Origin of the sequence: Clostridium sp. KLE 1755 (assembly GCF_000466465.2) — a bacterium.
In the GTDB taxonomy this organism is placed as follows: domain Bacteria; phylum Bacillota; class Clostridia; order Lachnospirales; family Lachnospiraceae; genus Eisenbergiella; species Eisenbergiella porci.
Genome location: NZ_KE992736.1, coordinates 1 through 94,110, shown reverse-complemented (window position 1 = coordinate 94,110; position 94,110 = coordinate 1). Strand labels below are relative to the sequence as shown.

Here is a 94,110-nt window from a genome sequence, read left to right as displayed (position 1 = left end):
CAGGGCGTCCCTGTATTCCGCCACAACCGTGGTACATGCCGCCATCTGGTCATAAACCGGGGCGCTGTCAAATACAAAGCCCATAGCTTCAGAGAACTTTGCATGGTCCGGGGCATCCAGCATATCAGAATAATAGGTTGTCATTTCTGTTTCCAGCGGAATGCTCAGGCACTGGTTCGGGTAAAACCAGGGACAATCCTGGTTCCATGTGCTGTTGTTCTGGGTAACGCCTTCAGGACGGCGGGCAATGCCCTTTTCATCCACGGTATAGTGCACGCCTTCAATTCCCAGAATAAAGTAGCGGGCCACATTTTCATCGGTTGCCATCAGATACAACATCTTCATGGCTGCATCCGGTTCCTTGCAGACGGTGGAGATCATCCAGCCGCCCAGTACGGAAGCGCTTGTGCCAACCATGTCCGTCAGCTGGAATTCAATGGGCTCGTAAGGGCTGTAAGCGATCAGAGCCTTGATGTAATCCGGGCTATACCCGCCCAGGTAACAGCCTGCGGAAACGCCGTTATTATATTGAGTAATTGTCATCTCGTTATTTAACGGATCATCCATCATCACTCCGGCATCCTTCCACTCCTTCATACGGATGCAGAAATTACGCCATTCTTCCGTTTCATAGAGATTTACAATTTCCTTCGTGCCCACGCCCCGGTTCATCAGAACACCCAGCCAGTTGCTGTTTCCCAGGCTGTCGATGCCGATAACCGCTTCGTTGTTGGTATTCACCATATAGGCAAATTCCGGATGGATTTCCTTGGCATCCTTCATGATCTGCGTCATCTCATCCAGAGTGATCCGTTCTCCGTCTCTGCCGGCAATGCCAAGATCCTCAGCCACATCTTTTCTCAAAGCATAGACATCATAGGTTGCGTAGCTGTCCACAGAAGGAACCGCATACTGTACGCCGCTGATCTGCTGCGTTTTCAGCACATTTTCAGGATACATTTCCCATAAATCGGGATAGACATCAAGATACTGGTCCAATGGGATGCACTGCTCATTTTTCACGCATCCGTCCAGTGTAGAATAGAATCTCCAGCAAAACAGGTCCAAAGGCTGCTGGTTGTCAGACAGCATCAGAGTCAGCTGGGTAGACAGATCTCCTAAAGTCATCTGTACCATATCAGCCTTTACGCCGGCGTTAATGGATACCAGATACTCGTTTAAGGCATCCTCAACCATCTGCTCATCCGCCATTTCGCTCAGTACAGGCACCTGTACCGTAATTGTGGGCCATTCCTCCGGATTTCCCGCTGCCGCAAAGCCTTTTGCACCTTCTGCCGTGTCCGCAGCCCCTGCGGCCGGTGCTTCTGCGCTCCCGGCTTCCGAAGACGCAGCTGCAGCCGGCGCTTTTGAACCGCAGCCAACCAGAGAGCCTGCCATTACAGCGGCCAGAATCAGTGACAACAGCTTCTTTTTCATTACATTACCTCCCTTATCCTATTGATTAAGTCATTCAACTGATAAGCCTATTCTAGTCAAATCAGGGAGGGAAAAATATGCAAAATCAGAGAAGGTTTATTGCATTTTCTGATTCGCGGCCGACTTCCGGTATTCCATGGGGGTGCAGCCTGTCAGCTGCTTAAAGCTTCTGGTAAAATTGGAATAATTCCCATATCCCACATGGCTGGATATGAGGGTTACAGGTAATGTTGTTGTGGTCAGCAGCATTTTGGCCGACTCCATTTTTTCATTCACGATATATTCCTTTAAGGTATAACCCGTATTCTTTTTAAACAGCTTTGTTAAATATTCAGGATTCATTCCGGCAAATTCCGCAATTTCCGATACCGACACATCGCTGTCCAGATGCTGCCTGATATACTTGATGGTTTCCTGCACCACATCCCTGGTATCCTTGCTGCCGATAAGCTTCTGCAGCTTTTCAGTGATATGGGTCATCGCCTTTTCAAACAGGTCATACCTCTGCCAGGCGTTCATATAGGTCAGATAAGGCAGCTCCTCATCAAAAATCACATCGCTTCCAATCTGATGGTTTACCAGATATGCCAGTAAAATCTGCGTTATACTCTGGTGCAGGTTCATCATGCCAGACGCATTCATACGACCGCGGTAGTCATTGCTTATATAAGAAAGGATGCTGTCCCTGAAGTCCTGGAACTGCTCCTGCTCCAACAGCTTTTTCCAGATATTCAGCTGAAGCTTGTAGGAATTGCTGCCTGCCTCTTTCTCATTTTCCCGCGGCAGAAATACCCGGCTTTCCTGACGCACATTATCTCTTTGGGCCTGGAATAAAGGCAGCGAATATTTGGGCAGTTCAGCCGGCCCGCAGACATTGCCGCAGTATATTGCCATTGTGGTCAGAAGGACGCGGAAGGACAGAATGCGGAAGCTCTCCAGCTTATCTGAAATTACCTCCCTTTCATAAGCCAGCTCCCGTTTCCAATATAAAAGCATGGCGAAATCCGTACTGTTTTCCTCCAGCATGACAATGCTGTACACTCCCAGCTCCTGGAATACCTCGTCCAGGATATTCTGATAAATCAGCCGCAGGATAGGCTTTTCAATTTTTTCCAGATGCTTCTGCGTCTTCAGCACCTGTACCAATACCGGCAAATAAACCGATTCTCCTGCATTGTTAATATTATGGTAAGAAATCAATCTGCGGATATAGGAATCATCCGTATTCCTGCCTTCCAGATATTGCAGCGCTCCCACTTCAAGAATATTCTCTTCATAGGTCTGAAAAAAGGCGCCTTTATTCATCAGCTCCAGATTTTTTCTCTCAATCTTAATCTGGGATACCGCCCGCTCCACAACACTTTTTAACTCCTCCGTACTGACAGGCTGAAGTACATAATCGAAGCTCTGCATGGAAATTGCTTCCTTCATATATTTCACATCCGCATATGCCGTCAGGAAAATAATTTTTACATCTGAATGCTCCTCAAGCACCCATTTTGCAAAAGTAATGCCGTCCATTTCAGGCATGACAATATCACAAAGGAAAATATCATAATGGTATTTTTTCATACATTCCTTCGCTTCTCCGGCGCTGTCTGCCGTATCAATTCTTTCCATCCCCAGCTCCATTTCCATAAGCTGGGAATATACTGTTTTTAATATTGTTTTTTCATCATCGATTATCAGTATGTTCATTTTCTTCCCGGGGCAGCAGTATCTCCGTAACAGCCCCTCCTGTGGGACTATTATAGAAATAGAGCCTCGCCCTTTCTCCATATAGCAAATATATCCGGTACTTTATATTATCAACCCCAACCTGCCTGGAATGATACTGGAACTGCGTTACAGGCCTGTTCAGCTCCTCCAGCCGCTGCGGCTGGTATCCCTCTCCATTATCCGATATCCGGATTCTGATATACCTTTGTTCTTCATCCTCTATTCTGTCTGCCATAATGGAAATGGAAAGCACCCTGTTTTTACTCACCGCATGTTTTATGGAGTTCTCTACAAAAGTCTGAATACATAAAATAGGCACCTGATAGGACTCGTCCTCTTCGTCCAGCTGTATCTGAAGAAGAATCGGCATTGCGTTTCTGATAATATAAATATTACAGTAGGCTTTCACCTCTTCTATCTCCTCTGCCAGCGTAACCAGACTGTCCGAATCCTGAAATACATATCGGAAATGCCTGGAAACGGCATAAATCATTGTTTTTACCGTGTCCACATCATTTTCATTCAGCAATGAGGCCACAATATTCAAACAGTTCAGGAAAAAGTGAGGCCTGACCTGTAGCTGATAATACTGTAATAAAGCCGCGTTGGCCTCTTTCTCCTTTTCGTATCTTTCCTGCTCCAGTTTGCCCATTTCCGTGATCAGCTCATCCAGCTTTTCATTGATCAGCCGGATTTCCTCCAGCTGGTTTTCCTTTCCCGCTTCCCCGAAATTTTCAGGAAGCTCTCCTTTTTTCATTTCTGTAAGGCGGTGCACAAAGTGATCGATTGGCTGATAAATAATCCGCTTTACAAACCGGTATACATTCCAAAGGACAGCAAAAGCTGTCAGCGGGATTAAAATAAATAACAGCCAGAACTCCATCTGGTTCCAGAAAGCAAGTTTTTCATCCTTATGTACCAGCAGGATACGGAGATTCTCTCCCTCCAGATCCTTCCTGGAAATCATATACGTTAAACCTGCTCTCTCCGTATTGTTCCTGAGCTTCTGTGCAATGGCCTCTTCCTCCAGAAGCATATCTCCCTGATTTACCAGGATATTCCCCTCCCTGTCAGAAATCACAAGCTGCATATTTTCTCTCAACACAAAATATTGGGACAGGTTAACCGCATACCCCAGAAGCTTCCCCCGATCTCCCAGGATATACAGCAGATAAGCTTCTCCCTCATAGGTCATTATTTCTTTATAAGGCATCTTTTCATCCATATGGGCGCGTGCTTCCCGCTTAATTGCCTGGTTCAAACGATAGCTGTCTCCTGTAAAAGTAAATCCGCTGAATTCGCTGTGCAGGGAATCCCAGGCCTTATCATAATAAAAAATGCCGCCAAAATAGTCCAGATTGTCTGCCCTGCTGCTGAAATTATTGTTCAGGTAATAAGAAGCAAGCATCCACTGGCTTTCCGTGATCTGGGAACGTTTCAATATCTGATAGTGCACATTATTTCCATACAGGTTCTTAATATAGGCTTCCATAGAGCTGATATCCTGCGCAAGCTGCTGTGCATAATCCGAAGTCATAATCTCATGGTCCCTCTTATACACATGGCGGTACTGCAATATGATATATCCACCAAAGCACAGTAAAAGCAAAAGCAGCAAAACGGAACCGCCGATACCTCCTATCAGAAGATATCTTTTTATGGATCTTTTTTTACTCCGCAACTACTATCCCCCCTGTTAATGCAATTCACTTCTGCGGATTTATGCTTTCCGCTTTTATTTCTGCAGTCTCCGGTCCATCCTCTCTGTAAATCCTTTTCCCCGAAAACAGATTTGAAATTCACCATTCAGATTTTATCACATAATCAATCCTGAAACAAATCCCGCTGCTCTTTTCCCAGTATATTCCACATAAACTGCTCCGCCAGTAGCTCCCACATTTCAAAATTAGGATACTTTACATATCCGTCCAGCAGCTTCCGCCCGGCCTGACCATGGGGCACACCGGAAAAGGTATGGATTTCAACCGTCACGCCATGGCTGACCAGATCCGGATACAGTTTATTTATATTATCCATGTTAAAATCTTCGAGACCCACCGCATGGAATACCGGGGGATATACCACTCTGCTATAATCAAAGGTTTCATGATTCATCCTCGGTCCGTAAATACAGAGAAAAGCATCCATTGATGCGCTGACCTGATCCAGCGCATCCTCCTCATAATCAGGAAACACCTCCGACATTCTCTGTTCCCCGGAATAATAACGGATGCAGGCCTCTCCTGTCAGTCCGCCGTTGGAAAAGCCTGCAAATACGATCTGGTTTTTCTTCACACGATATTTTTCCGCATTTGCCCTGACTATGCGTATGGCTCTTGCCGCATCCGCTCCCGCCTCTTTGCCGCTCCAGGGATTTAAGTTGGTACGGTTCAAAAGAAGGAAGCATTGATAGCCCATTTGGTTGAAGTCCCTGGCCACCTGATAACCCTCGCACAAAACTGTAAAGCCGTGATCCCCGCCGGCGCACAGAATGATCGCTCCCATCGGCGTCACCTCCTCCGGCACAAGCATTTCATACATAAAAGGGGCAAAATCAGGATTGTGGTTATACCTGTATGCAGAATTATCCGTGTATTCCGTCAGCGAGGGCACCCTGTTTTCCGGCCACAGCATGAGCCTGGGACGTTCCTGCTTCCTGTTTTCAATTTTCAGCCTCAGTTCCCGGAAGGCTTCCAGCCGGGAACTGATCTCTTCCGGGGAATCCAGTTCTTCAATTTCACATGCCATACCTGCAAGCTCTGTAAGCAGATCCATGGGATAGCACAGACAATTCTCAAACAGCGGAACCGCCGCCAGATTTTCCTCTCCGAAAACACTTCTGACCATATCCATTTTAGCGCGCATTTTTTCAAATAAAGCTTTCATATCATCCATTATATTTTCTCTCCTTGTTATTCCGGAACAGCAGCGTCCATTGCCTCCATAATAATTTCCGAAGCATCCTCCGGGAGGAGAAATCCGTTTTGGATCATCTCCATAACCGATTTTACAACCTTCCGCAGATATACATCGTGGGTTGGATAAAGCGACTTCAGTTTTTCCGGAGAAAAGGGCGTGATTATATTGCGGACGGCACCCGGTTCATCCTTCCAGGTATAGGTACAAACGGGAACATCCACGTAGGGAGAACGGACGCCGCCTTTGGGATTGCCATGCTCATCCAGCACGAATTCCGCATCCGGATATTCCCCTTCCATTTCGATATAGGCTGATTTCGGTGCGGGAATCCCATACCGGATCCATTTTTTCAGATGATCCAGCACTGCCCTGATTACATAATGGAACGGAATTTCCCCAAAATACCGTTCCAGGGGAAATTCCTTCCCCTCCCCATTATACTTCTGCAGATCCTCTGCACAGGGACAGACCGCCATATCCCAGTCCATACCCAAAGCGGCGCCCGCTATTTCGTACTGCCTGTGCTGCCGCCCGGGAAGATCGCTGTCCGGCCAGCGGTACATATAAGAATAACTGGGATGTATACCGCCGCCCCGCATGTCTCCCATGGTCTGTGTCCAGACAAGCGGCACATTGGTCATAATTTTGCATCTGTCATCATTGGCTTCAAAACGCGTCTCTCCGTTGCTGATGCAGCCGGGATAACCGGTCATATGGATGTGGAAGCCGTCAAAACAGGGGTTTTTGCCGTCAATCGTAGCAAACGGCTGAAGCGCGGCTGCATAAAGGGACAGATCACAGCCTGATGCCCCCATGCCGATCACATATCTGGCGGCTTTTCCTGAAATGCTGCTGCCGTACAAAGGATTCTGCAGAGTTTTTGATTTTAGAAGCGCCGCCGCCTGACTCATGGCATCGTAAGCCAGCCCGCTTTCAAACTCTCCGCTCTCCTTCGTCTCCATTTCCCCTGTCAGCGTCCTGCCCTGTTTTCTTTTGTCCGGAGGAACAGGATTGGGGAAACCAAGAGCGGTGTACCTTACTGCGTCAAATTTTTTTAAATTATCAACAGCGTTCTGCCGTATGGTAATGCCTACCCATACATCTCCCCTGGAAAGCATATATTCTGCGCAGTATCCCCAGCCTGCAAAGGCGCGTTCCGCCCCGGCGTAATTAAAAATCTCCAGTATGGCGAAATCACTTTGTTTATGAGGATCCCTGGGACGGCGTACCAGAATTCGCGTACAATAGCTTCCATCCTGACAACGGATTTTCGGATACAGCCCCACGTCATGATATTCATATACATTGGCATATCCGCTGATAAGATATTCCTCTTCCACATAACCGTATTTTTCCAGATCAAACGGCTTCTGCTGACGGTTTGCGGCATTAAAGGGATAGGATTCATCTGTATTGGGAAGCGGACCGGTCACCTTTGGGAGAGCAACCGGAAGCTTTTCTATTTCTTTCAGTTCTTCATAATAAACAGGCTGTCTCATGAGCTTTCCTTTCTTTCTGCGGTTACGGCACCAGCTTCTTTTTAAAGAAATTCAGTACGATATCATAATACCCTTCTCCTTTAAAGAAACCATGCCCCTGTCTGGGAACCAGGACAAAGGTGGCATCATGGCCGTATTTGAGCAGGGCGTCATAATAATTATAGGAAAATTCCGGCGTTACCGCCTGGTCAGAGTCTCCATGCATCAAAAGGTATGCCGGCTGTTTCTGATCCACATAAAAAATCGGGCTGATATCCATGGAAAGCTCAGGGGCCTGGCTGCCGGGCACTCCAAACATCTGCTCAAAAATTTCCCTCTGGGCTGAACTCTTTGGATCCTCCTGCTTCTCCAGCTGCCCGGGCATGAGAGTCAGCCGGATGCCCAGTTCCTCCGCCCGCGCCTGTACTTCCGGACAGACATACGCTCCCATGTGCGTCATATCCCCGCCGCAGTACCAGTCACAGACTGCTTTGACCTCGCTGCTGTATTCCTGCCACCCGCCGTTTCCTTCCAGGCGGGGATTCCCATAGGAAGCGCCCACCAGCGCCGCCAGCTGTCCGCCGGCCGATTCTCCCCAGATGCCGATACAGTCCGGATCAATTCCCAGTTCCCCTGCATGTGCTTTCAGGAAACGCACGGCGCACTTGCAGTCTTCTATCGGCGCGGGAAAGGGTTTCTCCGTTACCAGCCGGTACTCAATGCTGGCGCAGACAAAGCCCATGCGGCATGCCTGTACCAGGGCGTTCACAGGACGGTATTTTTTCGTCAGCTCAGGAATGCTCCATCCGCCGCCATGCACCCAGATGATAATGGGACGTTTTTTCTCCGTCTTTTCCTGAGGTATCATAAGATCCAGATACATGGGATGCTCCCCGCCCATTCCATAAGCCACATCCTCATAAAAATCAATTTTCTCCGCTTCCCAGTCCGCCTTGAATTCATCTGACACTCCGGTTTCCTCTCCGGATAATTTTTTCAATTCCAGCATTTTTTCTCCTCCAGTCATTTAACAAACTTCCTCATAATGAATATACTGAATTCATTTTAATGAAATAAGAAAATCAAAAATATACAAAAACAGATTTCCCATATCATATTTTCTGATATCATTTCTTTTCTTCTCTTGCTTTTTATATGCTGCCTTTTTCTATCTCCGATTTAATCTTTTTGAGAAATCAAACCGAAGTGTGGTGGTGATCGGATTCTTTTATCTGAGCTCCATTAATCAGCTGTTAATTTTCACAAGTTTCGACAAAAAAAAGAAACAGACCTTTTCTTAAGAATCTGTTTCAAATAAAACCTTCTTTATGCATTGATATACCATTCACAATTATCTTTTACAATAACATTTTTCCAATGAAAACGTCTCTCCTCAATCTTGGTGAAAATCCATTTTCTTCTTTCATCGTTTATGTAGGTTCCCGTGCTATCTATATCTCCGTGCTATCTATACCTCCGCCCTGATCACATCCATACTGCCGGATTTCAACAGCTTTTTAAGGAAACTCTTTGCATCTAAAGGAGAACGGTATTGAGGCAGCTGAGTGAAAACACCGGACAGTCTGTCCATCTCTTCCATCGCTTCTGTAAATTTTGCAGTATCATAATGGTCCAGCTTTTCCTGGGAGCTGTATTCAAGATTCCCGGGATTAAGTCTGTGCGTCAGGATTGCATATCCCACACGTTTCCGACAGTTACACTTTCCTGTACCGGAAAGCCCACAGTATTCCCCTAAAAATGAAGCTACCTTTTTACGGATGCGTGAAAGCCGCTGACGGTAGGCTTCGGCAGTTAACCCTAAGATTTCGCCGCACACCCTGCTGTCTGCCTTAAACATCAGCCCCAGCACATAGATACAGCGGCTTTCAGGATCCAGGCACTGAAGCATGACATTGGTGCAGGAAGCCTTTAATTCATCTGCCAGTATTTCCTCCTCCACCCCTTGCAGTAAATCCTCTGTATTTGGGACAAACCCCATATTGATGTCCTCGCCATAAAATTCAAAACTCAATGGCCGCTGTGCAAACATTGACTTTTTACAGTTGATAAGATAATTTGCAGCTACACGGTAAGCCCATGTGGAAAAGGCACTCTCCTTGCGGAACGTCGATAACTGTGTAATGATTTTAATCATGATTTCCTGCACGGCATCTTCTGCATCCTGAGGGCTTCCCAGCATTCGCAGTGAAAGATTATAAAGCATATCCTGAACACTTAGAAGAAGAGTTTCCAATGCTTTTTTATCGCCGTTTACCGCCTGGTCAATCAATTCCGGCTCTTTATTTTGCATGCTAATACCTCCATTTTTTTATATTATACCTTATTAGACAATGTTTCTGACCAGTTGTGACAAACAAAGTTATTATTTGCAAAAATTATATCATCCAAATTTGTCTCTCACTTTCATACAATTATCCTCCTCTCATTCTCACTCCGCCAGTACGGCGCCGCCGGCGGTATCGATTCCGGGGCAACGGCTCAACAGTTCTTCCTGGAGCGCCCTAGCTGATTCCAACACCTCCTGTTCACTCAGGCCGCCTGTCTTTGCAACGATGCGGATCCAGTCATCCACACTTTTTCCCATACCTTTTATCATTACAAAAATAAGCGTCCCGAATCCAAGAATCAGCAAAAGGAAAAAGACACAAATCCCGATTCCAACTCCCAGCATATCCTCCTGTTCATCCCGGATGAATTCCAGCACCCTGTTTATGGACCATACAAGCCCTGCCACGCTGCCTGCCAGGAAAACGCCTATAAATAAACAGGTTCAGGCCCGCATTGACCCCTTTCTGCGCCTTCTTATGGGCCATAAACACGGAGCCTTCCGGATAATGCTTTCTCCTGTACTCATCATTCATATGCTGTAAATACAATTCTCTGTTTTGAACTTCCATTTTTTATTTTCTCCCCGTATACCTTCCTGCGGTATCCTTTTTCTTATTAATTTACTTTCCCAAAGATATGGCAAAATTCAACTGTACACTGCTGTTTCAGTTATAATTCATCCGTACATGGCGAGTATCTTTTTTGCCTTTTCTTTTAAAATATCCCTTGCTTCAACAGGCTCAATTACTTCAACATACTCGCCAAATGAAAGCAGGTAAAGGAACGTCCAGTCACTGAGCTGGTATCTGAAAGATACTTCCAGCGTGCCGTCCTCTAATTTTTTAATATACTTTTCCTGAAATTCATCATAGACCTTATATGCTATCTTCTCAGAAAAATGCAATTTAAACATCGGAATATTATAATCCTCTTTATAAGCAGGAGTAATGGTAAAATCCTGCGGCAGTTCGCGTTCAAACAATTGATTTGTTATTTGAAGCTCCCTGATGCGGGACATTTTATAAGTACGGATGGCATTTTTATTCCGGGAATAAGCGACAAGATACCAGGCGTGTGATTTGAAAACCATTTTTAATAGCTCAACAGCCTGACTGGTTATCGTCAGCTCGGAATTAAAATACGTGAAGGTAATCACATACTTATTGATGATTGCACGCTCCAATGCCGTAATATTGAGCCGCTCCTTTTCCGGGCTTCCCCAATATGAGAAATCAATCTCCAGCCATTCTGATTGCATATTATGGCTGAACAGCCCGGCAACCTTGTTCAGGGCTTTATCAGCATCCGGATAATTGGAGGATTTCAGGATTTGCAATGCATGAATAATATTGTTTTGCTCCGCCTGCGTGAAATAGGACTTGTCCAATGAAAAGCCCTGCAGTAAGGACAGTCCTCCGTTATATCCCTTTTGTGATGTAATTGGTATGCCCGCGAGCGAAAGTATATTGATGTCCCTGTATATCGTGCGTGTGGAAACATTAAGTTCCTCCGCCAGCTGTCTGGCCGTTATATACTCATGGCTCAACAGCAGGAACACAATCTGAAGCAGTCTGTCTATCTGCATATCATCCCTCTTTTTACCTGTTTTCGCGGCACGAAAACAGCTCCTCCCCTAAATATTTATCATGCGGCGCTATCAGGCATTTTTCCATCGGCTTCCAATAGCTGCCGTAAAGATTTTTCTGCGCTGCCCCGTAGCTTTCCTTCGTATCAAACTCCCAATAAAGCATATACTTTACACTTTTTACAATGCGCGTGATTTTGAGAGGCGGCAGTCCTTCTTTAATCTGCTCCATGTCTATATGGTACTCTCTCTTCACAAACCGAAGCAAAAGCAGCCCCGGCTGCTTTTCCAAAAAAGCTTTGGCTTCAGACATAAGCGCCTCAAATTCATCGACCTTCTGCGGTTTGACCTGATAAATGCATATTTCAGCAAATGGCATATATAACTCCTCCTTTATTTTCAGGTTTATCTTATCATGAGGAATATGACATCAGTGTGTCATATTTTAAATAAATATTGTTATAAGTAATAATTCTATTTCTTCCAGGCATACCAGTTATGCTTACTTTAAATATATTTTGCAGGAAAAACATGGATATGATTGATAGAACCTGTTGCCGTTCTGCTTTTTGCAGCCGTAGTCACTGTTCAGGTAAATTTGAAAATTTCAAAGCGATATATGGAAGAATTGTTTTCTTCAAAAGATGATGAATGTGAGGGAGACAAAGATAATGAAAAATAAAAGAGCAATTTGTATTACAATCATCTGTGTATTGGGTGTAGTTATACTTCTGTTGTTGCTTTTTTCTCATTTGAACCACGGCAATCTATACAATGACAATCAAGCTATCGCAAACACAGAAGAGCAACGAAGGCTCCACAGGCAATCAGAATAATGAACCCGAACTTTCCCAAGGTGAATATGCGGTTATTCCTCATTGAGGTGAAGTAATTATTTGTTCCAGCAATTCTCCTACCTGAGCGGCTATTTCTTCAACCCCTCCATGAAATTGATCGAGTACAAAGGATTCCACTACCCCCAAAACAGCCATTCCCATAAATTTTAGAAGAACCTCCGTATTTCTTTTTCCTGAACTCTCTTCTAATTTATTATTCAGTTGGTTCATAATAAAATCCAGCAGACGATTACGGAAGGCTACCGTACTCTCTGTTGCAAACAACGCCGCGAAAAATGCCTTCCTCTCTTCAAAATAACGGAACCATATTACCGTGCCTTCAACAAACCCCTTATCTTTTTTCTTTTCACAAATGATCCCCAGTTCTTCCAGATGTTTATTTACAACCGCATTTAATAAATCATATTTATCAACATAATGAAGATAGAAGGTTTTTCGGCTGATATCCGCTTTTTCTGTAAGCTCTTTAATTGTAATCATGTCAAACCCGTCCTTCAGAAGCATTTCCAAGAAAGCATTCTGAATTGCCTTTTGTGATTTTAAAATCCTTCGATCTATATTTGTTTCCATATTTTCCTCCGAAATAATACACATATTTGACGGATATGAGTATTACTACATTATTTTAATAATCTGGTAATTGAATTCCATTACCCTATCCATTAATATACACATGTGTAATTATATTCGCAAGAGAACTTTTAAGCCTCAATTATTCCATTTCGACAAATCAGTGGCTTATTAATCCCAAAAGGAGCCATTTATTAACCGGAATTTTATCAGTAAACATTTTTAGGGCAATACTATGATAATTCAAAGTACATGAATACAGGAGGAAGAAAATGTCCAGAACTGCAGAAGAATTGATGACCCACCATATCGAATCTATGATGAAAATGAAGGAAAATTCAAATTTAGATGAGGCCTTAGCAGATTATTCAGAAGATCTCGTGGCAATAACCCGCCTGGATGGCCGTACAAGAACTATGGGATATGATACGCTTACCGATACCATGAGAAATGCTTTTACTTTTGCAACAAAGCTGGGAATGGATGTGGAGTCGGCTGTTGAAAAACTGGATATCCTTTTTCGTCAGAGTGAAGGCGGCTACATCACTCTTTTAGCCTCTTTAAAACCCTTTTCTTCATTTGCCTCCTTTACCTATATGATAGAAAATGATAAAGCCATTTATGTAACTGGTTATGCGAAAACTGCATTGTCTATGCCCTCTCTTGGCGTTAAGGCACACCCTTTTCCCGAAAATCCAGAAACTCTGGCCACTGTAGAAAAACATTTATCTAACCTCAGGAAACATGATGCTCATGCATTGCCGCAAGACTATGCCGATGACGCCATTATTTTAACCAATCTGAGTGAACGGCCTTACCATGGTACAGCAGCCATTGAATATTATTGTTCCAATCTGCTGGAAAAAGCCAGTGTGGAAATTGATGCTCTGACAGATCCCGATACGAAAATAATCGTAAAAGAAGCTGTTGCGGAAATTGCCTGCATTGTGTTCCAAAACAGGGCAAAAAAGAAATCCGGCGTAATGACCTATCGGGTTCAGCAAGGGAAAATTGTATTTGAATCAGCTATATTTCAAAATGGATGACCGATTTCATTTACTCATTCCGGATTGCCGCCAGCGGATTCATGTTCATCGCTTTCAATGCAGGGAAAATCCCTGCTGTTATTCCAACCAACGCTGCAAATATAAGCGCCGCTAAAGATAGCCAGGAGGGGATCCGTGAGATGTTGCTGCCCATATCACATCCAAGAACCTTCAGCACGCCTATTTCCTTTGTACGCTCATAAATTGACATTACCATTGTATTGGCAATTCCTATTGCTGCTACAAACAAGGATACAGCTCCGATACCGCCCAATACAGTCTGAATCATCTTTGATTGCTTTTCCGACTGTTCCAGCCATTCGATCTTGCCGACAGCCTGATACCCCGATTTATTCAGCAGTGTAAGCACCTCTTTCACATGCTTTACATTGTCCACATTTACTTCTATGCTATCATAAACAAAATAGGGCAGAGGCTTTCCATTTTTCATGGTTGGCCGCCCTGGGATTATCTTTTTCTTAAATATCTGCTTTAACCGTACCTTCAGAAGTTCCAGATCCGTATATACTGTGTATGCATAATCTGAATTCTTGCTCATCGTTTCATCAATAATCCCGGCTGAATTCAATGAATATTTTTTGGGCGGCTTAACAATGCTGTCCGTCCGGGAATTAAAATAAGCATCCACGTCAAAGACAACAAACATGGGCGTTTTCTCTAAATCCACTTTGGGAAATTCACCAAGTGCTCTGCTGTTGGGGAGGCAATGGCTAAAATATATTTATTCATTAGCTTCCATCAGGTACTCTGCAGTAAACCGTTTCCGAAAGCTTTTTGCATTTCATATCAGCATGCTTTTTTCCATCCTGCTTCATGGCAATCCGTCTGCAAGTCTAATCCATTCATTGTCCGGGCCAGGTTTCATACCACAGGCTTGATTGAAATAAGCAGCCACTAATTAATTCCGACTTTTGACACTCAAACCAGTTACTTATAAGGTGATTGATTTCTGAACGCAGTATGGATATAATCAAAATAGCTACAATTCATGAATAACGGAAGCGATGGAAATAATGGCGATAACTCAGAAAACGATTAACTATGAAACCACCGATTTTGAGAATTCGTTCCAATTGGTTCATAAGATAACAACCAAACGGTTTCAGTATGGAACTCATATTCATACCCGTTTTTATGAAATCCATTTTCTAATCAGGGGGGAAGTCGAGTTCGCTATTGATGAGATGAGGAAGAAATTGGAACATGGAGATGTTACGGTTATTGCGCCTGGTGAGATCCACAGGCCGTATATAAATGATAATAAAGAATATGAGAGAATAGTATTTCATATTTCAGATAATTTATTGACAGAACTGTCTACACCGCGTACCAATCTGCAGAGTATGTTCAGACGGGTAAAAACACACTTTATTCATTTTACGGATGAGGAACTTGAAGAATTTTTTATTCGTGCAAAAGAAATAAACAAATATGTAAGTAATCCGGAACAGCCAGGGGCGGATATCTTAATGCAGTCCTATCTGAATATCATTCTGATGCAGATACTTAATAAGCTTCAGATATCAGATGAAAATACAGGAGAAAATTATGTTGAGCTGTCTCCACTTATCGGAGAAGCAGTAGAATATATAAAAGGTCACCTGACAGAAGATATTTCGGTGCAGTCGGTCGCGGATCAACTGAATATAAGCCGTTCTTATTTAAGCCGTATTTTTAAGGAAAGAACCGGATATAGCCTGTGGAACTACGTGCTGTCCAAGAGGCTGATTCTGTCTCAGAAGCTTATTATGGAAGGTCGTTCTGTTACAGAAGCCTGCTTTGACTCGGGCTTCCGGGATTATGCACATTTTATCAAATCATTTTCCAGAACCTTTGGGATTCCACCAAAAAAATACAGGGAACAGACGATTAATCAAATAACAATAAATATTATAGTATAGGAAATCGAAGAGCGGTTCAAATCGAATCGCTCTTTTTTTGTACAGCTGAAATAAGGATTGCATCTTAAAAAGTACCATAGGGAGTTGTGTACAATATGACATAAAAAGGATGCAAAAAGCAATATGATCATAAAGTAATATGACTAAAATGTGTATTAACAAAACGTTTTGTAAATTTTAAAAAAGGCTTAAAATTGACATTTCTAAGAAGGTTTTAAATAATACACAATAATAATTTTGTATAAGACGAGGCGTATTGGAGGAAAATATGAAAAGAAAATTATGTAGTATTATACTCACTTTAGCCATGACAGCATCACTTTTGGCTGGTTGTGCAAGCGAAAAAACATCAGTGGATACAGAGGATAATGCACAGTCATCTGCCGGTCAGGTACAGCAGGAAATTGGTTCTGAAGAGGCTGCTTCCGAAGTGACCACATATCCCATCGACACAGATACCACATTTACATACTGGGGTGTTTTGAATGGAAATGTCTCAGCAAACTTTAACAGTCTGGGAGACACAGAAATTGCGAAGATGTGGCAAGAAAATACAGGTGTTACAATCGAATTTCAGCATCCCACGGCAGGGCAGGATAAGGAGCAGTTCAATTTGATCATTGCTGATGGAAACTATCCAGATTTCTGGCATTATACATGGTCTAATTCCAGCACCTATCCCGGTGGACCTGAGAAGGCAATTGCAGACGGAGTTATCCTGGATCTTACTGATTTGATTAACAATTACTGTCCTAACCTGAAAGCATATTTGGAAGCAAATCCGGATGTGGACAAGCAGGTAAAGACAGATTCCGGAAAATATTACTGCTTTCCCAGCATAAAGGAAATTGATGAAGGCTGTACCTGTATGGGGCCAATGATCAGAAAGGATATTTTGGATGATCTGAGACTGGAACTGCCGGAAACCATTGAAGAATGGCATGATGTACTAACTGCATTCAAAGAAAACGGTGTTGAAATTCCTCTGTCCTGGTATTACCCGGATAAAGGCAGGACCTTTGGATATGCTTGGGGAACGCCGGAAACCTTCGTTGTGGATGATGGGAAATGTGTATATGGTCCTTCCAAGGCAGCATATAAAGATTATCTTACAACAATGAAGCAATGGTATCAGGAAGGACTTCTGAATCCTGATATGTTTTCGGGAGGGGAGGATTTGACCAATACCATGTTGGCTTCCGGAAAAATCGGAGCGACCATGGCATGGACAGGTGGAACGCTCCAGACGGTAACTCTTTTACAGAGACCGGAAAATCCTGATTATGAATTGTCGGCATGCAAATGGCCCGTACTCAATAAGGGAGACAAACCTATGTACGGTTTCCGTAATACCAAGTTTTTTGATGGCGGCATTGCTATCGGCGGAACCTGCAAAGATCCTGTTCTTGCGGCAAAAGTGCTGGATTATGGGTACAGCGAAGATGGATATATGATGTTTAACTTCGGAAAAGAAGGCATTTCCTATACAATGGAAGACGGTAAACCGGTATACACGGATATTATTAAGAATAATGAAGATGGTTGGCCGGTGGGACAGGCAATGGCCAAATATATCATGGCCTGCTACAATGGACCGTTTGTACAGTCAGGAGACTATCAGCTTCAGTATTTTAACATCGATGAAGCAAGAGATGCCATGTATACATGGAACGACTGCGGATCTGATGAGACAACTCTTCCCACCATCTCTCCTACCGAAGAAGAAAGTGTGGAATATGCAACGATTATCAACGAAATGAATACTTATGTGGAAGAAATGACATCAAAGTTTATTTTAGGCACTGAGGATATTGAAACGGGCTTTGATAAATATATCGAAACCCTGAACCAACTGGGACTGGAACGGGCTACAGAAATCATGAACAATGCATTGGAACGCTTTAATAATAGATAATCCGGCGAATCAAACGGGAAGAGGAGATGCTTCTTCCCGTTTTCTATCGGGAATACCGATGAAAAACACTTCCAACGACGTATGGTGAGAGGTAATTGGAATGAAAAAAAAGAATGAAAGTAATTTTGGAATAAGGGTAAAAAAGGATTGGCGGAAAAATAAGAGCTTGTATCTAATGATCATTCCGGTATTCATTTTTTATTTCCTTTTCATGTATAAGCCTATGTATGGAGTAATTATTTCCTTTATGAATTATTCACCTGCCAGAGGGATTTCAGACAGTCCGTGGGTAGGATTCGACAATTTTATCCGTTTTTTCAACAGTCCCTATTTTTACAGATTAATCCGTAATACCCTTTTACTGAGTCTGTACAGTCTGATATTTTGTTTTACCGCACCTATTGTACTGGCACTTTTGTTAAATGAAGTTACCTGCAAGCCATTTAAATCCGTCGCACAGACCTTAAGTTATCTTCCTCATTTTATTTCTATGGTAGTGGCAATCGGGATTGTGAAGGAATTCTGTCTTTCAGATGGGCTGATTAATGATATTATTGTATTTTTTGGAGGAGAACGTTCCGCACTTCTGCAGAATCCATCTTTATACAGAACTATCTACATCATATCCGATATCTGGCAGGAAGTGGGATGGGGGTCAATTATATATCTGGCCGCATTATCAGGAATCGATTCACAGCTGTATGAAGCTGCTTCCATTGATGGAGCCGGAAAACTGAAGCAGATGCTTCATGTTACAGTGCCGGGTATTATGCCTACAGTAATTATTATGTTCATTCTGCGTATTGGTGCACTGATGAATATGGGTTATGAAAAAACCATACTTCTTTATAATTCCTCCACCTATGAAACGGCAGATATTATTTCTTCCTATATATATCGTTCTGGTTTACTGGAACAGAACTGGAGTTATTCGACGGCCGTAGGACTTTTTAATTCCGTTATCAACTGTATTCTTCTTGTGGTTGCCAATAAGCTGAGCAAGAAGGTCACAGAAACAAGTTTATGGTAATGGAGGGGAAAGGAAATGAATATGAAAAAAAATAAAGTAAAAAAATCGGCTCCAGTTTATATATTCCAGACATTTAACTATATTTTCTTGGCTGCGTTGGTACTGCTTTGCCTTTATCCAATGTGGTACTGCCTTATGGCATCCATCAGTAATCCGGGAGCCATGATGCGGCATATGGGCCCTTTGCTACTGCCTAAAGGTTTTTCACTGGCATCTTATGGGAAGGTGTTTGCTAATCCCAATATAATCAGCGGTTACAAAAATACTATCTTTATTTTGGTGGTTGGCGTAATCCTCTGCCTTCTGATGACCTCTTTGGGGGCTTATGTGTTATCACGTAAAGATTTATTATTCAGGAAACCGCTAATGATGATTATTATGTTCACCATGTTTTTTACAGGAGGCCTGATTCCTACATATCTGAATTTAAAGGAACTGCATTTAACTAACAGCCTGTGGGGACTAATCATTCCTTTTCTTGTAAATACATTTAATCTGATTATTCTGAGGACTTCTTTCGAATCCATTCCTGACAGCCTCATAGAGGCAGCGCAGATTGACGGAGCGAGCCATTGGAAAATTCTTATTAGTATTGTTCTTCCTCTGTCGAAGGCAACGCTGGCAGTTATGGTACTTTATTACGGTGTGGAAAAATGGAATGGCTGGTTCTGGGCTTCTGCCCTTATCAGAAACAGGGAATTACTTCCCCTGCAGGTAATACTTCGGGAAATACTGCTTTCTTCCACACAGAGTATGCAGACCGGCGCAGGAGCAGGTGACACGGAGGCTATAGGGGCCACTATCCGGTATGCAACAACGATAGTAGCCACAGTTCCTATTTTATGCGTATATCCTTTTGTACAAAAGCATTTTACAAAAGGCGTTATGGTAGGGGCTGTTAAAGAATAAGAAATAAGTCAAAACAGGAATAGAGTATAAAAAGGCAGGTTAGTTTATGAGAAACGAAGAACAGGTTTGGCTGGAAAATCTTTATGACAGACTTTGCTTGAAAATAAAGGCGGAATGCGAAAGAACAGGATCTGGAATACCCTATATTCCGGAGGGCGGCGCTTATTATGATATGGGAAAAGAGAATATCGCATGGTGGACGAATGGATTCTGGCCCGGAATATTGTGGCAGATGTATACAGCAACCGGAGAAGAACTATACAAAAAAAATGCGGAAGCAGTTGAACAGCGGATGGAACAGATGCTGGAAGAGTTTGTCGGTTTAGATCATGATGCCGGGTTCTTGTGGCTGCTTTCAGCAGTTGCAGATTATCGGATTACAGGGAATAAACGCTCCTGTATAAACGCACTTCATGCTGCCAACATACTTGCAGGAAGATTTAATCCGGCAGGAGGATTTATCCGTGCATGGGGATGTGAAGGAAGCAGTGAAAAAAGCGGCTGGATGATAATTGATTGTCTGATGAATCTGCCTCTTTTGTATTGGGCATCGGAACATACAAAAGATCCAAGATATAAAAATATAGCTATAATGCATACAGATACAGCTATGAAGTACCTGCTTAGGAGCGATGGTTCCGTTTATCATATAGCCAACCTGGATCCGGAAACGGGTGAATTGGTAGGATACCCCGACTGTCAAGGGTATTCCTCTTCGGCTTCCTGGTCAAGGGGACAGGCATGGGCGTTATATGGGATGACATTGGCGCATCTGCATACAGGCAATACGAAATATCTGGAAGCAGCTAAGTGCTGTGCCCACTATTTCATTGCCAATACGGTGGCAACCGGATATGTACCATTATGTGACTTCAGAGCTCCTTTAGAACCGGTAATATATGATACCAGTGCGGGTGCGATTGCAGCCAGCGGTCTGCTTGCGTTAAGCAGGCAGGTTGCTGCAGAAGAAAAAGAGATGTACACAGATGCGGCAATCAAAATATTGAAAGCACTGGATGAGAAACATTGCAACTGGGATATCCGGACGGATTCACTTTTGGCGCAGGGATGTGTGGCTTATCACAGCAGGCAGACGGACGTTCCATTGATTTATGGCGATTATTTTTTTATAGAGGCGGTTACAGGTTTATTGGAAAACGGAATTTTTATGTGGTAAAAACATATTTGTAATGCAGGACCCCCTGAATAAAATATAAAATTTTTCCATAGACTGTTTCAAAGTTTGTGTAAATTCAAAAAACTGAAGTAAAATAAGTTGATAGTTCCGAAAGGGCAAAGCCATTTTCCCGGGCTTTGCCCTTTGCTTGTATTATAATACTGATTCTCCCCAAAAACACTTTTCCCTCAAGAAACTCCGACTTCATTATTTCTAGTCTTAAATGTTCCAGCTGTTTTCTTAAGTTTTTCATGCCAACCTTCTTTATCGTCAAACTGTCATCCAATAAAAAAGCAGTTAAAGCTTCGTTTCATTACTACTACAGATCACATTCCATAAAATGGGTTGCTGTCATACCGGATTCAGACAAATCCATCCCTAAAAATACAGTGCTGCAGGAAATCTCCCTCAGCGCCATAAAAAACAAGCCAGCTTATGTTATCTATGTACTGGTTGTGGCCTATTCATCTGAAAATATCATGCTCCCGGATTGAGCGGATTGCCTGCCAGAGTGTATTACTCTGGCCATGCAGATGATAAGGATGGGTGACTTTATGTTAATGGAACGTAACACACGTCCCTGATGTCGGCTATTCTGAATTATGGATATACCACACATGACCGATATTCCTGGAGATTACTGTCACATCATACTTATCCGCTCGGATAATGGTAAAATACGCCAGTTCAATGCTACTTAGATTCTTCTCTGTAAACAGCTTCAAACCGCCTTCCTGAAATATAGGTCCAGAGCTTTTTCCATAATCTCTTACAATTCTTCTTCAACAGCTTCTTAACTTCGGTTCCCTATACTATTTTCATTGACAGTAAGGCGTTATCCCTGCTCTTCATTCTCCCTGATCCGGCGGTACTCCTCCATATCAATCCAGATCTTTACCGTAGTATCAGGTTTTCGTTTGCTCAAGAGGCACACAGTCTCAATCCCCTCTGAATGTATAAAGATGATGTTAATTTCTCATATTGTTATTAATTTGCCAAACCTATTTTTATCAAATATATCTATAAACACCAGGAAACTCATCCCGCTATTTTCAGTATTCTATCCAAATATCTCGCAGTCTGAGAGTCTTACATTCTAAAAAACATAACGTAGTATCATTATTACTATTTATTCCCCCTGTTTATATTATAAGTTTCGGTATTTAAATTCGTACCATTGCTTCTTTTCCACAAATTATATATAGGCGTTTGCGAAAGCGTATTTCTTTCTGTTTCTTTCATACGAGCATAATATATTTCTTCCTCTTTATAATTTTCCATTAAAATGCAACATCCCCATTGAATTCAATCTGCCCTTCCCCGCCAATCTGGTGGAAAAGAAGGCGCTGAAAAAAAGGAACGGCACCGTTGTGGAAAACCTGCTTGCGCGCTATCACCTGATCTGAGAAAAAATGCAACACCTTCTGTTAAAAACTATTGTATGATAATGTTATATGGAACCTGATACCTCTCTTCCCCTATTTTCATAGTAAAAAGGATTCGGTAGGTGCCGGGGGCCAAAGCTGACGGCATTGTAACCTCAGCGCTTCTTTCCGATCCGCTCTCCGTGATTTGATAAGCTATGGCTCCCCCTTTCCACAATTCATAGTCCTGCCCCTTTTTGGAATATAGCTGTATCTCAAATTCTGGATTCTGTATCCCGGCCGCTGCCTGTAAATGAAAGCTAAGTTTGGCTCCCTGACTCACAATACGGCTGCTGTTCTCAGGCGTCTGTGCTATCTTAAATCCGTAACTCTCGTCTTTATCCTTCACGACTGTTAATGAAAACGCCTTCTCAGTCTCCGGATCGCCGGGTGCAATGCTCCCCTCCAGAGGCGAACAGTAAACCTGGGCTTTTATTGAATAAGTACCCTCTTTTATCCCCCATTTGTCCATTGACAGGGTGGCCGCGATCTCTTTCTCGATTGTATTTACCTGCGCTACCGGAATCAGACCTTTGTTCTCCACCGTATCATATCTCTTTCCATCGTATTGAAAAGAGGCACCTGCCGGATAGTTTAATGTCTTTCCCTCAGCATCATAAAGCATAAAAGCAATGGTGATAAAATCATTTTTATGAAAAGTATCGTTTCCGGTAAGCGACTCACTTTTTATGGTTACCGGAAGCTGAAGCGTCCCTTTGCTTTCCATTTGTATCTCATTGGATGAAGAGGATATCATAAACGTTCTTCTGCTCGAGGTACGCCACATAACTTCCTCACTCATAAAAGCACCCGATGCGGAGGAATTCTCTGCCTTTACAGGATATACAAGTTTTAGCTTACAGTCACTCGAGGGCGTGCTCTCGGTCTGCGCATAATCTATTACAAACACAAGTTTACTATCCATCCCAAGTGAACCCAGTTCAAACGGACTGCTCCCATCGCTCAAATTTAAGAAGGAGCTCAGCTCTATTTTTGTTGTCGTCTCATTTCCGACTTTATAAAAGTAATAGTCCGGCTTCGTGCTTTCCGTAATATTGGCCATAATGATATTCAAGTCCTTCGAAAATGTTCCTTCTATATAAGGCATTTCATAATACTGCTGCAAATAGTTAAAGATATCGAATTCAACACTTATGGCACTGTCAGAGGTGATCAGCGAGTCGGATTGGCCCACATCTACACCTGCAAATTTTTTCCCCCATCCGGTTTTGGCGCTGATATCTCCGTCAGCCATGGTTTTCCCAACCGTTCGGATGTTTATAACCACAGTAATTTCGACCTTTTTTCCTTCTGCCTCATCCGTTTCAAACACCGCGGTCACCTTCCCCACATTTGAGTTAGTAGATAATGCTATGGTACAGGATAAGGCAATCGACAGAGGCGTTCCTTCGCTTGCATCGTGTGGTATGTTTCCAAGGCTTACCAGGCTTCCCTGTTCTGCAGCCGGCTCCAATATATCCTGTGCCGTACCACTCCCCAGCTGAGCGTTCAGGCAGAAGTGTTGATCTCCCCAGCCGCTGGAATCCTTCATATGATTCCCGAGTTCTTCCGTACTTACTAGCTCAAACTTATTTCCTTCTACGCCTTCTACAGTCACCCGCGCCAGCTTTAAGTCCATATCTGTGCTGTAGCTGGGAACCATAAGCTTCATTTCCTTTACGGCACCCTCCGGCGTTTTCCCTTCAACAACTCCCGTTAATGTAACCGTTTTTTCGATTTTGTAAGGGTGTATGGAAAATGTCACCCCATTCGCCTGGGTATAGCCTTCCGAAGATCTTTCTCCAAGCACATATCTCTGCATACCGTAAGACATCCACTCAAAGCTTCCGTCATCCGCTGCGTTTTCCGCATTCCAATCCAGTTTTAACGTTAGCGCACATTTTTCTCCCGGTAAAATTTTACGCTCTCCTTCCATTTCCCTGACTATAACTTTAATGCAGCGCACCTTACTCCAATCATTGACCTCACTCTCGTTTATAAATTCAGCGTAACCACCCTCAGTTGAAAAATCCGCACGTCCATTATTATACTTGCTGCTGTCTGCATCCGTGCTGTATCTTACCTCATATTTGTCTGAAGAACTTTTCAGCGTTACCTGCCCTTTCAACGAAAATGAAAAGTCAGCCATCTTGCCCCCGCTCTTTTCTGACAGTGCAGCCCCCTTTTGGGGTAATTCTATAATGTAAAAAAACTTCTCTGCATCAACATAGCCTGAGTCCTGATTGGCAAATGAAATCCGATAATCCAGCGTCCCTTTATCACCGATAAATGTATACTCTTTGCTGAACTCGCTGTCCTGCTCTCCTTTTATCTCTGCCCCAAATTTTATCATCGGCGCCGCTGCGGCAACAGTGAATGCTGTTTGAATCTCAGGACTTGAGGAGTACGACATATATGTCTTTGATTTGCTAAATGAATCATTTTCAAGCGTAGTATTACAATTATATATGCTCCATCCTCCTGACTGTGTTTTCAGCATCGCATCCTTGGCAGAAACCAAAACTAAATCCCGCAGATTATAGCGTCTGATCGATGACAAATTAGACGCCGCCTTAAGCGTAAAAGATAGTTTTATGGTTCCCTTACCGTCAATTCCATTCTTACTAAGCTGTTCATCATAATAGCCGATCAGTACCTGAGCCCCGGAAAGAGTAATTGGAATAATCTGATACCCGCTTTCTTCATGGGAACTCTGTATAACAGGCGAAATCCCGGAAATATTCACTGAAACAGAGCTCTCAATCAGTGACAATTCACCTTTGGGAAGACGCAGATAATAAACAGGTTCTTGAATCGCTGTTGTACTAGAGTAAGGATAGCTGCTCATGCCTAACTCAGCCTCAACTTTTATGGTTCCGCCTGCCGATATGGAATTTCCTTCCGGGAGAGGCGTTTTATCCACCAGTCCCATGGTAACATAGTTGTCACCTCCCTTTGCAAAAACAGAATAGGTTTTAGAAACTATCGAGGAGGTGGCCGCTATTTCTTCCGTATTCTTAATCTCAAGGGTCACATCAAGCAGTTTCTGATTCTCCGTAAGCGTCCCGGTACTGGTTAATTGGCCATAAACCATGCCGCCGGAGGAACCGGGCGAGGAACTATTATAAAATATTTTCTGGGTTTCAAATTTTTTTACCTGATAAGTAACCGTTTTGAAATAATATCCCTTTTCTGTCATAGTAGCATCGCGGAATAGAATCACACCGCTTTCGTCATACGCCCCCGGAATCAAATAGGCCGTCCCCTTGTAAGCAACATCATTACCGTTCTCATCCATACAGGCATAGGAAACTTCAATTTTATCCTCGTTATTAAGCACACAATTCTCTTTTTTGGGCATCACAAGCCTGAAGGTTGTCACCCCCAGCCCCTGGCCGCCCTGAATCATATATGTTACCGTTTTTTCGCCGGAATCCGTTGCTCCCTGATTCCCAACTTCAAATTCGGCAACCGGATATGTAACCCCGGGATATGCTTTCATCGGGAAATTCTGATATGTCTCCACTCCCTTTTCATCTATGACCATCGCATCCGTATTGCCGAGTGTAAAGGTAACGTCTCCTGCCACATTTTGAGTCCACTCATACTTTTCTCCGTAAAGCCCCTGCACCCATATTTTAGGTTTCGGATATGTAATTATGTCGCCCACCGAAAAAGCGTCTTGTCCGGAGGGAAATTTATATCTCCCGTTGATGAAAGGCTGCGAATAGGAAAAAAAAGCATTTTCATAAATTAATGTAGTCGTATGATTCGTATCATCACGCACTACTTTCGCACCCGCCGTCAGTTCACTGACGGATGCCGAATTCTGAAAAGAAACATATTCAGCATATCTCTTTTCCTCGCCTACTATTATATACGGATCCTCCTGTATCAGCCGCAGTTCCTTCCAAAACAAGTTAGGCGTAGCATTCAGATCATGCAGCCGTCCGCTGTAAACATAATGTTTTCCCACATAAATTTCTTTCTCCAAAGGCTTGGCAAAAGCCAAATTTGGTTCGCTGTTATAGTAACAATAATAATTCTTTTTCGCATTTTTATCTGAATCTGTCTTACAGCTTTTTATTTGATCCAGGATGCAGCTTTCATTCAAACACTTCGAGGTCACCGTTACTGCCTTCACCGTATCACCGGTAATACTTTCGTCCGGCTTCTTATTCCACAGCTGTTCATCATAGCCTATTGCAATTTCCAAACTCCCTTTTTCCTGCTTTAAAACATACTTGAGAACGCCGCCCTTATTTTTAAGCTTATTATTATTGTTCTCTATTTCAGTGTAATCCCTTGGTATAAAGGTGCAGCTGGCGATTCTCTCAGGATCCGTTGCTTCCGTTGGATATCCTTTTGACTGCGTATTATAAATCAGACCAATCGGAATGGAAACCTCTATATCCTTTTCTCCCGTTGTCCCGGTAAAATCAAAGTCCACCCTGAGAGTTCTAAACTCGGAATAACCCCACTCTTCGGAGACAGCAAGCACAGTATCACTCCCGGAGCGCAAAGAAACGCTTTGATTCTGGCTGTCATAAACAGCCGCCGTCAATTTACTGTTTTCATTCAAAGAAAAAACGCCGGCTTGGGCTAAAACAAACTGATCGGCTTCCCTGTCCGCTTGAATCCTGATTTCATTTCCATTCCAATCAACAGCGGTGGCTTCCGGCTGCGGATAGATTACAGTATCCCCTTCCTTAAAAAGAGTGGGAGAAAAAATATAGCCCGGGTTTATGCCTGGCTCCCTATTTGTGAAACTAATATTATTCCATGTTATACTAACGGTATGTTGCTCCTCATTATATACAACTGTACCTCCCTCAGGTATACATTGTACTTCTTCCCCATTATATTTTGCATATACTTTTGCTTCTTGTTCGTCCAAACGGTAAGGCAATTCCTGCGTCAGACAAAATGACTTCCAATATTGATTCGGCGTAGTATCCGGATTCTTCTTTCGATGAAGGGTAATTCCATGTTCTCCCATCATAACCGGGGCTTCACCCGGATTAATGACTTCCGGTTTTGTTCCTTCTAACGCAGCCACTTCATATCCGCTGTCAGAGGTGGAAGTATGAACTTTATTTAATACCTTTATTACTTCTTTATCTCCCGCCGTCATTTTGACAGTTATCGCTGTAGCATCACCTGTAATATCAGCTCCAGCCTGTTTATTCCATAAACTCTCATCGTATTGAACGGAGATTTTAATATCGACTTTTTCTGCTGAATTGGCTATCTCATACGAAAGAATTCCACCCGCAGAAGTGCTTTCATACCCTTCTGGCAAACTGCAAGAATTATAGGTGCATAAGGCAATGCCTGTGCCTTCCGTTGTATATCCTTCCTTGACAAAAATCATTCCCGCCGGCATTTCTATTTCTATTTTTTTGATTCCTTCTGTATTTGTAAAGTCCCCCTGGATCTTCAAGGTTCTTATTTCGTCATAAGCCCAATCTTCTGCAATCACGTCATTTTCATCAGAGGATACGAGTGAAATTGAGTTACTTTCATCTTCTTTAACAAGTATTACTTCAAGGCAGGGTTCTCCCTGAACCTTTTCCGTTAATAACGCAGATTTTTGCACTCTAATAGAATTTTCCGAAACAGATATCTCTGTTTCCGTTTCCATGCTTACGGATTCCGTTGTTTCAGTCTCTTCAATGAAGGCCGATTCTGTTTCCTCTATGGAGATTGTTTCTTCAGTGCTTGTAACTTCTTCACTAGATTCCATTATATCGGCAGTCTCTGTTGGTATTGTTGAAGCTTCACCGGATGGTTCTTCCTCCGCTGGCTGTTTATTACTGTTACTTTCATTCTCTGAAGATGAATCAGCTTCTTCTATATCGGAGCCAACATTTTCTTCAACAGCTGGTATTTCAACGTTTTCTGTATCAGGACTAACGTCCGTTGACATCGTACTGACAGGTTCTCCTTCAGTATTGATTTCAGCTGCCACAACAGTAATAAGACGTTCTGCCATCCCCGTACTGATAATCAACACTGTCAAAAAAATACTGAGTATACGCATCCATTTTCCGGTTGTATTATTCATCAAAATTTCCTCCCCATTAGATTAATTCAGCGCAACTCCCAATCCCATAATATCTCTGCTCTGCTTACTATAGTTCATGTCAGGATTTGTTTTAAAAAGCAGAATACGATAGCTGGCGCTGGCTTCTGTCGTAATTGTACAAGTGGAATTAGTACTACCAAAACTTAGATATTTATTTGTTCTATCCGGCATAATCTTAGTATTATCCCAACTTAATGTTATAGTACTTTTTTCAGCGCCTCCTGTTAAAATTAGTTCAGCCGTTGGTTCTCCTGAGGAATCCGTAATTTGATATTTTGGCTGTAACTTACCGGTTGCAGTAAATGTCGCCTTTAGTGTTTTTTTATAAGGAGATGATGTTTCAACAGTTACAGTTATTTGGGTTTTTGTAAGATCTGTTGGCTTAACTTTAATTTCAATTGAATTAGCATTGCCTCCAAGAATTTTATTTCCATTTGTTGTATTTCCATTGTCCGTAACCATACACTCTGGTACACATGTTACCGTATATGAAATCTCCTTCATATTATATCGCAAAGAATCTTCATAATTTTTCAGCTGGATAGGAATCCCGTCCCCCCAATTATATACATCATAACTAGCCCCTTCTTCTTTAAGGAGATCGCTGGTAAAATAAAACTCTTCAGCACTGGCCAGACCGCTTTTACCAGTTTGACTCAGTGCATATCTGGCTACTGTAAATCCGCCAAAGGTCGCAGCACAAACCATTAATAAAAGCAGCGCAGTCAGGATGGGAGTCCGTTTATTTTTCTTTTTCCCTGCCGAAATCCGTCTTCTGCTTTTTTTTCTAACAGGATTGTTTTCCCTTTTCATGGATTTCCTCCTCTTTATTTTGACGCTGTAACAGCTTTAGGTACCACCTGATACGCATCAATGCGTAAAGAAATAGCATCTATTTCATTCATAAACATCGCGTCATTTTCACCTATTGGCCATATGACTGTTAACGTATATTTATGCGTTTCCTCTTTTCCAGGAGGAAACAGTCCGCCGCTCCAAAACTTGTTCTGTTCATCTTCCACCGTAACGTATTTTTGCTCGTTAGCAATATTATCGGAAGGAGCAATGCTAAATTTCAATGGCAGATTTCCAGTTGTTAAGAGCGTTATTGTATATTCCTGAGCAACTTCGCTCACCGTACTATCCTTCTTATTACTTACTGAAAAAAATATAGGTTTTGCATCACCAGGCGTCATACCTTTTAAATCCTCCGTCAAATCCAATGAACTGCCTAAAGCCACCGCTGCCGTCTGCGCTGATGCACCACCGGTCACCTCCGTGCTGTAACGCGCATAGGTTACACCGAATATCAGCGTACAGACAAGGGAAAGATAAAGAAGATAGCTGACAATCCGTCCGAATGTCAATTGCTTTTTCATTTGATGCACCTCTTTCCTTTCTTCAGCAGGCGTCCCAGCCGTTCCGGCAGGAACAGCAGCAGTAATCCTGCAATAAGAATAATCATTATCCCCAGCGGGGTTCGCATAAACAAAAATACCGAACCGAGCTTCGGAATGATTTTTACCACGCGCCCTCTGATTTGCTCCTGCGTTACCACTTCCGGGTCCGATACATTATTGTAATCGCCCCTGGTAATAAATCCTTCCGCAGTTTCCTCCACAATACGGTGGGTAGTCACAAATGCTCCATCCGAAAATGTAATAATATCGCCGCATTGATATGTTTTTTCTTCATGTATAACCAACAGATCCCCTATAGAAAAGGTAGGTTCCATGCTTCCTGACAACACAACAGCATCCGACCAGCCAAATATTGTCGGAAGCTCCTGTCCGGTAAGTTTCATAGACGTAAGCTGCCAAAGATTCAGGAGGATCACAAGGCAGAGCGCCAACAGGATCACGCACTGTACTAATCTGCAAAAAATCTTTTTCATAGATACTAATTCTCTTCTTCGGCATGAATGGAAAGGGAAAGCATATAGGTTCCTCCTGCATTGCCTGCCGCCGTATCCTCCGCGTCATTGCCATTCAGCGGCCACTGCCAATCCAGACGGTATTTTTGAATTCCGTTTCCATTAACAGCGTTTTCCAGTGTTATTTCCTTTTTATCCTTGGCCAAACCGCCTGAAACTGCATCTTCCTCCAGCTTATTGCCGTCGCCGTCCAGCGGTGTTAATGTAAAAATAAGTGGCAGGTGAAGAGAGGTTGCTTCTGTCAGCGTCAGCGTAATATGTAAATTCCCCTGTCTTGAATTCTGCAGTTGGAACAGATAATAACCCTTCGTGCCTGGAGCAATTTTTTCATAGGGCATCCCCGTAGTCCGATCATAAAAAAGATCCAGGGTACTGTTTTGCGTCCAGTCAACAAATTCTTTACCGCTTTCCTTCTGTCCCGACACTGTCAGTCTGCCTGTTTCTTCGGAAGGCTCCGTTTTTTCACCGGCACCTTCTCCACCGGTTTCCTCTCCGGTGCCTCCCGTCCCCGGTGCAGCTGTTCCCCCGCTTTCTTCGGGCAGAGAAGGTTTTACTTCCTGTCCGTCAGAAGGAAGCTCTTCCTCCTGTTCCCCGGGTATAAGGGGCTTATCCGTAATCTTCCCCTCTGATCCCGGTTCTTCCGCTTTGGGAGCGTCTGTTCTTTCATCTGGCTGCGCCGGGGAAGCTCCGCCCCCGATAGGAACCGCTGTGCCGTCCTCCACAATCAGGCCGCTGCTGCCCGCTTCCTTTTTCTCACCGTCCGGGGTTACTACAATTCCCCCCGGATAAATCTGCGTGCCATCCGGCAGAATCACAACACCGTCCGGCTGTACCTTTGCACCCTCATTAAGAGTTGTCAGTTCTTTTGGAAAAAGTACGGTATCATCCGGCAGAATAATCGCCACCGGAATTTCTTTTCCACCCGGAAAAACGATAGTTCCATCTGAAAGACAGACATTACCACAGGGCGTTACTATAGGGCGTTCTGCTGCCGAAGCAGTTCCCGCCGGCGTAGTTACCATCCCGTCGGAGGAAGCCCAGGTGAGCCTTTCCGGATTGATATACAGCTCTTCTCCATCCAATTCAACCGTGATTTCCAGCAGCCGTACATTCACCGACAGCTGGATCACATAGGAACCGCTGTCCTGCAGGACAACGTCCGCACCTGCAATACTGTCTTCCCTGCTCAGGGAAATAGCCCTCTGTGCCGCAACCGTACCGTCTTCATTCAACACGGAAACCGTGTGTTCGCCTTCCACAACATTAGGAAACAGAAAAAAACCGTTTTCATCCGTAACGGTCCTTATTGGTGTACTGTGCAGTTCCATCGTCCGCCCTGCCGCCGGGGTACCATTGTTATAAACAGCCTGGCCTGACAGATGGAGAATCGTCTCTGTTTTTTTCTCCGGTTCCTTTTCCGGACTCAGAAGAATGGTATCGATAATTTGTCCAGTGGGCACTGATCCTGCATTTTTGCCAAGGATATAGCCTGCTATGCAGGAGGTTAAAAAGGTCAGCAAAAAAAGGACCGGCAGCCAACGGAGTTTCTTTTTTTTATTTTCTTTTTCCTCCGGATAAGGAGGTGTTATCCCTTGCTGTTGTGACATAGTTTATGTTTCCTCCTTTTTTATGGAGCAACAGACAATTCAGCCTCTGGGAAAGGACCCGCTTAACAGCGGGTTCTTTCCCGGGGGCTGAAAGCCCCGGGAAATCCTGCCCTGGCACAGAGGGCAGAAGTATCTTACCGACAGCCGTCAAGAATTTACTGCTTTACTTGGCTCCTGCTGCGTTCCGGTAACCGTAATCGTAAATGTCATCTCTCCGGCTGTTTTACCTGACGATGTATCATCACTGTCATTCGCTCCATCATTTCCCTCATATGGCCATTTCCAATATATAGTTTTTGTATCTGTTTTTTTGTCTTTTTCATCATTACCAATAGAACCGTTTAACCCAGAATAGTCAACTAAATTTTCAATTTTCGTATTGAACGCTTCGTCACTATAAAAGCTGAGATTTTTAGGTTTATTAATAATATTAGAAAAAGCTATAATATAATCTAATGCAACCTCACTGTCTGTAGCATCTATTTCGATCGTAAAGCTACCATCAGTCCCCGGTGCAATCTTGCCCGCAGTCACCTTGCCATTCAATGCTGTGTCTGTTAATTTAACATTAAACTGTTTGGTGTTATCAGTCGCATCATATGCATTGAATACCCACTTCGCCACCGTAGCCGTAGCCGTCCCTGTAACCGTGGTAGTATACTTAGCCAACGTCCCTCCCATCAAACAGGTAGACACCAGTGTCAGCGCCAGTGCCAGGGCGCCCAGTCGGGCTGCATGATTTTTTTTCATCATTTACTGTCCCTTCTTTCTCTTTTATTCGGGAACCATGTATGGCCTCATCCAGGCACGGTTCCCGTGTGCCTGCAGCACTCTGCACCCAGACATTCTGCCTGGCTATGTATAAACACGCCCCTCTGCTCTGTGCCCGCACAGGAACGGGTGCATTCTGGTTTACTCCTTTTCCCTGCTGTCAGCGTCTGCTTCCGCCTTGTTGGCCTTCAGGGCGGCAAGCTCAGCCTCCAGTTCGGCAGTCCGCGCCGCCTCCGCTTTGTCCAGACGCCATCTGCGCCATATATCCCAGAGAATAAAAAGCAATAAGGGACAAATGATAAAAAGTATCATGCCAGTAGTGCTCTGCATGAACATGACAAAATCCCCAGGCCGCCTATACGGATCCCCTTCCAGATTCCCTGTATCTGATCTGCAGTTACCGCCTGCTGGTCTGCCGTATTGTTGGCATCTCCCTGCGTAATATAGCGGGTCTGCCCATCCTCCCCTGTTGTAATTTCCACAATGCGGTGCGTGATTGCTTTGCCGGAAACAAGATAACAAATCACATCCCCTTCCTTCAGCTGTGAGCTGTCCGCCTTATGAAGAAGTATCATATCCCCCGTTTGAATCGCCGGCTCCATAGAGCCGGAAAGAACGATAACTGGCCTGAACCCCAGCACTCCCGGTATTTCTTCGGGACTTGTGTAGCTTCCTATAATCAAAATTAAATTGATTATTATGATAGGAATAAAAACAATGCACAACACAATTCCCACAATCCCGGAAACCGTCACCTGACTTTTCTTTTTCTCTTTCATATGTATTATCCTCCCAAATCAGGATACCGTTGTCCTGCCTGCTGAAGCCTGGCCGTTACAAGCACAGCTTCCGGATATGGTATCTTTTCCCATAACTAAAAAAACAGCCCCTGTACAAAGCTGCTTTTCCAATATGGGCAATCAATCGGTTTTCCAACAGTAAAAAACAGTGCCAAAAAACTTCCGGTTTATAGTACAACCCCTTTACAGCTATGCCCATTTTTCCCTTAAAAGATAAAAGCATCTCTGTTTCCCGCAGAAAATATTAACAAAAAATAATTTTATTTACGTCAGCTATCTATATAACGCACTATTTAACCACTTATCTATTAACTATAATTTATATAATTACGATTATTATTTTAGTATAATTATAAACTGGCAAAATAACAACGTTCTAAACTCATTTGTCATTGCCATTTTTGTGTCATCAAATGTGACACTTATCTTGTTTTCAATTTATTATCAGTGTATACTTGGATTAAAGGAGGTAAAGTCATGCAGTTTTACGAAAAACTAACCTTTCTAATGGATCTGACTCAGGTTTCCAACCGTATGCTCTCACAGGAGCTTCAGGTCGATCCCTCCCTGATCAGCCGGCTCCGGCGGGGAAACCGGCGGCTTCCCAGAAACCGTGAGCATATCAAGGTTATGTCACAATACTTTTCCAAACGGAGCAACACAGAGTATCAGCGTCAGGCCCTTTCGGAAATGCTGGGCATCAGACAGGCCTACACCATGAAAAAGGAACAGCTTGCAGATATCCTTTTTTACTGGCTCTGTGGGGAAGCAGATGAAGTTGGACACTTTATGCGTACTTTTGAATCGTTCAACCTGGAATCAGTAAGCACACCTCCTGCCCAGGAGTCATGCCGGCTTGGCACAGAGAATTCAGTATACTATGGAAATGAAGGCAAAAGGGCGGCTGCGCGTGCATTTTATCTTCATCTGCTTTCTCTGGAGGAACCTGGTGATGTACTTATTTTCGCAGATGAATCAGACAACTGGATTACGGAGGAATACGGTTATGCAGGGTTACTGCAAAACTGGATCATGGAGCTGATAAACCGTGGGTTTCAGATTATCCAGGTCATCCCTCCAACCACCTGGGTGGAGCAGGCTTTTGATTCCCTGCTTCGCTGGTTTCCTCTATATATGACCGGCAAGGTGTCAGCTTATTACTATCCCCGGATGCGGGATAACATGCACAGGCGGACGCTTATGATCATGCCTGGCGAAATCGCTTTAACCTCCAATTCCTCCGCAGGAATAACTTCCGTCCACGCTTCCTTCCTGACTACCGACTGGCGGCTTTCCCAGGCTTATGCCGCAGAATTTGAAGATCTTTTAGCGCTCTGCCAGCCGATGCTGCATACCCACACGGTTCCGGAGGATTTAATGCGCTGCTTTACCCGCTTCCTGACAGATAACGGGGCCCGCATCCAAAGGGTTTCTTCACTCTCCGCTGAAACAGCACCTCCTGAATTGGTAGAATATTGTTATGGCAGAATAAAGGAACCCAATCTGAAAAAGCTCAGTGCCCTGTATCAGCAGGAAATGGCATTAATTGAAAAGAAGTGGGAAAAATATGGTCTGATAGACATCGTCCGCCTGCCTGATGTTGAAACAATACGTCAGGGAAAGATTCCTGTTATTCTGTCCCTCGGCGGAGAAACAAACCCTGTTTTTTATACTCCTGACCTCTATATTCTGCACCTGCAGAACATTCTGAGGCTCCTTGAAACCTGTGAGAATTATCATTTTATCCCGCTCCCTGATTCTGTATCCAATGAGGGGACCTTAATGGTCAGGGAACGGCAGAGAGCGCTCCTTGTCCATACAACGGCTCCCTTTGCTGTTTTTGAAGTTTCAGAGCCTGATATTGTTCTGTTCTGTCATGAGCATCTGCTGCACATTGCGGAACGAGCCGGCTATACCGGAATCGGCCGGATAAAAATTATATCCCGGATAAAAGAACTGATTCGGGAATTACAGTCATAAAGTCCTTCTTAACGGCAAACAAAGGGACTGCTATTTTCCGACAGATCATCATGAGAAAATCTCACTACAATAAATGAAAACTGGATACTGGCTATACTCTGAGTAGTGGTATACTAAAGGTGCCGAGTAAGGTCGGAAGGGGATTGGTGCTTCCAAGCCCGTGCGACAGACTGATTTTCAGCTCCTTAGGTGTACCACTTTTTGTTTCCATCGGGTTTTGATGAGGACGCAGGACAGCCAACAATTAAGCAAGGAGCTGCATCGGCTTATGCGAAGGAGGAATGTGAAGGATGCAGAGTGGATTGCTGATCTGGTACGCCATGGGTTAGTAAAAGCAAATTACATAACAAACCGGGAACAAAGAAAACTGCGGGAGATAACCCGTTACCGCCAGGAAATAACTGAAGAACGCTCCCGTGAATTAAACCGAATTCAGGCTGTGTTGGAAGGTTGTAATGTTAAGCCGGGCAGTGTGATTACCGATATCAGCGGAAAAAGCGGTATGGCAATTTTAAAGGCAATCATATCTGGAGAAACAGATCCGGTTGTTTTAAGTGAACCAGCAGAAGGTTTTCAGCTCATAGGCGGAGCTTGTGCCAGAATGTAAGGAAAGCGCTGGGAAAAAGATGAGTACGCAGATACGGAAAGGGAATAAATATTTGAAAGCAACACTGGTGGAATGTGCCCGTGCTGCCATACGAAACAAACAAAGTTATCTCTACTCCGTTATCAAAGAATCGCTGCACGCAGAGGTGGAAAAAGGGCTTTGATAGCAGTTGCACATACCATGTTAGCCGCTATCTATCATATACTAAAAGAAAAAGTTTCTTATCATGACCTGGGAGCTGATTACTACTCTGTTATCAATCAAGAAAAGTTAATCAGGAGAACTCTTCATGCATTAGAAAAATCAGGGATGGATGTAATTATTCAGCTGAAATAACATCCTTCTTGTTTTTTTCATAAGCAAGTAAATAAGCCCGCCAAAAAGCGAGCTTATTCAGAATGCTTGTTTATAGTTTCTCGTTGAATTACGTTTTCAGGACAGCCCGATAACGATTCTCCGGCAGCTCCTTCTATTTGAATTGTTCTGACAGATGATGCAGGAGCAATGCCTGTGACGATAGTTCTTCGCTTGCAGCCGCGCTTTCCTCCGCCGTTGCTGAATTTGTCTGTACAACACCGGAGATCTCATTCACATTTAGCATAATCTGGCTGATCGCTCCGGCCTGCCTTACAGATGCGGCTGTAATAGAATTAAGTGACCCTGTCACCCGCTCCACACCTTCTACAACCTCTGATAATGAATCTGCCGTTTTATTCGCTATATTCTTCCCGTTTTCAATGGTTTTAAATGATTTTTCAATTAAAGATGCCGTGCTTTTTGAAGCGGCTGTCGCCTGATTCGCCAGTCCCCGTATTTCCCTGGACACAACAAAAAGCCTTTTCAATCTGCACCTCAGAAAGCCTGCCCTCCACCAGATTATGGGCTGCCCTTTTTAGCTGGCCAACCGGCCGCGTAATACTGTGAGTATGAGGAGATCCAATTCCGTCTGCGCTTTTTCTATGACGGGAATATTATTATTTTCCATATAGGCGGCGGCCTCCGCCCCCTTATTCGCCCCAGCCAGCGTAAGGACATATTCGCGCATTGGTTCAAGCTCAGAAAAAGCGGTATCCAAACGCTCAATGATTTGCTTGTCACCAAGAAAATGTTTCTCTATTACAGGCAGTTGTTCCTTAATCACAGATGCGGATTCCCTTGCGGCAGTAATCGCTTCATCATTGATATCCAGATCCGAATTGGAAATTGCACGATAAACCTACTTCTGCATCCTCTCAAAATTTGTATTTACAATATTGGCACTATTATTGACAATAAAAGGCCCGTCACAAAAGGTTTCTATCTGTTTTCCCAGACTTCTCAGATTCATTATACTCAAAACGCTGCCGACTGAAAGCAACACCAGGATCAATGCATATGAAATAATAAGCTTTTCCGATACTTTTAAATTTTTCACTTGTAACTAATGCCTCCGCCGTTTACTATGTATTTTTACGGTGTTTTGTCAAAAACAGATTAATTTGTGAATAAAGTATTTTTACATCCAACGGCTTCGTAATATGCGAATCCATCCCGGCCAAACGGCTTTTCTCCTCATCCTCTGCAAAAGCATTGGCTGTCATGGCAAAGATAGGTATTGATTTGGCATCCTCTCTGTTCAGTCCGCGAATCCGTCTTGTCGCTTCATAACCATCCATTACCGGCATCTGCACATCCATCAAAATCAAAGCGAAATCCCCCGGAGATGATTTTTCAAAAAGCGAAACCGCTTCTTCCCCATTCCGGGCCGTCGCTGTCACAGCACCCGTAGCAGCAAGCAGTTCACATGCAATCTCACAATTAATTTCGTTGTCCTCCGCCAACAGAATATGCTGTCCCTGGAAATCGAATACGGATGGACAGTGCAGCGCGTCCGGTACTGGCTGTGCCTTTCCAAAAGCTGAAAAGCCTTCTGCTATGGTTGAAAGGAATAAAGGCTTTGTAATAATATATGCTATACCCGCCCGGGAAACGTCACCCTCCACTTCAGTTTCGTCATATGCGGTAAGCATCAGTACAGGCGCTGCCTCCCCAAGCCGTTCCCGAATACGAATCGCCGTTTCCACGCCGTTTATACCGGGCATTTTCCAGTCTATCAGACATATATCATACCCTTCGCCCTTCCTGTACGCAGCTTCTGCCGCAGATATGGCATCCAGGCCGTTATTTACCCAATTGGCACGTGCATGAACCCGTTCCAGCAGGGCTGAAGCATAGTCACCGTTTTCCTTATTATCATCTATTACCAGCACCTTCATATCCGAAAATTCCGGGATTTCCGGCTGCTCTCCTGTTTTCCGTATAGGTAATTCCACAAAAAAGGTACTGCCGCTGCCCAGCTGGCTGCGGATCCAGACCCTGCCGCCCATAAGCTCTGCAAAACGTTTGACAATTGCAAGGCCAAGGCCTGTCCCTCCATAAACACTCGTCACATCAGAGTTTTCCTGTTCAAAAGATTCAAAGATTTTCTCGTAATTCTCCTCCGCAATCCCACAGCCGGTATCACTGACTTCAAACCGCAGAACCACCTCATCCTCTTTTTCATCAACACATACTACTTTTAAACAAACTGAGCCACCCGGCGGTGTAAACTTCATTGCGTTTGAAAGCAAATTAGAAATGATCTGATTCAGACGCAGGGAATCTCCCATCAGCCGTTCATAAATCTTTCCGGCTAAAATAGTTTCAAATTCAATTCCTTTCGTCCTGGCCTGCGCATAATATATATTTACAAGCCCTTCCAGCGCAGCCCTGAAATTAAAGGGTGAATTTCTCAGTTCAATTCTGCCGCTTTCTATTTTAGACATATCCAGGACATCATTAATCAAATCCAATAAATGCTGTGATGACAATGCCTGCTTTTTCAGACATTCCTCAACCTTGGCCGGATTATCAAGATTCTGCCTGGCAATTGTACCCATTCCAATAATCCCATTCATGGGCGTTCTGATCTCATGGCTCATGCGGCTTAAGAATTCGCTCTTTGCCCGATTGGCATTCTCCGCTTTAATACGTGCTTTCTGCGCCGCCTCCTTGGCAATGCGAAGTTTTTTTTCATCTTTATTCATGTGTGTATAAAAAAACAGGAACAAACAAGATAGCAGCCCTAATATAAATATCATCATGATAAATACATTTCTGTTAAGACTGCTGATAAGTACATTGATTATGGAGTTAACCACCTCGTAAGGTATGATTGTCAGCAGATACCAGTCTGTTCCCTGAATGGGAGCATAGTACATGTACTGATTTTGTCCCTCCACTGAGTATGCGGCAAGGCCGGCTTCCCCCTTTTTTAAATCCTCCCTGACCTCCTCCAGAGAATACCCCGGCAAAAAAACAGCATATTTTTCAAGCTTTGAAAGTACATTTGTGCTTTTAGAAAGCTCACTGTTATAGCTGTTATTTACAATATATTTCCCGCTGCTTTCAATCATGCTGGAGTAAGTTTTCGCATCTTCTCTTTTCAGGGCAAGCTGGTCATTAAGAACGTTGATATCCATTCCCGCCAAAACGGCAACCATCTTTTTTCCTCTGAAATAAACAGGCTCAATAGGCTCCCCAAGCAAAATCATGTCCTCACCCAGGATGGTTTCGTTATAAGAAATCAGATCCTTCTGTCCCTCCAGTAAAAGTCCCAGAAACCGGATTTTGGAGGCCGCCGGAAAAACGCCCTCAACACAATAATATCTGCCTTCTTCATCCACCAATGCAAAAAAATTAAAGTTGTTATACTCCTGTATTCTCTTAAAATATGCGGCTAAAGTATCCTCGTTTATAAGATCCTCCTCTTTGATTGATGCAGCCGAGGTCCTTAACTGGGAAAAATGGCTGCTGATCCCGGTCTGAAAATGTCCGATTGTCTGAGTTGTCAACTCCTTCAGGTAAAGGGTATCCATCTCCAGGCCGGCTCTCTGTGAAGCTTTGGAGGAAGTATGAATTAAGCACATAAAAGAAAATGCACAGGCTATTGCCATGACAATAAAAAACAGAATAACATATCCTCTGTTATTTTTTATTTTTTTTACTGCTTCAATCATCGTTATCACCTACAACCGTAATGCGGCCTTCCAGCTCCACACTCACCGGTTCATCCTTATGATTTTGGAAATATTCCCTCAATGCATCGCCATATGTTGCACCTGTCTCCCTGATAAGCTTTATATTTTCTGCTTTCGGCGAAGAATCACTGTAAAGATTCAGCATTGTAAATCCATCCCCATTATTATCAATATACCCTCCGCTCCCGGCCATATAATCGGTAATGGCCAGGGTATACCATACATCCGGTTCCAAAGCGGAACCATCCTCTAACGTAACGGATAACAGCTTTGAAGGCTGCTCTTCATCTGCCTGTCTATAGGAATAACATAAACCCGATACCTGAAGAAAACGGCCGGCGGGAAGCGTATCCTCCCTTACGGTCTGCGAAATACCATTTTCCAGCATGCTCACAATAACCGATCCCTTAGCCTCCACTAAGATTATCTTATTGGGATACGGGCACACCGCATTCAGCTCCTCCCCCAAAATGTCCCCTTTATATAAGCTGGCACGGATTCCGCCTCCATTGACAACCGCAATATCGGCCCCGCTGTATTCCTTTACAGCATCTGTAATGAGGTTGCCAATCGTGGTTTCTTCTCTTCTCGTATTATAATCTTCATAAATCAGATCACCGGCCACACTCCCTACGATGGACTGGTCATAATCCACTTCCTCCGAACCATTCCGGCAATAGTCATCCAATGCTGCCAGTGCTTCCTCCAACTGCATTTTTTGATCCAGTACTAAGGCCATATTTTTTCCAAAATACTGAATGATATTGGATGTTAACTGCAAGTCATAAATATAACCATCATTGATGCAGGCAGCAATTTCCTCTGCCACTTCACTCTCTCCCGATTCAAAATCTGATAAATAGGAATTGGATGCCGATGTATCTTCCATCCACGCCTCTTGTCCTTCCTGTGTTGACAGCAGCTCCAGAATATGGATACAGGCATCCAGCTTTTCTTTGTTTTCTTCCCCTTCCAGCAGGCTATTTATTCCAACATACCCGTCAGGCTCGGAAGTTACCCAGGGGGAATTCCCTTTATCACTTAAATACGGCAGCATTGTATATTCATATTCATTGCTGTGGCTGCTTATTTTTGTAAACAGCTGTACGTTTCCATGAGCCAGCAGCAAGGTTCCATTCAGCATTCTTGTTTCAATTGGCGTGGCATTATTAGTTTGAAGGGACAGGGAACCTGCATTCAGATACCCCTCACTGACCCATTCAAGCAGCAGATCCAGACTGCTGTCCCATACATCACTGAAGCCGGCGGTACCGGCTTCAAAATCAGCCATCCATTTAATTCCCTCTGACGTACCCAGGAAATCCGGGACCTGTGTTCCTATAATATAAGAACCGATGGACGAGGCAGATACCGTAGTAAGGCCAAACATCACCCCGTCTTCTCCGATACCTATTCCCTGTGCTTTCCCTGCCCTGAAAAGCTCTGTTAAATCCTCATTCGACTCAGGCAGCTTTTTCCCCAGCTTTGCCGCTAACGTTTTATTAAGGATATAACCCGTATACTGTCCCGGAAGCGGAAGGTAACGTGTCTGGCCTTCAATCATTACAGGGCTGGCAACACTTCCCTGATAACTGGTCGCGAATTCTTCCGCACTTACGTCCATCACGTAATCCTTTACCTCTCCCGTGGGCATTGTGGTAACTACAAGATCCGTGCCGTGTCCTTTTCTGAGACGCCGCTCACTGTCCCCGTTCATCGTCGCGGTAGTTGTCATTTCCACCTGTAAATCTATTTCCGGGTATTCTTTCTCCACCAATGCCTCAAAATGGCTGAGCTTCATGGGGTACATCATTGATATCTCTATTTTCTGTGCGGCCGGCTGTTTTGAACCGTCCGCCTGCGGCCGACATCCCATATCCAGCAGAAGCAGAATAAAAATCATTCCCAGACTGATATACTTTTTGTATTTCATACCGTTCCCTCCATCGATTTTCAGCATTTGTCTGGCCTCTTTGGACGTCCTCCAACTGCACTGCCAGGGTACCCGAAACAATCATATATCCGCTCTCTTTTCCATTGAATCCGGTACAAGTTTATGCTTTGTCATCAGGCCTATCTCTGTTCACATACTAATTGCATTTTAGCATGCAACGACTGACTGTGCAATCTTTTCTACTATTTAAATACTTTATTTTTCAAAAAATACCTAACTAAAACAGTGGCGTACCCTCCAAGGACATGATAGAATAAAAATTGAGTGAGGTGAAATAATGAAAGCCAGCAATGAACTTTATAAACTTGTATACGATTATTTTTCTGTAAGAATCCGGTTTGGTTATTATGCAAATAACGATTCTTTACCGTCTATGCCCAAAATCTGTGCCCACTTTCGTCTGGCCATCCCAACAGTCCGCGCTGCACTGGCTCAGCTGGAACGAGACAAATACATCAGGATAGAAGCCGCCAGAGCTGCGAAGGTTATTTACAATGCAGGGCCTGCCAAAATCAAAAAAAATATTGCACAGTATTTTCTTCCCCGGGAAGAAGGCCTGCGAGATGTGGGCATGGGCGGCCTTCTGTTAATTGAGCCTCTCTGGGAAGCTGCTTTACAGCAATGGAAGAATGAAGATTTTGACCGGCTCCGTCAGGAATTAATGCAACCGGTATCTGATACGTTATTCATGCCTGTGGAACTTTATATTGTAGTTCTATCTTCTCTCAACAATAAGCTTTTGCTGAATCTCTACTGGGAAATGGTGCGCTATATCTGTTTTCCATATTTAGCAGAAGAACGGAATGTACAGGATATACGCCAGGAAATAGGCGGATTGACGAATGATGAAGTTATAGCTTCTCTGAAAAAGGAATATATTGCAGAATACGAACAGGCCACAGATAGACTTTTTGCTTTCCTCAAAAAGGCGCGTTCAGAATATCCTGAGATACAAAAGAACCCCATCCCCTTTGAATGGAATATTTACAGAAATCGTCCGCAGTTACGGTATTCTCTCACTGCCTCTATTATTATCACGGTTATCAGAGGGAAATATCCCCCAGGAAGTTATTTGCCTTCCCTTCCGCAAATGGCAGAACAATATGGCGTTGCCGTATCAACCATACGCAGAACCCTGCGGATTCTGACGTACTTAGGTGTTGTAAAGTCCTATCACGGAAAAGGGACTCTGGTTTGTATGTCTGAAGAGAAAATTGATTTTACACGGCCTGAAATACAAAGTGTTCTGGCAATCTTTTTGGAAAGCCTACAGTTTCTGTCACTGACAGCCCGGGCTGTTTCTGTTTTTACTCTGCAGGCAGTTTCGGCGGATGCCCTGACACAGCTTGTTCAGCAGCTTTTACATAGCCAGGACGAAAAAAAGAGTTATCTTATTATTGATATTTATCTTACTTTTATTATTGAACATTGTACCTGTGCCATGGTTCGTGAATGTTACTGCAAGGTAAAAGAATTGCTGGCCTGTGGGTACCCGATTACATTGCAGCGGTTAAAAGAACACGGGCTTGACTACGAATACAGCTCCGCTGTTACAAACGCTGTAAACAAACTAAGGGACAGGAATTTTGATGCTTTTGCTGATATGTGGAGCAGTTTCCTGCACTATCAGGAACAGGAAATCCGGAATTATATTGAAAATAACAGCGAAGGCAGCAGAGGACCGTTATGAGATGGTCTTCTGCTGCTTTCCTTTCAAAACGGCAGTAATGAACTGAGCTGTGAATACCAGTTGACAGCCCCGGATGGCGCCCTATTATGGATGGTCACCATTGTACGGCTCATTACAGATATTGTCACCGGAGAGAAAAAAGGCATCATGTATGTAAAGAATATTGATGAGGCCAAGCGCCGGGAATTTGATAGGATTAGTCAGGCCAGACATGAAAGACACACATGAAGGGGAGCTACCCAAACCGATAGCTCCCCTTCATAAAGTCCACCTCAACTGTAATCCCGTTCGCAAAGACCGTTTTCTGCCGTTCTCCGGTCCCGTCCATAAACTCGTGCAGAACCATTTCCTGATCTGCCACCAAAGAGTGAAGACGTGCCACAATTCCCGCCTTTTCCCATTCTTCGTCACTGGGTTCTATCGGCAGATAGCCCATTCCCCCATTCAGCAGGGCATACAGGAATCCGCTCTTTCCGTCCGGCATTACCGATTCTTCTCCTTCCGCCAGATTCCATGGTGTCAGAATACAATCATGATACACCAGGTTAAAAAGCGGCACCGGTATTCCCCTGGCATATCCCCTGGCAAGGGTAGGCGATGTGGGGTAAGGTGCATGATGGCATAAGGCAAGGGAATCAACCGTGTTAGACAGCGGCTCCTCCGAAGATACAATACCGTAATGCTCTTCAATATAATGAAAACATTCGTTCCGGTATTCACTGCATTCCCTGCGTGTCATAGGATGCATCGGATCAAAACATTCATCCAGGCGCATCACACTGAACACGTCCAGATATGCTCCATCCGGGCAGATTCCCATTTTTTCAAGCCTTCTGTAATTCCGGCGCACATAGGATGATGCAAGGCCCGCACACAGATAACTTTGCTTTCCCCCGGTCCAGGTACATTCTCCTGGCCTGCTGCCGTCCGGCAGCATAACTGCCTGGCTCTGATCGTAAGTATCTGCGTCCGTATAGTAATCCCGGTACTGATCGTGCAGGGCAAACCGGTATCCCAATGCTCTGCATTCCCCGGAGAGCTTCCTGAGCCCCTCCGCACCTCCCGCTTCTTCACAGGGAGGCAGAATATCCGGGTGTTCTCTGTCATACCCTGCTTTTCCCCAGCCGTCCAGATGTACATAGGCCTTTTCAAGCCCCCTGTCATGCAGCGCCTTCAACTGCTTCCTTCGTTCCTCAAAGGTAGTCAGACGGCTGTTTTTCTCCGGGTTTTCCCAGTCATAGCAGGCGGCCTCCTTCTTTGCCTCATACCGGATTTCTGTATGAATAACGGACGCTCCGAATAAATCAAGGATTTTGGGACTGCGTTCCACTTTTTCCCGGAGCGTTCTGCCGCTTCCCCTTTCCCTGATATAGGAACGGTATTCTTTACACATCGTTACATAATCACATTTTGAAAAAAGAATCATACGAAGCCGTCTTCCATAGGAAAGATACCCCATGGATTCCTGCCATACCCAGTCCAGCCGAGTCGGACCTCCAGCCGGATGTTCCAGCCCATAGCCGGCATCCCAGGGTGTCTCCGCAATCGCCATCCAGCCGCCCTTCTCACAATAACGGCCAACCCAGGGCATATAACCGTGTCTTTCCAGAAAACAGGGCGGTTCTATTCCTTTTACCTCTCCAGGCCAGTGATCGGGAAGAAGGACTCCCTGCATCATCGGCAGAACGGTGCAGCCCTCACTGCTTTCTTCAGAAAGCTGCAGTTCAGTTGGCCAGTGCACTGCCTTGAGTATACCGTCCCTGATGGGAAGAAGGGTAAAAAGCAGATTCCCCGATTCATTTTCTATCCGAAGCTCTCCCGCCAGGCAAAGCGGCTCCTGTCCTTCGGGCATGGGAATTCCTTCCCAGGTCCAGCGCAGTCCTTCCCCTGTCCCGCACGTCAGTGTTTCCAGTCTCGTTTTTGCCGCGCTCAAAGGAACAAAGCTGCCATCCGTTAATTCCACGCCGGAAACATGATCTTTCCGGGAAACCCACACAACATTTCCCCGGTTTATTTTTATACTCCCATCGGCCTCCGCGCATATCCGCAGGTCCGCTCCAACAATTTGATGCATTTAAATACCTCCTGAAAAGGGCGGTTCACCGGGAACCGCCCCGCAAATGCTTTTCCTGCCTTTTATTGTTTCTTCAGGGGCTTATTGATTTTTCAGAAACTCAAGCGCCTGCTTCTGTACCTCGGAGTAAACCTTCTCCGCGCCTGCCGCCATCATTTTGTCACGCAGCTTGGCGATGTCTCCCTCCGGATCATCTGTAAAGCCCAGTCCAAGAAGCTTATATTCCGAATTGAAGATTTCATTCATGGCCGCAATTTCATTTTTCACTTCAGCATCATTGAAAACAAAGGTCTGATACCGGCCGCTTCTTGCAGTAGCAAGCCATACCTCGTTCAGCTCCGCCAGATTCGGAATCCCCCCTTCGTCAATAGTACGCCAGTACGTATCATTGCGAATTCCCCAGTTGCAGTTGCCGTCATAAGGATAATTGGTGCTGCCCGGAAGTGATTTCAGGCCGTTCTCACCCACCGCTTCCCAGTGTTTTCCTTCGATTCCATAACAGAACAGACTATTGCATTCTTTATCGTTGCGCAGGTAGTCCAATGCCATCAACGCACGATCAGGATGCTTTGATTTGGAGAAAATGCTCATACCGTTGGCAACATAGGCATTCACAACAGCAGGAACACCTTCCTGTGCATCAAATACACGGATATCCCATTCAGGATGCTCTTCCATAATACTGTTGTACATACTCTTCGCCGTATTCACATTCATAAGGGCCAGCGCAGACTTTCCTGCCTGGAAGCTCTCAGTGTTATTCTGCGTATTTACCACCGCATTTTTGCTCCAGAAGCCGCGGTCTCTCCAGTCCTGAAGCCGCTTGATCACATTCAGGAATTCCGGCTGATCAAAATTTCCTTTTACGACAGCAGCATCATCATTTTCACCGGTACTTCCCATTGCCTGCCAGGGCCCGATGCCGCCGATTTTTGCTTCGGATTCCCAGTTTACTTTACTCCACATACGGTCAAACATAAACAGTTTGTCATAATCAGAGCCTATATCCAGCGGAATGAATGCGGGTTCGTTCTTTGCAATCGCATCCAGATAGGTTTCCACCTCATCTAAGGAACTGACAGAGGTTATATCGTACTTATCCATCAGATCGCCGCGGGCTATATAAACATAAGCGGTGATTTCCTTATAATTCATGGGCAGCATAAACACCTTGCCATCTACCTTGGCCTGCTCCCAGGCATCGGGATACATGGTTTCCGCAGTCATAGGCGCATATTTCTGCAGTTCCTCCTGGGTAATCTCATAAAAACCCTGTTTGGTAGCCTGCGCATTATAGAAACACCAGTCGGCGGTATAGATAATATCCCAGTCCTCGCCGGAAGCGAAAATCAGAGGATACTTCTGCTCATACTCTCCCCATCCCATGAATTTCACATCAATGGTGGTGTTGATTTCTGCCTGCAGCCGTTCATTAATTTTGGCAAAAACCTCGTCATTGTCCACAGGACGGTCACCGATCAGGTACATGGTAAGTGTTACAGGTTCTGAGGTATCAGGCTTCTGGACCGTTTCCGTCTCTTCTGCGGCAGTGCTTTCACTCACCGCTTCCACGGATGTCTCCTGAGGCTGCGGTGCTTCTGCTGCCGGCGCGGTATCCGTCTTTGTACTGCCGCAGCCTGTAAGAAGCCCTGCAAGCATGGCTGCTGCCAGCAACAGGCCTGTAAATTTTCTTCCCTTTCTCATATTCTTTCCTCCTGTTCATATTTTATAATTTAGACAGACCTTACACATCTGTCAATGTTACCCTTATCCTTTGACCGCCCCGATCGTAACGCCCTTTACAAAATACCTTTGCAAAAAAGGATACAGCAGTACAATCGGTCCGGTGGCAACCACCGTCATAGCCAGCTTCATCGGCTCGCCCGGCACATCGCTGGCCGGAATTCCGCTCCTGGCTGCGGCGGCATTCATCGCCTGTGCCTTTGTCAGTATGTTATTGAGAAAATACTGGAGAGGATACAGATTCCTGCTGCCCTCATCCATATAGAGCATCGCATTGTACCAGTCATTCCAGTACGCAAGCGCAATAAACAGCCCTACAGTCGCCAGTCCCGATTTGCTCAGAGGAATGACGATATTCCAATATATTGTAAAATCACCCGCACCGTCCAGCCTTGCGGATTCATACAGGGAATCCGGGATATTCATCATGTAGCTTTTCAGGATCAGTAAATACGTTACATTCACCAGGATGGGCAGTATCAATGCAATCAGGCTATTGTGGAAATGCAGATACTTTGTGTTGAAAATGTACCATGGTACAAGGCCGCCTCCAAAGATGGATGTGAAGTAAAAAAAGAAGGAAACCTGATACCGGTAACGAAAATCCTTACTTGAGATAACATAGGCTGCCATACTGGTGAACCATAACCCAAATATCGTTCCCACTACCGTAACCAGAATAGTCACTCCGTAAGCTCTGATCAACTCCTCCGGGATTCGGAACAGCATCTTATAAGCATCAGTAGTTACATGCACCGGAATCAGCCGATAGCCTTTTGTCAGAATATCCTCCTGCCTGGAAAAGGAACCGCTGAGCACCAGCAGGAACGGAAGAAGACACAAAGCCGACAGAATCAGCAGTATAATATGTGACAGAATATCAAATATCACCCTGTCCCGCCCCACCGGACGTTTTTTCCCAATCCTTTTATCCGCCATTATCAAATCTCCCTTCTATCCGTCAGAATAAAGCATAGTCCGGTTCTACTTTTTTTACGATCCGATTTGCAATCAGTACAAGAATAAACGAAAATACCGACTGATACAGACCCGCCGCACTGGTCATTCCGAACTCCTGCAGATTCAAAAGGGACCTGGTTACATAGGTATCGATGACATCCGTCACATCCAGAACCATAGGATTGTTGCCCGTAACCTGCCAGAACATCTGGAAATCGCCCTTCATAATAGTTCCGATGGCAAGCAGGAACAGTATCACCACTGTGGGACGGATGCAGGGAAGTGTGATATACTTTATTTTCTGCCACATATTTGCCCCGTCCAGATCCGCCGCTTCAAACAGCTGCCCGTCAATATTCATAATGCTGGCCAGATACATGACCGTACCGTAGCCCACCGACTTGAAGGCGCTGGCCGCAACCAGGATGAATGGCCAGAGTGCTTTTTTGGAATAGATATCCACAGGCTCCATTCCCAACTGCCTCAGCAGCGTGTTGACTGCACCGAATTCATAGTTCAACATATTGTAGATAAAAGCACCGACCACTACCCATGAAATAAAGTAAGGCAGGAACATTACCGACTGTGTGATCCGCTTGAACCATTTGCCTGCCAGCTCCGAAAGAAGGATAGCACAGACTATTTCCAGAAAGGTATTTACAAAAAGAAACGCGATATTATAGAGAATAGTATTTCTCGTTGTTGTAAAGGCCTTGCCTGACTGAAAAAAATAGCGGAAATTCTCCAAGCCTACCCAGGGGCTTCCGAAAATACCGTCATGATAGTTGTATTCCTTAAAAGCGAGCACGATGCCGGCCATGGGAATATAGCACATCAGGATAACGGCAACCGCCGCTGGCAGAAGCATAAGCCATTTTGTACGGTTATGGCTTAAATCATACAGAAAAGGATGCTTTTTTTTATCCATATTCCTTTCCCCCTCTCTTGCGTTAAAATTATCGTAGCAAACCGTTCCCTGAAAAACAACGGGACTAAATTATGAAAGGGGGATTAAATTACGCTATTTTATATTTATTGGGCATTTTTATCCTTTTCTCATTGATATAATCATTATTTTTGTATATTATAAATAAGTGAATTGGAACAGCATTTGGAAGAGGAGGAAAAACTGTACATGTCTTTTTCTGTATTGATAGTTGATGATGAGAAAATGCCGCGCGAGATTCTGCATCGCTATATTCCCTGGCAGAGCTACGGCGTTACCGAAATATATGAAGCGGAGGACGGAGAAAGTGCGCTGGCCCTGGTCAGAGAAAAATCGCCGGATATCATAATCAGTGATATGAAAATGCCCCGCATGAACGGTCTAGCCCTGGCGCAGGAGGTGCGCAGCATACTGCCAGACTGTCAATTCGTATTTTTAAGCGGTTATTCCGATAAGGAATATTTGAAGGGGGCCATACGGCTGAAGGCTGCCAGCTATGTGGAAAAGCCCATTAATCTGGAGGAAATTAACGAAGTTCTGACAGAAATTGCCGAACACCTCAGAAAAATGCAGCAGCAGGATCCGCGGCTCCTCTTTTTCCGTGGTGTACAGGTAAAAGACGCCGTACTTAACAACCGGGTATATTCTCCCGATGAAGTGCTGCTCACCCGGCTCGGTGAAAGCATCCGGCACAAAAACAGGAAGGAAACGGAAGGACTGCTGGAACAGCTTTATCAGGAGCTGCACCGCTGTGAGGGAACGCCGCCGGAGGATATCCGCCGACTGTTCTGCCGCATCATACTTCTTTTTATCAATGCGTCGGAGAGCCGCAACCTGACCGCAGCTGCGGCGCTGGGCAACGAACTGATCCTGCGCACGGCGGGCGGGGAAACACTGGCCGGGCTGCATGAAATGCTCCATAGTCTGCAGGAGGTCTATTTCGACACACAGGAACCTGAAGAGCAGGATCTTTCCACAAGAGTCAATCTGTATCTGGCCGGGCACTGGTCCGATCCCGGGCTGACCGTCCAGGATATGGCTCAGGAGCTAGGCTTTACAAACACCTATCTGTGCGCAGCTTATAAAAAAAGCAGCGGTCTGACCATCAACCAGTACATAACCAGACTGCGCGTGGAACATGCAAGGGAGCTTCTTTCTTCAACACAAAAAAAGCTATACGAGGTGGGGAAAGCTGTGGGCTATACGGATGGAAAATATTTTACAAAAGTTTTTACCAGGGAAACAGGATTGACTCCGAAACAGTACAGAGAAAGGCATTGGCATGAAGAATAAAATATGGAAGGACGGCTGGAAAAAAATAATCACCGACAGTTCCCTGCGCAGCAAGCTGGTCTGGATCTATTTTGTGCTGATTATTCTGCCGCTGGGCTTTTTTTCTTTTTATGCAATCAGGAGGCTCAATGAGCTGACAAGGGAACAGACGCTTTCCTCCGTACAAAAGGCGTTCAACAATACGTCTGCTTCCGTGGAGGATGAGCTGAACCGTCTGGAAGGTGTTCTGGACATCCTCACCATGGATTCCATAATTTACAGGGTATCCTCGTATGATACCAGTGATTATACCTATATGCAGCGTCTGGAGGATTCCAATCAGCTGGCGACCACGTTTGATCATTTGAAGACACTCTCCGGTGTGAGCGGTATCCGCCTTTATGTAAAGAACGATTATCTTTATTCCAACCAGCAGAGGGATATCATCCCGGATTCTGAAGTGAAGGACAGCCGCTGGTACCAGCAACTGGGCGAGGCTCTATCTTCTTCCTGGTATTATCCCGGTGATTTTGAGGAACCGCCGGAAAGCGGACACGAGTGTTTTTCAGCTATGCGCGTCATTTATAATCCCCGTGATATCAGGCAGCCTCTGGCCGTTCTGCGTGTGGACACGCAGGCACAGCGTCTCCGGCAGCTTATCAGCCAGCCGGAAAGCACGGAAAACGGAATTTTCCTGCTTCTCCGGGAGAAAGAGGTGCTTCTGTCCTCTTCCGATACCATTACTCCCGGCAGCCGGATCCCTGAAACTGCCGCAGCCGTTATCGGCCAGGAACAGAATCTGGGGCCAAACAGCTGGATAAGCCTGCTTGCGCAGAATGAAAACTCCTATCTGCTTTACCGCAGCCTTCCCGTGGAGGGCTGGTATATGGCCGTGCTGCTTCCCTATGAAGATGTGTACCGGTTAAGCCGCACACTCCGGCTGGAAATGCTCATGGTAGTATTTATCGTGGGTCTCCTCTCCTACGGCATCGCCCTGGCTATCAGCCGCACCACGCTGAGCCGTCTGTCCCTGCTTGCACAGACCATGCATGCCGTGGAGCAAGGCGACGTTACTGCCCGGATCACCCCGGTTGGAAAGGATGAAATCGGACAGCTCATGGGCAGCTTCAGCCGCATGATGGAACGAATTGACGGCCTGTTGGAAGAAAAAGTGGCTTACGGCCGGGAAATAAAAAATCTGGAGCTGAAAGCCCTGCAGGCTCAGATCAATCCTCATTTTCTGTACAATTCCCTGGATCTTATCAGCTGCACGGCTATTGTACACAATGTACCGGAAATCACACGCCTGGTCAATGCTCTGGCCCGTTTTTACAAGCTATCACTCAGCAAGGGGAAGGAAGTGATTTCCCTGGGAGATGAGCTTATGCATGCCAGACTTTATATCCAGATCCAGAACATGCGGTTTGACGATCGCATCCATGTGGTTTGGAATATCGACGAAGAACTGCTGGACTGCCAAATTATAAAAATTGTGCTGCAGCCCATTATTGAAAACGCCATCATCCACGGTATTTTTGAAAAAAAGGGAAAAACCGGAACGCTTTCCGTCACAGTCTGCCGCTGCGGTGAATGTATCCGTATTGTGGTAAGTGATGACGGAATCGGCATGTCCCCTTCTTCTGTCCGTGAGAACTTTGCAGATACCGGACCAGGCGGCATTTCCCAGACAACGGGCGGCTATGGCATCCGCAATATCAATGACCGCCTGCACCTGGCCTATGGGGCTTCCTGCGGCCTTTCCTGCGAAAGCACTCCCGGAGTGGGAACTACCGTCACGCTGCTGATTCCTGTTATCCGGCCCGCCCCGGAAGATGACGGTGCTGCCGGCGGTACAAAATGAAAGGAGTTTATCATGCAATATTCTATTTACAGCGACCTGGAATGGACCTATCCTGATTCCCCATTCATACCGTTACGGCCGGTCCTTCTGGAAACAGCCAGAGGAGGACATGCCGCATTTCAGCTGCTTGGCGAAACCCTGCCGTCCCAAACGGCCCTCTGCGTTTCCATGGAATGGGAAACGCAGGAGGCCGGAAACGGTCTTACCCTATTTACAGGAGAACTTCTCCCTGTGGGGGTGGACGAGAACACTTCCGCCACACTCATGACTACAACGGACTATGACAGCTGCCGGGAGTTCGTTACAAGAAAAGCTCCTTTTTATGTGTATGATGCCATCCGTCCGGCAGACACTGTTCTTACCGGAAAAAGACTGGCACTGTATCTTTGCTTCCAGGCCGCATCGGATGCCCGGCCCGGCCTGCGCTGTGGCACCCTGCATATCCATATCGGAAATACACAGCTTGATATCCCCGTTTCCTGTGTTATCCGAAGCGCCTGCATTCCTTCGTTGGAAAAGGCGAGACTTGGTATGCTCAACTTTTTTGATTATGAGGATCTGGGCCGTCAGCATGGAGCAGATCCGGAAAGCAATGAATACTGGGAGCTTTTCCGGCTTTATGTACGCGCCCAGCTTCACATGCGCTGCACCCATATTCTCCTGCCGCCGGGACGCCCGGTTTATGAAAACGGACATCTGGCCGGCTTTGATTTTACCGCTGCACAGCGCGCAGGACGCATTGCCGCCGAAGAGGGTGCGCCTTATCTGTGCGGCGGCCATATTGCCCACTGGTCAGAATGGACCGGGGAAGAATATTTCCTCGCCTGGGATCCCTCTACAGGTGTCACCACGCAGGAGGGCTATCTGCAGCTGCGCCGTTATTTTACCGCCTGGGCCGGAATCGTCCGGGAAAACGGCTGGGAAGGCCGGATGACCCAGGCACTGGCAGATGAGCCGCAGCAGGGCAACTCCCGCACCTACCGTATCCTGGCATGCATTTTCCGCAGATTCCTGCCCGGCGTCCCCATCATAGACGCTGTGGAAACCACAGATCTGGGAGGCGGCATTGATATCTGGGTTCCCAAACAGGACACCTATGAAAAATGGCAGGATGCCTTTCGCACTCTCCAGGACGCCGGGGAAGAAATCTGGTTTTATACCTGTGCATTTCCGGCCGGACGCATCATGAACCGCAGCATGGATCTTCCGCTTACCGTAAGCCGCCTGCTTCTGTGGATGGGTGTCCGTTATCACCTCTCCGGTTTTCTCCACTGGGGCTTTAACTACTATATCGGCAGTGATATCTGGAATCATGCCTGCTGTCCCCACAAGGGCGCTCTGTTGCCAGCCGGTGACGCGCATATCGTCTACCCCGGAACCAACGGTCCCTGGATCAGCATGCGTTATGAGGCACAGAGAGCCGGTGCGGAGGAATATGAGCTTTTCCGTCTTTTAGAAGAAGTCCGCCCCGGCCGGGGGAAGGAAATCATTTCCCCGGCCTGCACGGATTTCCGGAATTACACTGCAGAGCCTGTGGTTGTCATGGAGGCGCGCCGTCGGTTGTTTGAGGAACTGGACAGGTTCTGAAGGTTTAATTTCCCTCACATCAAGTAATGCTTATTATACCCATATTAAAGTGCTTTTCCAAGAAGATAAGCCTCCTGGGGAAATTTTGAATTTTTTATAGCCTCAGGAGTGCCTCAATTCAGCAGTTTTGCCCAAGCTGTTGCGAGCAAAACTCTTCGTAACAGGGTTGTTTACTCTGTTATTTGGTGTTTACAGTGTCTGCGTAACTTTGCTGACCGGCATTCTCGTCGGCCTGAGCTGACCCCGTCACTGGTATGGCGCAGTGAGATTCAGATCTTGGCGGCAGCATTTACAATATACCTTGTTTGTCTGTCTATGATCCTGATTTTTGGACAAATCCGCGGGGCATATCTGGGCGGTTCTATTTTGACCTTCTTTCTGGGATATAGTATGCTTTTTTAAGAATGGACTGGTTCTTCTGACAAATGCCGGACGACAACGGAATGTATCTTTCCACCATGTAAAAAGGGAAAAACAGACAAAGGGTAATTGCCAGACGATAGGAGGGCGCTTTACATAGCAAAAAGAAAACAGAAGGTGGGCGAATGGAAATATATGTATAATCCCGTTCGCCCTAGCGTTTAATCGTTTTCTTACGTTTTACAAAAAATCAATAATTTAATACCTTTACAATTATTTATTATTCGCCCAGAAAGCCCGGTCCTTTCCCTCAATATAACAGCTGTCCATTATCCTGTAGGAAGACTTCAAACGGATATCATTGCTTGAAGCACCAAGCATTACCTCAATTTCTCCAGCTTCTATCTTCCACCGGTAATCCACATCCATAAATGCCGATTGACTGGCCTTCAGGCAGAATGCTACCATCTGTTCTTTATCAGGCTCTAATGTTATACGCTGGAATCCTGCAAGTTCCATTACTGGCCTGACAATGCTTGCCTGACAGTCTCTGATATACAGTTGGACAATTTCTGTCCCTGCATATTTACCTGTATTTTTCAGGTTGAAACTTACAATAATTTCTCCATCCGCTGTCACTTCATTTGCAGAAAGCTGTAAATCAGAATAAGAAAAAGTGGTATAAGAAAGTCCGTGTCCAAAATAATAACGGGGCGTATGCGGCATATCTACGTAATTTTCAAATCCAATGCTGCCTTCCTGATGCCAGGAGGAACCACTGGGATGGTTATAGTATATTGGTATCTGCCCTACATGACGGGCAACAGTTACAGGCAACTTCCCACTTGGATTAACTTTTCCTGTGAGGACATTAACAATTGCAGCTGCTCCCATTTCTGATGGATTCCATGCTTCAATAATTGCATTCAGATACATATCGGCTGCATCACTGGAAATGGGGCGTCCATTAAAGTGAAGCCCTACAAGCGGCTTGCCAAGTGTTGCTGCTGCTTTTATAAAATCCTCCTGGCATTCAGGAAGATTAATATTCACTGCATCCACACCTTCTCCCATGGATGCTACCGAACAGGAGCCATGTTTTCCACCCAGAGTCATAATGCATATATCAGCTTCCTGAATAGCCGATATTGCTTCTTCATAACCGGATTTATCATTTCCTGCAATAGGATACCCATGTACATAAATAATCTCTGTCCCTGCAAAGTGTTTTTTCATGCAATTGTAAAGGCTTTCGCATTCAGGCTTAATCTGTCTGATTATTTCAGCAAATTCTTCCGTCTCATCACATTGTATTTGCGTCCCCGGTATGTATGGTACCTCTTTCTTTAAATTTGATGCTGCATCTCCAATTCCTGCAATGGAATTTGCTACGGCCTTTACAGCCTCCACCATGCTGATATGCGTATATCCCCCAAAAAAACTTCTCGGATTATCTGCATGAGGACCAATCAGTGCAATTTTTTTAACCTTTTTGTCTATAGGGAGGATTCCATCATTCTTTATTAAAACCAGTGATTCTTCTGCTGACTGCAGAGAAATTTTTCGATCCGACTCACAATAAAATGTTTTATATAATTCCTCTCCCTCAAGGGAATATGGATGCTCAAATAATCCCATCCTGAACTTGGTTTCCAGTATCCGCAGAACAATACGATCCAATATTTGTATATCTGCCTTACCGCTGCGGAACCATTCCGTTAACTCGTCATTATAGCAGACGCAATTAGGCATTTCCACATCCATCCCTGCTATCATCGCCTGATAACCAGTTTCCGTCAGGCTATCATACATATGCTGGAACATATGTGCATTTGCTATGGCACCGTAATCAGCTACTACCAGACCATCAAAACCCATCTCTTCCCGTAATTGTCCATTTAAAAGCCTGCGTGAGGTCGATGCCGCTTCTCCGTCAAAGGTACAATAGCAGGGCATTACTCCGCGCAATCCGCCTTCTCTGAATGCGGCCTGGAAGGGCTTCCCGTAAACTTCATTTAAAAGCCGCCGTGGCGTATTACTGGCAGCACCGTGGATACCTCCTTCTGAATTATGAAAGCCCAGCCAATGCTTCGCGACGGATTCTGAACGAAGTCCCTTTGTCTCTTCTTTCTGTACCCCCTTGGTATAAGCAGTCCCCATAGCAGCCGCCAGGGTTGGATCTTCGCCGTAAGTTTCGCCCTGCCTTCCCATCCTGGAATCCCTTGAAATATCCAAAACCGGGGCAAGTATATGGGAAATGCCAATTGCGCGCTCCTGTCTTGCAACAACTGCAGCCGCCTGTTCCTCTAATTCAGGATCAAAAGAAGAAGCCCTTCCAATTCCGGAAGGGAAACTTACTGCCCCCTGAATAAAAGCACCGCATAACCCTTCCATATGAAAAATGGCGGGAATATGATGAGGACTGTTTTTCATTACCATATCCTGTATGTTTTTTTGAAAAGCAGCCGCTTCTTCCAGTGATTTCAGGTTTCGGATTTCCAGGGTACTGATTTCCCCAATGCCAAACCGGCAGTCCTCAATTAATTTATCACTATTTCCTGTCCCGGGAAAAGCACATCGTGTCTGAGCCATTTTTTCTTCCAGACTCAGGAGTGACAGTAAATCTTGTGCCCTTTCTTTTACAGACAAATTTTTATTCAAATACTTCTTTGTCATATTTACTCCTTTAATTCTTTATGGCATCTATTCGTAATCCTCAATCCGCCATTCATCCAACCAGTCAATATAAACCATTCCCAAAGGATGTTCTGCTGAGGGCTCCTCGAAACGCAGTGGCAGCCATATATAATCTGCAATAGATGTATTTCCGGATATGTCCTTGGGATGTTCCTTCTCCAATTCCTTCCAGTCTATATCTGATTCCGGATTGAACATAGCCTCATACAGCTTTGCATAATCCTCGTATTTCTGCTCCATGCTTTCCGGCAGCCAGCGATCTGCACAGGCAATATAGAGATCCTTTTTCCCTTGTACCTTAAATACAGAAGATATCTGGGAATGGTAAGAGGTATTGCTCCTATCCTCTGGATGAGGATTCCCAAGAACCGTATACGGGCCATGCCAACTATCTCCAACAGCAACTTCAGACGGATTCGGCAAATATCCTGTTGTTCCTGAGGTTACCAGATAATGTTTATTTTTTCGCACAAAATGAGCTGTTGCTTCCCTCACATACGGAGGATATGGATGAGGAAAATGAGTGCTGTAATATCCTGTTACATCCGTATAATCTGCAGTCAGGTCTGCACAAATCGTTTCTGAATGAACACGTTCAAAATAATAGTATGCCTTTCCATCCGGCGCAACTGCCAGATCAAAATCTCCTGCACTCATATTCAGAGGTTTCAAGCCTTCCCTGACCTTCATATATGGCCCAAGGAATTCATCTGCAGTAAGGACCGTTTCCGTTTGTGTTCCATCTTTATTCATTATTTTCAGCCATGCAACATATTTTTTTGTATCTCTGTTATAGATGATGTGTGGCCGATCCATCTGGGATGCGGGGTGCAGGGATGATACCGGATTTTCCGGTTCTGGCGGAATTATCACCCCTTTATCCTCCCAGTTATACAAATCTTTTGAGGCATAACAACGTACTCCCCAGTGCCAGATTCCATTTTTTCCATCCGTTTTTTCTTTATTTTCACCATAGAAATAGTAGCTTCCGTCTACATAGATTACAGATCCACCATGGGCCTGGATTCTTTTGCCCTCTGTGTCCAGCCATACCTGGCCGGGTCTTATTGAATAATACATGAGAGTCCCTTCCCTGTTCAGAATTCAAAATACAAAAAATAATCCGCGGCAGGCGTCGATTGTCACGCTTTTGCCTGCCTCAACTTCCATTATACTGCCATCTGCAGGGTTCCAGATCTCTGCCTTCTCTTTCCCACTGCACTGCCAGGCGGCCTCCTGCTTTTCCTCCGTTTTATTTACCACAAAATAAATTTTTCTGCCATCCTTTTGGAATTTCGCAGTCAAAAGACTGTTGGATGCGTCTGCCTGCACATTAAATTCCTTTTCCTGTTTCTCTATTTTCTGTACTATCTGTTCTGCTGGTATCGCCGCAAAATATCTGCCATCTGCAGTAAATGCATCCAACACCGATTCTTCCCGAAAATCATAATAAGCGAATACAGCCTTCTCTCCCACACGATATTTCGGCAGTTTATCAGCAAACCATATGGATACTCCTGCTTCCCGCAGCCGGACCAGGGCCTCCCAGGTTTCCGGATAAATAATATCCATGGCCGGAAGAATTATGTTTTCCACTCTGCAGCCGGAAATCCACGCCTGATTTTCAGATATGGAACCCGCAGCAGCTACGATATCATCCCTGTCCGCAAACAAATAATCGTATCCCCGGTCAAACAGGCTGCGTGTAATCTCAAAAATCGATCTGTCCGCCTCAGAATCGGAGGCTTCCTGGGCACAATGGCTGGGACGTGTTTTGGCCTGTACTTCTTCCAACGCGTAATATACAAATGTTCCGCACTCATGGAAGGCCTGATCCAGCATACTGCCAAGTCGTCCTGTATATTCGTTCAGCCATATGGACTGCCCTCTGCTCATAAATCCCTGATAGCCTTGCAGAATTTCAGGGCTGTAGGAAGAAAAATCAGAGGAAAAATAGGAATTGACGCATCTGCAGCCTCCCAGGTAAAGAAGGCTCAGAATCCCTGCCGCATAGCGCACCGGATGCTCTGAAAAGTGCTCCATATTAATAAACGGGCATAATTCCACCATAATTCCGTTCGTATTATTTTTTCTTGCAGCCATCTGTGCAAAACGCGTTGTATTTTGATGATAGATATCCGGATAAGATGCCAGCACATCCACTCCCGGATAACCGGAGGCACGGAGCACTTCCAGATAGGAACCATAATAAAGGACATGGGCGCGAAGCGATTCCTCTGCCAGATAATGTCCGGAAAAACAGGTTCCGTGTTCCAAACACCAGTCCGAAATCTGTTTCACATAATTCTTTGCAATGAGTTTTCCTATCAGCTGGTAAAAATGTACACGGACAGTATAGGAACTGCTGCGTCCTTCAAAAATCATCGGCAGGTAAGGAAGCAGGGAATATCCGTACTCCTCCTCAAACGCCTCAAACAGGCCGTCCACCCATGGTGCCAGCGCATAAGGCCATACTTCATCTCCCTGGATATAAGGAGTCTGCAGGCTTGGTTCGTCCGTAAAAACAGCACGGGCATTTTTATATGCTTCCGGGACTTCCTTTACTATGGGTTCATAGCATACATCCAGAAAACGTCTCACTGCTTTTTCATCCAGGATATTGATATAACGGTTCTTGGAGCTTACATTGTGCGTCAGGTGGGAACCCTCATAAGCAGACTTCACACAGAAGATAAACAACGCTTCATTTTCCTTCATGCTGCATTCGCAGTGCGTGCCTGTAAACGCTACCTGTTCCATCTGATCATACAGAACAATACTTGTATTCATTCTGGAACAGTCGCACGGATACTTAGCTGCCCAGATGATCCTGTCTGATTCATCATCCAAATCAAATACCGCAGTTTTAGGCTCCCAGGCAATCCTTCTGACCATGTAAAAGCCTTTTGCCTCCAGTTCCGGATGGCCTTCCAGTGACTGACCTCCCCCATGGCCGGAAGGGTAACCTTGTTCATCATAAATCCAGTAATCCATATTACGGTGGTTTAGTTCCTCAAGTATCCGCCCGAATTTTGCCAGATTCTCCTTATTTCCTGTATAACCGTTTTCTGTGGGAGGGTTGGTTGCGGTTCCTCCATATCCAAAATCCCTCACCGCATCCGCCAGAATACCGCATTCATCCGGCCAGCCGTGTATAATAGTCTTCATCCGGTATTCCTGCGCCGGATTTGAAAATGCTTCTCTGTCCATAAATCCCTCCCGTTTTAATCAATGCTCTTTCAACGCAAGCATGGCGATTCCTTCTTTGCCCGGCATCTCAATCCTTACCTTTCCGCAGGCGCCTGTCATCTGTACTTTTCGTGTCATATCCCACACATCAAGGATCTCAATTGTATAATGTCCTGCAGCCGGAAGCTCAACCTCCAGGAAGCTTCTGCATTGACGGGCATTATATATCAGAATTACTTCATCCCTGAAGCTGCTTCTCATTTCCGTCATCGTCCGGATCAGCAGGGGAAGCAGTTCATTTGGATAGTCAACAAAGGCTGCAGGGAAACCGCCGGTTCCTGCCAGCTCTTTTAGACCCTCTCTTCCTTTTTCGAAATAGGCTCTTTCCGCATCCGACACCTCATAGGTCAGATCACCTGGCAGGGATTCCAGTACTTCCTTCAGGAACGCAATTCTCGGCACGCTTTCTCCCTTAAAAGTGCCGCCCTTACTCCACCAGAGAATCTCCTCCGGATTCCAGAAGGTTTCCCCATGGGTACAGTAGGCTCCCATAACTGCCGCCTTCCAAAAGCGGTTAACCAGCTCAAAGCCCGACAGGTTCCCCCAGGGATAGGGGATATCTCCCTCGTATCCGCATTCATCAAACAAAATCGGTTTTCCGTATTCCAGCATCAGCTCCGGTACCTCTTCAAAGGCTGAGCTCTGAAGACATACATGGGTGGTATCCGGATTTGCAAAGTCCCATTTCCAAAGGAGGTTATGGTTGCTCAAATTATGCCTGCAGGATTCTTCTTTTCGGATGAGCGCGGCAAATTCAGCCCACCATTCATGTTTAAATTCGGTAAGGGCGTCATATTCATTCGCCAGACTCCACCAGATATTCGGATAAGCGGAAAGCCTTCTGATTGCATAAGTAAGATAAGTAAGGCATTCCTGCCTGGACCACCGGGCAAAGCCCCAGTGATCATAGGGATGGAACAGAATGAGATCCGCCTGAATGCCGATTGCATGCAAACGGCTGATGTACTCCTCCATTCTGTCCCAGAATTCATAACAGGGCTTTGCAGGATCCGGCCTGCCGTCAGTTATCTGAAAAGGCAGTATTTCCGGCTCATTGGAGTTGAAATCAAAATGCTTGGGGAATACGCAGAACCTTATTTTATTAAACGGCGCTGTCTGAAGCGTCCGCATAGTCTGTTCCCTCAGCTCCTTTTCCTGGTGAAGCAGGGCATATACCGTAGTGCCTACAGGAATATAACGGGTACCATCCTCATAAATAAAATGGGTTCCGGCAGGCTTAACAAGGCCATGTTCCCCTGCTTTTGCTTCCATACATACCGCTTCGCCTTCCCCGCTTACAGCGCCGGTTACTTTCCACCGGTACAGCCCTGCTGATTCAGGAAGGAACCTCACCTTATACACCCCATTCCCGGCATAAAAGCCTTTTATCTGTTTTTCTTTTCCCTCAAAGCTGATTACCGCCGTGACCTCAGCTTGATTATCCTCAGAAAGGTCTCCTGTAAGGGATATTTCAAACATTTCATACTGCCGCATTGTTTCATCTCCTTTTACATAACAGTTCTTCTATTCCTAAATTCTCACCGCGGTCAAGAGCTTACCCCTTAACGCCGCCTATTACGATTCCTTTCACAAAATATTTTTGCAGGAAAGGATATATAACCAGGATAGGCAGAACTGCAATTACCGCAATCCCCATACGGATACCAACCTGGGGAATCTTCATATTGGCTGCCGCGGAACCAAGCATGCTTGCATTTCTTGTAAGAAATTCTATATTGTTTATCATATTATTCAGTATCATTTGAATCGTATAGAGCTTCTGCTCCGTCACATAATACAGGCCGTTCATCCAGTCATTCCAATACCCCAGGCCAACCATTAAAACAAGTGTTACGATCATTGGCTTGGAAAGCGGCACCACAATGCTCATCAGTATCTTCCTTTCGCTGGCGCCGTCCAGCTTTGCTGCCTCTATCAGCGAATCCGGAATACTGGAGGAGAAAAAGGAACGCATCATGATTACATAAAAGGCGTTCATCATCAGCGAGGGTACAATCAGTGCAAAAATAGTATTTTTAATATGGAAGGTATTGGCATACATCATATAGGTGGGAACCAGGCCACCGTTGAACAGCATCGTAAAGAACAGGAAGAAGGAAAGCCCGCTGCGATACGGAAGATCTTTTCTTGATAAAGGGTACGCAAACAGAATCGTCAATAACAGATTGCATACCGTCCCTATCACGGTGACGACAATTGTCATCACATAGCCTCTGAGAATGGTACCCGCACTTCTGATAATATAGCGGTAAGTCTCCAGAGAGAATACTTCAGGGATAAAGCTGTATCCGTTCCTTGTAAGCGTCGTCTCTTCCGTAAAAGATGCCATTACCATCAAAAGGAACGGAAGGACACAGCTCAGTACCAGAAGGATCATGAATATATGCATGAGCGCCTGTTGAAATTTATCGTGTTGAACCATAATTCTTTGCTCCTTTTCTAAAATAACGCATTCTCTTTATCAATTTTCGATACGATAAGATTTGCAGTCAATACCAGTATAAATCCGCAAATGGACTGGAAGAAACCGGCTGCCGCCGACCTTCCTACATCATTCAGGAGAATCAGGCCCTTATAAACGTATACGTCAATCGTTGTTGTCACATCATACAGCATTCCTGAATTCATGGGCACCTGGTAAAACAGCCCGAAATCCGAATAGAATATCCTGCCTACGGAAAGAAGGGTCAGCGTAATGATCGTCGGACGCAGCCCGGGCAATGTTACATTCCAGATTCGCTGCCATCTGTTCGCGCCATCCACCACTGCCGCTTCATACAGAGCACTGTCAATTCCAATAACCGTAGCATAATATATAATACTGTTATAACCGAAGCTCTTCCACAGGTTTACAAAAATCAGTATGTATGGCCAGTATTTCGGGGTCATATACCAGTTAATTTTCTTATGTAATATCGAATTGTTAATAAATCCATTGTCCGTACTTAAAAAAGCAAACGCAATGTAGCTTACCACCACCATGGAAACCAGATAGGGGATCAGGATAAATATCTGATAAACCTTTTTCGGCAGATTGGCCCTGATTTCATTCAGAATAATGGCAACTGCAATCGCAAACACCGTTCCCAGCAAAATAAATACAAAATTATACCCCAGCGTATTCCGTATAATCAAAGCGGCATCCTTGGTGCCAAACAGGAATTTAAAGTTGCTCAGTCCGTTCCATGGGCTTCCCGCAATCCCTTTGGAATAATCATATTTTTTGAAAGCCAGGCTTAAGCCGCCGATGGGCATATAGTTATTAATCAGCAGATAGAGGATGCCCGGGACCATCATAAGATACAGCTCCCGGTAGCTCCACAGATTCTTCACCAGCCCTTTTTTGCTGCCAGCTTTTACTTTATTCTTTTTACCTTCACTCATTTTCAACCTCTTCCAGGAGAGAAAACAGGCAGCCGGCAATTGCCCTGGCCGCCTGTTTTCTTACTATATGCTGCACGAAACAGTTTTCCGGTTACTGTTTTGCAAGGTATGCATCCAGCTCTTCCTGCATTTTCGCAATTACTTCATAAAAACCGATCGCTTCCAGTTCAGACTGAATTGTAGGAAGTACGTCATCCAGCGCAACACTGCCTGTTTTGATGGAATGCAGATATTTTTCTTCCAGATTCTTATAAGCGGTTATAAAGTCGCCGTATTCTGAAGTATCAAAATAGAATCCAAAGGTCTTGGAAACCTTTACCTTGGCATTCCATTCATCTACAGACGTTTTGTAATCATCTACCACCGCAGTTTCCTTCAGCGGATTCAGAAGATAGTTGGGATAAGTTGCCGTAGCGGCAAATCCGCCGTAGGGTTCCGTTTCCGCGGTCATTCCTTCCGGATAATCAGCACGGCCATCATCATTTATCACATAATGCTTTCCTTCTATGCCATAAGAAAGGAGCGTATGAAGCTTGGAATCCGTATAAAGAGCGCTTAATAAAGTAAATGCCTCATCAGGATGGGCGCTGTTGGTGCTGATGCCGTACTGCAGATTTCCAATGTCGGTAGAGACTGCTCTGGGCTCGATAATTGTAGCAGAAATTACTGTATTAGGATACATTGTATCCAGCGGATCGATATCAGCATTATGCAGGGTAGCAAACGCGGCTCCAGCGGTTACCATGCTGCTGCCTTCCTGGGTATTGCTGATAGCATCTGACATTATCAGACCATCCTGGTACCACTGATGTGTATAATTACAGAATTCCCGAAAGGAATCCAGTTCGAATACACTTTGAAGCTTGGTGGACTCAATATCATTGGTATATGCAAAGGATGTGAGGCCGACACCACCAACCCAAGGGCTATTCCAGGTCATATCATTCATTGACTGGGGAACCAATGCGTAAATTTCCGGATGGGCTTCGTGGACCTTGTAAAGCACTTCTCCCAGGCTGTCCATATCTGTAATAGAAGCAGGGTCGATTCCCATTTCCTCCACGATTTCCTTGTTCAGCACTGCAACCTCTTTGCCGCCGTACTGATATTTACGGACAAGTCCGTACATGCGTCCGTTCATGCTGGAGGATGTGATTTCCGCTTCGGTAAAGCTGTTTTTCAGTTCCTCGGAGGCATTATTAAAATAGTCCGTGATATCAAGCAGCTGGCCATTATTAACGTAATTGGAAAGCTGGCCGTTTCCGGTAAAGTAGCAGGTCACATCCAGCTCATCCGTGGTCATTGCCAGATTGATTGCCTTTTCAAAGTTACCGATTTCTGTATAAACCAGCTTTGTCTGGATTCCGTAATTCTCTGCCAGATGCTCGTTTATGGCATCCTGTACTTCCGCAATTGCCTCATCCGTATACGGAGCCAATGTAGGAATATACAGGGAAAGCGTTACCATGTCCCCGGCAGCAGCTTTCGTTCCTGATGCAGCTTCCGATGATGCCTCAGCTGTTTCTCCTGCCGAGGCTGCAGCTGACTGTGTTGATGCAGAGCCTCCCGAGGTTCCCTGGGAGCCACATCCAGCCAGAGATCCAAGGACCATCGCCATGCATAATAATGATGCAACAATTCTCTTTTTCATTCTTCTCTCTCCTATCTGCCCGCCTACCGGGCCATTACGCAGAAAGGCCTTATGCATAAACCTTTCTCTCTTATCCCTTCAGTCTTTTATGAAAGGCTGTCGGTTTTGTTTCCTGATGAAATAAAGTATATTGGATAAACACGCCTGAAAATAGCTCTTTTAAGACTTGGATTATTGATTTTCTGACTTTTACAATTCTGTAAAAAAAGACAGTCCGTTCAGGGCTGTCTTTTTTTTGATGCTTTTTTTCTATATTCCGTCGGCGTTGTTCCCGTATACTTCCGAAACATCTGGGTGAAATTCGTAAAGTTCTCATATCCTACCTTAGATGCGATCAAAGCAACGGACATATCCGTATCACCCAGCAGCTTTTTCGCATAATCCATTTTCTGCTTGAGAACGTATTCCTTGTACCCTATCCCCGTTTCCTTGCGGAATACTCTTGAAAAATAGTCCTCATTCAGAAAAACATATTTAGCTGCCTCCCTCCTGGAAATCATCCGCTCCATATTCTCATCAAGATAATGAAGCACATCCTGGATCCGCTCATGGACCGAATAGGTTTCCTCCCCTTCACCTCTTTCTATAAGCATAGCATTATACTGCCTCAAACAGATATCCACACCTTCGCACAGCTCCTCCACAGAGGTATAGGAATGCAGCATCTGCTCATACGTAAAATCTTGCGTAAATAGCTCTGTCAGCTTTTTATTTTGCGCATAGCAGCCAATGGAACAGGCCTCCAGAAAGCTGTGGATGATTTTCTGCATATAACTGAGTGTCAGATACTGCTGCTTCTGTGCATACTGGAGCAGATTGATAATCTGGTTCTTTACAAGCACGGAATCCTTTCTTATCAGCCATTTTCCCCATGCGGCTCCATCCGGCACTCTTAATTCCTGTACCTTTTCTCCGCTGACAAGATAAGTCTCGTTTTTTCTGATGACCATTTTTTCCTGGTAATCCATAATATTTCCAATGGATTCAGGAAGCCCCTCATTTGTACATTCACCAAGGAACAGGGTGAGCGTGCCTCCTGTTTCCTCACACACGGACTGCCTTATAGCCTGCAGCCTTTCCCTCATCAAAACCGGTTCTATACCACTATTTCCATAGAACAGAACTGCAGCCTGCTCCTCCGACAAAAGAGCCGCAACATATGCGATACCTTCTTCATCAAAACCGGCGTTTTCCAGCGCTTTCACCAGAAATTGCTTCCCCTCACCTGCGTCTGCCTGTTCAAAAACTGCAAGACAGGGCAGAAACCACCAGTTATCCCCCTGTGTATGGGAATCTGCGCGCCATTCGTCCATTTGCGCAAACTGATTCCTCTGATAAAACATGGATACAATATAGGCTTCCAGTGCATTAGGAATCTGTTTGTCATAAAGGCTGCTTTTCCTTAATATAACTTCCCTCTCTTCTAACTTCCTGATGCACCGGCTGAGGGCTTCCTCGATATCCGGAATGCTTGCAGGCTGCAGGATGTAATCAAACGCGCCATTGTGGATCGCTTCCTTGGCATACGAAAAATCTGCATGGGAAGTGAGAAAAATACAACATACCTGAGGATAATGAACCGCCTGCCATTTCTGCAGGGATATCCCATCCTCTCCGGGCATTTCTATATCCGTCAGCATAATGTCCACCTTATTCGCTTCCAGAATTTTTCTGGCGACAGCGGCACTGTCGGCGATAAATACCTCCTGCACCCCCAGCCTGTCCCAGTTAACCAGTTTCTTCGTAGCTATAAGGATTCTCTCCTGATCGTCCACAAGCAGCACATTCATGATACTTCCCCTCCCTGCATTGCCGGCAAAATAATTTCACTGTATGCTCCGTTCCGGTTTTCAAAATACCAGCTTATTCCCTCTCCGTAATGGAGTCTCAGACGGCTCAGGAGATTAATGATTCCTACCCCCATTTTTATTCCTGTTTTACTGTCTGAAAACACATCCTTCTGATTCAGTACACAAAGAAGCTCTTCCGGATACCCCGGTCCATTATCAGACACAATAATATCAATATTGTTTCCGTCGTCCGTGCTCAGATACCGCACATATATCTGTATCTGAAGATTACGGCCCTCAATACCCCTGGCATATTTGATTGAATTTTCAACAAAAAGCTGCAGCGCCAGAATGGGAATTTCCACCTCCAGGGCCTTATCGTCCACAGACATTTCACAAATAAACGGCTTGGAGGACAGAATTGACTCCATATTAATATAATTTTGAACGAAATCCTTTTCTGTCTGCACCGTTACCACCGTCGCATCCGTCTGCAGCAGATATCGCAAATGGGCAGAAAGACAGAGCAAAAACTGCTCCGCATTTTCATATTCCTTCATCATCAGCATATAGTAAGCATTTTTCAGACAGTTTGTATAGAAATGCGGCGCAAGCTGTAATTGAAGAAACTGAAGCTGTACTTTTTGTTTTTCCAGCTTTTCTTCATAGGAGCGGATTTTATACTGCTCTATTTCCTTTAACATTATTCTCACCGTCTGCCGCACATTCTCAATCTCCGTAATCCGATTGGAAGCGGTGAAATTCACTTCCCATACCCCTTCCTGAATATTTTGAAGCGCATTCGTCATATCCTCAAGAGGTATGGATAACTGATTTGAAGTAAAACGATAAAGCCTTATACAGAATAATATAAGCATCAGACCAAGAAGGAAAAGTATGATATGGACACCACTGACATAAAGCCAGATATTGTGCGGAACGATTTTTACCACAGACATATTCACGCTGTCCAGCTTTTGCACATAGGCAACGGAACCATGAACGATATTCTTTCCCGGCTTCAGCAGTGTATATTCCATATCAGAAAGCTCTGGCCTTAGGCCGCTAATCAGGTAAAATACACCCTCATAAATTATGCCATAGGCCTCAGCATCACTTGACAATTCCGGAATTCCCTGGCTTAAACTGATATTACCACAAATCGCCGCAGAATTTTTCTGCATATATGCATTGTAATAGGTATCGTTTTCAGCCTTTACCACATAATCAATAAAGGCATTGCTGACTCCCTGTACAGCACGCCCGGCCTTTTTCAGAATCTCTTTATCCTGAAACGACATCTCTTCATTTACGTAATAAAGCGGCTTTTTATCACTGTCATAGTAGATGAATAGGCCCCCCAGATTTCTGTTTGACCTTACCTGAAGCTTCAGCAGGTTCAGCATACTGTTTATTGAACTGACCTTTTCGGCAGCAGGCTGGTACAGATATAACCCCTGAAAAACAGCATCGGAAGAATAAATATAACCAACGGTATCTCTGAGCTGCAGGATACTGCTGTCTATGTGGGCAGCATAAGCTGCCGCATTATTTTTATGTGTATCATTCACCTTTCTCTGATAGGAATGAATCAGTACTGTCATAACCGTAATCATAATTGATAACAGTAAAATAACAAGAGTTAAAACGAACCGCAGTATCTGTCGTCTTAAACTGAACATTACAGGCTGTTCTTGATTTTTATTCCTATTTCTTAATAAGAAATTATTTTTCATAATTTCTGCCCACTTCCATTATTTATCTTGTATCTACTATTAGCATTATAATATTTTTTATTTATCAAGTATATTGATTTTAAGACTTAAAATATCTGTTCTATGACATTAACCTGTTGTATACAGCTTTACAATTGCCATTTCATTTTCCGCCTCAATTTGTTTCCATTCATTAGCTCCTTCAATACGCATTACCTCATAATAGTCCTAATACAGAATTCCCAGTTCTATTTTTTACGCTGATACCCAGCTGGTGTCATACCAGTATACTTTTTAAAAATGGCACAAAAATAGCTTGTGGAAGAGAATCCCAACAGCTGGCTGACTGATGTAACAGTAAACGTTTTTTGTTTTAATAAATGCATAGCTTCTTCAACTTTGCGTTCCTGCACAAAACAGGTTATTGTTTTTCCGGTTGCTTTTTTAAATTGTCTGCATAAATAAGAAAGATTAATATTCAGATGTTCGGAAAGCAGAGTAGGTGTTATATTTTCATAAAGATGAGAGACAACATAATGATTCACTCTTTCGGCCATTGGTGAATTTGTTTGTAATCCTTTTATTACTGCAATTTGACGGGTATATTCCCGAATAAACTCTACAAAGATATATGTTAGTTCGGAGATATTTGATGCTTGCTGAATTCTGCGATCATATTGTTCGAACAGCATGGTAACAAGAGAAATATCTAAATTGGCACGTAAGGCAATTCTGGAGCAAAAGAAATTAGCGCTGCACATGATGTTGTATCTGTTACGAAAAAGTTGAGGATCATCTATATTCTCTCCTTTTCCAATTAACATTTCATTCAAAATAATATGTTCAAGCTCATCACTATTACCATTCTCTATACATTCCACCAATTCATTTTCCAAAGGAATAGCTCCAACATGTTCAGGCTCAGGAATGCAATAGGCAGAGAAACGCAGCATACTGTTCCAGTGAAATTCCAACTGTTGAGGCAATGAACAGGAATTAAGAATAAGACGCTGCAGGATTTTTATTCCAGCCTGGATAGAGACTGCATCACACGATCCCAAAGAACGAAAAAATCGAATCAATTCCGATACATCCCTTCGTGAACGACCAATCCGTTCCAGGATACAGGCTGCCTGTTCCCGGGAACAATCAAAAACATGCGCAGGGCCGATAAAAATTTTCATATTTATTTCAGGTACGGTCAGTCCGGCCATATACATATATTCCGGGGAAATACTGTACCATACCGGAGGAAGTTCTTTCGGCAGACAATCCAATAGCAACATAGGAAGATTAAAATCGGCCACAAAATCCATAGTTTTTTTAACAATCTCATTCTCTATAAAACAACTTATAGGCAGATGTGTGGCACGGCTGTAATCGTCGAGCAAATCAAATATTTCAGTTTTCTCCATTAGATATTCACCTTCATTCAGTATTGATTTTTAAACTTTTTTTATTAATTGCTGCATTCTTAATGTCAAAAACTATATCCATTATATGTTCTCTCTTTATTTTTTACAATATATTAACAATTAGGTAAATATATTGATATCCGCACATTTGCATTCCCCTATAAAATAGCAGCGTAAACCAATAAAACCTTTAACGGGTATAAAATTATGGGGGAAAGAAAAATGAAGGAAAAGAAGGAAAAAAATCCAAAGTCTCTGAAAATCGGTAGTTTATTCGCATGGCAGAGCCGAGCGGTATCACACGGTATTTGTATGATGATTCTGGGATATTTATCTATTTACTGTACAGATACGCTGAAAATGGATCCCTATCTTGTTGGGATGCTTCTGGTATTAAGCAAACTACTTGATGGGGTAACTGACGTTTTTGCCGGATATCTTGTAGATCGTACCAACACTAAAATCGGACGTGGACGTCCTTATGAATTCTGTATTGTAGGCTTATGGTTTTGTACTTGGCTAATGTATTCCTGTTCACCAAGCTGGAACTTAGCAGTCAAATGTATTTGGGTTCTAAGTAGTTATGCTTTGGTAAATAGTATATTCTTTACCTTTCTAAATGCAAATCAAACCGTATATATGGTTCGTGCCTTTAAATATGAAGAACAATATGTTGCCCTCAATTCCTATGGAAACATTATCAGTATGGTTTGTGTAGCTTTTTTTAATGTAATCTCTCCCACCCTGGTCGCCAGATATGCGGTAAATGCATCCGGATGGAGCAGGATGATTGCCATGATCGCCATTCCGATGGTGATTATAGGCTTGATGCGTTTCATTTTTGTTAAGGAAACAAATCCAGTAGACATTCAATCACCAGATGGGGAAAAAACAAAGGTAAGGCTGAAGGATGTAAAAACAGTACTCACCAGGAACCCATATATTTATATTGTTGCACTAATCCTGTTTATCCAGAATTTTGTCTCTAATATGGGAGTCAATGTTTATTACTTTACCTATGTGGCTAAAGATTTGAATCTTATGGGATTAGTAAATGCAGCCATGCTTCTTGCGATTCCACTTGCGGCATTCTTCCCCAGGATTATCAAACGCTTTTCTACAGGAAAATTAATTTTAGCAGGATGCCTTATTACAGCCGCTGGTTATTTGTTAAATTTCTTTGCTGAAGGTAATCCCATTCTTCTTGGTATTGCAGGAATTTTGTATGGTGGCGGAATCACTCCTATCAGCATTCTGTTTCCTCTTATGATTATAGATTGTGCAGACTTTAATGAATGGAAGGGCATGCAGAGGATGGAAGGTACACTGGGATGTGTAACCGGCCTGGCAACTAAAATTGGCTCTGCACTGGGTGCCGGTCTGCTGGGAATACTGCTTTCCTGCGCCGGATATATTGGCGATATGGCCCAAATACCAAAAAGTGCCATATGGATGATTCGTTTATTGTTTAGTATTATACCCATGCTTTTATGGCTGGCTGTAGGCAGCAGTTTTCTATTCTATAAACTGGACGGAATGCTGCCGAATATACGCAGGGAACTGGAAGAACGCAGAGCACAGAGAGAAACGGATATTCCCGGATAACGGAAGGAATATACAAAATTCTATTGGAGGAAGAAACATGGAAAAAAAGAAGCTGTACATACCATCAGAGGACGATTATTATTCACAGCCCTACATTGATGAAGAGGAATGGAGGGATACACCAGTTCGCCATTATTATGTGCATGGTGGGTTCAGAGGAACGGAGAAAAACGGGATTGAAGCAAGATTTTGTTTCTATTTTCCTGAAAAAGAAAAATACGAGGAACGTTTTTTTCAATATGTGTCTCCTGCCCCCGGAGATGAGCATGAAAATGAGTGGCTTCGCGGTGAAGACGATAAAATCAGCTTTTGCTTAACCCATGGCGCCTATCTTGTTAACAGCAACCAGGGCGGATTTATACCCGAGGATGGGGAACGCTTATATAAAACCAGTGCCCAATGTGCTGAGTTCAGCCGAAAGGTCGCCCGGAAGCTTTATTGCTATGAACACCGTCCTTATGGCTACATCTTTGGGGGAAGCGGCGGGAGCTTTAAAACAATTGGCTGTATGGAGATGACTGAGGGCATTTGGAATGGGGGCGTTCCTTATGTAACCGCAAATCCCATGGCCGTACCAAATGTTTTTGGCCCACGTGTCCGTGTGATGAGAATGCTTGGAGAGGAAAAACTGAAGCATCTTGTAGATACAATGGAGCCGGGAGGCAGCGGAAATATTTACGAGGGACTCGACGATGAACAGCGGATGGCTTTAGAAGAAGCTACTAAGATGGGTTTTCCTAAACGAGGATGGTTTTTATGGCCCACAATGGAGGACGGAGCTCTGATGGTACTGGCCCCCTATATATATAATGTATTCCCTGATTATTTTACGGACTTCTGGGAAAAACCAGGGTATGCCGGAGCAGATCCGAACAGCAATGAAGCAAAAGCCCGTATTCAATTTGAAACCAAAGTTGCAGAATTGATCGGTTTCCGCAATGATGAGAACAGTGAGAATTATAGCAGTGTGGATAAAAGCTGGCAAAATATGTCTGCTGGACAGGATATAACACCACAGATTCGCATGGAGGATATCCCCGAACAGGGAAAAAATCTTTTTCACTGCAGAATTAAGGTATTAAGCGGAAAGGCAAAAGGGAAAGAAAACTCCATTGAAAAAATAGAAAACGATGTCATTACAGTTGGAAAGGCATTTGATTGGAGTGACTCCTATCATGCACTGACAGGATTAGCGGTTGGTGATAAAATCATGCTTGATAACAGCGATTATCTGGCAATGCAGACTTTCCAGCGTCACCAGGTACCCGACGACAGCTATCATGTATACGATCAATACCGGGATAAAAAAGGCAATCCGATTTATCCACAGCTTCCATTTCTCCTTTCCCCAATTATTGCTAAAAACGGCGGCGGTGAAGTTCCCAGCGGGGATATTCACGGAAAGGTCATTGCCGTCTGCAGTCTGTTGGATGAAAGTGCCTATCCATGGCATGGAGACTGGTACCGTCATGCAGTAGAACAACATCTGGGAGAAAAAACAGATGAGATGTTCAGGCTTTACTATAATGATAACTGCGTACATGAGGATAATACAGAGCGACTGAATGATCCAAAACAAAGTGACCCTCAACATCAGGTAGATTACCTGGGTGTACTGCATCAGGTACTTTTGGATCTTGCAGACTGGTGTGAAAAAAACAAAGCTCCTGTACCATCAACCAATTATCGGTACTGTGACGGCCAAATTGAAGTTCCGGATCGTGCAGATGAAAGAGGAGGACTGCAGCCTGTTGTCAAATGTTTCGCCAACGGACAGAAATACATACATGTAAAAGCCGGTGAAACAGTAACCTTTACTGCTTCAATTGAGGTTCCGAACCATACAGGAACTGTTACTGCAGCTGCCTGGGATTTTGAATATACGAATGATTTCAGCAGGCGTGAAAAGCTGGAAATGAAAGAGAAAGGTCATCTGGCGAATGTGAAAACAACACATATATTTGAAAAATCCGGAACTTATTTTCCTGTGTTGAAAGCGCAAAGCAGCCGAACCGGAACTCTTGATGATATCTATGTACAGTGTAAAAATATGGATAGAGTAAGAGTTGTAGTTGAATAAATCTATTGTCTGTAAACCTTGCAAAATAAATTCAGGTGATTGCGAACTTGTTTCGCAATCACCTTATTTATATTTCAATTACAGAGAATGAAGTCGCTTGCCGTCTGTGCATATCGCTTTTTAAAGGAATGAGTCAGGTGATCAGGACTGATATAGGCCATATTAGCAAGATGACGGACACTGAGTTCTTCCGGCAGATCCTGTTTACCGTATTCCACCACCCAGTCTACCACGTCCACGTTATCCCAAGACATCCTGCATCTTTTTCAAAGGCATATACTTCATTCGAACAATAAATATATATTTCCAAGTATTCCTTCCGGTTCAACTGGCCGCTCCATCGAGCGTGGATCCATAAATGCGTTTGCTAATGTAGTCGTCACCTCTATACGTATCTCATTCAGACCATCTATAGTAAAATCTGAAATATTATAGCTGTAGGGATAACCGATTCTCACTCCTGCAGAATGTCCGTTAATAAAAACTTCAGCTGCCTCGTAACAGCGTTCGAGCTCAAGCCGGCAGGCTTTCCCTACAAATTCCATCTCATATCGGATTATACCGGAAAAATTCAAGATACTTTTTGATATGTCTTCCAATTTTTTAACAGTCATTAATAACCGGAAACACTCTTGAGAATTATAATCTGCTGTTGAAATTCTTATTTCACCATCAAATATTTTCCTGATTTTCTCTGTCCCGGATATTTCCGGTAATTCTGGCAAATCCTTTTTTCTCCCCGCCAACAGAAGGAAAGACTCTCCTTTTTCCATATGAAATTGCAGGCTTTTATCTTCATTTCTTTTAGGCAGCGACCATATGTTCTCTACCCCAGAATAACATATATACGCTTCCTCTTCCTCTACCTTAACCGCTACATCCAAGGCATTCACCATGGAGGAATTCATAAACATATACACACATAAATCAGGAAATACATACTTATAGCACCTCAGCCATTTATTATGCGGAAAAATCCGGCAATTACGACTCTCATCAAGCAAAGCTGGTATCTCCTTTTCTTCGATAACCGGTATGTTTCCCTCATTTATGCGTGTTAAGCCTTCAGGTCTGCCATTTACATAAAAAATGTGTGCACCTTTTCTATATAATTCCTCCAGAAGCCTTATATCCTCCTCTGGCAAATATGCAATACTGTCGATAAGTAAAAAACGATAAGATGCTTTTCCGACTATAATCCGTTCCTGTTCAACAATTGCTTCTCTCAGATAATCCAAACAAAGAACCTCATATGGAATTTGGTTTTGCAGACATAACTTACCCAAATATCCAAAGGGCCGGTAGCCTCCTGCCCAGCATCCTTCTGCCGGAAAAAGTATAGCAGTATCCACTATGGCCCGTCCACCGTTCAACAAATGACAGATCCGGTTCATATAATTAAATAAGACATGCATATGACGATACTGAGGATTATTCCCATGCGCATAAAAATGAGGTGGACAGTCCTGATCGGGAAATTCCTTTTCTGAAAAGGCATGGGGAACAAACCAATTGATACCATTAACCAGCATATAATCCGCCATCCAACGCATGAGTGTCAACCCTTCAGACCAACCAAATGCCCCGAATATTTCGCACATTGCTCTTCCTTTCATGCGCGGATTCTGATGTGCTGCCGAGGCAGCAAGCACAGGCAGAGAATAATGGTAGTATTCGCCACTATCATAATCTCTTTCCGGCTGTAGATCATTAAGCACAACGTCAATTCCAGCCATATTCTGACCGCTCATAGCCCTAAAATAATGCCCCGTTCCTGGCCCCAGTCCGGAATTGAGTTCACCATCCTCCATGACATGACCAATATATTCCACATGCCGTTCCTCACACCACTTACCTAACTGGATGGAAAAATTATTTTCATACATTCGGGTTATCATGTCCATATAGGAAAACCTTATTTCCCGTTCGGTACCACCACAATTATGAAAAAGACCTACAAGTTTCGTTTTATTTCCTTTATCTGGACATAGCTGATCTCTGAGCCTATCCGTCCAAGGCAGGGGCATAAGGTCTCCTATTTTCCCCAATTCATATGGTTGTCCGCTTAAATTATAAAAACCTGGCTCATCGGAAAAGAAACCTGCAAACGTTTCCCCAAAGTCATCTTTGTATCGGCGATAATGAGGTTCATATACGGTATCTATGAGTATCTTCACTGATTCCTTCTCAAGTAAAGATATGTAATCGCTTGCTTTGGATGCTGCCCCCATTTTTTTACTATAAATAAACAAGCAATAATTTCCTTCAGGAATATCCATATACAACCATCCATTAATTACCTTATCAGTCACATCAATTAGTTCGGAATAATATACACAACCATCTTTGTCATTACGTTTTCCTGCAATCACCGCCACTAGTTCCTCTTTAGGATCAGTCTCTCCAAAGCCTCCCGTCTCTGTGAGGAACCGATCATGAACTGCAAATCTGCAACCTAAAATGGGACCATCCACTTTCATCGTCCGCTCAATCAGTGACCAACGTTTTAATCTATCCGGAGCTTTTCTGACAGCGCCATTAGCAAATCCAGTGGGAAAATGAGAATCATCCAGAACCCATACTCGCATCTGTCGATTTCTAGCCTCTTCCATGATGATGTCCAAATCCTTCCACCAGCCCTCACCTACAAAATCAGGGTGAGGCCGAGATTCCAGGCATACAGCCCTGATACCGCAGTTAAAAATCTTTTCCATATATTCTCTTAGGATATCTTCCGAAGAACCATGAAGCCAAAAAAATGGCATAATATAATTTCCATAGCTTCCATTTAGAACGTCCTGAAGTTTTTTATTCATATCTACTCCTTTAACTTAGCCATTCATTTATTTAATACTTTTATCATTTCATATATAATTATAATCTTCTCTATTGAAGACGCATACCTGTTTTCCGACTTATACTATTCCTTTTACGACTTTATCTTCTATACGTATTCACAAATTTATTTTAATGAAATATATTAAATTCACCAAGTGCTCTGCTGTTGGGGAGGCAATGGCTGAAATATATTCATTAGCTTCCATCAGGTACTCTGCAACAAGCCGTTTCCGAAAGCTTTTTGAGTTTCTTTTCAGCATACTTTTTTCCATCCTGCTCCATGGTAATCCGTCCTCAAATCTAATACATTCATTGTCCTGGCCAAGTTTCACCCCACAGGCTTAATTGAAATAAACAGCCACTAATTAATTCCTACTTTTGACTCTCAAACCAGTTACTTATTAGGTGATTGATTTCTGAACGCAGTATGGAACTCATATTCATACCTGTTTTTATGAAATTGGGTGGGCATAATGTACATCTTGGGAAAAATGTATATGTGAATTTTAATGCTACCTTTGTAGATGATGCAAATATCTATATTGGTGACGGAACACTACTTGCACCTAATGTGACCATTATTACTGCAATGCATCCAATTTCCCTTAAACTTCGTACTGAGGGTTACGGTTATAACAAACCTGTCTATATTGGAAAAAATGTTTGGATTGCTTCTAATGTTACAATTCTGCCTGGAGTACATATTGGAGATAATTCTGTGATTGGTGCTGCTTCTGTTGTAACCAAAGATATTCCCGCCAATGTAGTCGCCGTAGGCAGTCCTGCAAAAGTTATAAGGGAAATAACTGCAGATGATGATATTTATTACGATCATGGAAAGCTCATCGTAGATAATATAATATAATATTGAAATTTTTGATAACCTGAAAAATATAGCTTGCCGTAGAAGAACATTGTCCATGTTTATTAATACTTTTTACACTTTTACTAACAAATTCCAGCAATTATTTACTTAAAAATGATATGGGCAAAATTTAGCCCACATCATTTATATAAAGTGTCAATTATAAATACCCAGAGAAGAAAGAGGATGGTGGTTTCTTCTCCGGGCATTTTATTATAAAAATTATGACTGCCATATTTATTCAAGTCTACGATACATAAATTTCTGCTTTAGAATAAAGGATAGCTTTACCAGCTAATATTACTCTATCGTTTTCAATGCGACAATAAAGAACTCCGCTTCTTTTAGATGCCTGGAATGCAATCAATTCCCTTTTTTTAATCTTGTTAGCCCACAAAGGTATAACATGACAATGACCGGAACCACACACGGGATCTTCTAATACATTCAGCTTAGGTGCAAAACTTCGGGTAACACAATCATAAGTTGTGCCTTTTGCCGTAAGTTGGAGTAAAAGACCGTCCAATTCTTTCAGTCTTTCTTCATTTGGCATAGCCTGTAAAACCTGCTGTTCATCCGCCATTACACACACTAAGTCCCGCCCTAACCACGCTTCTGACGGGCGAAAACCGATTGCCAATTCCATTTCATCTGTGACTGGAACTTCTGTAAGCGGATAAGCCGGCATATCCATTTCATATAAATCATTTACCTTTTTTACAATGAGCTGACCGCTTTTTGTTTGAAAAGAAATGCTACCACTGTCTTTTTCAATAAAACGAAATAATACATATGCCGTACCCAAAGTGGCATGACCGCATAAGTCAATTTCACCGCCTGGTGTAAACCAGCGCAGTTCATATATGTTCTCCCTTTTTACGGTAAATGCAGTTTCAGAAAGATTATTTTCTTTCGCTATATTCTGCATTAACATATCGGGAATCCACTCCGGCAGAATGCAGACAGCAGCGGGATTTCCTTTGAAAACCTTATCTGTAAATGCATCAACAACATACTGCTTTATTTCCATTTAACATTCCCTCCTGCTAATTATTTATAAACCAATCTTTGCAAACATCTATCCACCCGGAAAAAGCAGAGTACTTCACTAAGGTCTTAGCAATTTGCATAGGCTGACAGCCAACTGCTTCTGCAGCTTCTTCAACTGTTGCACTCGAATTTGCAAGTGCAATTACTCGTTGACCCAAGCCAATATTTTCAAAGTATTGTTTCACATTTTCAAAAGACACATTTTTACCTCCTTGAGTTTTTCTTTCTGCCAGTATATACTATGCTTAAAAATAAGTAAAATTAATGTTTATTACATTAACATGCAAAAAGGTAATTTTAAAAATGAACAGATATATTGCACTCCAAAAAATAGTTGAACTCGGCAGTTTTACAAAAGCCGCCGATGTATTAGGCTATACGCAACCTGCCATGAGCCAAATGATTTCTTCACTGGAAAGAGAACTGTCTATTAAATTGCTCTATCGTTCCAGATATGGAATTCACCTGACTTTGGAGGGGGAACGACTTTTTCCCTCCATTCAGAAAACAGTTGCCGGGTATCAGTCCATGCTGGAAATTGCAAAAGAAATTAAGGGATTAGATAGTGGAATTATCCGTATAGGAACCATATCAAGCATTTCTTGTCACTGGCTTCCCGGTTTAATCAAACAATTTCAAGAAATTTATCCTAATGTGCAATTTATACTTCACCAAGGAGATTATACGTCTATTCCCGAATGGGTGCGGACCGGAGAAGCAGATTTTGGCTTTGTAAATCCCGACGCTATTCCCGGCGTTAAAACAAAATTTATTAAGAGCGGTGAGCTTCGGGCGGTTTTACCCGTAACTCATCCTTTGGCACAGAAATCATATATTACATTGGAAAATCTAGCCAAAGAACCTTTTTTGTTGTTAGAGGAAGGGGCGCTTAGCGAACCGATGGAAGCCTTTAAGCAGGCTGGCCTGGAACCCGTTATCCGGCTATGCGTTCATGATGATTACTCTATTTTATCTATGATTGAATCGGAATTAGGTGTTAGTATTTTACCGGAGTTGGTCTTGAGAAAAACGAATTATAGGGTCGCTATTCTCCAAATCAAACCTGCACTCACTCGGAAAATCGGAATAATTATGAAAGATAAAAATTCCTTGCCGATAGCAAGTAAATATTTCATTGATTTTCTTTTTGAACACATTGATGAACTTCCATAAAATTCATTTTAAATTACACAACAGAGGAGGACTGTATTTTATATTATTGTGTCATTTTACCGCACATGAGCATGATGCTAAATACAGAATTCCTCCCCACCTATTCAGAGGCGATAGTAAATATAAATATCAGTGTGTCATTATAGTAGTTATTCTTTTTATATAACCATAATCTTTTTGTTATGCAACAAAATTAAAACTATTAATTGCTTCCAAAATCATTGTGTAACTATTAATTGAAGCAATTGAGGAGATTTTATATATAATCTAAAAGATTCAGCAAAAAACTCCCTATCATTTTCTTCTGCATAAAAGCTTATCTTGTTTCTTTCATTAAAATATATTCTTCTGACATCTTTATCTTAAATCCTTCACTCTCAAAGACCTTTCTAATCTTTTCCGGTACCTTCAAGTATGCATTCATCAAATTATCAACAGATTTGTCATATATATTACCCTCTGTAATCAGTATCGCATTCGTACTTATAACTGGCCTTTTGTGCCCTGATTAATCACTCCCACTTCTTCTACCGCTTCAGTAGTTATACCATTCGCACCGATTAAAATAAGAAATAATATAATCCATAAATATTTCATTATTTAACATCCCTCTATATTTATCAACCTTGGCCAACGAATATCAAAAAAAGAAGGCATCCCAGAAGTCATGTATGACTTGAAGGATACCTTCAGTTCTATGAGTTCTTCAACGCTGGCAGGTGACTTCGTTTCCAGTAATGCTTTGTATTTCCATATGTTTTTTCCCTCTTCCTCCAAAAGAGACTGTGCCAGCAGATTCAACTTTTCTATATCCTGAAAACCAAATCTCATCTTTTCTAATTGTGAAATAACACTTTGGACTTTTTCAAATCTGCATTCCCCACCAATTTCAGCTGACAGATATTCCCTGCTCTCTCTAATTGATTCTTCTCTGCATGGCAGGCCAATCCAAGCTTCCCGATACCCGCCTTTTTCTCCGACTTCCAAACATATCAAAATGGGACAGTTGGATTCTTCTTTAAAGTTCTGTATCTTTTCATCATAAACATCATTCCATCCCTCTTCAAACCGAAAACAATACCCTTCCTCTGTAAAAACCCCGTTTTCCTGTTCAACCATATATGTTCCTACTTTTTTCTCACTTAGCAAGTCGTAAATTTCTTCTGAAAGACTTTCAAGAATAGGAAGAACATCCATTTCAATAGCAAACGCTCCCAGTTCTTCTTCCGAATGTATTCCTGCATAAAATTCGAAACGCTCCAAGCTAAATGCTGCATTAATAAGACTTCTCATAGTCAGTTCCGACAGGAAATGGAGCACCGCTTCGTACTTATATATATTAAATTCATCAAAAGTAAAAATACCCGTTGCCAGGACATCAGCTTCTTTTATCGTAGGTTCACAATTTTCTAAGATAGGGATAAGAAACTCCGGCCAAAAAAGGAATTCCAGGACATAGTTATTTTTCCCACACACCCGGGCCCGTTGTAAAGCATCTTCAATTTCTGCTTTTGAGGCTGGCAGACTGATGGCACAGCCATCGTAGTTCGGGTTACAGGTAATGTCTTTTGTATAAATGCATACTTCATACATAAGAATTTTCCTTTCTCTGAATTTGTCTTATGCTGCTCTACATAGGCTGAATGACATCACCTCCCTTCCTGGTTCCCATTTATACACTAACTAAAGAAAACGGCCATGTGAAATATTTCACTTAGCCGCCTCTTATCTTAATCTTATATATCTCATTTTTGTCTTACAAATTTTCTATACTGTTTTAAAACTATCTTAGCTTTTGAGAAACACACTACACCGTTAAATATAAATCCTTTCCAAAATTAATTAGAGCCATTATTACCTGCAGCCAGAATTAACGGCTTAGTCATAATTCATCCCCAAAAAGCAGCCATATATTTAATTATACATGGCTGCTTTTTCCCCTTACAACGCAATTCCTGATTATCGAATTTCCATAAAATAGATTTTATATATTCTCCTTGTTTTTTAGTCTTTCTATAAAAACAAGGCCTAAAGCAGCAAACCATCATCAAAACAGGGAAAATAAATACCGTTTTTTGCCTGTTTTCAGCTTCATTTTAAGTCTTTTTTCAGTCCTTAACCACAACATCCTGTTGTTTATTTTCATTTTTTACAGACAAACCACAACGCTCCATCATTACCACTGTCTCAATCCCGGAAGTCCACGGAAACTGATCCACAGCAACCGCTCTCCTAACCGCATATCCGTTCCCAAGAAACACCTCCAGATCCCGTACCAGACTGGTAGGCTTGCAGGATATATACACCAGCCTCTCCACCCCATATCTGATAATCTTCTGCAGCGCCCCGGGATGAATCCCGTCCCTGGGCGGATCCAGGATAATAAAATCCGGTTTTTCTTCAATCTCATCCAGCACCTTCAGCACATCACCGGCGATGAACTCACAGTTATTAAGCCCGTTCAGCTGTGCGTTCTTTTTCGCGGCCTCCACAGCCTCCTCCACGATTTCCACGCCAATCACCTTTTCCGCCACCGGCGCCATCAGCTGCGCAATGGTTCCGGTACCGCTGTAAAGATCATACACCACACAGCCTTCCTTTTTCAGTTCTCCGATGTACTCCCGGGCCGTGCGGTAGAGCACCTCCGCGCCATAGCTGTTTGTCTGGAAAAAGGAGAATACCGATACCTTAAACCTCAGCCCCAGCAGCTCCTCATAAAAATAATCCTGCCCATAAAGTACTTCCGTCCGGTCGCTTTGAACCACATCGGCCACGGAATCGTTTTCAATATGCAGAATTCCCGCAATTTTTCCCTCCAGCGGCAGTCCCAGAAGCATGTCCCGGAATGCAGCCAGATCCCTGTTTTCCTGCGTTGTAGTAACCAGTGCAATCAATATCTCCCCGGTATGGGATGCCTTTCTCACCAGCAGATGCCTCAGATACCCCTGATGTGTCAACCTGTGGAAGAAGGCCGCCTTCTCCGCGGTAAAATAGTCCAGCGTCCCCTTAAGAATCCTCCGGTAGTCCTCATCCACAATCCTGCAGTCCCTCACAGATACAATATCATAAAAACTCCCCCTCTTATGCATCCCCAATGCCAGGGGGCCGTCCTTTACCTCGTCCCCGAAGGAAAATTCCATCTTGTTCCTGTAGCCCAGCTGCCTCGGGCTTGCTTTTATCGGCTCCCAAACCCATGGCTCCTCCTGCCTGCAAAGCACGCTGTCCAAAAGCTCCTTTACCTGCTTTTCCTTCAGCGCCAGCTGCTTTTCATAAGGAAGCGCCAGATATGTACAGCCGCCGCAGCTTCCGAAATGGGGGCAGGGCGCTTCCACCTCATCGGGCGCCTGCTCCAGCACCTCCAGCACACGTCCCTCTCCTTTTCCTTTGCGTACCTTTGTTATCATCACGGAAAGCTTTTGTCCGGGAAGCACATTTTTTACCGTACAGTACTCAGCCGCAGAAGCCATTTTTGTTGTGGAAGTTCCCATTGCAGACGCTTCCGCCGCAAAGGTTTCTGCCGCGGACATTCCCGGAGCCGTTCCTTCCTCCCTGTCTTTTAAAGGCAGCAATTCCACATTTCCTTTATTGGGGAACTTCACGTCCCGTACGATTCCTTCTCTGACCTGACCTTTTTTCATATCGCCCTCTCACTTCTTCCATTCTGTATAATAAACTTCATAACTGTCCCATTACAAAACATTAATAAAACGCCTAAAAAACGGGATGCCTCAGCATCCCGTCTCCTGTCGATACTTTACTTATTCTTCACTTGTTTCTTCATCATTCCCGGCATCATCTGCCTTGGCAGTATCTTCTGTTGTATCGGTGCCTTCTTCATCCTCATCTTCAAAAAATTCGTCGTCGAAATCATCATCAAAATCGTCGTCGAAATCTTCCAGATAATCAGGAGTAAGATAACGGTACACCGCATATGCAATTCCTGCTACCGCCGCAATGGCTCCGATAATTGCAAGAATCCAGAGAACTGTATTCCCATTGTCTTTCTTTTCTTCTTTTTTGCCAAGGAGTTCGTTTACTTTCATCATTTCTAATACCTCATCCAGCTTTCCCATGCAAACCATCCTTTCTTCCCTGCTACTAGTATGCTTAAATACTGTTCTTATCATACCACTTTTTACATTGCTTTACTATAAATTTTTCATGAAATAAATATGAACTTGTCGTATCCATATATCAGTTCAGTTTACTGAACCGATACGTTACGATGCCCGGGAAAAAATATAATCCGGCCGTCAGAACACAACAAACCGGTTCTCCAAAAGCGGCTTCCCCTTATATCTTCTTCAGCTTTGCAAAAGCGGCATACATGATCTTCTGGCCCGCTTTATCAAAAAGAACGGTGACCTGATAGTCCCTCGGTCCGTCCACAATGTTGAGCACGGTTCCTTCTCCATATTTAATATGGCGCACCCTGTCACCAATACCGTATTCCAAACTGGCCTGTTTGGTTCCTGCCCCCTTGCTCAGTCCTGCTACTCCGGCCAGGCTTCCGATGCCCTGGGCAATGAAGGGCTTGTTTTCCGGATCGGTCCGTTTGGGCTTTACCACAGCTTTCGGCCGCCAGTCCGCTGCCTGGGAGGGCGCGCCCGCATAATTGCCGCCATAAGGGGCCGTCTGGAATCTGGCGCGGCTTTCCGGCGTCTCCCTGTATTCCTCAAAATCCGTTTTTTTCTTGAATATCTGAGGCTTGTTATCCAGCAATTCCCCGGGGACCTCCCTGACAAACCGGCTGACCGGGTTGTACTGCGTCTCGCCGCGCAGCATGCGCTGTTTTGCACAGGTGATCGTCAGATCCTCCTTGGCCCTGGTGATTCCCACATAGGCCAGGCGGCGTTCCTCTTCCACTGCCGAAGGGTCGTCGGAGGTGATTGTCATGTAGCTGGGGAACACGCCGTCCTCCAGTCCGGCCAGATATACATGGGGGAACTCCAGTCCCTTCGCGGAATGCAGGGTCATGAGAAGCACCCGGTTATCCTCCGCATCCACACCGTCAATATCAGCCACCAGCGCCACCTCTTCCAAAAACTCGCTCAGGGAGGGGTCGTCATGGCTGTCCTCATAAGCCACCACCTTACTTACCAGCTCGTCGATATTCTGGATACGATCCTCCGCATCCTCCTCGTCCGATTCCTGAAGCTCCTTCACATAGCCCGTGGTTTCGATAATATCGTTCATCAGCTCTTGCAGGCTGTAATATTCCAGCTTGCTGCGGAAGGACTGGATCATCATTACAAAGGGCTTCAGCTTTGCCGCACTTTTTCCGATGCTCAGAATCTGATCGGCTTCCCGGAGCGCATCATAGAAGCTGAGTCCCCTGGCGTCCGCATATTCCTGCACACGCAGGATGGTGGTTGCGCCGATTCCCCGCCTGGGAACGTTGATGATGCGCTTTACCGCCAGATCGTCCCGCCCGTTGTCAATGGTCTTAAGATATGCCAGCATGTCCTTGATTTCCCGGCGCGAGTAGAAATTAACCCCGCCCACCACATCGTAGGGAATGCCTTCCATAATAAAACGTTCTTCCAGAATACGGGATTGTGCGTTGGTGCGGTAAAGAACCGCGCAGTCCCTGAATTCCGCTTTCCCGTATTTTTTCTTCTTTCCGATTTCACCTGCAATGAATTCGGCTTCCTCATAGGCGGTGTCAAACTGGCGGAAATGAATCTGGTCGCCCTCTCCCTTTTCCGTCCACAGCGCCTTCTCCTTACGCTCCACGTTATTACGGATCACCGCATTGGCCGCATCCAGGATGGTCTGCGTGGAACGGTAATTCTGCTCCAGCTTGATAACCTCCGCCTCGGGAAACACCTTTTCAAAATCCAGGATATTGCTGATATTGGCCCCGCGGAACTTATAGATGGACTGATCGTCATCGCCCACCACGCACAGGTTCCGGTACTTGCCCGCCAGCAGGTGTATCAGCTCAAACTGGGCCGTATTCGTATCCTGGTACTCATCCACCATGATATAACGGAAACGCTCCTGATAATAATCCAGCACATCCGGGCAGGTCTTAAACAGCTCCACTGTCTTTACAATTAAATCGTCAAAATCCAGCGCATTATTCTTATGCAGAACCTCCTGATATTCCTTATAAACCTGCGCCGCCCTCTGCTTCGTGTAATCCCCCATGGCCTTCAGCTCATATTCCACCGGGGAGATCAGGCTGTCCTTTGCCGATGAAATGACGGATAACAGCGTCCGCTCCTTCAGCGTCTTGGTATCTATCTGCAGACGTTTGCAGATATCCTTCATGATATTTTTCGTATCGTCCGTATCATAGATGGTGAAATTATTCCCGTAGCCCAGCCGTTCTATGTATCTGCGCAGAATACGGACACAGGTGGAATGGAAGGTGGATACCCAGATGCTCTCCGAGCCAAAGCCCACGATATCGTCCACTCTGTCGCGCATTTCCCCCGCCGCCTTATTGGTAAAGGTAATGGCCAGGATATTCCAGGGGTTCACCCTCTTTTGTTCTATCAGATAAGCAATGCGGTGGGTCAGCACGCGGGTCTTCCCGCTTCCCGCACCGGCAAGTATCAGCACCGGGCCGTCCGTGTGGTAGACCGCCTCCTGCTGCCTTTCATTTAAAGTATCATAAATGCTCATATTATTTCTCCATTCTCGCCTCTTCCGTAAATCCATGCTCTCTATTATATCGGAACATGCATTCGATGTCGATAGAAAAAAGGGAAATTTTTTATAAAAAACCAGTCTGCCAAGCCGGTTGGGAAAGCCGGAAAAAGCTGCCGGGAATCACCTCCCGGCAGCCTGCCCGCCGCGCACGGCTTTATATATGACGTCCAACTGTACTTAATAAACCAGCGCCAGCACGCCAAAATTGCTTGTGGCCACCGTCACCGTCCTCGGATCCACATCCAGATCCGGCAGCACCTCAATGGAGCCGTTTGCAATGCTGATTACCTGAAAATTATTCCAGGCCTGGAACTGATCCGGCACACCGATGGTCAGCACCACAGGAGCGAGCGTCCGGCTTATGATGTTAGTTTTCCCGCCGGCATTGCTCGTCAGCTGCACATCCAGCATGGATATCACGTTTCTTCCGTTCATAGCCGCAGTGAGGAACACCGCCTGCCTGGCCTGCGGCCCTGTCTTTCCTTCCGTTACGGAAAAATAAAGGCCCGCACCGTTCTTTATCTGGGCATCCGTCAGCCCGGCAGCCGTTTTCACCATACCGTCCGGCGAAAGGATGATGACCCCTTTTACCGTGTCCGCATAAAAATAGGTAGGCACCGTGGAATTCAGCTTAATTCCGGTACTCATCTGCACCACATTGGGCTTTGTGGGCGCCGGCGCATTCCCGCTGGCCGAATTGCCGCTGGCCGAGCCTGAGGCCCCGGCCGTAATGGGAATCACCACTGTGAGCAGCACCGCTGCCGCAAAATACATCAGCCATTTCTTTCCTTTTTTCATAGCAACACCTTACCCTTTCCCGTTGCACGCCTCCGGGCCAGCCGGCCGGACGCTCCCCTTTTTCCATAAATCTTTGTAGCTGTTCACCATCCTCACTATTGAAGGCCTTTTACTCTTTATCCTCATTTTACCCTATTCTCACGCTTTATACAACCACTGTTCCATGCCAGTCCTATCGCAAGAAAAAGGAGGGGTGTGCTCGTAATCTGCTGAAAACTAACCATATTATGAACCGTGTAGGTAATGATTGCCAGCGCTCCCGCCGCCCCTGCAGTTCCGCCCTTACGCAGGAAACGCACCGCAGCGCTGACCAGGAAGCCCGCATAAGCAATGAGTCCCAGCAGCCCGGTGTCCATCAGCAAGGTCATCCACTCGTTATGGCAGTTGGTCAGGACCGCATCCGCATAAATCTGCGTCAGAAGCGGCCTGCCGCCCTGCTCCGCATAAAGGAAGGCCTTCAGGCAGTCCGGCCCCACGCCGAACATCTTCCTGGCAATGTCCTGTTCCCGCCATATTTCCAGGCACTCCTTCCAGATACCGCCCCGTCCGTTCCCCCACTCCTCATTGAAAATAAAAATGGACGGCAGGCTTTCCTTCATCCCTTCCCCTCCCAGCGTACCGGCCGCCAGAAGTCCCGCACAGATCACCGCTGCCGCCGCCGGCAGCAGCACGCCCATTTTCCGCATAAGGGAAAGACGCCTTCCCTGCTGTACGGCATCTGCAGACTTGTCGTTCCCCGTCCTGCCTTTTTTTACTCCGCTGCGCTCCATCCCGCCTTTTTTCATTCCAGAGCGCTCCCCAGCGCACTCCGTCCCGCCGCATTTCTTCCACCAGAGCCGTCCCGCAAACGCAGCCGCCGTAACCGCCCCCGCGCCATACAAAACGATCCCCGTTATCCCGCTGCCCGCTTCCACAGTCCCCCGAAACACCCGCAGTCCCAGCAGCCCCACGAAAACAGCGCCCGAAGCCGTCAGAAACACATCCTGGAATGCGGACATTTCCGCTCCGTCCCTGCAGGAAATCAGGAACAGCACCCACAGCGCCGTCCCTATGATCAGAAAACCGCTGTCACTCCCCTGCACAGCCGTACACAGAAAAGCCGCCGCCGTGAAAGCCCCCGCTCCCGCCTGCAGCCATTTTCTGCCTTTCCGCCCTTCCCTGCATTTTCCGCCGTTCTGCGCTTCCCTGCGGCTTTCCCAGAACACCGCGGTCCCCACAGGCAGCAGCACCGACAGATACCCGCACAGCCAGTTCACATTCCCAATAGTGGAAAGCGTCGTATCCGACCTTCCCCGGAAATCCACCGGCCAAAAGCCGAACCGGTTCAGCACCGCCAACAGGCAAATCCCGCCAGAAACTCCCAGAATCACCCCAACCGCTTCTTTTTCCGCCTTCCAGACATACGCATAATAAAAATAAAGCGCCAGAAAGCTCATCTGGGAAAAAAGCCCCATATACCAGCCCTCCGCCCCAAACAATCCCTCTTTTTTATAGGAAGAAAGACAAAAAGAAAGTATCACCGCAGCGCCATAAGCCAAAAGAAAAAGCTCCGGCAGCCAGGTTCCGGCCTTCTCCTTAATCCAAATGCCCGGCAGCGTCCCATTCCCGCCTTTTTCCCTGCCCCAGAGCCTCCGGCGTCCCCCTTTACAGCCACCCGCCGCTTTTACCGCAGCAAAAATCACCATCAAGGGCAGCGCCATGAAGCCCACATTCCGGTAAAGCTGGAATTTTGCCGTCCCAAGCCCATAATATCCGTCATGCATATACAGCGGCACCATACAGGCCGCAACCAGAAGATATACCGTTGCGGCGGCCTGCATGGCTTTTTCACACATCCCGCCCGCTTTTTTCCGCCAATCTGCAAATCCTGCCATTTTCCCGCCCAGCTTCCTTTTTCCGTAACCGCCCAGTCCCCTCGCAGCTTTTTGCCCCAATCCACAAGTGACTTTTTTCCGCTCTTTTCTATCATTATCCCCAATCCCTCCTTAGCTGTCAAGCCGGCGCTTCCCCCCAAAAAAGCGGCTGTACAGCCATACCAGCCAAAAAAGAAGCACCTTCCGCGCTTTTTTTCATACAATATACCATCAAACCTATGGAGGGATTTATGAAAAAAAGAATTCTCGCATTTACTTTGGTTCTTGCCATGGCTGTCTTTACCTTTGCAGGCTGTGGTAAGAAGCAGGAAACCGCCAAGGATACGCCGGATAAAGCAATGACGGAGGTTACGCTGAATGAGGTAGCCCATTCCATTTTTTATGCGCCGATGTACGTGGCCATCGAAGAAGGCTATTTTGCCCAGGAGGGCATCGACCTCACGCTGGTTACCGGCTTCGGAGCCGATAAAACCATGACCGCCGTACTTACAGACGAAGCCGATATCGGCTTTATGGGCTCTGAAGCCTCCATTTATACTTATCTGGGCGGCACGGAGGACTATGTGGTAAACTTCGCACAGCTGACCCAGCGCGCGGGCAACTTCCTGGTAGCCAGGGAGCCGATTGACAACTTCTCCTGGGATATGGTGAAAAACACCACCATTCTCGGCGGCAGGGCCGGCGGCCGACCTAAGCATGATGTAACATTTGAGAACATCAGGGAGATTTACGAGTGGACAAGCCAAAAAGCCTTAGATTTGGCGGTTTTCAAGTATGATGAAAAGATTATATCTGCTTCATAGCATTGATTGAATATATTTAGTTTGCTTAAAGAGGACAGGCCCGCCCTGTCCTTTTTACTATCCTAAAAGGAAGGAGGCGAAAATTGTCGCAAGGAAATAACCCCTTAACCGGGCCTGACCGTAATGGTTGGGCCTTTTTTCATGCCACGAAAAGGAGGTAATGCACACATGGCTGATGAAAAGCCTAAAACTTTACAGGAACAGTCCTCTCCCACCGGCCCGCCTGTCAGTCAGGAGGTCAAGGACACGGCTCCGGCTGTAGCTCAACCGGACAAGGAAAAGGACAAGGCGGCTGACACAAAAGCGGTTGAAGTGAAGGAAACAGAAGCCGCTGGTTCTAAAAAGCTGGACGATATTGTAAAGCAAGTCAAAGAAGCCCAGCAGAAACAGACCGAGGCCAGCCCCGCCGCTCCCGGCAAAAAACAGTCCGCTTCTATTACTAAGATATCTGATTTGCCAAAGACCGGACAAAAGAAAGCCGAGAAACCGGAGCCCACAAAAAAGACTGCCGCTCCCAAAAAAGAGACAATGGAAAAGCCCGTACAGCCCGTAAAATCGGGAAAATCCAAAAGTACAGCTCCGGTTTCCAAAGGAGCTCCCTGTGCCAGCGCCCCGGCACAGGCGGCACCCACGCCCCCGGAGCCGCCAAAGGAGGCACCCCGCAGGGGAGAGGAACAGATTGTCTATTTGAAACTGAATGAGCTCCACGCCTTCAAAAACCACCCCTTCGGTGTGCGTGACGATGAAGAAATGCGGGCCATGGTTTCCAGCGTCAAGGACAAGGGCGTGACACAGCCTGCTATCGTCCGGCCCTTGGAGGGCGGCGGCTATGAGATTGTATCCGGCCACCGCCGCCAGAAGGCCAGCGAACTGGCAGGCTACACGGACATGCCCTGTATCGTCCGCAACCTGACCGATGATGAAGCCATCACGCAGATGGTGGAGGATAACTTAAACCAGCGTGAGGAAATTCTCCCCAGTGAAAAGGCAAAGGCCCTGAAAATGCAGTTGGAGGCCATCAAACATCAGGGAACCCGGACTTCGGGCCATGTTGACCCGAAGGAGGCCGGGAAACGCTCCAATGAGATTGTGGCAGAGCGCAACAAGATGGCGGTCAAACAGGTTCAGCGGTTTATCCGGCTCAATGAGCTGGTTCCCGACTTAATGAAGCTGGTGGACGATAAGAAAATCGGCTTCACGACAGCCGTGGAGCTCTCCTATATCAATAAGAAGAACCAAAACTATATCGCTGTCTCCATTGACAGCCAGCAGGCTTCCCCCACACAGGCACAGGCCAAACGCATGAGGGAGCTTGACGAAAAGAAACTGCTCAATGGTGACGTGATTGACGGAATTATGATGGAGGACAAGAAGGAGGTAGACAAAGTGATTTTAACAGGTGCAGAGCTGGGGAAATATTTTGGCGCGGAGGCCACCCCGAGGGAAATGAAAGACCAGATCATCAAACTGCTGGACGATTGGAAGGGACAGCAGAAGGAACAGGTCAAGCCGGAGAAAAAAGCTGACAAGGAGAAATAAGCAGGGCTTCGGGCCAGTGTGACCCGAGACTAAGACCGTGGGGCGCAGCCCCACGCCCCGAAGCTCGAAGGATATATAATTCCCCGTCGCCGTTTGTTGGATAGCATAGCCGGGAAAATCTGTCAAGGGCCTGCCGCCGTAGGCGGTGCTTCGCACCCTTGACAGATTTCTCCCGGTTATGCTTTAAGGCGGTCAAGCGACGGGGATATAAATTCCTTTGAGCCGTTCCCCTTCCCACGGGAAGGGGCGGAGGGGTTGGGCTTTATCCTGCTACTGCTCTTTTATAGAAGAAACGGAGGTAAAAACAGTGAAACGACCTTTAGCTTATATTACTGCGGCATGGAACGGGGAGCCGGATATTGACACCGCCCTTGCTGTCCAATACTGCCGGATTACTTACGAAGCGGGATTTTCACCTATCTGCCCGCTCCTATATCTGCCGCTGTTTATCAATGACGCTATCCCCGAGGAACATAAGGACGGGATTGACATGCGCCGGGATATGCTCCGGCGGGCCCGGGTGCTTGTTGTCTGCGGCGGCGCTGTGGACGAAGATGTGAAGAATGATATTGCCGTGGCCCAGCGGCTGAACATTACGGCAACCACCCTGGACGGGATTGTGACGGTCAACCAGCAGGGCCGGAACGCCAATGATATTTGAAGCCTATCTGACGAATGTAGCCTTATATGCCATCAGAGGCGTTGAGGTCGGGGAATATTTAAAATTCCCAGCCACCACGGAGGAAATACAGGCGCTTCTTTCCCGGATAGAAATAGACGGGAAGAAATATTCAGAAATCTTCATCACGAACTTTGAGAGTGACGTGCTGGGGCTGTACGATTACCTTGATGAATATGAGGATATTGACGAGCTGAACCATCTGGCGCATGTTCTGGAGGAAGTACGGGATAATGGCGAACTGGAAAAGTATGAAGCCGCCCTTGTCTTAGGAAAACATACGGCAAGCGTGAAAGATTTAATCAATCTCGCTCAAAATCTTAATATTTACAATTTTCAGCCGGGTATAGAGACTTGGGAGGCTTTAGGCTGTTATTATGCGGACGAGCTCATGACAATCCATATTCCTTCCGATATACGGGCCTATTTTGACTATGAGGCATACGGCCGCGATATCGCCATCAACGAAGGCGGCTGTTTTGCGCCGGCTGGTTATGTGTCCGCCGCTCCCCTTGGATTCACCGAGTATTACCACGGGACAGAGGATATCCCCGCAGAGCACCGTGTATTTGCCTATCCGAACGAGACGCCACATTCCATTCTGGAAACCCTGAAACAGTTAAAAGAAGCCCCGCCTGCCCCGAAAAAGGAAAAGACGGGGCCTTCCCATGAGGAACGGTAAGACTTCGGGCCAGCATGGCCCGAGGCCGCAAAGGAGGTGCAGGCAACATCAACTACTATCCAATCAACGAGACAGCGGCCCGCCGCGCCAAAGAGATGAACAGCTTTTATGATTATCAGGAAGGGAGCGCAACCACAGAATACCGCAACCTTGTAGATAAGGCCGCTGCTGTGGCGGAAAAACAGAAAGCAAGGGTTGACCCCATGTTCCATGAAAAAATCGACCATCTGCTTGATACCTATTCCCGCAAACTGGCGGAAAACATGAACCAGCAGTTTGCGATTGACGCGCGGGTTCCGTCCGTCATGATAGCGGGGCCTGCCAACTTCCCTATCAGGAAGAAGGAAAACCAGAACCGGGCCCGTGACAGCAACATGGAGGAATGGCGGCATATTCAGGGCCTCCTTGATAAAATCCGCAGTACGGGCATGGGCGGAATCAGTGCGGACGACCCGGAAGCTGTCCCGAAGCTGAAAGAGAAACTGGAAGGGCTGGAACGCTCCCAACTGATTATGAAGGAAGTAAACGTCTATTACCGCAAACACGGAACGCTTGACGGCTGTGCCCTTCTCTCCCCTGACCAGATAGAAAAGCTAAAGGCGGATATGGCCCGGTGCAGTTGGCTGAGAAAGCCCTTTGACCTTACGAACACCAGCGCGGAAATCCGCAGGATAAAGGAACGAATCGAAGATTTAAGCAAACGGGCCGAAACGGAATTTTTCGGCTGGGAGTTTGAGGGCGGCCATGTGGAGATGAACCGGCAGGAAAACCGTCTGCAAATCTTTTTTGACGGGAAACCGGACGCCGATACCCGCACGGAGCTCAAAGGGAACGGATTCCGGTGGGCCCCCAGCGTGGGCGCGTGGCAGCGACAGCTTACCGATAACGCGATCTGGGCCGCCGACCGTCTGGCT

At 44.9% G+C, this 94,110-nt stretch carries 75 protein-coding genes; 23 read left to right on the top strand and 52 right to left on the bottom strand.

All coding sequences use genetic code 11. From position 1 onward, the window contains the following. From HMPREF1548_RS18255 to HMPREF1548_RS18200, 11 genes are all read right to left on the bottom strand, one after another. The coding region (locus HMPREF1548_RS18255; protein WP_021637911.1) for an ABC transporter substrate-binding protein at positions 1-1,437 on the bottom strand (1,437 nt) is incomplete at its 3' end. 96 nt (positions 1,438-1,533) lie between these two features. Then, a complete protein-coding gene (locus HMPREF1548_RS18250; RefSeq protein WP_021637910.1) occupies positions 1,534-3,135 on the bottom strand; it encodes a response regulator in 1,602 nt (533 codons plus the stop codon). Further along, a complete protein-coding gene (locus HMPREF1548_RS18245) occupies positions 3,113-4,837 on the bottom strand; it encodes a sensor histidine kinase (protein WP_021637909.1) in 1,725 nt (574 codons plus the stop codon). Before HMPREF1548_RS18245 ends, HMPREF1548_RS18250 begins: the two co-directional genes overlap by 23 nt. 143 nt (positions 4,838-4,980) lie before the next feature. After that, entirely contained in the window at positions 4,981-6,051 is a 1,071-nt protein-coding gene (locus HMPREF1548_RS18240; protein ID WP_021637907.1) for an alpha/beta hydrolase, read from the bottom strand. Between the two features lie 17 nt (positions 6,052-6,068). Next, positions 6,069-7,574, bottom strand: a complete 1,506-nt coding sequence (locus HMPREF1548_RS18235) for an alpha/beta hydrolase domain-containing protein (protein ID WP_021637906.1) — start codon at positions 7,572-7,574, stop codon at positions 6,069-6,071. 22 nt (positions 7,575-7,596) lie between these two features. Beyond that, a complete protein-coding gene (locus HMPREF1548_RS18230) occupies positions 7,597-8,562 on the bottom strand; it encodes an alpha/beta hydrolase (RefSeq protein WP_055725926.1) in 966 nt (321 codons plus the stop codon). Positions 8,563-9,021: 459 nt separating this feature from the next. Next, complete coding sequence (locus HMPREF1548_RS18225) at positions 9,022-9,864, bottom strand: RNA polymerase sigma factor (protein WP_021637904.1); 843 nt, start codon at positions 9,862-9,864, stop codon at positions 9,022-9,024. A 138-nt stretch (positions 9,865-10,002) separates the two neighbouring features. Further along, positions 10,003-10,308, bottom strand: coding sequence for a hypothetical protein (locus tag HMPREF1548_RS29120; RefSeq protein ID WP_286138133.1), 306 nt, complete (start codon positions 10,306-10,308; stop codon positions 10,003-10,005). Between the two features lie 270 nt (positions 10,309-10,578). Then, positions 10,579-11,487 (bottom strand): helix-turn-helix transcriptional regulator, encoded by a 909-nt coding sequence (locus tag HMPREF1548_RS18210; RefSeq protein ID WP_021637901.1) that lies wholly within the window; start codon positions 11,485-11,487, stop codon positions 10,579-10,581. Between the two features lie 13 nt (positions 11,488-11,500). Then, positions 11,501-11,866: an antibiotic biosynthesis monooxygenase family protein gene (locus HMPREF1548_RS18205; RefSeq protein ID WP_021637900.1), complete on the bottom strand. Its 366-nt coding sequence runs from the start codon at positions 11,864-11,866 to the stop codon at positions 11,501-11,503. Positions 11,867-12,362: 496 nt separating this feature from the next. Beyond that, on the bottom strand, positions 12,363-12,914 hold the full coding sequence (locus HMPREF1548_RS18200) for a TetR/AcrR family transcriptional regulator (RefSeq protein WP_035322800.1): 552 nt from the start codon (positions 12,912-12,914) through the stop codon (positions 12,363-12,365). Positions 12,915-13,186: 272 nt separating this feature from the next. On the opposite strand from HMPREF1548_RS18200, the gene HMPREF1548_RS18195 reads away from it, so the two are divergent. Continuing rightward, positions 13,187-13,960: a hypothetical protein gene (locus HMPREF1548_RS18195; RefSeq protein WP_021637895.1), complete on the top strand. Its 774-nt coding sequence runs from the start codon at positions 13,187-13,189 to the stop codon at positions 13,958-13,960. 10 nt (positions 13,961-13,970) lie between these two features. Here the strand turns inward: HMPREF1548_RS18195 and HMPREF1548_RS18190 are convergent, their stop codons facing one another. Further along, complete coding sequence (locus HMPREF1548_RS18190) at positions 13,971-14,648, bottom strand: ABC transporter permease (RefSeq protein WP_198168650.1); 678 nt, start codon at positions 14,646-14,648, stop codon at positions 13,971-13,973. Between the two features lie 346 nt (positions 14,649-14,994). Here HMPREF1548_RS18190 and HMPREF1548_RS18185 point away from each other — a divergent pair, with 346 nt between their 5' ends. The 5 genes from HMPREF1548_RS18185 to HMPREF1548_RS18165 all read left to right on the top strand — a co-directional run bounded on the left by HMPREF1548_RS18185 (position 14,995) and on the right by HMPREF1548_RS18165 (position 20,913). Next, positions 14,995-15,882, top strand: a complete 888-nt coding sequence (locus HMPREF1548_RS18185) for a helix-turn-helix domain-containing protein (RefSeq protein WP_198168649.1) — start codon at positions 14,995-14,997, stop codon at positions 15,880-15,882. Between the two features lie 268 nt (positions 15,883-16,150). Then, positions 16,151-17,797 carry an extracellular solute-binding protein gene (locus HMPREF1548_RS18180; protein ID WP_021637891.1) on the top strand — a complete coding sequence of 549 codons (1,647 nt, stop codon included), beginning with the start codon at positions 16,151-16,153 and terminating at the stop codon, positions 17,795-17,797. Positions 17,798-18,044: 247 nt separating this feature from the next. Then, a complete protein-coding gene (locus HMPREF1548_RS18175; protein WP_330413825.1) occupies positions 18,045-18,827 on the top strand; it encodes an ABC transporter permease in 783 nt (260 codons plus the stop codon). Positions 18,828-18,842: 15 nt separating this feature from the next. Next, a complete protein-coding gene (locus HMPREF1548_RS18170; protein ID WP_021637889.1) occupies positions 18,843-19,736 on the top strand; it encodes a carbohydrate ABC transporter permease in 894 nt (297 codons plus the stop codon). 46 nt (positions 19,737-19,782) lie between these two features. Further along, positions 19,783-20,913: a glycoside hydrolase family 88 protein gene (locus HMPREF1548_RS18165; protein ID WP_021637888.1), complete on the top strand. Its 1,131-nt coding sequence runs from the start codon at positions 19,783-19,785 to the stop codon at positions 20,911-20,913. A gap of 76 nt (positions 20,914-20,989) precedes the next feature. Here HMPREF1548_RS18165 and HMPREF1548_RS29605 read toward each other — a convergent pair whose 3' ends face one another. The 11 genes from HMPREF1548_RS29605 to HMPREF1548_RS18125 all read right to left on the bottom strand — a co-directional run bounded on the left by HMPREF1548_RS29605 (position 20,990) and on the right by HMPREF1548_RS18125 (position 33,515). Beyond that, positions 20,990-21,166, bottom strand: coding sequence for a hypothetical protein (locus HMPREF1548_RS29605; protein WP_021637887.1), 177 nt, complete (start codon positions 21,164-21,166; stop codon positions 20,990-20,992). Positions 21,167-21,503: 337 nt separating this feature from the next. Next, positions 21,504-21,638 (bottom strand): hypothetical protein, encoded by a 135-nt coding sequence (locus HMPREF1548_RS30620; protein ID WP_021637885.1) that lies wholly within the window; start codon positions 21,636-21,638, stop codon positions 21,504-21,506. A 400-nt stretch (positions 21,639-22,038) separates the two neighbouring features. Continuing rightward, a complete protein-coding gene (locus HMPREF1548_RS29600; RefSeq protein ID WP_021637884.1) occupies positions 22,039-22,194 on the bottom strand; it encodes a hypothetical protein in 156 nt (51 codons plus the stop codon). A 153-nt stretch (positions 22,195-22,347) separates the two neighbouring features. Beyond that, on the bottom strand, positions 22,348-28,404 hold the full coding sequence (locus tag HMPREF1548_RS18155) for a hypothetical protein (RefSeq protein ID WP_021637882.1): 6,057 nt from the start codon (positions 28,402-28,404) through the stop codon (positions 22,348-22,350). 21 nt (positions 28,405-28,425) lie between these two features. Then, complete coding sequence (locus tag HMPREF1548_RS18150) at positions 28,426-29,238, bottom strand: hypothetical protein (RefSeq protein ID WP_021637881.1); 813 nt, start codon at positions 29,236-29,238, stop codon at positions 28,426-28,428. Positions 29,239-29,252: 14 nt separating this feature from the next. Beyond that, positions 29,253-29,804 (bottom strand): hypothetical protein, encoded by a 552-nt coding sequence (locus HMPREF1548_RS18145; protein WP_021637880.1) that lies wholly within the window; start codon positions 29,802-29,804, stop codon positions 29,253-29,255. Further along, positions 29,801-30,319, bottom strand: coding sequence for a signal peptidase I (locus HMPREF1548_RS18140; RefSeq protein ID WP_021637879.1), 519 nt, complete (start codon positions 30,317-30,319; stop codon positions 29,801-29,803). The genes HMPREF1548_RS18145 and HMPREF1548_RS18140 overlap by 4 nt, the downstream gene beginning before the upstream one ends. A 5-nt stretch (positions 30,320-30,324) precedes the next feature. Continuing rightward, complete coding sequence (locus HMPREF1548_RS18135) at positions 30,325-31,965, bottom strand: carboxypeptidase-like regulatory domain-containing protein (protein WP_021637878.1); 1,641 nt, start codon at positions 31,963-31,965, stop codon at positions 30,325-30,327. A gap of 147 nt (positions 31,966-32,112) precedes the next feature. Beyond that, the gene (locus HMPREF1548_RS18130) at positions 32,113-32,718 is read right to left on the bottom strand and encodes a hypothetical protein (protein ID WP_021637876.1); all 606 of its coding nucleotides are present in this window, start codon (positions 32,716-32,718) and stop codon (positions 32,113-32,115) included. A 159-nt stretch (positions 32,719-32,877) separates the two neighbouring features. After that, positions 32,878-33,048 (bottom strand): hypothetical protein, encoded by a 171-nt coding sequence (locus HMPREF1548_RS30930; protein ID WP_021637875.1) that lies wholly within the window; start codon positions 33,046-33,048, stop codon positions 32,878-32,880. Then, positions 33,045-33,515 (bottom strand): signal peptidase I, encoded by a 471-nt coding sequence (locus HMPREF1548_RS18125; protein WP_021637874.1) that lies wholly within the window; start codon positions 33,513-33,515, stop codon positions 33,045-33,047. The genes HMPREF1548_RS30930 and HMPREF1548_RS18125 overlap by 4 nt, the downstream gene beginning before the upstream one ends. Positions 33,516-34,013: 498 nt before the next feature. On the opposite strand from HMPREF1548_RS18125, the gene HMPREF1548_RS18115 reads away from it, so the two are divergent. The 4 genes from HMPREF1548_RS18115 to HMPREF1548_RS29595 all read left to right on the top strand — a co-directional run bounded on the left by HMPREF1548_RS18115 (position 34,014) and on the right by HMPREF1548_RS29595 (position 36,459). Further along, a complete protein-coding gene (locus tag HMPREF1548_RS18115) occupies positions 34,014-35,516 on the top strand; it encodes a hypothetical protein (RefSeq protein WP_021637873.1) in 1,503 nt (500 codons plus the stop codon). A 283-nt stretch (positions 35,517-35,799) separates the two neighbouring features. Next, positions 35,800-36,123 (top strand): IS110 family transposase, encoded by a 324-nt coding sequence (locus tag HMPREF1548_RS18110; RefSeq protein ID WP_180998313.1) that lies wholly within the window; start codon positions 35,800-35,802, stop codon positions 36,121-36,123. A 19-nt stretch (positions 36,124-36,142) separates the two neighbouring features. Further along, positions 36,143-36,286 carry a hypothetical protein gene (locus tag HMPREF1548_RS30925; RefSeq protein WP_180998314.1) on the top strand — a complete coding sequence of 48 codons (144 nt, stop codon included), beginning with the start codon at positions 36,143-36,145 and terminating at the stop codon, positions 36,284-36,286. Beyond that, positions 36,283-36,459 carry a hypothetical protein gene (locus HMPREF1548_RS29595; protein WP_157065708.1) on the top strand — a complete coding sequence of 59 codons (177 nt, stop codon included), beginning with the start codon at positions 36,283-36,285 and terminating at the stop codon, positions 36,457-36,459. Before HMPREF1548_RS30925 ends, HMPREF1548_RS29595 begins: the two co-directional genes overlap by 4 nt. A gap of 133 nt (positions 36,460-36,592) precedes the next feature. On the opposite strand, the gene HMPREF1548_RS30615 is transcribed toward HMPREF1548_RS29595, so the two are convergent. From HMPREF1548_RS30615 to HMPREF1548_RS18085, 5 genes are all read right to left on the bottom strand, one after another. Continuing rightward, the gene (locus HMPREF1548_RS30615; RefSeq protein WP_021637869.1) at positions 36,593-36,967 is read right to left on the bottom strand and encodes a methyl-accepting chemotaxis protein; all 375 of its coding nucleotides are present in this window, start codon (positions 36,965-36,967) and stop codon (positions 36,593-36,595) included. Positions 36,968-37,015: 48 nt separating this feature from the next. Further along, a complete protein-coding gene (locus tag HMPREF1548_RS30610; protein WP_021637868.1) occupies positions 37,016-37,264 on the bottom strand; it encodes a hypothetical protein in 249 nt (82 codons plus the stop codon). A gap of 75 nt (positions 37,265-37,339) precedes the next feature. Then, positions 37,340-37,537, bottom strand: coding sequence for a CHASE3 domain-containing protein (locus HMPREF1548_RS30605; RefSeq protein ID WP_021637867.1), 198 nt, complete (start codon positions 37,535-37,537; stop codon positions 37,340-37,342). A 25-nt stretch (positions 37,538-37,562) separates the two neighbouring features. Continuing rightward, entirely contained in the window at positions 37,563-40,160 is a 2,598-nt protein-coding gene (locus tag HMPREF1548_RS18090) for a response regulator (protein ID WP_021637866.1), read from the bottom strand. Beyond that, positions 40,153-42,114, bottom strand: coding sequence for a 5'-nucleotidase C-terminal domain-containing protein (locus HMPREF1548_RS18085; protein WP_198168648.1), 1,962 nt, complete (start codon positions 42,112-42,114; stop codon positions 40,153-40,155). Before HMPREF1548_RS18085 ends, HMPREF1548_RS18090 begins: the two co-directional genes overlap by 8 nt. Positions 42,115-42,412: 298 nt before the next feature. Between HMPREF1548_RS18085 and HMPREF1548_RS18080 the strand changes: the two genes are divergently transcribed. Further along, positions 42,413-43,825: a GntR family transcriptional regulator gene (locus tag HMPREF1548_RS18080; RefSeq protein ID WP_021637864.1), complete on the top strand. Its 1,413-nt coding sequence runs from the start codon at positions 42,413-42,415 to the stop codon at positions 43,823-43,825. 235 nt (positions 43,826-44,060) lie between these two features. Here the strand turns inward: HMPREF1548_RS18080 and HMPREF1548_RS18075 are convergent, their stop codons facing one another. The 4 genes from HMPREF1548_RS18075 to HMPREF1548_RS18060 form a co-directional block, all read right to left on the bottom strand. Beyond that, entirely contained in the window at positions 44,061-45,899 is a 1,839-nt protein-coding gene (locus HMPREF1548_RS18075; protein ID WP_021637862.1) for a DUF5696 domain-containing protein, read from the bottom strand. 81 nt (positions 45,900-45,980) lie between these two features. Then, positions 45,981-47,603, bottom strand: coding sequence for an ABC transporter substrate-binding protein (locus HMPREF1548_RS18070; protein WP_021637861.1), 1,623 nt, complete (start codon positions 47,601-47,603; stop codon positions 45,981-45,983). 63 nt (positions 47,604-47,666) lie between these two features. Next, entirely contained in the window at positions 47,667-48,581 is a 915-nt protein-coding gene (locus tag HMPREF1548_RS18065) for a carbohydrate ABC transporter permease (protein WP_021637860.1), read from the bottom strand. Between the two features lie 22 nt (positions 48,582-48,603). Further along, on the bottom strand, positions 48,604-49,530 hold the full coding sequence (locus HMPREF1548_RS18060) for an ABC transporter permease (RefSeq protein ID WP_021637859.1): 927 nt from the start codon (positions 49,528-49,530) through the stop codon (positions 48,604-48,606). 207 nt (positions 49,531-49,737) lie between these two features. Between HMPREF1548_RS18060 and HMPREF1548_RS18055 the strand changes: the two genes are divergently transcribed. The 3 genes from HMPREF1548_RS18055 to HMPREF1548_RS18045 are packed head-to-tail and all read left to right on the top strand — an operon-like array spanning position 49,738 to position 54,268. Next, entirely contained in the window at positions 49,738-50,841 is a 1,104-nt protein-coding gene (locus HMPREF1548_RS18055; RefSeq protein ID WP_035322790.1) for a response regulator transcription factor, read from the top strand. Beyond that, a complete protein-coding gene (locus HMPREF1548_RS18050; RefSeq protein ID WP_021637857.1) occupies positions 50,831-52,681 on the top strand; it encodes a cache domain-containing sensor histidine kinase in 1,851 nt (616 codons plus the stop codon). The genes HMPREF1548_RS18055 and HMPREF1548_RS18050 overlap by 11 nt, the downstream gene beginning before the upstream one ends. 12 nt (positions 52,682-52,693) lie before the next feature. Next, entirely contained in the window at positions 52,694-54,268 is a 1,575-nt protein-coding gene (locus HMPREF1548_RS18045; RefSeq protein ID WP_021637856.1) for a DUF4091 domain-containing protein, read from the top strand. A 633-nt stretch (positions 54,269-54,901) separates the two neighbouring features. Here HMPREF1548_RS18045 and HMPREF1548_RS18040 read toward each other — a convergent pair. From HMPREF1548_RS18040 to HMPREF1548_RS17995, 10 genes are all read right to left on the bottom strand, one after another. Then, positions 54,902-57,220, bottom strand: a complete 2,319-nt coding sequence (locus HMPREF1548_RS18040; RefSeq protein WP_286138123.1) for a glycoside hydrolase family 3 N-terminal domain-containing protein — start codon at positions 57,218-57,220, stop codon at positions 54,902-54,904. A 111-nt stretch (positions 57,221-57,331) separates the two neighbouring features. Then, a complete protein-coding gene (locus tag HMPREF1548_RS18035) occupies positions 57,332-58,405 on the bottom strand; it encodes a family 43 glycosylhydrolase (RefSeq protein WP_021637853.1) in 1,074 nt (357 codons plus the stop codon). Positions 58,406-58,429: 24 nt separating this feature from the next. After that, positions 58,430-60,535, bottom strand: coding sequence for a glycosyl hydrolase family 2 protein (locus HMPREF1548_RS18030; protein WP_021637852.1), 2,106 nt, complete (start codon positions 60,533-60,535; stop codon positions 58,430-58,432). 18 nt (positions 60,536-60,553) lie between these two features. Then, positions 60,554-62,068 carry an apiosidase-like domain-containing protein gene (locus HMPREF1548_RS18025; protein WP_021637851.1) on the bottom strand — a complete coding sequence of 505 codons (1,515 nt, stop codon included), beginning with the start codon at positions 62,066-62,068 and terminating at the stop codon, positions 60,554-60,556. A gap of 61 nt (positions 62,069-62,129) precedes the next feature. Further along, a complete protein-coding gene (locus HMPREF1548_RS18020; RefSeq protein WP_021637850.1) occupies positions 62,130-63,017 on the bottom strand; it encodes a carbohydrate ABC transporter permease in 888 nt (295 codons plus the stop codon). Positions 63,018-63,034: 17 nt separating this feature from the next. Next, complete coding sequence (locus HMPREF1548_RS18015) at positions 63,035-63,979, bottom strand: ABC transporter permease (RefSeq protein ID WP_021637849.1); 945 nt, start codon at positions 63,977-63,979, stop codon at positions 63,035-63,037. A gap of 91 nt (positions 63,980-64,070) precedes the next feature. Further along, a complete protein-coding gene (locus HMPREF1548_RS18010; RefSeq protein WP_198168647.1) occupies positions 64,071-65,630 on the bottom strand; it encodes an ABC transporter substrate-binding protein in 1,560 nt (519 codons plus the stop codon). A gap of 218 nt (positions 65,631-65,848) precedes the next feature. After that, positions 65,849-67,420, bottom strand: a complete 1,572-nt coding sequence (locus tag HMPREF1548_RS18005) for a helix-turn-helix domain-containing protein (protein WP_021637847.1) — start codon at positions 67,418-67,420, stop codon at positions 65,849-65,851. Beyond that, positions 67,417-69,024 (bottom strand): sensor histidine kinase, encoded by a 1,608-nt coding sequence (locus HMPREF1548_RS18000; protein ID WP_055725924.1) that lies wholly within the window; start codon positions 69,022-69,024, stop codon positions 67,417-67,419. Before HMPREF1548_RS18000 ends, HMPREF1548_RS18005 begins: the two co-directional genes overlap by 4 nt. Before the next feature lie 359 nt (positions 69,025-69,383). Beyond that, positions 69,384-70,550, bottom strand: coding sequence for a helix-turn-helix domain-containing protein (locus HMPREF1548_RS17995; protein ID WP_021637845.1), 1,167 nt, complete (start codon positions 70,548-70,550; stop codon positions 69,384-69,386). A gap of 222 nt (positions 70,551-70,772) precedes the next feature. On the opposite strand from HMPREF1548_RS17995, the gene HMPREF1548_RS17990 reads away from it, so the two are divergent. Then, positions 70,773-72,155: an MFS transporter gene (locus HMPREF1548_RS17990; RefSeq protein WP_035322788.1), complete on the top strand. Its 1,383-nt coding sequence runs from the start codon at positions 70,773-70,775 to the stop codon at positions 72,153-72,155. 37 nt (positions 72,156-72,192) lie between these two features. Next, positions 72,193-74,235, top strand: coding sequence for a hypothetical protein (locus HMPREF1548_RS17985; RefSeq protein ID WP_021637843.1), 2,043 nt, complete (start codon positions 72,193-72,195; stop codon positions 74,233-74,235). Between the two features lie 74 nt (positions 74,236-74,309). Here the strand turns inward: HMPREF1548_RS17985 and HMPREF1548_RS29590 are convergent, their stop codons facing one another. Together HMPREF1548_RS29590 and HMPREF1548_RS17980 are read right to left on the bottom strand one after the other, a co-directional pair. Beyond that, positions 74,310-74,489 carry an AraC family transcriptional regulator gene (locus HMPREF1548_RS29590; RefSeq protein ID WP_021637842.1) on the bottom strand — a complete coding sequence of 60 codons (180 nt, stop codon included), beginning with the start codon at positions 74,487-74,489 and terminating at the stop codon, positions 74,310-74,312. 27 nt (positions 74,490-74,516) lie between these two features. Then, complete coding sequence (locus HMPREF1548_RS17980) at positions 74,517-77,051, bottom strand: glycosyl hydrolase family 2 protein (RefSeq protein ID WP_021637841.1); 2,535 nt, start codon at positions 77,049-77,051, stop codon at positions 74,517-74,519. A 521-nt stretch (positions 77,052-77,572) separates the two neighbouring features. Between HMPREF1548_RS17980 and HMPREF1548_RS17975 the strand changes: the two genes are divergently transcribed. Beyond that, positions 77,573-77,938 carry a DapH/DapD/GlmU-related protein gene (locus HMPREF1548_RS17975; RefSeq protein WP_286138120.1) on the top strand — a complete coding sequence of 122 codons (366 nt, stop codon included), beginning with the start codon at positions 77,573-77,575 and terminating at the stop codon, positions 77,936-77,938. A gap of 247 nt (positions 77,939-78,185) precedes the next feature. On the opposite strand, the gene HMPREF1548_RS17970 is transcribed toward HMPREF1548_RS17975, so the two are convergent. Both HMPREF1548_RS17970 and HMPREF1548_RS17965 read right to left on the bottom strand, forming a co-directional pair. Next, positions 78,186-78,968: a PhzF family phenazine biosynthesis protein gene (locus HMPREF1548_RS17970; RefSeq protein WP_021637837.1), complete on the bottom strand. Its 783-nt coding sequence runs from the start codon at positions 78,966-78,968 to the stop codon at positions 78,186-78,188. A 16-nt stretch (positions 78,969-78,984) separates the two neighbouring features. Beyond that, on the bottom strand, positions 78,985-79,188 hold the full coding sequence (locus tag HMPREF1548_RS17965) for a YbaK/EbsC family protein (protein ID WP_021637836.1): 204 nt from the start codon (positions 79,186-79,188) through the stop codon (positions 78,985-78,987). A 103-nt stretch (positions 79,189-79,291) separates the two neighbouring features. Between HMPREF1548_RS17965 and HMPREF1548_RS17960 the strand changes: the two genes are divergently transcribed. Then, the gene (locus tag HMPREF1548_RS17960) at positions 79,292-80,161 is read left to right on the top strand and encodes a LysR family transcriptional regulator (RefSeq protein WP_025491516.1); all 870 of its coding nucleotides are present in this window, start codon (positions 79,292-79,294) and stop codon (positions 80,159-80,161) included. 600 nt (positions 80,162-80,761) lie between these two features. Here HMPREF1548_RS17960 and HMPREF1548_RS17955 read toward each other — a convergent pair. The 6 genes from HMPREF1548_RS17955 to HMPREF1548_RS17930 all read right to left on the bottom strand — a co-directional run bounded on the left by HMPREF1548_RS17955 (position 80,762) and on the right by HMPREF1548_RS17930 (position 89,493). After that, entirely contained in the window at positions 80,762-81,754 is a 993-nt protein-coding gene (locus tag HMPREF1548_RS17955) for a hypothetical protein (RefSeq protein WP_021637834.1), read from the bottom strand. Between the two features lie 515 nt (positions 81,755-82,269). Further along, positions 82,270-83,799 (bottom strand): 23S rRNA (uracil(1939)-C(5))-methyltransferase RlmD, encoded by a 1,530-nt coding sequence (rlmD, locus tag HMPREF1548_RS17950; RefSeq protein WP_021637832.1) that lies wholly within the window; start codon positions 83,797-83,799, stop codon positions 82,270-82,272. 120 nt (positions 83,800-83,919) lie between these two features. Beyond that, positions 83,920-84,234, bottom strand: coding sequence for a hypothetical protein (locus HMPREF1548_RS17945; RefSeq protein ID WP_330406340.1), 315 nt, complete (start codon positions 84,232-84,234; stop codon positions 83,920-83,922). Positions 84,235-84,454: 220 nt separating this feature from the next. Then, positions 84,455-86,794 (bottom strand): DNA helicase PcrA, encoded by a 2,340-nt coding sequence (gene pcrA / locus HMPREF1548_RS17940; RefSeq protein WP_035322785.1) that lies wholly within the window; start codon positions 86,792-86,794, stop codon positions 84,455-84,457. Positions 86,795-86,998: 204 nt separating this feature from the next. Further along, positions 86,999-87,619 carry a hypothetical protein gene (locus HMPREF1548_RS17935; protein WP_021637828.1) on the bottom strand — a complete coding sequence of 207 codons (621 nt, stop codon included), beginning with the start codon at positions 87,617-87,619 and terminating at the stop codon, positions 86,999-87,001. Positions 87,620-87,741: 122 nt separating this feature from the next. Beyond that, entirely contained in the window at positions 87,742-89,493 is a 1,752-nt protein-coding gene (locus tag HMPREF1548_RS17930) for an O-antigen ligase family protein (RefSeq protein ID WP_157065707.1), read from the bottom strand. Positions 89,494-89,723: 230 nt separating this feature from the next. Between HMPREF1548_RS17930 and HMPREF1548_RS17925 the strand changes: the two genes are divergently transcribed. The 5 genes from HMPREF1548_RS17925 to HMPREF1548_RS17905 form a co-directional block, all read left to right on the top strand. Beyond that, positions 89,724-90,296 (top strand): ABC transporter substrate-binding protein, encoded by a 573-nt coding sequence (locus HMPREF1548_RS17925; protein WP_051358432.1) that lies wholly within the window; start codon positions 89,724-89,726, stop codon positions 90,294-90,296. 168 nt (positions 90,297-90,464) lie between these two features. Continuing rightward, positions 90,465-91,835, top strand: a complete 1,371-nt coding sequence (locus HMPREF1548_RS17920; RefSeq protein ID WP_035322783.1) for a ParB/RepB/Spo0J family partition protein — start codon at positions 90,465-90,467, stop codon at positions 91,833-91,835. A 307-nt stretch (positions 91,836-92,142) separates the two neighbouring features. Then, positions 92,143-92,496, top strand: a complete 354-nt coding sequence (locus HMPREF1548_RS17915) for a DUF7768 domain-containing protein (protein WP_021637824.1) — start codon at positions 92,143-92,145, stop codon at positions 92,494-92,496. Further along, positions 92,486-93,196: an antirestriction protein ArdA gene (locus HMPREF1548_RS17910; RefSeq protein WP_021637823.1), complete on the top strand. Its 711-nt coding sequence runs from the start codon at positions 92,486-92,488 to the stop codon at positions 93,194-93,196. Before HMPREF1548_RS17915 ends, HMPREF1548_RS17910 begins: the two co-directional genes overlap by 11 nt. 14 nt (positions 93,197-93,210) lie before the next feature. Beyond that, the coding region (locus HMPREF1548_RS17905) for a DUF8626 domain-containing protein (RefSeq protein ID WP_021637822.1) at positions 93,211-94,110 on the top strand (900 nt) is incomplete at its 3' end.

Bases quoted from the DNA above. Each gene is read 5' to 3' on its own strand.
- HMPREF1548_RS18050 (WP_021637857.1), top strand. From the start codon at position 50,831: ATGAAGAATAAAATATGGAAGGACGGCTGGAAAAAAATAATCACCGAC.
- HMPREF1548_RS18080 (WP_021637864.1), top strand. From the start codon at position 42,413: ATGAAAGCCAGCAATGAACTTTATAAACTTGTATACGATTATTTTTCT.
- HMPREF1548_RS17995 (WP_021637845.1), bottom strand. From the start codon at position 70,550: ATGGAGAAAACTGAAATATTTGATTTGCTCGACGATTACAGCCGTGCC.
- HMPREF1548_RS18075 (WP_021637862.1), bottom strand. From the start codon at position 45,899: ATGCATCAAATTGTTGGAGCGGACCTGCGGATATGCGCGGAGGCCGAT.
- HMPREF1548_RS17925 (WP_051358432.1), top strand. From the start codon at position 89,724: ATGAAAAAAAGAATTCTCGCATTTACTTTGGTTCTTGCCATGGCTGTC.
- HMPREF1548_RS17920 (WP_035322783.1), top strand. From the start codon at position 90,465: ATGGCTGATGAAAAGCCTAAAACTTTACAGGAACAGTCCTCTCCCACC.
- HMPREF1548_RS30925 (WP_180998314.1), top strand. From the start codon at position 36,143: ATGAGTACGCAGATACGGAAAGGGAATAAATATTTGAAAGCAACACTG.
- HMPREF1548_RS17985 (WP_021637843.1), top strand. From the start codon at position 72,193: ATGGAAAAAAAGAAGCTGTACATACCATCAGAGGACGATTATTATTCA.
- pcrA (WP_035322785.1), bottom strand. From the start codon at position 86,794: ATGAGCATTTATGATACTTTAAATGAAAGGCAGCAGGAGGCGGTCTAC.
- HMPREF1548_RS18030 (WP_021637852.1), bottom strand. From the start codon at position 60,535: ATGGACAGAGAAGCATTTTCAAATCCGGCGCAGGAATACCGGATGAAG.
- HMPREF1548_RS18150 (WP_021637881.1), bottom strand. From the start codon at position 29,238: ATGAAAAGGGAAAACAATCCTGTTAGAAAAAAAAGCAGAAGACGGATT.
- HMPREF1548_RS18205 (WP_021637900.1), bottom strand. From the start codon at position 11,866: ATGCCATTTGCTGAAATATGCATTTATCAGGTCAAACCGCAGAAGGTC.
- HMPREF1548_RS18225 (WP_021637904.1), bottom strand. From the start codon at position 9,864: ATGCAAAATAAAGAGCCGGAATTGATTGACCAGGCGGTAAACGGCGAT.
- HMPREF1548_RS17970 (WP_021637837.1), bottom strand. From the start codon at position 78,968: ATGGAAATAAAGCAGTATGTTGTTGATGCATTTACAGATAAGGTTTTC.
- HMPREF1548_RS18170 (WP_021637889.1), top strand. From the start codon at position 18,843: ATGAATATGAAAAAAAATAAAGTAAAAAAATCGGCTCCAGTTTATATA.
- HMPREF1548_RS29605 (WP_021637887.1), bottom strand. From the start codon at position 21,166: ATGAAAAACTTAAGAAAACAGCTGGAACATTTAAGACTAGAAATAATG.
- HMPREF1548_RS18065 (WP_021637860.1), bottom strand. From the start codon at position 48,581: ATGGCGGATAAAAGGATTGGGAAAAAACGTCCGGTGGGGCGGGACAGG.
- HMPREF1548_RS18000 (WP_055725924.1), bottom strand. From the start codon at position 69,024: ATGACAGTACTGATTCATTCCTATCAGAGAAAGGTGAATGATACACAT.
- HMPREF1548_RS18025 (WP_021637851.1), bottom strand. From the start codon at position 62,068: ATGCGGCAGTATGAAATGTTTGAAATATCCCTTACAGGAGACCTTTCT.
- HMPREF1548_RS18115 (WP_021637873.1), top strand. From the start codon at position 34,014: ATGCAGTTTTACGAAAAACTAACCTTTCTAATGGATCTGACTCAGGTT.
- HMPREF1548_RS18010 (WP_198168647.1), bottom strand. From the start codon at position 65,630: ATGAAAAAGAGAATTGTTGCATCATTATTATGCATGGCGATGGTCCTT.
- HMPREF1548_RS18140 (WP_021637879.1), bottom strand. From the start codon at position 30,319: ATGAAAAAGATTTTTTGCAGATTAGTACAGTGCGTGATCCTGTTGGCG.
- HMPREF1548_RS18070 (WP_021637861.1), bottom strand. From the start codon at position 47,603: ATGAGAAAGGGAAGAAAATTTACAGGCCTGTTGCTGGCAGCAGCCATG.
- HMPREF1548_RS18015 (WP_021637849.1), bottom strand. From the start codon at position 63,979: ATGAGTGAAGGTAAAAAGAATAAAGTAAAAGCTGGCAGCAAAAAAGGG.
- HMPREF1548_RS18035 (WP_021637853.1), bottom strand. From the start codon at position 58,405: ATGTATTATTCAATAAGACCCGGCCAGGTATGGCTGGACACAGAGGGC.
- HMPREF1548_RS18195 (WP_021637895.1), top strand. From the start codon at position 13,187: ATGTCCAGAACTGCAGAAGAATTGATGACCCACCATATCGAATCTATG.
- HMPREF1548_RS18090 (WP_021637866.1), bottom strand. From the start codon at position 40,160: ATGATTGAAGCAGTAAAAAAAATAAAAAATAACAGAGGATATGTTATT.
- HMPREF1548_RS18210 (WP_021637901.1), bottom strand. From the start codon at position 11,487: ATGCAGATAGACAGACTGCTTCAGATTGTGTTCCTGCTGTTGAGCCAT.
- HMPREF1548_RS18250 (WP_021637910.1), bottom strand. From the start codon at position 3,135: ATGAACATACTGATAATCGATGATGAAAAAACAATATTAAAAACAGTA.
- HMPREF1548_RS17910 (WP_021637823.1), top strand. From the start codon at position 92,486: ATGATATTTGAAGCCTATCTGACGAATGTAGCCTTATATGCCATCAGA.
- HMPREF1548_RS30930 (WP_021637875.1), bottom strand. From the start codon at position 33,048: ATGATACTTTTTATCATTTGTCCCTTATTGCTTTTTATTCTCTGGGAT.
- HMPREF1548_RS18135 (WP_021637878.1), bottom strand. From the start codon at position 31,965: ATGTCACAACAGCAAGGGATAACACCTCCTTATCCGGAGGAAAAAGAA.
- HMPREF1548_RS18130 (WP_021637876.1), bottom strand. From the start codon at position 32,718: ATGATGAAAAAAAATCATGCAGCCCGACTGGGCGCCCTGGCACTGGCG.
- HMPREF1548_RS18185 (WP_198168649.1), top strand. From the start codon at position 14,995: ATGGCGATAACTCAGAAAACGATTAACTATGAAACCACCGATTTTGAG.
- HMPREF1548_RS18040 (WP_286138123.1), bottom strand. From the start codon at position 57,220: ATGGCTCAGACACGATGTGCTTTTCCCGGGACAGGAAATAGTGATAAA.
- HMPREF1548_RS29600 (WP_021637884.1), bottom strand. From the start codon at position 22,194: ATGGAAAATTATAAAGAGGAAGAAATATATTATGCTCGTATGAAAGAA.
- HMPREF1548_RS18180 (WP_021637891.1), top strand. From the start codon at position 16,151: ATGAAAAGAAAATTATGTAGTATTATACTCACTTTAGCCATGACAGCA.
- HMPREF1548_RS18240 (WP_021637907.1), bottom strand. From the start codon at position 6,051: ATGGATGATATGAAAGCTTTATTTGAAAAAATGCGCGCTAAAATGGAT.
- HMPREF1548_RS18230 (WP_055725926.1), bottom strand. From the start codon at position 8,562: ATGCTGGAATTGAAAAAATTATCCGGAGAGGAAACCGGAGTGTCAGAT.
- HMPREF1548_RS18045 (WP_021637856.1), top strand. From the start codon at position 52,694: ATGCAATATTCTATTTACAGCGACCTGGAATGGACCTATCCTGATTCC.
- HMPREF1548_RS18235 (WP_021637906.1), bottom strand. From the start codon at position 7,574: ATGAGACAGCCTGTTTATTATGAAGAACTGAAAGAAATAGAAAAGCTT.
- HMPREF1548_RS18060 (WP_021637859.1), bottom strand. From the start codon at position 49,530: ATGGATAAAAAAAAGCATCCTTTTCTGTATGATTTAAGCCATAACCGT.
- HMPREF1548_RS17945 (WP_330406340.1), bottom strand. From the start codon at position 84,234: ATGGGAAAGCTGGATGAGGTATTAGAAATGATGAAAGTAAACGAACTC.
- HMPREF1548_RS17980 (WP_021637841.1), bottom strand. From the start codon at position 77,051: ATGAATAAAAAACTTCAGGACGTTCTAAATGGAAGCTATGGAAATTAT.
- HMPREF1548_RS18020 (WP_021637850.1), bottom strand. From the start codon at position 63,017: ATGGTTCAACACGATAAATTTCAACAGGCGCTCATGCATATATTCATG.
- HMPREF1548_RS18175 (WP_330413825.1), top strand. From the start codon at position 18,045: ATGAATTATTCACCTGCCAGAGGGATTTCAGACAGTCCGTGGGTAGGA.
- HMPREF1548_RS18005 (WP_021637847.1), bottom strand. From the start codon at position 67,420: ATGAATGTGCTGCTTGTGGACGATCAGGAGAGAATCCTTATAGCTACG.
- HMPREF1548_RS18155 (WP_021637882.1), bottom strand. From the start codon at position 28,404: ATGAATAATACAACCGGAAAATGGATGCGTATACTCAGTATTTTTTTG.
- HMPREF1548_RS18145 (WP_021637880.1), bottom strand. From the start codon at position 29,804: ATGAAAAAGCAATTGACATTCGGACGGATTGTCAGCTATCTTCTTTAT.
- HMPREF1548_RS18055 (WP_035322790.1), top strand. From the start codon at position 49,738: ATGTCTTTTTCTGTATTGATAGTTGATGATGAGAAAATGCCGCGCGAG.
- HMPREF1548_RS18085 (WP_198168648.1), bottom strand. From the start codon at position 42,114: ATGAAATACAAAAAGTATATCAGTCTGGGAATGATTTTTATTCTGCTT.
- HMPREF1548_RS17960 (WP_025491516.1), top strand. From the start codon at position 79,292: ATGAACAGATATATTGCACTCCAAAAAATAGTTGAACTCGGCAGTTTT.
- HMPREF1548_RS29590 (WP_021637842.1), bottom strand. From the start codon at position 74,489: ATGTCTTGGGATAACGTGGACGTGGTAGACTGGGTGGTGGAATACGGT.
- HMPREF1548_RS18165 (WP_021637888.1), top strand. From the start codon at position 19,783: ATGAGAAACGAAGAACAGGTTTGGCTGGAAAATCTTTATGACAGACTT.
- HMPREF1548_RS18125 (WP_021637874.1), bottom strand. From the start codon at position 33,515: ATGAAAGAGAAAAAGAAAAGTCAGGTGACGGTTTCCGGGATTGTGGGA.
- HMPREF1548_RS18200 (WP_035322800.1), bottom strand. From the start codon at position 12,914: ATGGAAACAAATATAGATCGAAGGATTTTAAAATCACAAAAGGCAATT.
- HMPREF1548_RS17935 (WP_021637828.1), bottom strand. From the start codon at position 87,619: ATGAAAAAAGGAAAGAAATGGCTGATGTATTTTGCGGCAGCGGTGCTG.
- HMPREF1548_RS17990 (WP_035322788.1), top strand. From the start codon at position 70,773: ATGAAGGAAAAGAAGGAAAAAAATCCAAAGTCTCTGAAAATCGGTAGT.
- rlmD (WP_021637832.1), bottom strand. From the start codon at position 83,799: ATGAAAAAAGGTCAGGTCAGAGAAGGAATCGTACGGGACGTGAAGTTC.
- HMPREF1548_RS17930 (WP_157065707.1), bottom strand. From the start codon at position 89,493: ATGGCAGGATTTGCAGATTGGCGGAAAAAAGCGGGCGGGATGTGTGAA.
- HMPREF1548_RS17955 (WP_021637834.1), bottom strand. From the start codon at position 81,754: ATGTATGAAGTATGCATTTATACAAAAGACATTACCTGTAACCCGAAC.